Annotated in this window: 115 protein-coding genes (1 of these 115 running past the window's edge); 114 read left to right on the top strand and 1 reads right to left on the bottom strand. The window is 35.8% G+C overall.

Annotated features, from left to right (window positions below; all coding sequences use genetic code 11):
- From ACTJJ9_RS08690 to spoVM, 16 genes are all read left to right on the top strand, one after another.
- Window positions 1-277, top strand: the end of a protein-coding gene (locus ACTJJ9_RS08690; RefSeq protein ID WP_145580901.1) for a YicC/YloC family endoribonuclease. It extends 599 nt beyond the left edge of the window; the window shows 277 of its 876 coding nt (coding positions 600-876); the start codon falls outside the window, past its left edge; it ends in the stop codon at window positions 275-277.
- A gap of 72 nt (window positions 278-349) precedes the next feature.
- Window positions 350-613, top strand: coding sequence for an extracellular matrix/biofilm regulator RemA (remA, locus tag ACTJJ9_RS08685; RefSeq protein ID WP_026559405.1), 264 nt, complete (start codon window positions 350-352; stop codon window positions 611-613).
- Between the two features lie 13 nt (window positions 614-626).
- The gene (gmk, locus tag ACTJJ9_RS08680; protein ID WP_095298778.1) at window positions 627-1,241 is read left to right on the top strand and encodes a guanylate kinase; all 615 of its coding nucleotides are present in this window, start codon (window positions 627-629) and stop codon (window positions 1,239-1,241) included.
- Entirely contained in the window at window positions 1,242-1,442 is a 201-nt protein-coding gene (gene rpoZ, locus ACTJJ9_RS08675; RefSeq protein WP_145580902.1) for a DNA-directed RNA polymerase subunit omega, read from the top strand.
- Window positions 1,443-1,792: 350 nt separating this feature from the next.
- On the top strand, window positions 1,793-3,004 hold the full coding sequence (gene coaBC / locus ACTJJ9_RS08670) for a bifunctional phosphopantothenoylcysteine decarboxylase/phosphopantothenate--cysteine ligase CoaBC (protein WP_145580903.1): 1,212 nt from the start codon (window positions 1,793-1,795) through the stop codon (window positions 3,002-3,004).
- 2 nt (window positions 3,005-3,006) lie between these two features.
- Window positions 3,007-5,421, top strand: coding sequence for a primosomal protein N' (gene priA / locus ACTJJ9_RS08665; protein WP_145580904.1), 2,415 nt, complete (start codon window positions 3,007-3,009; stop codon window positions 5,419-5,421).
- 31 nt (window positions 5,422-5,452) lie between these two features.
- On the top strand, window positions 5,453-5,935 hold the full coding sequence (gene def, locus ACTJJ9_RS08660; RefSeq protein ID WP_095298770.1) for a peptide deformylase: 483 nt from the start codon (window positions 5,453-5,455) through the stop codon (window positions 5,933-5,935).
- Between the two features lie 5 nt (window positions 5,936-5,940).
- The gene (gene fmt / locus ACTJJ9_RS08655; protein ID WP_440768588.1) at window positions 5,941-6,894 is read left to right on the top strand and encodes a methionyl-tRNA formyltransferase; all 954 of its coding nucleotides are present in this window, start codon (window positions 5,941-5,943) and stop codon (window positions 6,892-6,894) included.
- Window positions 6,869-8,224: a 16S rRNA (cytosine(967)-C(5))-methyltransferase RsmB gene (rsmB, locus tag ACTJJ9_RS08650; RefSeq protein ID WP_412963163.1), complete on the top strand. Its 1,356-nt coding sequence runs from the start codon at window positions 6,869-6,871 to the stop codon at window positions 8,222-8,224. The genes fmt and rsmB overlap by 26 nt, the downstream gene beginning before the upstream one ends.
- A 2-nt stretch (window positions 8,225-8,226) precedes the next feature.
- Complete coding sequence (gene rlmN, locus ACTJJ9_RS08645) at window positions 8,227-9,318, top strand: 23S rRNA (adenine(2503)-C(2))-methyltransferase RlmN (protein WP_095298766.1); 1,092 nt, start codon at window positions 8,227-8,229, stop codon at window positions 9,316-9,318.
- Window positions 9,319-9,323: 5 nt separating this feature from the next.
- Window positions 9,324-10,082: a Stp1/IreP family PP2C-type Ser/Thr phosphatase gene (locus tag ACTJJ9_RS08640; protein WP_095298788.1), complete on the top strand. Its 759-nt coding sequence runs from the start codon at window positions 9,324-9,326 to the stop codon at window positions 10,080-10,082.
- Complete coding sequence (gene pknB / locus ACTJJ9_RS08635) at window positions 10,076-12,070, top strand: Stk1 family PASTA domain-containing Ser/Thr kinase (RefSeq protein ID WP_440768587.1); 1,995 nt, start codon at window positions 10,076-10,078, stop codon at window positions 12,068-12,070. The genes ACTJJ9_RS08640 and pknB overlap by 7 nt, the downstream gene beginning before the upstream one ends.
- 62 nt (window positions 12,071-12,132) lie before the next feature.
- Entirely contained in the window at window positions 12,133-13,017 is an 885-nt protein-coding gene (gene rsgA, locus ACTJJ9_RS08630; RefSeq protein WP_440768586.1) for a ribosome small subunit-dependent GTPase A, read from the top strand.
- 2 nt (window positions 13,018-13,019) lie between these two features.
- Window positions 13,020-13,676, top strand: coding sequence for a ribulose-phosphate 3-epimerase (gene rpe / locus ACTJJ9_RS08625; protein WP_095298756.1), 657 nt, complete (start codon window positions 13,020-13,022; stop codon window positions 13,674-13,676).
- 112 nt (window positions 13,677-13,788) lie between these two features.
- Window positions 13,789-14,433, top strand: coding sequence for a thiamine diphosphokinase (locus ACTJJ9_RS08620; protein ID WP_412963165.1), 645 nt, complete (start codon window positions 13,789-13,791; stop codon window positions 14,431-14,433).
- 227 nt (window positions 14,434-14,660) lie between these two features.
- Window positions 14,661-14,741, top strand: a complete 81-nt coding sequence (gene spoVM / locus ACTJJ9_RS08615; RefSeq protein ID WP_003328987.1) for a stage V sporulation protein SpoVM — start codon at window positions 14,661-14,663, stop codon at window positions 14,739-14,741.
- Window positions 14,742-14,829: 88 nt separating this feature from the next.
- On the opposite strand, the gene rpmB is transcribed toward spoVM, so the two are convergent.
- On the bottom strand, window positions 14,830-15,018 hold the full coding sequence (gene rpmB, locus ACTJJ9_RS08610; protein WP_095298752.1) for a 50S ribosomal protein L28: 189 nt from the start codon (window positions 15,016-15,018) through the stop codon (window positions 14,830-14,832).
- A gap of 428 nt (window positions 15,019-15,446) precedes the next feature.
- Here rpmB and ACTJJ9_RS08605 point away from each other — a divergent pair, with 428 nt between their 5' ends.
- The 98 genes from ACTJJ9_RS08605 to ACTJJ9_RS08120 all read left to right on the top strand — a co-directional run bounded on the left by ACTJJ9_RS08605 (window position 15,447) and on the right by ACTJJ9_RS08120 (window position 115,169).
- On the top strand, window positions 15,447-15,809 hold the full coding sequence (locus ACTJJ9_RS08605; protein WP_145580911.1) for an Asp23/Gls24 family envelope stress response protein: 363 nt from the start codon (window positions 15,447-15,449) through the stop codon (window positions 15,807-15,809).
- Between the two features lie 17 nt (window positions 15,810-15,826).
- On the top strand, window positions 15,827-17,491 hold the full coding sequence (locus ACTJJ9_RS08600) for a DAK2 domain-containing protein (RefSeq protein WP_145580912.1): 1,665 nt from the start codon (window positions 15,827-15,829) through the stop codon (window positions 17,489-17,491).
- 372 nt (window positions 17,492-17,863) lie between these two features.
- A complete protein-coding gene (recG, locus tag ACTJJ9_RS08595) occupies window positions 17,864-19,909 on the top strand; it encodes an ATP-dependent DNA helicase RecG (RefSeq protein ID WP_145580913.1) in 2,046 nt (681 codons plus the stop codon).
- A 362-nt stretch (window positions 19,910-20,271) separates the two neighbouring features.
- On the top strand, window positions 20,272-20,853 hold the full coding sequence (fapR, locus tag ACTJJ9_RS08590) for a transcription factor FapR (RefSeq protein ID WP_095298746.1): 582 nt from the start codon (window positions 20,272-20,274) through the stop codon (window positions 20,851-20,853).
- Entirely contained in the window at window positions 20,853-21,839 is a 987-nt protein-coding gene (gene plsX / locus ACTJJ9_RS08585) for a phosphate acyltransferase PlsX (protein ID WP_145580914.1), read from the top strand. Before fapR ends, plsX begins: the two co-directional genes overlap by 1 nt.
- 34 nt (window positions 21,840-21,873) lie before the next feature.
- Window positions 21,874-22,818: an ACP S-malonyltransferase gene (fabD, locus tag ACTJJ9_RS08580; protein ID WP_145580915.1), complete on the top strand. Its 945-nt coding sequence runs from the start codon at window positions 21,874-21,876 to the stop codon at window positions 22,816-22,818.
- On the top strand, window positions 22,818-23,558 hold the full coding sequence (fabG, locus tag ACTJJ9_RS08575) for a 3-oxoacyl-[acyl-carrier-protein] reductase (protein ID WP_095298740.1): 741 nt from the start codon (window positions 22,818-22,820) through the stop codon (window positions 23,556-23,558). The genes fabD and fabG overlap by 1 nt, the downstream gene beginning before the upstream one ends.
- A 132-nt stretch (window positions 23,559-23,690) precedes the next feature.
- Window positions 23,691-23,924: an acyl carrier protein gene (gene acpP, locus ACTJJ9_RS08570; RefSeq protein ID WP_095298738.1), complete on the top strand. Its 234-nt coding sequence runs from the start codon at window positions 23,691-23,693 to the stop codon at window positions 23,922-23,924.
- A gap of 321 nt (window positions 23,925-24,245) precedes the next feature.
- Window positions 24,246-24,989: a ribonuclease III gene (rnc, locus tag ACTJJ9_RS08565; RefSeq protein WP_145580916.1), complete on the top strand. Its 744-nt coding sequence runs from the start codon at window positions 24,246-24,248 to the stop codon at window positions 24,987-24,989.
- A gap of 243 nt (window positions 24,990-25,232) precedes the next feature.
- Window positions 25,233-28,799 carry a chromosome segregation protein SMC gene (smc, locus tag ACTJJ9_RS08560; RefSeq protein ID WP_145580917.1) on the top strand — a complete coding sequence of 1,189 codons (3,567 nt, stop codon included), beginning with the start codon at window positions 25,233-25,235 and terminating at the stop codon, window positions 28,797-28,799.
- A 14-nt stretch (window positions 28,800-28,813) separates the two neighbouring features.
- Window positions 28,814-29,806, top strand: a complete 993-nt coding sequence (gene ftsY, locus ACTJJ9_RS08555) for a signal recognition particle-docking protein FtsY (RefSeq protein WP_145580918.1) — start codon at window positions 28,814-28,816, stop codon at window positions 29,804-29,806.
- Between the two features lie 255 nt (window positions 29,807-30,061).
- Window positions 30,062-31,105, top strand: a complete 1,044-nt coding sequence (locus ACTJJ9_RS08550; RefSeq protein ID WP_255451805.1) for a DnaD domain protein — start codon at window positions 30,062-30,064, stop codon at window positions 31,103-31,105.
- 275 nt (window positions 31,106-31,380) lie between these two features.
- A complete protein-coding gene (locus ACTJJ9_RS08545) occupies window positions 31,381-31,713 on the top strand; it encodes a putative DNA-binding protein (protein ID WP_095298279.1) in 333 nt (110 codons plus the stop codon).
- An 11-nt stretch (window positions 31,714-31,724) separates the two neighbouring features.
- Window positions 31,725-33,065, top strand: coding sequence for a signal recognition particle protein (ffh, locus tag ACTJJ9_RS08540; protein WP_145580919.1), 1,341 nt, complete (start codon window positions 31,725-31,727; stop codon window positions 33,063-33,065).
- A 149-nt stretch (window positions 33,066-33,214) separates the two neighbouring features.
- Window positions 33,215-33,487, top strand: a complete 273-nt coding sequence (gene rpsP, locus ACTJJ9_RS08535; RefSeq protein ID WP_095298275.1) for a 30S ribosomal protein S16 — start codon at window positions 33,215-33,217, stop codon at window positions 33,485-33,487.
- A 14-nt stretch (window positions 33,488-33,501) separates the two neighbouring features.
- A complete protein-coding gene (locus tag ACTJJ9_RS08530) occupies window positions 33,502-33,741 on the top strand; it encodes a KH domain-containing protein (RefSeq protein WP_095298306.1) in 240 nt (79 codons plus the stop codon).
- Between the two features lie 196 nt (window positions 33,742-33,937).
- Complete coding sequence (locus tag ACTJJ9_RS08525; RefSeq protein ID WP_145580920.1) at window positions 33,938-34,318, top strand: YlqD family protein; 381 nt, start codon at window positions 33,938-33,940, stop codon at window positions 34,316-34,318.
- 7 nt (window positions 34,319-34,325) lie between these two features.
- Complete coding sequence (rimM, locus tag ACTJJ9_RS08520; RefSeq protein WP_145580921.1) at window positions 34,326-34,847, top strand: ribosome maturation factor RimM; 522 nt, start codon at window positions 34,326-34,328, stop codon at window positions 34,845-34,847.
- A complete protein-coding gene (gene trmD / locus ACTJJ9_RS08515) occupies window positions 34,847-35,581 on the top strand; it encodes a tRNA (guanosine(37)-N1)-methyltransferase TrmD (RefSeq protein WP_095298270.1) in 735 nt (244 codons plus the stop codon). The genes rimM and trmD overlap by 1 nt, the downstream gene beginning before the upstream one ends.
- A 138-nt stretch (window positions 35,582-35,719) precedes the next feature.
- Window positions 35,720-36,064 carry a 50S ribosomal protein L19 gene (rplS, locus tag ACTJJ9_RS08510; RefSeq protein ID WP_095298269.1) on the top strand — a complete coding sequence of 115 codons (345 nt, stop codon included), beginning with the start codon at window positions 35,720-35,722 and terminating at the stop codon, window positions 36,062-36,064.
- A 237-nt stretch (window positions 36,065-36,301) separates the two neighbouring features.
- A complete protein-coding gene (lepB, locus tag ACTJJ9_RS08505) occupies window positions 36,302-36,850 on the top strand; it encodes a signal peptidase I (protein ID WP_095298267.1) in 549 nt (182 codons plus the stop codon).
- 19 nt (window positions 36,851-36,869) lie between these two features.
- Window positions 36,870-37,730, top strand: coding sequence for a ribosome biogenesis GTPase YlqF (ylqF, locus tag ACTJJ9_RS08500; RefSeq protein WP_095298265.1), 861 nt, complete (start codon window positions 36,870-36,872; stop codon window positions 37,728-37,730).
- A gap of 312 nt (window positions 37,731-38,042) precedes the next feature.
- Entirely contained in the window at window positions 38,043-38,822 is a 780-nt protein-coding gene (locus tag ACTJJ9_RS08495; protein WP_145580922.1) for a ribonuclease HII, read from the top strand.
- 22 nt (window positions 38,823-38,844) lie between these two features.
- Window positions 38,845-40,566: a hypothetical protein gene (locus tag ACTJJ9_RS08490; protein WP_145580923.1), complete on the top strand. Its 1,722-nt coding sequence runs from the start codon at window positions 38,845-38,847 to the stop codon at window positions 40,564-40,566.
- Window positions 40,563-40,838 (top strand): EscU/YscU/HrcU family type III secretion system export apparatus switch protein, encoded by a 276-nt coding sequence (locus tag ACTJJ9_RS08485; protein ID WP_440768585.1) that lies wholly within the window; start codon window positions 40,563-40,565, stop codon window positions 40,836-40,838. The genes ACTJJ9_RS08490 and ACTJJ9_RS08485 overlap by 4 nt, the downstream gene beginning before the upstream one ends.
- 220 nt (window positions 40,839-41,058) lie before the next feature.
- Window positions 41,059-42,219 (top strand): ADP-forming succinate--CoA ligase subunit beta, encoded by a 1,161-nt coding sequence (gene sucC, locus ACTJJ9_RS08480; RefSeq protein WP_095298259.1) that lies wholly within the window; start codon window positions 41,059-41,061, stop codon window positions 42,217-42,219.
- An 18-nt stretch (window positions 42,220-42,237) separates the two neighbouring features.
- Window positions 42,238-43,140 carry a succinate--CoA ligase subunit alpha gene (gene sucD, locus ACTJJ9_RS08475; RefSeq protein ID WP_095298257.1) on the top strand — a complete coding sequence of 301 codons (903 nt, stop codon included), beginning with the start codon at window positions 42,238-42,240 and terminating at the stop codon, window positions 43,138-43,140.
- Window positions 43,141-43,321: 181 nt separating this feature from the next.
- Window positions 43,322-44,200, top strand: coding sequence for a DNA-processing protein DprA (gene dprA, locus ACTJJ9_RS08470; protein WP_145580924.1), 879 nt, complete (start codon window positions 43,322-43,324; stop codon window positions 44,198-44,200).
- A 522-nt stretch (window positions 44,201-44,722) separates the two neighbouring features.
- Window positions 44,723-46,798, top strand: coding sequence for a type I DNA topoisomerase (gene topA, locus ACTJJ9_RS08465; RefSeq protein WP_145580925.1), 2,076 nt, complete (start codon window positions 44,723-44,725; stop codon window positions 46,796-46,798).
- Between the two features lie 104 nt (window positions 46,799-46,902).
- The gene (trmFO, locus tag ACTJJ9_RS08460) at window positions 46,903-48,210 is read left to right on the top strand and encodes an FADH(2)-oxidizing methylenetetrahydrofolate--tRNA-(uracil(54)-C(5))-methyltransferase TrmFO (RefSeq protein ID WP_095298251.1); all 1,308 of its coding nucleotides are present in this window, start codon (window positions 46,903-46,905) and stop codon (window positions 48,208-48,210) included.
- A 62-nt stretch (window positions 48,211-48,272) separates the two neighbouring features.
- Window positions 48,273-49,181 carry a tyrosine recombinase XerC gene (gene xerC / locus ACTJJ9_RS08455; protein ID WP_095298248.1) on the top strand — a complete coding sequence of 303 codons (909 nt, stop codon included), beginning with the start codon at window positions 48,273-48,275 and terminating at the stop codon, window positions 49,179-49,181.
- 24 nt (window positions 49,182-49,205) lie between these two features.
- Entirely contained in the window at window positions 49,206-49,748 is a 543-nt protein-coding gene (hslV, locus tag ACTJJ9_RS08450) for an ATP-dependent protease subunit HslV (RefSeq protein WP_095298245.1), read from the top strand.
- Between the two features lie 18 nt (window positions 49,749-49,766).
- A complete protein-coding gene (hslU, locus tag ACTJJ9_RS08445; RefSeq protein ID WP_095298242.1) occupies window positions 49,767-51,167 on the top strand; it encodes an HslU--HslV peptidase ATPase subunit in 1,401 nt (466 codons plus the stop codon).
- A 24-nt stretch (window positions 51,168-51,191) separates the two neighbouring features.
- Window positions 51,192-51,971, top strand: coding sequence for a GTP-sensing pleiotropic transcriptional regulator CodY (codY, locus tag ACTJJ9_RS08440; RefSeq protein WP_095298241.1), 780 nt, complete (start codon window positions 51,192-51,194; stop codon window positions 51,969-51,971).
- Window positions 51,972-52,638: 667 nt separating this feature from the next.
- Window positions 52,639-53,031 (top strand): flagellar basal body rod protein FlgB, encoded by a 393-nt coding sequence (gene flgB / locus ACTJJ9_RS08435; RefSeq protein WP_095298239.1) that lies wholly within the window; start codon window positions 52,639-52,641, stop codon window positions 53,029-53,031.
- 2 nt (window positions 53,032-53,033) lie between these two features.
- Window positions 53,034-53,483 (top strand): flagellar basal body rod protein FlgC, encoded by a 450-nt coding sequence (gene flgC, locus ACTJJ9_RS08430; RefSeq protein ID WP_095298237.1) that lies wholly within the window; start codon window positions 53,034-53,036, stop codon window positions 53,481-53,483.
- A 9-nt stretch (window positions 53,484-53,492) separates the two neighbouring features.
- Window positions 53,493-53,804: a flagellar hook-basal body complex protein FliE gene (gene fliE / locus ACTJJ9_RS08425; RefSeq protein ID WP_095298235.1), complete on the top strand. Its 312-nt coding sequence runs from the start codon at window positions 53,493-53,495 to the stop codon at window positions 53,802-53,804.
- Between the two features lie 78 nt (window positions 53,805-53,882).
- A complete protein-coding gene (gene fliF / locus ACTJJ9_RS08420) occupies window positions 53,883-55,487 on the top strand; it encodes a flagellar basal-body MS-ring/collar protein FliF (protein WP_145580926.1) in 1,605 nt (534 codons plus the stop codon).
- A 14-nt stretch (window positions 55,488-55,501) separates the two neighbouring features.
- A complete protein-coding gene (gene fliG, locus ACTJJ9_RS08415; protein WP_095298230.1) occupies window positions 55,502-56,518 on the top strand; it encodes a flagellar motor switch protein FliG in 1,017 nt (338 codons plus the stop codon).
- Window positions 56,511-57,287: a flagellar assembly protein FliH gene (fliH, locus tag ACTJJ9_RS08410; protein WP_174880358.1), complete on the top strand. Its 777-nt coding sequence runs from the start codon at window positions 56,511-56,513 to the stop codon at window positions 57,285-57,287. Before fliG ends, fliH begins: the two co-directional genes overlap by 8 nt.
- A gap of 8 nt (window positions 57,288-57,295) precedes the next feature.
- The gene (fliI, locus tag ACTJJ9_RS08405) at window positions 57,296-58,618 is read left to right on the top strand and encodes a flagellar protein export ATPase FliI (protein WP_145580959.1); all 1,323 of its coding nucleotides are present in this window, start codon (window positions 57,296-57,298) and stop codon (window positions 58,616-58,618) included.
- On the top strand, window positions 58,615-59,058 hold the full coding sequence (fliJ, locus tag ACTJJ9_RS08400) for a flagellar export protein FliJ (protein WP_095298226.1): 444 nt from the start codon (window positions 58,615-58,617) through the stop codon (window positions 59,056-59,058). The genes fliI and fliJ overlap by 4 nt, the downstream gene beginning before the upstream one ends.
- A 10-nt stretch (window positions 59,059-59,068) precedes the next feature.
- Complete coding sequence (locus ACTJJ9_RS08395) at window positions 59,069-59,671, top strand: MotE family protein (RefSeq protein ID WP_095298224.1); 603 nt, start codon at window positions 59,069-59,071, stop codon at window positions 59,669-59,671.
- Between the two features lie 15 nt (window positions 59,672-59,686).
- Window positions 59,687-61,093 carry a flagellar hook-length control protein FliK gene (locus ACTJJ9_RS08390; RefSeq protein ID WP_145580928.1) on the top strand — a complete coding sequence of 469 codons (1,407 nt, stop codon included), beginning with the start codon at window positions 59,687-59,689 and terminating at the stop codon, window positions 61,091-61,093.
- Between the two features lie 12 nt (window positions 61,094-61,105).
- A complete protein-coding gene (flgD, locus tag ACTJJ9_RS08385) occupies window positions 61,106-61,537 on the top strand; it encodes a flagellar hook assembly protein FlgD (RefSeq protein ID WP_095298221.1) in 432 nt (143 codons plus the stop codon).
- Window positions 61,538-61,554: 17 nt separating this feature from the next.
- Complete coding sequence (locus ACTJJ9_RS08380) at window positions 61,555-61,926, top strand: TIGR02530 family flagellar biosynthesis protein (RefSeq protein WP_145580929.1); 372 nt, start codon at window positions 61,555-61,557, stop codon at window positions 61,924-61,926.
- Window positions 61,927-62,006: 80 nt separating this feature from the next.
- Window positions 62,007-62,936 carry a flagellar basal body rod protein FlgG gene (gene flgG / locus ACTJJ9_RS08375; protein WP_145580930.1) on the top strand — a complete coding sequence of 310 codons (930 nt, stop codon included), beginning with the start codon at window positions 62,007-62,009 and terminating at the stop codon, window positions 62,934-62,936.
- A 54-nt stretch (window positions 62,937-62,990) separates the two neighbouring features.
- The gene (locus ACTJJ9_RS08370) at window positions 62,991-63,212 is read left to right on the top strand and encodes a flagellar FlbD family protein (RefSeq protein ID WP_095298302.1); all 222 of its coding nucleotides are present in this window, start codon (window positions 62,991-62,993) and stop codon (window positions 63,210-63,212) included.
- A complete protein-coding gene (gene fliL, locus ACTJJ9_RS08365) occupies window positions 63,205-63,636 on the top strand; it encodes a flagellar basal body-associated protein FliL (RefSeq protein WP_095298216.1) in 432 nt (143 codons plus the stop codon). Before ACTJJ9_RS08370 ends, fliL begins: the two co-directional genes overlap by 8 nt.
- A 31-nt stretch (window positions 63,637-63,667) precedes the next feature.
- The gene (fliM, locus tag ACTJJ9_RS08360; protein WP_095298214.1) at window positions 63,668-64,666 is read left to right on the top strand and encodes a flagellar motor switch protein FliM; all 999 of its coding nucleotides are present in this window, start codon (window positions 63,668-63,670) and stop codon (window positions 64,664-64,666) included.
- Window positions 64,656-65,885 carry a flagellar motor switch phosphatase FliY gene (gene fliY / locus ACTJJ9_RS08355; RefSeq protein WP_145580931.1) on the top strand — a complete coding sequence of 410 codons (1,230 nt, stop codon included), beginning with the start codon at window positions 64,656-64,658 and terminating at the stop codon, window positions 65,883-65,885. Before fliM ends, fliY begins: the two co-directional genes overlap by 11 nt.
- A 24-nt stretch (window positions 65,886-65,909) precedes the next feature.
- The gene (locus ACTJJ9_RS08350; RefSeq protein ID WP_095298211.1) at window positions 65,910-66,272 is read left to right on the top strand and encodes a response regulator; all 363 of its coding nucleotides are present in this window, start codon (window positions 65,910-65,912) and stop codon (window positions 66,270-66,272) included.
- A 107-nt stretch (window positions 66,273-66,379) separates the two neighbouring features.
- The gene (gene fliO / locus ACTJJ9_RS08345) at window positions 66,380-66,994 is read left to right on the top strand and encodes a flagellar biosynthetic protein FliO (RefSeq protein WP_186324127.1); all 615 of its coding nucleotides are present in this window, start codon (window positions 66,380-66,382) and stop codon (window positions 66,992-66,994) included.
- Complete coding sequence (gene fliP, locus ACTJJ9_RS08340; protein ID WP_145580933.1) at window positions 66,987-67,652, top strand: flagellar type III secretion system pore protein FliP; 666 nt, start codon at window positions 66,987-66,989, stop codon at window positions 67,650-67,652. The genes fliO and fliP overlap by 8 nt, the downstream gene beginning before the upstream one ends.
- Window positions 67,653-67,667: 15 nt before the next feature.
- A complete protein-coding gene (fliQ, locus tag ACTJJ9_RS08335; RefSeq protein ID WP_145580934.1) occupies window positions 67,668-67,937 on the top strand; it encodes a flagellar biosynthesis protein FliQ in 270 nt (89 codons plus the stop codon).
- A 2-nt stretch (window positions 67,938-67,939) separates the two neighbouring features.
- Window positions 67,940-68,731, top strand: a complete 792-nt coding sequence (gene fliR / locus ACTJJ9_RS08330; protein WP_145580935.1) for a flagellar biosynthetic protein FliR — start codon at window positions 67,940-67,942, stop codon at window positions 68,729-68,731.
- A complete protein-coding gene (gene flhB, locus ACTJJ9_RS08325; RefSeq protein WP_145580936.1) occupies window positions 68,718-69,800 on the top strand; it encodes a flagellar biosynthesis protein FlhB in 1,083 nt (360 codons plus the stop codon). The genes fliR and flhB overlap by 14 nt, the downstream gene beginning before the upstream one ends.
- A gap of 117 nt (window positions 69,801-69,917) precedes the next feature.
- Entirely contained in the window at window positions 69,918-71,954 is a 2,037-nt protein-coding gene (gene flhA / locus ACTJJ9_RS08320; protein ID WP_095298199.1) for a flagellar biosynthesis protein FlhA, read from the top strand.
- Entirely contained in the window at window positions 71,951-73,078 is a 1,128-nt protein-coding gene (flhF, locus tag ACTJJ9_RS08315; RefSeq protein WP_145580937.1) for a flagellar biosynthesis protein FlhF, read from the top strand. Before flhA ends, flhF begins: the two co-directional genes overlap by 4 nt.
- 4 nt (window positions 73,079-73,082) lie before the next feature.
- Window positions 73,083-73,952, top strand: coding sequence for a MinD/ParA family protein (locus ACTJJ9_RS08310; RefSeq protein ID WP_255451809.1), 870 nt, complete (start codon window positions 73,083-73,085; stop codon window positions 73,950-73,952).
- Window positions 73,953-73,956: 4 nt separating this feature from the next.
- Window positions 73,957-75,054, top strand: coding sequence for a protein-glutamate methylesterase/protein-glutamine glutaminase (locus ACTJJ9_RS08305; RefSeq protein ID WP_095298298.1), 1,098 nt, complete (start codon window positions 73,957-73,959; stop codon window positions 75,052-75,054).
- Between the two features lie 12 nt (window positions 75,055-75,066).
- Window positions 75,067-77,100, top strand: a complete 2,034-nt coding sequence (locus tag ACTJJ9_RS08300) for a chemotaxis protein CheA (protein ID WP_145580939.1) — start codon at window positions 75,067-75,069, stop codon at window positions 77,098-77,100.
- A gap of 72 nt (window positions 77,101-77,172) precedes the next feature.
- Window positions 77,173-77,637 carry a chemotaxis protein CheW gene (locus ACTJJ9_RS08295; RefSeq protein ID WP_095298194.1) on the top strand — a complete coding sequence of 155 codons (465 nt, stop codon included), beginning with the start codon at window positions 77,173-77,175 and terminating at the stop codon, window positions 77,635-77,637.
- 11 nt (window positions 77,638-77,648) lie between these two features.
- Window positions 77,649-78,290: a chemotaxis protein CheC gene (locus ACTJJ9_RS08290; RefSeq protein ID WP_095298192.1), complete on the top strand. Its 642-nt coding sequence runs from the start codon at window positions 77,649-77,651 to the stop codon at window positions 78,288-78,290.
- Window positions 78,283-78,780: a chemotaxis protein CheD gene (locus tag ACTJJ9_RS08285; RefSeq protein ID WP_145580940.1), complete on the top strand. Its 498-nt coding sequence runs from the start codon at window positions 78,283-78,285 to the stop codon at window positions 78,778-78,780. Before ACTJJ9_RS08290 ends, ACTJJ9_RS08285 begins: the two co-directional genes overlap by 8 nt.
- Before the next feature lie 85 nt (window positions 78,781-78,865).
- Complete coding sequence (locus tag ACTJJ9_RS08280; protein WP_095298188.1) at window positions 78,866-79,630, top strand: FliA/WhiG family RNA polymerase sigma factor; 765 nt, start codon at window positions 78,866-78,868, stop codon at window positions 79,628-79,630.
- Window positions 79,631-79,938: 308 nt separating this feature from the next.
- The gene (locus ACTJJ9_RS08275) at window positions 79,939-80,244 is read left to right on the top strand and encodes a hypothetical protein (protein WP_145580941.1); all 306 of its coding nucleotides are present in this window, start codon (window positions 79,939-79,941) and stop codon (window positions 80,242-80,244) included.
- 12 nt (window positions 80,245-80,256) lie between these two features.
- Complete coding sequence (locus tag ACTJJ9_RS08270; RefSeq protein WP_145580942.1) at window positions 80,257-80,781, top strand: hypothetical protein; 525 nt, start codon at window positions 80,257-80,259, stop codon at window positions 80,779-80,781.
- A gap of 223 nt (window positions 80,782-81,004) precedes the next feature.
- Complete coding sequence (gene rpsB, locus ACTJJ9_RS08265) at window positions 81,005-81,706, top strand: 30S ribosomal protein S2 (RefSeq protein WP_095298182.1); 702 nt, start codon at window positions 81,005-81,007, stop codon at window positions 81,704-81,706.
- Between the two features lie 238 nt (window positions 81,707-81,944).
- Window positions 81,945-82,826: a translation elongation factor Ts gene (tsf, locus tag ACTJJ9_RS08260; RefSeq protein WP_145580943.1), complete on the top strand. Its 882-nt coding sequence runs from the start codon at window positions 81,945-81,947 to the stop codon at window positions 82,824-82,826.
- A 235-nt stretch (window positions 82,827-83,061) separates the two neighbouring features.
- On the top strand, window positions 83,062-83,784 hold the full coding sequence (gene pyrH, locus ACTJJ9_RS08255; protein WP_095298178.1) for a UMP kinase: 723 nt from the start codon (window positions 83,062-83,064) through the stop codon (window positions 83,782-83,784).
- Between the two features lie 2 nt (window positions 83,785-83,786).
- Window positions 83,787-84,344: a ribosome recycling factor gene (gene frr, locus ACTJJ9_RS08250; protein ID WP_095298177.1), complete on the top strand. Its 558-nt coding sequence runs from the start codon at window positions 83,787-83,789 to the stop codon at window positions 84,342-84,344.
- Window positions 84,345-84,516: 172 nt separating this feature from the next.
- Window positions 84,517-85,296, top strand: a complete 780-nt coding sequence (locus ACTJJ9_RS08245) for an isoprenyl transferase (RefSeq protein ID WP_095298176.1) — start codon at window positions 84,517-84,519, stop codon at window positions 85,294-85,296.
- 19 nt (window positions 85,297-85,315) lie between these two features.
- Window positions 85,316-86,107 carry a phosphatidate cytidylyltransferase gene (locus ACTJJ9_RS08240; RefSeq protein ID WP_095298174.1) on the top strand — a complete coding sequence of 264 codons (792 nt, stop codon included), beginning with the start codon at window positions 85,316-85,318 and terminating at the stop codon, window positions 86,105-86,107.
- A gap of 151 nt (window positions 86,108-86,258) precedes the next feature.
- The gene (gene dxr, locus ACTJJ9_RS08235) at window positions 86,259-87,410 is read left to right on the top strand and encodes a 1-deoxy-D-xylulose-5-phosphate reductoisomerase (protein WP_145580944.1); all 1,152 of its coding nucleotides are present in this window, start codon (window positions 86,259-86,261) and stop codon (window positions 87,408-87,410) included.
- Window positions 87,411-87,425: 15 nt separating this feature from the next.
- Window positions 87,426-88,685, top strand: coding sequence for an RIP metalloprotease RseP (gene rseP / locus ACTJJ9_RS08230; RefSeq protein ID WP_145580945.1), 1,260 nt, complete (start codon window positions 87,426-87,428; stop codon window positions 88,683-88,685).
- A gap of 143 nt (window positions 88,686-88,828) precedes the next feature.
- The gene (locus ACTJJ9_RS08225; protein ID WP_145580946.1) at window positions 88,829-90,532 is read left to right on the top strand and encodes a proline--tRNA ligase; all 1,704 of its coding nucleotides are present in this window, start codon (window positions 88,829-88,831) and stop codon (window positions 90,530-90,532) included.
- A gap of 174 nt (window positions 90,533-90,706) precedes the next feature.
- Window positions 90,707-95,020 (top strand): PolC-type DNA polymerase III, encoded by a 4,314-nt coding sequence (locus ACTJJ9_RS08220; protein ID WP_440768590.1) that lies wholly within the window; start codon window positions 90,707-90,709, stop codon window positions 95,018-95,020.
- Window positions 95,021-95,375: 355 nt separating this feature from the next.
- The gene (rimP, locus tag ACTJJ9_RS08215; protein ID WP_095298165.1) at window positions 95,376-95,849 is read left to right on the top strand and encodes a ribosome maturation factor RimP; all 474 of its coding nucleotides are present in this window, start codon (window positions 95,376-95,378) and stop codon (window positions 95,847-95,849) included.
- Window positions 95,850-96,104: 255 nt separating this feature from the next.
- On the top strand, window positions 96,105-97,235 hold the full coding sequence (nusA, locus tag ACTJJ9_RS08210) for a transcription termination factor NusA (RefSeq protein WP_095298163.1): 1,131 nt from the start codon (window positions 96,105-96,107) through the stop codon (window positions 97,233-97,235).
- 12 nt (window positions 97,236-97,247) lie between these two features.
- Window positions 97,248-97,520: an RNase P modulator RnpM gene (gene rnpM, locus ACTJJ9_RS08205; RefSeq protein ID WP_095298161.1), complete on the top strand. Its 273-nt coding sequence runs from the start codon at window positions 97,248-97,250 to the stop codon at window positions 97,518-97,520.
- A gap of 4 nt (window positions 97,521-97,524) precedes the next feature.
- Window positions 97,525-97,830: a YlxQ family RNA-binding protein gene (locus tag ACTJJ9_RS08200; RefSeq protein WP_095298159.1), complete on the top strand. Its 306-nt coding sequence runs from the start codon at window positions 97,525-97,527 to the stop codon at window positions 97,828-97,830.
- Window positions 97,831-97,849: 19 nt separating this feature from the next.
- A complete protein-coding gene (gene infB, locus ACTJJ9_RS08195) occupies window positions 97,850-100,027 on the top strand; it encodes a translation initiation factor IF-2 (RefSeq protein ID WP_145580948.1) in 2,178 nt (725 codons plus the stop codon).
- Window positions 100,024-100,302 (top strand): DUF503 domain-containing protein, encoded by a 279-nt coding sequence (locus tag ACTJJ9_RS08190; RefSeq protein ID WP_095298155.1) that lies wholly within the window; start codon window positions 100,024-100,026, stop codon window positions 100,300-100,302. Before infB ends, ACTJJ9_RS08190 begins: the two co-directional genes overlap by 4 nt.
- 17 nt (window positions 100,303-100,319) lie before the next feature.
- Window positions 100,320-100,676, top strand: a complete 357-nt coding sequence (rbfA, locus tag ACTJJ9_RS08185) for a 30S ribosome-binding factor RbfA (RefSeq protein ID WP_095298153.1) — start codon at window positions 100,320-100,322, stop codon at window positions 100,674-100,676.
- 141 nt (window positions 100,677-100,817) lie between these two features.
- On the top strand, window positions 100,818-101,738 hold the full coding sequence (gene truB, locus ACTJJ9_RS08180; protein WP_145580949.1) for a tRNA pseudouridine(55) synthase TruB: 921 nt from the start codon (window positions 100,818-100,820) through the stop codon (window positions 101,736-101,738).
- Window positions 101,739-101,769: 31 nt separating this feature from the next.
- Window positions 101,770-102,717, top strand: a complete 948-nt coding sequence (gene ribF, locus ACTJJ9_RS08175; RefSeq protein ID WP_145580950.1) for a bifunctional riboflavin kinase/FAD synthetase — start codon at window positions 101,770-101,772, stop codon at window positions 102,715-102,717.
- Between the two features lie 124 nt (window positions 102,718-102,841).
- Window positions 102,842-103,111, top strand: coding sequence for a 30S ribosomal protein S15 (gene rpsO, locus ACTJJ9_RS08170; RefSeq protein WP_095298147.1), 270 nt, complete (start codon window positions 102,842-102,844; stop codon window positions 103,109-103,111).
- 238 nt (window positions 103,112-103,349) lie between these two features.
- Window positions 103,350-105,467, top strand: coding sequence for a polyribonucleotide nucleotidyltransferase (gene pnp, locus ACTJJ9_RS08165; protein ID WP_145580951.1), 2,118 nt, complete (start codon window positions 103,350-103,352; stop codon window positions 105,465-105,467).
- 160 nt (window positions 105,468-105,627) lie between these two features.
- Window positions 105,628-106,623 (top strand): polysaccharide deacetylase family protein, encoded by a 996-nt coding sequence (locus ACTJJ9_RS08160; RefSeq protein ID WP_095298142.1) that lies wholly within the window; start codon window positions 105,628-105,630, stop codon window positions 106,621-106,623.
- A gap of 15 nt (window positions 106,624-106,638) precedes the next feature.
- Window positions 106,639-107,877 carry a M16 family metallopeptidase gene (locus ACTJJ9_RS08155; RefSeq protein WP_095298140.1) on the top strand — a complete coding sequence of 413 codons (1,239 nt, stop codon included), beginning with the start codon at window positions 106,639-106,641 and terminating at the stop codon, window positions 107,875-107,877.
- A 94-nt stretch (window positions 107,878-107,971) separates the two neighbouring features.
- On the top strand, window positions 107,972-108,226 hold the full coding sequence (locus ACTJJ9_RS08150; RefSeq protein ID WP_095298138.1) for a YlmC/YmxH family sporulation protein: 255 nt from the start codon (window positions 107,972-107,974) through the stop codon (window positions 108,224-108,226).
- A 185-nt stretch (window positions 108,227-108,411) separates the two neighbouring features.
- A complete protein-coding gene (gene dpaA / locus ACTJJ9_RS08145; RefSeq protein ID WP_095298137.1) occupies window positions 108,412-109,314 on the top strand; it encodes a dipicolinic acid synthetase subunit A in 903 nt (300 codons plus the stop codon).
- The gene (locus ACTJJ9_RS08140) at window positions 109,311-109,913 is read left to right on the top strand and encodes a dipicolinate synthase subunit B (RefSeq protein WP_145580952.1); all 603 of its coding nucleotides are present in this window, start codon (window positions 109,311-109,313) and stop codon (window positions 109,911-109,913) included. The genes dpaA and ACTJJ9_RS08140 overlap by 4 nt, the downstream gene beginning before the upstream one ends.
- A 122-nt stretch (window positions 109,914-110,035) precedes the next feature.
- A complete protein-coding gene (gene asd / locus ACTJJ9_RS08135) occupies window positions 110,036-111,079 on the top strand; it encodes an aspartate-semialdehyde dehydrogenase (protein ID WP_095297704.1) in 1,044 nt (347 codons plus the stop codon).
- A 69-nt stretch (window positions 111,080-111,148) separates the two neighbouring features.
- Entirely contained in the window at window positions 111,149-112,375 is a 1,227-nt protein-coding gene (gene dapG / locus ACTJJ9_RS08130) for an aspartate kinase (protein ID WP_095297702.1), read from the top strand.
- A gap of 46 nt (window positions 112,376-112,421) precedes the next feature.
- A complete protein-coding gene (gene dapA, locus ACTJJ9_RS08125; RefSeq protein WP_095297700.1) occupies window positions 112,422-113,297 on the top strand; it encodes a 4-hydroxy-tetrahydrodipicolinate synthase in 876 nt (291 codons plus the stop codon).
- Window positions 113,298-113,507: 210 nt separating this feature from the next.
- Window positions 113,508-115,169: a ribonuclease J gene (locus ACTJJ9_RS08120; protein ID WP_095297698.1), complete on the top strand. Its 1,662-nt coding sequence runs from the start codon at window positions 113,508-113,510 to the stop codon at window positions 115,167-115,169.
- Window positions 115,170-115,343 lie beyond the last annotated feature (174 nt).

Genomic DNA, 115,343 nt, shown 5'->3' with positions numbered 1-115,343 from the left:
TGATGAACAGCGTATTTTAACCGAAGTAGCAATATTTGCTGAAAAAGCAGATATTAGTGAAGAAATAACAAGAATACATAGCCACATCCAACAATTTGCTGATACAATTCAAATAGATGAACCGATTGGGAGAAAGCTTGATTTTCTAGTACAAGAGCTAAACCGAGAAGTTAATACGATAGGATCTAAAGCAAATGATCAGTTGATAGCAAAAAATGTTGTCGAATTAAAAAGTATCATTGAAAAAGTAAAGGAACAAGTCCAAAATATTGAGTAAGCCTGAAAATTTGATTACAAACTGGCTTATCGGGCAAAAATAGTTTTGTCCTTCATTAGGGGGAGCATACATATGAGCATAAAATTAATTAATATCGGTTTTGGCAATATTGTTTCAGCCAACCGAATTATTTCAATTGTTAGCCCTGAATCAGCTCCAATAAAGAGAATTATTCAGGATGCAAGAGATAGAGGGATGTTAATTGATGCAACGTATGGCAGAAGAACGAGAGCAGTTGTTATAATGGATAGTGATCATATTATCCTTTCAGCTGTACAACCTGAAACAGTTGCACAAAGACTTTCAAATAAAGATGAGCTTTCAGATGAAGGGTAGGGTTTAAGCATTGATGAAAGAAAGAGGTTTACTTATCGTCTTATCAGGACCTTCAGGAGTTGGAAAAGGTACGGTAAGAAAGGAATTGTTCTCCCAAGAAGATACAAAATTTGAATATTCGATTTCCATGACTACGAGAAAACCTCGTGAAGGGGAAGTTGATGGTGTCGATTATTTCTTTAAAACAAGGGAAGAATTCGAAAAATTAATATCAGAAAACAAGCTCCTTGAATGGGCTGAATATGTTGGGAATTACTATGGAACACCAGTAGATTATGTTGAGAAAACACTAAGTGAAGGTAAAGATGTATTTCTTGAAATTGAAGTACAAGGTGCATTACAAGTTCGAAATGCCTTTCCGGAGGGGCTGTTTATTTTCTTAAGTCCTCCAAGCTTAAATGAGCTGAAAAATCGCATCGTAACAAGAGGAACTGAGTCCGAAGAGCTGATTAATAATCGCATGAAAGTGGCGAAGGAAGAAATTGTTATGATGGATGCATATGATTATGTTGTTGAAAATGATGATGTTTTGTTAGCATGTGAAAGAATAAAGGCCATTGTTACGGCAGAGCATTGTCGACGTGAGCGCGTCGCACCACGCTATAAAAAAATTTTGGAGGTTGAATAAATGTTATACCCATCAATTGATGTTTTAATGAATAAATTGGATTCAAAATATACACTTGTAACTGTTGCTGCAAAGCGTGCACGAGAAATGCAGGAGTTAAGTGACCAACAAATTGCTAAGCCAGTATCTCATAAATATGTTGGGAAAGCTTTAGAGGAAATTAACGCAGGCCTGTTAAATTACCAAAGAAATGAAAAATAATATGCGGTGAAGGCTGTCTTTTAAAGGGGCTAACTCTTTTAGAGGCAGCCCCTTTTTTTCTTTGGCTGTTTTCGGAAATTTGTTGCTTTTTAATTTCCTTGTAGAGTGCTCACTATCATAGGGAGATGGTGAGAAAACAGATCCTCTGTATCCAATAGGAGTTTCATCTACACTACAGGCAACTTTAGAACATGGTACTTTCTTTTTACTATTTCTTGGTCAATCCTTAAGCAAAATAGACAATATAGGAATGGGAAGAATGATATACTAATCAATATTAAAATGTACACGATAGGAGTTTTATGAAACCATTAATGGGATAAATAACAACGATAAATGGGGGGAATTGAATGGTTACAGGAAAAAAAATCTTATTATGTGTTAGCGGAGGAATAGCGGTCTATAAAGCTGTAGCCTTAACGAGTAAATTAGTACAAGCTGGTGCTGAGGTAAGGGTAATCATGACCAAATCTGCTATGGAATTTGTCACACCATTAACCTTTCAAACTCTTTCTAGAAATGAGGTTTATTTTGATACCTTTGATGAAAAAAATCCTCAAGTAATCGCTCATATTGATTTAGCTGATTGGGCAGATTTAGTTCTTGTTGCTCCTGCTACTGCTAATACGATCGGAAAATTGGCTAATGGGATTGCTGATAATATGCTGACAACTACACTAATGGCAACAAAGGCAACAGTTTGGATTGCCCCTGCCATGAATGTACATATGTATGAGCATCCAGCAGTACAAGAGAATATTCAAACGCTATATCAATTTGGCTATCGGTTTATTGAACCGAGCGAAGGCTTTCTTGCATGTGGTTATGTTGGCAAAGGAAGACTTGAGGAGCCGGAGAAAATCGTTGAATTACTTGTGAACCATTTCGAAAAAATCGAATCTGGAAGTCCTTTTCACAATGTGAAAATGATTGTAACTGCAGGACCAACGAGAGAAAAAATTGACCCGGTTCGATTCTTTTCAAATCATTCAACAGGGAAAATGGGGTATGCCATTGCAGAAGAAGCAGCGAAATTAGGGGCAAATGTCACGTTGATCACAGGACCTACTGCGATAGCACCTCCAGAAACCGTTACAACTGTTCGCATTGAAACTGCTCAGGAAATGTATGATGAAGTACTGAAAAGGTATAATGACGCGGATGTCGTGATAAAATCAGCAGCTGTTGCTGATTACAGACCTGCAAAGGAATATTCGCAAAAAATGAAAAAACAGTCTACTAAGTTAGTCATCGAAATGGAACGCACAAATGATATTTTAAAAGAATTAGGCAGACAAAAAACTCATCAATTACTAGTTGGCTTTGCAGCTGAAACGAATAATCTTGAAGAATATGCAAAGAAAAAAATTGAAACGAAAAACTTAGATTTAATCGTAGCAAACAATATCCTATCAAAAGGAGCCGGTTTTGGAACTGATACAAACATTGTGACAATGATTGATCGGGAATTAAATAAAACAGAGCTGCCTTTAATGTCGAAAACACAGGTTGCAAAAAAATTGTTAGATAAAGTGCATTTGCTTTTAAGGGAGCGCGGATAAAAATGAAATATGCGAGTGTTATCGTAGATGTCCCTGCTATGCAAACTGATCGTGCGTTTGATTATAAAGTTCCTGAAGAATGGCAGAAGCTTGTCAAGCCTGGTATGAGAGTCATCGTGCCATTTGGGCCGCGAAAGGTTCAAGGGTTTATTATTCAATTGAAGGATCATTCAGATTATAAGAGGTTAAAATCGATCACAGAATTGGTCGATTTAACACCTTGTTTAACAAATGAACTTTTACAACTAGGACAATGGTTAACCGAAACGACACTCTGCTTTAAGATTTCTGCTTTTCAAGCAATGTTACCTGCAGCAATGAAGGCGAAATATGAAAAAGTACTAGGATTATTGACAAATGATGTTGGAGTCCTCCCTGAATCGATTAGACCCTTTTTTGAGAAGAGGCATCACGTTGATTTAAAAGAAATACAAGATGTTGTGCCTCTAAGTGAAATTCAAAAGGAAATGAATAAAGGCCATTTGGAAATGATTTATCAAGTCAAACAGAAAACAAATAGGAAAACGATAAAAGTTATTAAATGTGGTGAATCCTTTTCTAAATTGACTAAAATGTTAGCTGAAATTCCTGCAAATGCAAAAAAGCAAATTGAAATTGTTGAATATTTTATTAAAAATAAGATAAGCGAAATTCCTTTACATGTCTTATTATCGGAAACAGGTACATCTGATGCTTCTGTTAAATCACTCATCACAAAAGGTTTTCTTTTTGAAGAAATGAAAGAGGTTTATCGTGATCCTTATGAGGATCGACATTTTGAAAAAACATTGCCATTAGCTTTGAACAAGGAACAGAAGGATGCGATTGATCCGATTATTCATTCAATAAAAGAAAATCATCATGATGTTTTTCTTATGTATGGAGTGACAGGAAGTGGGAAAACAGAAGTATATCTTCAGTCAATTGAAGAAGTATTAAAGGTGGGAAAGGAAGCCATTGTCCTCGTCCCGGAAATTTCACTTACCCCGCAAATGGTCCATCGTTTTAAAGGTCGCTTTGGTTCAAAAGTGGCTGTCCTCCATAGTGGATTATCTACAGGTGAAAAATATGATGAATGGCGAAAAATTCAGCGGAAAGAAGTTCAACTCGTTGTTGGTGCACGATCGGCAATCTTTGCACCATTTGAAAACTTAGGTATGGTTATTATTGACGAAGAGCATGAATCAAGCTATAAGCAGGAGGAAAACCCTAGGTATCATGCAAGAGATGTCGCAATTTACCGTGCAAAATTGCATAATTGTCCTGTTGTTTTAGGCAGTGCTACACCTACATTGGAATCATTTGCCCGATCCAAGAAAGGTGTCTATAAGCTTCTTACATTGAAAGAGCGAGTAAATAAAAGAGAAATGCCAAAAGTTGAAATTATTGATATGAGAGAGGAATTAAGAAGCGGAAACCGTTCGATGTTTTCTCGGTCATTACTGGAAAAATTAACAGACAGATTGCAAAAAGGTGAGCAATCCGTTTTGCTTTTAAATAAAAGAGGGTATTCATCGTTTGTCATGTGTCGTGATTGTGGCTATGTTAATGGCTGTCCGCATTGTGATATCTCCTTAACCTATCACCGCCGTGGTCAACAATTAAAGTGTCATTATTGTGGCTATGAAGAAGTGATGCCTAGTAGATGTCCTGAATGTAATAGTGAGCATATTCGATTTTTCGGAACCGGGACTCAGAAGGTTGAAGAAGAGCTTGTTAAAGTATTACCCGAAGCAAGAGTGATTAGAATGGATGTGGATACGACCGGTAAAAAGGGTGCGCATGAAAAATTATTAACTAAATTCGGGCAAAAACAAGCAGATATTTTGTTAGGAACGCAAATGATTGCTAAGGGATTAGATTTTCCAGATGTCACATTAGTTGGTGTACTTACGGCAGATACAATGCTTAATTTACCGGATTTCCGGGCATCAGAGAAAACGTTTCAGCTTCTTACTCAAGTAAGCGGTAGAGCTGGTAGACATGAGCTCCCAGGTGAAGTAGTCATTCAAACATACACACCAGAGCATTATAGTATTGAGCTAGCGAGTCAATATGACTATGATGCGTTTTATTTACAAGAGATGCACTTGAGGAAAAGTCATGATTATCCACCCTATTTTTATATCGTGCTTCTTACAATCTCGCATCCTGATATCACAAAGGTTGTTTCAGTTACAGAAGAAATCGCCATTTTTTTACGAAGAAATTTAGGGAATGAAACGAGAATCCTTGGTCCTGTCGCTTCGCCGATCCCGCGTATCAAAGATAGATATCGATACCAATGCATGGTAAAATACAAACGAGAAAAAAACCTGCATGAAACACTTCAAAAAATATTAGAGCATTATCAACAAGAAATGAGTTCAAATGATTTAATGATTTCAATAGATTTAAGTCCTAATACATTAATGTAAATGTGAAAAATGATAGTTTGGAGGAATACGTTTGACTGTTAAACCAATTGTAATGTATCCAGCAGAAGTATTAGAACAGCCATGTGAAAAGGTGACAGTCTTTGATCGGAAATTAGCAAAGCTGCTAGGTGATATGTACGATACGATGATTGAGTATGATGGTGTTGGACTAGCTGCACCACAAATAGGGATATCAAAGCAAATTGCTATTGTAGATATAGATGATCACCATGGAACGATTGAATTAATCAATCCGACAATCATCGATTCAAGAGGGAAACAAACTGACCCTGAAGGATGCTTAAGTTTTCCAGGAATTTTTGGTGAAGTGACTAGAGCGAACTATGTAAAGGTTCGGACGTTCAATCGTAAAGGAAAAGTGAAATTTATCGAAGCAGAAGGCTTTCTTGCAAGAGCAATTCAACATGAAATCGACCATTTAAATGGAGTATTATTTACCTCTAAAGTAGAGAAATACATCGAGGAAGATGAGTTAGAACAATCGGAAGGATGAATGTAATGACAAAAATCGTGTTTATGGGAACTCCGGATTTTTCCGTACCTATTTTAAAAAATCTTGTCGCTGAAGGCTATAATATAGTAGGGGTTGTAACCCAACCAGATCGCCCTAAAGGTCGAAAAAAAACGTTAACACCACCACCTGTAAAAGTCGAGGCAGAAAAGCATGGTCTAAAAGTGCTGCAGCCTGAGAAAATCCGCAATGAAGTAGAAGAAGTTCTAGCATTAAATCCGGATCTTATCGTAACAGCTGCTTTTGGACAAATTTTACCAAAAGAATTGTTAGAAGCTCCGAAATATGGCTGTATAAATGTCCATGCATCCCTTTTACCTGAATTAAGAGGAGGAGCACCAATTCATTATTCTATCCTCCAAGGGAAAGATAAAACAGGTATTACGATCATGTATATGGCAGAAAAGCTAGATGCAGGTGATATTCTTACCCAAGTGGAGGTTGAGATTACAGAAAGAGATACAGTTGGTAGTCTCCATGATAAATTAAGTGTTGCAGGAGTTAAGCTTCTTTCAGAGACTTTGCCAATGCTTTTAGAAGGAAAAATAACTCCGCAAAAGCAGGATGAAAGCAAAGCAACCTTTGCATCAAATATTAAGAGAGAGCAAGAAAAAGTAGATTGGTCAAAAACTGGTGAGGAAATTTACAATCAAATTAGAGGGCTTAATCCGTGGCCAGGAGCTTTCACTAATTTAAACAACTCACTATTGAAATTGTGGTGGGGAGAGAAAGTACAAGTAAATCATCAGGAAGTCCCTGGTACAGTCATAAATGTTGAAGAGGATGGTTTCGTTGTCGCAACAGGAAACAATGTTGCAATCAAAATAATCGAGCTTCAGCCTTCTGGGAAAAAGAAAATGAATGGAGAAGATTTCTTAAGAGGGACAACTATATCCGTAGGAGATATTTTAGGCGATGAAACAGAAAAACCAACTAAATAGTGTAAGAGATGTAGCAGTTGAAATATTACTTCAAATAGAAAAGAATCAAGCGTATAGTAATTTGTTATTAAACACGATGATTAAAAAGCATAAAGTAAATGAAAAAGATATCGGGCTTCTTACTGAAATCGTTTATGGTACGATACAACGACGAGATACTCTTGATTATTTTTTAGCTAACTATATAAAAAAAGCAAAAAAGCTTGAACTTTGGGTGAAAATTCTCCTTAGAGTTTCACTTTATCAAATGGTCTACCTTGACAGAGTACCTGATCGTGCAGTACTTTACGAGGCAGTTGAAATCGCTAAAAAACGAGGGCATAAAGGGATCGCCTCTTTAGTTAATGGGGTTTTACGTTCAATTCAACGAGAAGGCTTACCGGATCTGAATGAAATTTCTAATGAAAATGAACGATTGGCGATAAGAACAAGCCATCCTTTATGGTTAGTAGATAAATGGGTGAAGCAATTTGGTTTTTCCGAGACGGAAAAGATGTGTGAAGCGAATTTAATTCCTCCATCACAAACGGCACGGGTAAATCAAATGAAGGTAGGAGTCAATGATTTAATTGAACAATTAAACGCAAACGATATTCCTGTAGAACGTGGTGACTTATCTGAAGATGCTATTAAAGGCTTAAAAGGAAATCTTGCGTTAACTGAAGCCTTTACAGAAGGAAACTTGACAATCCAGGATGAAAGCTCGATGCTTGTTGCAAGAGCGTTAAATCCTCAACCTGGTGAATTGATTTTAGATGCTTGTGCAGCACCAGGAGGAAAATCAACCCATATTGCTGAAAGAATGCAAGGAAGTGGAATCGTCCACTCATTGGATTTACATGAGCATAAGGTTAAGCTTATTAAACAACAAGCTGATCGACTTGGCCTTAACAATATTCAAGCTGAAGCGTTAGATAGTAGGAAAGCTAGGGAAAGATTTCAGCCTGAAAGCATTGATCGGATATTAGTTGATGCACCATGTTCTGGTTTCGGTGTACTTCGGAGAAAGCCTGATATTAAATATACGAAAACTAGAGAGGATATCGAAAGGCTTGCTAAATTGCAGTTGGAAATTTTACAAGAAGTTGCCCCTTTATTAAAAAAGGGTGGTGTGTTAGTTTATAGTACATGTACGATAGATAAGGAAGAAAATTCAGATGTTGTTGAAGCATTTTTAGCAAATCATCAAGAATTTAGTCGTGTTGAATCTGTTAATGCGTATTTACCTGAAAAAATTCGTCCATATATAAATAAGGGTGAGGTTCAAATCCTTCCACATTATTTTGGCACCGATGGGTTTTATATCGCAAGTTTACGAAAGAAGGGTTAATAATGGAACAAATGAAAAAAGCAAGGGCGAAAAAGGCAGAAATAAATAGTAAACCATCCATATATTCATTGGAGCTGCATGAATTAGAGGCGTGGTTGACAGAAAATGGTGAAAAATCATTTAGAGCTAATCAAATTTTTGATTGGCTTTACACAAAACGTGTTTCAAGCTTTGACGATATGTCAAATTTATCGAAAAATTTAAGAGAGCTATTAAATGAAAAATTCACTTTAACAACGTTGAATACGTTAATTCAACAAACATCTAAAGATGGAACAATTAAATTTTTATTTGAGCTTCATGATGGATATTCAATTGAAACGGTTTTAATGAGACACGATTATGGTAATTCTGTATGTGTAACGACTCAAGTAGGTTGTCGAATTGGTTGTACATTTTGTGCATCTACTTTAGGAGGATTAAAACGTAATTTAGAAGCAGGAGAAATCGTTGCTCAGGTCGTAAAAGTACAACAGGCACTTGATGAATTAGGAGAACGAGTTAGTCATATCGTCATCATGGGGATCGGTGAACCATTTGATAATTATGATGAAATGATGTCATTTCTAAAGATTGTCAACCATGATAAAGGTCTAAACATCGGTGCTCGCCATATTACTGTTTCAACTAGTGGTATTATTCCAAAGATTTATAAATTTGCGGATGAACAATTACAAATTAACTTTGCGATTTCGTTACATGCACCAAATACTGAATTACGTTCAAAACTAATGCCGATAAATAGAGCGTATAAGTTGCCTGATCTAATGGAAGCTGTCAAATATTATGTAAATAAAACAGGTCGACGTATAAGCTTTGAATATGGACTATTTGGTGGCGAAAATGATCAGGTTGAGCATGCTGAGGAATTAGCTAAATTGGTAAAAGGGATCAAATGTCATATTAATTTAATTCCGGTTAACTATGTTCCTGAAAGAAATTATGTACGGACTCCAAAAGAACAAATTAAGTTATTTGAAGATACGTTAAAAAAACATGGTGTTAATGTTACAACTAGAAGAGAGCAAGGCCATGATATTGATGCAGCATGTGGACAACTTCGAGCTAAGGAGCGCAAAGAGGAGACGAGGTGACCAAGGTGGAAACTTTTTATTTGTCAGATAGGGGAAAAGTAAGACAACATAATGAAGATGCTGTTGGTGTTTTTAAGAGTGATGCAGGTATTTTAGCCATTGTCGCAGATGGTATGGGAGGGCATTTGGCTGGTGATATCGCTAGTCAAATGACCATTTCTACATTTAAAGGCTTATGGGAGCAAGTTGAACGTATTGAAAGCCCAAATGCTGCGGAAGAGTGGCTTACAAAATCTGTAGATGAAGTGAATAAAGCGGTGTATGAACATTCATTAACTAATCCAGATTGTCAAGGAATGGGAACAACGATAGTTGGAGCCATTGTGACTAACGATTTTGTTACAATTGGACATATCGGTGATAGTCGTTGTTATCTATTAAACAAGACTGGATTTAAACAAATTACACAAGATCACTCATTAGTTAATGAATTAGTAAAGTCGGGACAAATAACGAGAGAGGATGCAGAACATCATCCCCGTAAAAATGTCTTACTCCGTGCGTTAGGTACCGAACAATCAGTTGAATTAGACCTTTCAACAATTGATTTTGAACAAGATGATATCCTTCTTATTTGCTCTGATGGTTTATCTAATAAAGTAACTGATCAAGAATTACAATCTGAACTTTCAAACGCTCTTACCCTTCCTGAAATTGGGAATAACCTTGTGAACATGGCTAATGAAAATGGTGGGGAAGATAATATTTCATTAGTGCTAGTGAAAATGACGGCAAATCATGAATTAGGTGAAGAGCCTTGTTAATTGGTAAACGTATTAGTGGTCGTTATAAAATTCTAGAAGTAATAGGCGGGGGGGGAATGGCAAATGTCTATCTAGCCCGTGATATGATTCTAGAAAGAGAAGTTGCGATGAAAGTTCTTCGTTTTGATTTTTCCAATGATGATGAATTTATTAAAAGATTTAGACGAGAAGCCCAATCAACAACAAGCTTAGCACATCCTAATATTGTAAGCATTTATGATGTGGGTGAGGAAGATGGAATCTATTATATCGTCATGGAATATGTTGAGGGGCAAACCTTAAAGCAATACATACAACAATTTTCACCGGTTAATCCAAGAAGAGCTGTTCATATCATGACGCAAATTGTTTCGGCAATTCAACACGCACATGATAATCATATTATTCATCGTGATATTAAGCCACACAATATTCTTATCGATCACGAGGGAAATGTAAAAGTTACAGATTTCGGAATTGCAACAGCGCTTAGCTCTACTACGATTACACAAACAAACTCTGTTTTAGGCTCTGTCCACTATTTGTCACCAGAACAGGCAAGAGGTGGGCTGGCAAATAAAAAATCAGACATTTATTCAATAGGTATCGTTCTCTTTGAACTATTAACAGGACGTTTGCCATTTGATGGTGAATCGGCCATTTCGATCGCATTGAAACATTTACAGTCTGCTACTCCTTCTGCTAGACGCTGGAATCCAAATGTTCCACAAAGCTTAGAAAATGTCATTTTGAAGGCAACTGCTAAGGATCCTTTCCATCGTTACCATTCAGCAGAGGAAATGGAAAAAGATTTAGAGACTGTCTTTGATGTTAATAGGTTGTCCGAAGAAAGATTTACTATACCTGATGATGACGAAGCGACAAAAGCAATACCAATTATTACGAAAGAAAATCTTCATGAGCATAAAATTGACGATACAATCATCCATTCACCTGTAGGTAACCAAGAGGATGAACAAAATCAAGAAAAAATAAATTCTAAAAAGAAAAAAGCCAAAAAAGATAAACCAAAAAAGAAAAAGAGTAAGCTAGCAATTTTTATCATTACAACTTTTCTAGTATTGATAGCTGCAGGTGTTGCAGCATTGACGATTGTTCCTTCACTGCTGTTACCAAAAGATATTGAAGTTCCAGATGTTTCAGGGAAAACATATGAAGAAGCAGTTGAAATTTTAACTGAGAAAAAATTTGAAATCGGTGATCCTGTGCTAATGACTGATGAAGAAATCGAAGAGGGGGATGTTATTAAAACAGACCCAGCAGCATCAGTCGTAACAAAAGAAGGAGCAACGATTATCATTTATAAAAGTACTGGAAAGGAAAAAATCGTACTTGATGATTATGTAGGAAGAAATATCGACAGAGTGAAATCAATTTTAGAGCTAAAGGGATTAAAAATTGATGTGAAAGAAGAGTCGAGTGAAACCGAATCAGCAGGGACGATCCTAACGCAGTCTCCTGAGGTTGGAGATGAAATTATCCCTTCAGAAGATACGCTGTACTTAACAGTTAGCTCTGGGCCAAAGTTAGTAAAAATAGAAGAATTAGCAGGGAAAAGTAAGGAAGAAGTAGCAGAATATGCTGGAACACATGGTTTTCAACTAAGTGAGTCTGAGGAATATTCAGAAGACGTTGAAAAAGGTCACGTTATTTCACAGCTACCTAAAGCCGGGAGTGAGGTAATACCTAAAGAAACGACGTTACAACTGGTTTATTCACTTGGACCAGAAGAAAAGCCTGCAAAAAAAGTTACAAAAACGGTTGATATTCCATATAATCCTCAAGAAGAAGGACAGGAGCTAGAGGTTATCATTAATATAGATGATGCTGAACATACATTCACTGAAGCATATGATACCTTTAAAATAACTGGTCCAGAGGTACGGAATTTAGAGTTTACAATTGAGCCTGGAGAAGAAGCCTATTATCAGATTATTATTGATAATAAGGTAGTCAAATCAGAAGGTGTCAAATATCCAGAGGATTAACAATGCTTAAGCTAGGACAAAAGGTAACGATATGAGATGAAAAAGCTGGAAGGAGGTTATTCATGCCACAAGGGAAAATTGTAAAGGCTCTTAGTGGTTTTTACTACGTGCAAGATGGGGAGAGAGTCATCCAATGCAGAGGCAGAGGAGTTTTTCGGAAAAATAAAATTACCCCACTAGTTGGTGATGAAGTAGAGTATCAAGCGGAAAACGATAAGGAAGGATATATTTTAGATGTATATAACCGGAAAAATGAGCTAGTTAGACCGCCTATAAGTAATGTCGATCAAGCAATCCTTGTTTTTTCAGCGGTGGAGCCTGATTTTAGTTCAGTTCTTCTTGATCGGTTTCTCGTATTAATTGAAGCGAACGATATTGAGCCGATTATCGTCATTAGTAAAACCGATTTAATCGCTTCAGATGAGGTTCAGAAACTCGTTGAGGCTTATGCAAAGGATTATCAAAATATTGGGTATCAAGTATTGTTAACATCGACAATTGAGGGCGATTCTTTAGAAGCTCTACATCCTTTACTAGATGAAAAAATATCCGTTTTCGCTGGGCAATCTGGTGTTGGGAAGTCATCATTATTAAATGTTTTGCGCCCAGATTTAGGCTTGAAAACAAATGATATATCTACTCATCTTGGCCGTGGAAAACATACAACAAGACATGTGGAATTAATTTCAATAGGCACAGGCTATGTTGCAGATACACCAGGGTTTAGCTCATTAGATTTCACGGGAATTGAAGTTGAGGACTTAACATATTGCTTTCCAGAAATGAAAGAAAGAAGCAATAGCTGTAAGTTCCGTGGTTGTACTCATGTCAAGGAACCGAAATGTGCCATAAAAGCTGCCGTTGAAAGTGGAGAAATACCGAAATACCGCTATGATCATTACTTAACTTTTGTAGAGGAAATAAAAGATAGAAAGCCGAGGTACTAATTATGATTAAAATTGCACCATCTATTTTATCTGCAGACTTCTCAAAGCTAGGAGAGGAGATCAAGGATGTAGAAAAGGGCGGAGCTGATTATATCCATATCGATGTAATGGATGGTCACTTTGTACCTAACATTACAATTGGTCCGCTCATTGTCGATGCCATTCGTCCAATTACAAGCTTACCATTGGATGTTCATTTAATGATTGAACAGCCTGATCAATTTATTGAAGAGTTTGTTCGCGCTGGAGCAGATATTATTACCGTCCATGTTGAAGCGTGTAAACATCTTCATCGGACAATCCAATTAATTAAATCGAAAGGAATAAAGGCAGGGGTTGTTTTAAATCCCCATACACCAATTGAGTCAATTATCCACATCCTTGAAGATGTTGATATGGTTTTACTAATGACAGTAAATCCAGGCTTTGGTGGTCAAGCATTTATCCCACAAGTATTACCAAAAATTCGTCAATTATCAAAGATTATTAAAGAAAAGCAATTATCAATTGAAATAGAAGTAGACGGCGGGGTTAACGAAGAAACCGCAAAACAATGTGTTGATGCAGGTGCAACAGTTTTAGTGGCAGGATCTGCTATATACAACAAATCTGATCGACATCAGGCTATTCAACATTTAAAGCAAGCTGTTCTTTCATAAGCATAATAAGTTCTGACATAATTTTATGTCAGACTTTTTGCTATTCATACATAATTCAATTGTAAATAATCACTATTAAGATAATAAGATAAATAAAAATTTGGAGAGTACTATGAAGACAATAGCCTTAGTTTCTGGGGGACCAAAAGAAAATCTTCCATATTTAAATAATTTCAATCATCAAGATGTGACTTGGGTTGGGATCGATAAAGGAACCATTTACGTGAAAGAATGTGGCTTACCACTAGCCTATGCTTTTGGTGATTTTGACTCCATTTCTGAGAATGAAAAATTCAGTTTAACAGAAGAACAACAAAATATATCCATTTATCCTCCTGAAAAAGATAAAACAGATACTGAGCTTGCATTGGAATGGGCATTAACTCAAAAACCGAAATTGATTCAATTATTCGGTGCAACAGGCGGAAGACTAGATCATCTACTTGCTAATATTCATCTATTATTAATGGGATTGTCTACTGACACGAAAATTGAATTAATAGATTGCCAAAATCAAATCACCCTCTATAGACCTGGTACATATACAATAATGAAGCACAAGGATTGGAAATATATTTCCTTTATCCCCGTAAGTCAGGAAGTAAAAGGAATCACATTAATAGGCTTTAAATATCCGTTAAATAATTGTCATATCACGATGGGTTCTACATTATGTATAAGTAACGAACTCATTTGTGAACAAGGTACTTTTTCTTTTCTAGAAGGCATATTATTAATGGTAAGAAGTCGAGATTAATCCTTGTGGATCCAAAGGAATAGGTTCAAACGTCATTTTTCTTTTATATGATGAATATAATGCTATAGAACTGATAACATTTATTGTCTAAAAAATGATGATTTAGCTATTCACATTTTATTCGATTGTCATATTGTAATTACGTAATGTAAATAAGAAATTGGCGTCTTAAGAACCTTTGAACAAGCTAAAAAGCATGTTTAATGATTTGGTTGAGGAGGGAAACAATGAAATTTTATACGATTAAGCTACCGAAGTTTTTAGGGGGAATTGTTCGAGCTATGCTCGGTTCGTTTAAAAAGGATTAAGAAAAAAAGCACCGTAGCTTCGGTGCTTTTTTTCTTAGCTAATTCTCATATGAAAAATTAGCTAGGATGTAAAAAAGTGAGCGTATAATTAAACTCTCTCAACTTTACCTGATCTTAATGCTCGAGCAGATACATATACTTTTTTAGGTTTACCGTTTACTAAGATGCGAACTTTTTGAAGGTTTGCGCCCCAAGTACGTTTATTAGCGTTCATTGCGTGTGAACGAGCATTACCTGAGCGAGTTTTTCTACCAGTAATAACGCATTTACGTGCCATGTTATTCCCTCCTTACTACAAAAAAACCTATTCATTATACAATTATCATGTATATATCAAAGAGATACTTTAATAATTTATCATAAGTGACCTTATAATGCAATACTCACAATTCATGCATTCAAGAATTTTTCCTTGACATGATATAATTGTTTATGTTGTATAATATAAAGAAGTAAGAAATGACGTTCATTTCTTAGCAAAAAGGTTAATTAATTCCCTTTTTATGGATACGCATTCAAACTAGTAAGCAAATATTCATCATGAAATGATTTATTGCAATTATGAATGGTTCTTTCTTTTTTTTTTGAACATACTTGTAGTAGATAGTATACTGAGCACTTGTAGGAATGATTACCTTTTAAAATGAACCTGCTTATAGTAAAATAACAATAGCCAGAACGAACGATTCCTAAGGGGGAAAGATTATGTCCATTGAATTAAAAACGAAGTACGGGCAAATTGATATTTCAAACGAAGTCATTGCAACTGTTGCAGGTGGTGCTGCTATTGACTGCTATGGTATTGTTGGAATGGCGTCAAAGAATCAAATTAAAGACGGTCTAACTGAAATACTTGGAAGAGAAAACTTTAGCAGAGGCGTAATTGTTCGTCAGGAAGACGAATCTATTTTTATTGATATGTATATTATCGTCAGCTATGGTACAAAAATTTCTGAGGTCGCACATAACGTACAAACGAAAGTGAAATATACGTTAGATCAAACGGTCGGACTTGCAGTTGATTCCGTAAATATTTTTGTACAAGGTGTTCGAGTAGCGAACCCGTAGTAAGGAGGAAAAAACCTGTGTCTATTACAACATTAGATGGTACTCGTTTTGCAGAAATGATTTTGCAGGGTGCAAACCACCTCTCTAAAAATGCAAAATATGTTGATGCATTAAACGTTTTTCCAGTTCCAGATGGTGATACTGGAACGAATATGAATTTATCGATGACATCAGGAGCAAAAGAGGTAAGAAGCAATCCTTCAGCACATATTGGGAAGGTTGGTGTCGCTCTTTCCAAAGGTTTGCTGATGGGAGCGCGTGGAAATTCCGGTGTTATTTTGTCGCAATTATTTAGAGGCTTCTCGAAAGCAATTGAAACAAAATCTACAATTACTAGTGTAGAATTTGCTGCAGCACTTCAAGCAGGTGTTGATACTGCATATAAAGCAGTAATGAAACCTGTTGAAGGAACAATTCTTACTGTTGCAAAGGATGCTGCTAAAGCTGCTGTACTTGCTGCTGAAAACGAGCCATCGATTGATAAGCTTATGGAGATTACGTTAAAAGAAGCAGAAAAATCATTAAAAAGAACACCTGAACTTCTGCCTGTTTTAAAGGAAGTAGGAGTTGTTGATAGTGGTGGTCAAGGATTAGTATTTGTCTATGCAGGATTTTTAGCGGTCCTAAAAGGTGAGCAAGTTTCTAATGCAGTTGAATTGCCTTCAATGGATGAATTAGTGAATGCTGAACATCACAAAGGTGTGCAAGGCCATATTAATACAGAAGATATTGAATTTGGCTATTGTACAGAATTTATGGTTCGTTTTGAAGAGGGGAAAACTCCTTTTAATGAAGAAACGTTTAGAAATGATTTGAGTCAGTTCGGTGATTCATTACTTGTTATTGCTGATGATGAATTAGCTAAAGTACATATTCATGCAGAGTATCCTGGTGAAGTTTTATCATATGGACAAAAATATGGAAACCTCATAAATATGAAAATTGAAAATATGCGAAAACAACATACGGATATCGTTGGGGAAAAACAACAAACACTACCTAAAGAGCAGGAAACATCTGAAAAAAGCAAATATGGCATCGTGACGGTTACAATGGGTAAAGGAATTGCTGAATTATTTAAAAGCATCGGAGCAAATGTCGTCATTGAAGGTGGCCAGACGATGAATCCAAGTACAGAGGACATCGTTCAGGCAATACATGATGCAAATGCTGAGAATGTTATCATTCTCCCTAATAATTCAAACATTGTAATGGCTGCTAGACAGGCTGCATCCGTCGTGGAGGATGTTCACGTTATCGTTATTCCTTCAAAAACTGTCCCTCAAGGAATGGCATCCTTGCTTGCCTTTAATCCTACAGCAGAACCAGAAAACGTTGAGCATACTCTTAACGAAGCGCTTAAAAGCGTTAAGAGCGGGCAAATTACGTATGCTGTAAGGGATACAAATATTGATGGATTAGATATTTCAAAAGGTGATTTTATGGGGATTTTAGATGGTAAAATCATCATTACAGATCGAAATCAATTAGATGCATCAAAAAAATTGTTAACTGAAATGATTAAAGATGAAGAAATTTTAACGATTATTCAAGGTCAAGATGCTAGTGATGAAGAAGTAAATCAGCTAATTGCATTTGTTGAAGAACAGTTTGAGGATATTGAAGTAGAAGTTCATAAAGGGGAACAGCCTTTATATTCCTATATTTTTTCTGTTGAATAAGTTTACTAGAGACTCGGCTACTTGCCGAGTTTTTTTCTATAGGCGATGTAAAAGATGATTGTTGGTCTTTAAGCACTTTGTTGATTGGACGAACGGAAGCCGTCTGCATAGAATATCGTGTCCATAGGTGATCACATAGACTCGCAAAGACGGGAACGCTCCCAGAACCGCACGTGGAAAGCGAATCTCTGCAGAGGATTGCATCAACAAAATGGAAAAGCCTTAAGGAAAAACGAAGCGTAAAATTTGTACAGAAATCGATAAAATCTGATAGACTAATATTAAGGAAATTAAATTACATTGAACGAAATGGTGGTAAGGGGGGAAGTTGTATCTACACAATCATCGTTTGTGTGATGCAACATAGTCGTAATGAACACACTTAGTCAACCAATTTCAAGTCTAAAAGGTGTTGGTGACGAGACAGAACAGCTTTTAAACGAAATCGGTATTTATACAATAGAAGATTTACTGGAATATTTCCCATATCGCTATGAGGATAACAATTTAAAAGATTTAGCGGATGTAAATCATGAGGAACGGGTAACAGTTGAAGGGAAGGTTCATAGTGAACCATTGCTCACTTTTTTCGGTAAGAAAAAATCGCGATTAACGTTTCGCTTGTTGGTAGGAAGATATTTGGTAACAGTTACTTGTTTCAATCGTCCATATTTTAAAAAGAAGCTGGCGATAAACGGAATTGTAACTGTTTCAGGTAAATGGGACAAGCATCGTCAAACAATTACAGCTCAGGAGCTTACATTTGGTCCTAAAAAAAGCGAGAATGGTATTGAACCTGTTTATTCTGTTAAAGGCAAATTAACTGTAAAAGGTATGAGGAAATTCGTCTCGATTGCTTTAAACAGTTATTTAAACGATGTGAAGGAGCTATTGCCTCAAGAGTTATTGCAAAAATATAAATTATTACCGAGAAAAGAAGCGATAAAAATCGTTCACCATCCTGAGGTACATGAACAGTTAAATCAAGCAAGAAGAAGATTTATTTATGAGGAATTTTTATTATTTCAATTAAAGATGCAAGCTTTAAGAAAAGTGCAGCGTGAAAATTCAAAAGGATTAAACCACATTTTTCCTCAAGAAAAATTAGATGTTTTTATCGAATCACTTCCGTTTTCCCTTACTCAAGCACAATTAAGGGTAATAAATGAGATTTTAGTTGATATGAAGTCATCCTATCGAATGAATCGATTACTTCAAGGAGATGTTGGATCAGGTAAAACAGTAATAGCTGCCATTGCCTTTTATGCAGCAATATTATCTGGATATCAAGGAGCACTAATGGTGCCAACGGAAATATTAGCTGAACAGCATGCGGAATCATTGGTGAAGCTATTTGAACGCTTTGAAGTAAATGTTGAACTTTTAACTAGTTCAGTAAAAGGAAAACGTCGACGTGAATTACTAGAAAAATTGAAGAATAATGAAATTCAATTACTAATAGGTACTCATGCTCTTATTCAAGATGAAATCGAGTTTCATAAATTAGGTTTAGTCATAACCGATGAACAGCATCGATTCGGAGTCGAACAGCGGAGAATGCTCCGTGAAAAAGGAGAGCATACTGATGTCTTGTTCATGACAGCTACGCCAATCCCGAGGACGCTAGCGATTACAGCATTTGGAGAAATGGATGTCTCAGTCATTGATGAGCTACCTGCAGGTCGAAAAACTATTGAAACCTATTGGGTAAAACCAACGATGCTTGAGCGGATTTTAACATTTATAGAAAAGGAAGTTGCGAAGGGGCGTCAAGCATATGTTATCTGTCCGTTAATTGAAGAGTCAGAAAAGCTTGATGTTCAAAATGCGATTGATGTTCATAGCATGCTGACACATTTTTATAAAGGTCGCTATCAAGTTGGTCTTATGCATGGTCGATTATCCTCTGAGGAAAAAGATGAGGTGATGCGAAGCTTTAGTCAAAATAAAGTAAACATCTTAGTATCTACAACCGTAGTCGAAGTAGGTGTTAATGTTCCGAATGCAACAATCATGGTTATATATGACGCTGAGAGATTTGGTTTATCACAGCTTCATCAGCTTCGAGGACGAGTCGGACGTGGCAGTGAGCAATCTTATTGTATTTTATTATCTGATCCTAAATCAGAGGCAGGTAAAGAAAGAATGAAAATAATGACGGAAACAAATGATGGGTTTGTTTTATCGGAAAGAGATTTAGAATTAAGAGGTCCAGGAGACTTTTTTGGAAAAAAACAAAGTGGAATGCCAATTTTTAAAGTAGCAGACATGGTTCATGATTACCGTGCTTTGGAGGTTGCAAGACAAGATGCGGTTCATTTAATCCAATCAAAATCTTTTTGGAAAGATAGTAAGTATGAGGAATTAAGAAAATATTTAAGTCAAAGTGGAGTTTTGGATGGAGAAAAATTAGATTGATTTTACTCTAACGCTGTTTTCGAAATCGTTGTTTCTTTCCAACATCCATTCAGTTTTAAAAAAGGTTTTATTAAAAAGGATTAAAATAGGAACTCTCTAATTGCTAGAAGACTAGTTTTTAGACAGTTCCTATTTTTATGGTTGATAAATGAAATGATTAAGCACAAAGTGTTAAAAACCTATTAGAAAAGCGTTTAAATACGAATCTTTAAGCCTTAAGAATAACGCAAATGCTAAAGAAAAAAACAGACAAATAGATTAAACAAACATATTTTAAAATTGAAATATGTTGCATTCTAATTTTATTAACTATATACTACTATTAGTACCTAGTCTTAATAGTTCGGACGGTGTCATAAAAAATGAGAAAAAGTAAAAAAGAGAGACAAAATTTATTAAAAGAGACAATTTTAGAAACTCCTTTTATTACAGATGAAGAACTTGCTGAGAAATTTCAAGTAAGCATTCAAACAATTCGTTTAGATCGGTTAGAGCTATCTATTCCAGAACTAAGAGAACGAATTAAAAATGTAGCAGAAAAGAAACTAGATGATGAAGTGAAATCATTACATATAGAAGAGGTAATTGGAGAAATTATTGATCTTCAATTAGATGAATCAGCGATTTCTATTTTGGAAATCAAAAAAGAGCATGTCTTTAGCAGAAATCAAATAGCTCGTGGACACCATATTTTTGCTCAAGCAAACTCATTAGCAGTAGCAGTAATAGATGACGAATTAGCATTGACAGCTAAAGCAAATATTCGATTTACTCGGCAGGTTAAAGAAAATGAGCGGGTCGTTGCGAAAGCGAAGGTTCTGAAAAAAGAGGTTGAAAAAGGCCGTACATTAGTTGAAGTGAACAGTTTTGTTGGAAGTGAACTAGTTTTTTCAGGTGAGTTTGATATGTATCGCTCAAATTTAATACAAGGTAGGGATTCTTAATGAAGTTAGCGATCGATGCTATGGGTGGAGATAATGCTCCTAATGCGATTGTCGAAGGTGTAATGAAAGCAGTTGGAGCATTTTCGGATTTAGAAGTTACATTAGTTGGAAATGAAGAGAAAATTAAGCCACTTCTAACCGATAGTACAAGAATATCGATTCTCCATACAGAAGAGGTAATCGAAGGTACAGATGAGCCCGTGAGAGCAGTTAGAAGAAAAAAGAATGCTTCGATGGTATTAATGGCAAACGAGGTAAAAGAAGGTCGCGCTGACGGCTGTATTTCTGCTGGTAATACTGGCGCTCTTATGACCGCTGGATTATTGATTGTGGGCCGTATTGAAGGAATAGAACGCCCTGCTTTATCTCCTACATTACCAACTTTAGATGGGAAGGGATTTTTATTTTTGGATGTTGGAGCAAATGTTGATGCAAAACCTGAACATCTTCTTCAATATGCAATAATGGGATCTGTTTATGCAGAAAGAGTTCGAGGGATCGCAAACCCACGTATTGGTTTATTAAATGTTGGTACAGAGGATAAAAAAGGAAATGACTTAACAAAGCAAACATTCCAGCTATTAAAAGAAACTCAGTCATTAAACTTCATTGGAAATGTTGAATCAAGGGATTTAATGGAATCTGTCGCAGATGTAGTCGTGACTGATGGGTTTACGGGAAATATTGCGTTAAAAACGATTGAAGGTACAGCTTTATCAGTATTTACGATGTTAAAAACGGCGTTAACAAGCAATTTGAAATCAAAAATCGCTGCAAGTATCCTAAAACCGCAATTAAAAATCATTAAACAGCAAATGGATTATTCTGAATATGGGGGAGCTGCATTATTTGGTTTAAAGGCTCCTGTCATAAAGGCACATGGTTCTTCTGATCCAAATGCCATTTACAATGCAATTAGACAAACAAGAGATATGATTTCCAATCAAGTAGCGGAAAAAATTTATGCATCTCTCGAACATAAATAATGTTTAGTAAATCTAGTAATAGGGGGATTTAATAATGACAAAAACTGCATTTGTATTTCCTGGACAAGGTTCACAAGTAGTTGGAATGGGAAAAGACCTGTATGACAATGTCCAAGAATCAAGAGAAATCTTTCATAAAGCAGATGAACAATTAAACGAAAAACTAACTGAATTAATATTTGAAGGTCCACAAGATACGTTAACATTAACATATAATGCCCAACCTGCACTATTAACAACTAGCATTGCAGTATTAGAGCATTTTTCCCGTGAAGGAATAAAGGCCGATTATGTTGCTGGTCATAGTCTTGGTGAATATACAGCATTAGTAGCCGCTGGTGTATTGTCATTTGAAGATGCTGTTTATGCTGTAAAGAAACGTGGACAATTTATGGATCAAGCTGTTCCGGCTGGTCAAGGTGCTATGGCAGCAATTTTAGGAATGCCTGCAGCAGACCTCGAAAAAATAACAGAAGAGGTTACAGAATCCGGATATTCCGTGCAGTTAGCAAATTTAAATTGCCCAGGTCAAATCGTTATTTCTGGTACGGCAATGGGTGTTGAGAAAGCTTCAGCTATCGCAAAGGAAAAGGGTGCAAAACGAGCGATACCACTTGAGGTGAGTGGTCCTTTCCATTCGGAGCTAATGAAGCCTGCAGCAAACCAATTACAGGACGTTTTATCTGAATTGAACTTTCATGATGCAAAAATCCCTGTTGTCGCAAATGTAACGGCAGAATCGGTTTATCGTCAGGATGAAATAAAAGAATTGCTTGTTAAACAGTTATACTCTCCTGTAAGATGGGAAGAATCTGTAAGAGCGATGATCGATAATGGTGTAACGACATTTATTGAAATAGGACCTGGAAAGGTTTTATCAGGGCTAGTAAAGAAAATAGACCGTTCTGTAAATGTACTAGCAATATCAGATAGAGAAACAATGAATGCAACGATAAGTAAGCTAAAGGGGGAATCCTAATGTTGGAGAACAAAGTAGCTCTAGTAACTGGTGCATCAAGAGGCATTGGTAAAGCAATTGCTATAGAACTTGCAAAAAATGGCGCAAGTGTTGCTGTGAATTATGCTGGTAATGAGGCAAAAGCAAACGAAGTTGTTGATGAGATTAAAGCAAATGGTGGAAATGCTTTTGCAATTCGTGCCGACGTTTCCAACGCTGATGACGTAACTGACATGATTAAGCAGGTAATTAGTCAATATGGACAGCTTGATATTCTTGTAAATAACGCAGGAATTACTAGAGATAATTTAATCATGCGAATGAAGGATTCTGAATGGGATGACGTAATAAATACGAATTTGAAGGGTGTCTTCCTCTGCACAAAAGGAGTAACTCGTCAAATGATGAAGCAACGCTCTGGTCGTATAATTAATATTACCTCTGTAGTAGGTGTGAGCGGTAACCCAGGTCAAGCAAACTATGTAGCAGCAAAAGCCGGAGTTATTGGATTAACGAAAACTTCTGCAAAAGAATTAGCATCTAGAAATATTACAGTTAACGCAGTTGCTCCAGGATTTATTACGACGGATATGACCGATGAACTAACGGATGATTTAAAAGCCGAAATGCTCAAGCAAATCCCATTGGCAAAATTAGGTGAACCTAGTGATATCGCGAATATCGTTACATTCATTGCTTCTGAAAAAAGCAAGTATATTACTGGTCAAACGTTCCATGTCAATGGCGGCATGATTATGTAACCATAGATCGTTGATATACTTAACGTTCAATGCATTTTTTCTAGATTTGCTTATAAAAATAAAAAATGCTAGGATGTTAACTAGTTTTTCTATGAAAGATCACTTATAATACTTGAGGGGAGGTGAAGGAAAATGGCAGATGTTTTAGAACGTGTAACAAAGATTATCGTTGACCGCTTAGGCGTTGATGAAGCAGAGGTAAAACTTGAGTCTTCATTCAAAGATGATCTTGGTGCAGATTCCCTAGATGTAGTTGAGCTTGTTATGGAACTTGAAGATGAGTTCGATATGGAGATTTCTGACGAAGATGCAGAAAAAATCGGTACAGTGGGTGACGCTGTTAACTACATAAATAGCAAACAATAAGAAAGTGTAAGAGACTGTTTAACCAAAGTCTATTCTTTAATGGCGACGAATTGCATGATTATGTAAATAGTTGAATGGATTCTTGCCTGAAAAGGAAGTTGACTTTATCGGTTGTATAACAGTCTCTTCCCCTTTTTTGACCTTAGATAATATGAGAATATTGCAATGGATATACTAATCCAGGATGATGATAAAAGTATTGTCATCAATACCGAAGTCTCTATAAGCCTCTCCATAATTAAAGGTATGAACCTTTTATTATGAAGTGACTTATCGCGATTAGGTCCTTATGTTCATGTTGCAAGAAAAATGGAGGTACCTATGCCAAAACATATTAATTATAAAGAGAGAAGGAACTTTGCAAAAAAGGCAGAGGAATTTAAAAAATTCCAAGAACGGATTGGTCATCACTTTCAAAATGAGAAGCTTTTGTATCAAGCCTTTACACATTCTTCATATGTAAATGAGCATCGGAAAAAACCTTATGAAGATAATGAAAGATTAGAGTTTTTGGGGGATGCAGTTTTAGAGCTGACAATTTCTCAATTTCTTTATAAAAAATACCCGATGATGAGTGAAGGGGAATTAACGAAACTACGTGCAGCAATCGTCTGCGAACCATCTTTAGTATCATTTGCAAATGCTCTTTCCTTTGGAACGCTTGTTTTATTAGGGAAAGGGGAGGAAATGACAGGCGGGCGGACACGTCCTGCTTTACTTGCAGATGTTTTTGAAGCGTTTATTGGTGCATTATTTTTAGACCAAGGCTTAGATGCAGTTATTCGCTTTTTAGACGATTTCGTTATTCCGAAAATTAATGAAGGTGCATTTTCACATGTTATGGACTTTAAAAGTCAGCTTCAAGAGCATGTACAACGAGATACAAAAGGTGTACTAGAATATAAAATTCTTCAAGAACGTGGGCCAGCACATAATCGTGAATTTATTTCAACTGTTTCATTAGATGGAGTTGTTTATGGTACAGGGAGTGGAAGATCAAAGAAGGAAGCAGAGCAACATGCCGCTCAAGAAGCTCTTTCAAAACTTCAACAAATGAATAAATAGTACCGAGGGCATACCAGTGTTCAGATCATATTATCCATACCTATCATTCGTTATTAGGTAAATATGACCCGTTCCTAAGGTTGCCCTTTTTTAATCAAAAATGACTGTTCGCTCTAAAATCATTCATGTCCTTAATATTTGTTAAAAAGAAGTCACCTTTAGTCGACATATTATGATAAAATATGAAAAGATTTGTCGTGTACGAGATTTAAGTACAGAAGAAAATATGTAAGGAGGATCACAATGTTCCTCAAACGATTGGATATTGTAGGATTCAAGTCCTTTGCTGAACGAGTAACCGTTGATTTTGTAAAAGGGGTTACAGCAGTAGTTGGACCAAATGGTAGTGGAAAAAGTAATATAACAGATGGAATTAGATGGGTACTAGGTGAGCAATCAGCAAAATCACTTCGTGGCTCTAAAATGGAAGATATCATTTTTGCTGGTAGTGATACGAGAAAAGGTCTAAATGTTGCCGAGGTTACCCTTACATTAGATAACGAGGATCATTTTCTCCCGATCGATTTTCAGGAAGTAAGTGTTACAAGAAGAGTATATCGTTCGGGAGAAAGTGAATTTTTTATTAATAAGCAAAGCTGTCGCTTAAAGGATATCGTCGATTTATTTATGGATTCAGGTTTAGGGAAAGAAGCTTTCTCGATTATAAGTCAAGGGAAGGTTGAGGAAATCCTTAGCAGTAAATCTGAAGAACGTCGAAGTATTTTTGAAGAAGCAGCTGGAGTATTGAAATATAAATCAAGAAAGAAAAAGGCTGAATATAAATTAGCTGAAACACAGGAAAATTTAAATAGAGTACAAGATATTTTACATGAATTGGAAAGCCAAGTTGAACCTTTGAAAATTCAGGCATCCATTGCAAAAGACTATCTTCAACAAAAAGAAGAGCTGGAAAAAATCGAGGTAGCACTTACTGTTTTTGAAATAGAAGAGCTCCATACGAAATATGAAGCACTAGCAAAATCCGTTGAAGAAGGAAAAGATCAAGAGTTAGAGCTTACATCAACGATCCAAAAAAGAGAAGCTGAAGTCGAAAAGATGCGTGACCATATTACAGCATTAGATGATTCGATTGATGAGTTGCAACAGGTTCTTTTGCTGGCTAGTGAAGAATTAGAAAAATTAGAAGGCCGAAAAGAAGTCTTAAAAGAAAGAAAGAAAAATGCGCATCAAAATAAAGAACAATTAACGAAAACAATTGAAGAACTAAAGGAACGAATTGAGCAATTAACAGCCGAAAAGGAAGAGCAGGAGTCACAATACACCACGTATAAGTCTGAGCTCCAACAAATCAAACACGACCTACAGGAAAAACAGAAGCTCATGACTTCCTTTAATCAAAATATTGAAGAGCTAATTGAAGATTTAAAAAGCGAATATTTTGAATTGCTAAATGAACAAGCAACAGCTCGAAATGAGCTGCAATATATCGATGACCAGTTAAGTCAGCAGGAAACAAAAAATGCTAGATTATTAGATTCAAATATGCGCTATGTTACGGAACGCCAAGAAATCATTGAAAAGCGCACAAAAATAGAAGCAAAATACGCACAAATTGAAGCGCAATTAGCAGAGCAAATTAAAGGCTTCCGTGATACACAAAATAAACTCGAAAACTTGAAAAACGCTTATCAAAAGAAAGAATCAACTTTATATCAAGCATATCAAATTCTTCAGCAAACTCGTTCAAGAAAAGAAGTTTTAGAATCGATGCAAGAAGACTATGCAGGATTCTTTCAAGGTGTTAAAGAAATATTAAAGGCGAAGGACAAGCTTGAAGGTATTCACGGTGCAGTTGCTGAATTAATTTCAACAGAAAAACAATATGAAGTAGCGATAGAAATTGCCTTGAGCAGTTCCCTTCAGCATGTTGTTGTAGAGGATGAATCATCAGCACGTAAAGCGATTCAATTTTTAAAGCAGCATTCATATGGACGTGCGACATTCTTACCGCTTTCAGTCATAAAGGAGCGTTCGATAAGTGCTCATGACTTAAAGGTAATTGAGACTCATCCAGCCTTTGTTGGGATTGCAACGAATCTTGTAACCTATCAACAACAGTTTAAATCAATCATCGGAAATTTATTAGGGACAGTCATTGTGACAGCAGATTTAAAAGGTGCGAATGAGATAGCAAAGCTTATGAACTACCGTTATCGACTTGTCACTCTACAAGGTGATGTCGTGAATCCAGGTGGTTCAATGACTGGTGGTGCTGTAAAGCAAAAAAATAATTCCCTTTTAAGCCGTGGTCGCGAATTGGAAGTAATTAATGAAAAGCTGACAGATATGGAAGAAAAAACGGCCAAGCTTGAGGAAGATGTAAAAGCGGCAAAAGCTACGATCCAAGAGTATGAAATAAATTTAGAAAATTTACGTACTGCCGGTGAACAATTGCGAATTGAAGAGCAAAAGGTTCGCAGTGAAATGCGAGAAATTGAGCTAAATGAAAAAAATATTAATGACCATCTTAAGCTTTATGATGCGGAAAGAGAAACCTTTGAATCTGAAAAGGAAAAGTTTTCTGCAAGGAAAGATGAATTAAATAAAAATCTCTTAGAAATTTCCGCAAAGCTTGAAAAGCTAGATAAAGAGATCGAAGAAATGTCTGCGAAAAAGGCAACAGAGTTAAGCTCAAAAGAGGAATTGCAAAATGAAGTAACTGAGTTAAAGGTGATTCTTGCGAGCAAGCAGCAGGTTTATGAAAACCAAAAGGAAAAGGTTGAACGGATAAATCAGGACCTTGAACAAACAAGACAAAAATTCAAGGAAGCTGAGGAAGATTTCTCATTATTATCATCAGAAATGAATTCAAGCTCTTCTGGGGAAGAAAAGCTTGAAGAAGCAGCAAAGAAAAAGCTGCAGGATAAAACAAAAACGCTCGAATTAATTTCCTCAAGACGTGAGGAAAGACTACAGCTTCAAGCTAAATTAGAGGATGAAGAGCGAGAATTAAAGGAATTAAAGCGACAAGAAAAGCAATTCCAAGAAACATTAAAGGATGAAGAGGTAAAATTAAACCGTCTCGATGTTGAATTAGATAATCGCCTCAATCACCTTCGCGAGGAGTACATGTTAACCTATGAAGGCGCGAAAGAACAGTATACATTAGAAATTGACCCTCAAGAGGCAAGAAAACGAGTGAAATTAATCAAACTTGCAATTGAAGAGCTAGGAACGGTAAACTTAGGGGCAATTGATGAATATGAACGCGTATCTGAACGGTATACGTTTTTAAATGAACAACGAGATGATTTAACAGAAGCGAAGGATACATTATATCAGGTTATTGATGAAATGGATGACGAAATGAAAAAGAGATTTGAACAAACCTTTAATGAAATTCGTTCCCATTTTGAACCTGTTTTCCAAGCGCTTTTTGGCGGTGGACGTGCTGAATTAAAATTAACAGACCCAAATGACTTGTTAAACACAGGTGTCGACATTGTTGCACAGCCACCTGGGAAAAAGCTCCAAAATCTTGGACTACTTTCTGGAGGAGAGCGCGCTTTAACTGCGATTGCGTTATTATTTGCCATCATTAAAGTTAGACCTGTTCCATTTTGTGTTCTTGATGAGGTAGAGGCTGCCCTTGATGAAGCAAATGTATTTCGCTTTGCACAATATTTGAAAAAATTTAGTCATGAAACTCAATTTATTGTGATTACACACCGAAAAGGTACGATGGAAGAGGCGGACGTCCTCTACGGTGTCACAATGCAGGAATCTGGTGTTTCGAAGCTAGTGTCTGTTAGATTAGAGGAAACAAATGAACTAATACAATCGAGCTGAAAGGACGAACATGTATGAGTTTTTTTAAAAAGCTTAAAGAAAAAATTACCCAACAAAAGGATAGTGTGACAGAAAAATTTAAAGAAGGTTTAACGAAAACAAGGGATTCATTTGCAGGAAAAATGAATGATCTTGTTGCGAAGTATCGTAAAGTCGATGAGGATTTCTTTGAAGAGCTTGAGGAGCTTTTGATCACTGCAGATGTTGGCGTATCAACAGTAATGGATTTAATTGATGAATTAAAAATGGAAGTGAAACGTCGTAATATTCAAGACACGAAAGAGGTCCAAGCCGTTATTTCTGAAAAGCTAGTTGAGATTTATCAAGGTGACCAAGAAGAAAAAAGCAATGAGCTAAATGTACAGGATGGACAGCTGAATGTTGTTCTATTTGTAGGTGTAAATGGTGTTGGAAAAACGACAACGATTGGTAAATTAGCACATAAGCTTAAAAGTGAAGGGAAGTCTGTTCTTTTAGCAGCTGGAGATACGTTTAGAGCAGGAGCAATCGAGCAATTAGAGGTGTGGGGCGAACGGGTAGGTGTTGATGTTATTAAACAATCTGAAGGCTCTGACCCTGCAGCAGTTATGTATGATGCCGTACAAGCAGCTAAAGCACGTAAAGTAGATGTCCTATTATGTGATACAGCTGGAAGACTACAAAATAAAGTCAATCTTATGAAAGAGCTTGAAAAGGTGAAGCGTGTCATCGAAAAGGAAATACCAGGTGCACCACATGAGGTATTGCTTGTTTTAGATGCAACAACAGGGCAAAATGCAATGACACAAGCGAAGCAATTTTCACAAGCAACAAATGTAACAGGAATTGTCTTGACAAAACTTGATGGAACCGCAAAAGGTGGTATCGTTTTAGCGATTAAAGGAGAGCTTGATATTCCTGTGAAATTAGTCGGTCTTGGAGAAAAAATGGACGACCTGCAAGAATTTAATACAGAACAGTATGTATATGGTCTTTTCTCTGGGATTATTGAAGAGGAAGAGGAATAACAGATACACATATGTGACGATTAAAAAGAGTTACCTACGATAGGTAGCTCTTTTTTTTGTCGGTGATGAAGTCAAAACTGCATGCAAAGAACGCGAATGTTGTAATAAAATCAAACAGAAGTATAGGATTACCGTTTTGAGGATTTTTTCAGTGGCTTTGAATCCTTATATATTAAATAGACGCTACTTTTTCTTTCATTTTCTATATATAACATATGAGAAAATATTTTTATGAAGAAAGGGAAGTGTTTAAAAATGGCAAAATATCGAATGATACGTACGAACCTTTGGAATAACCCGATTGTAGAGGAAGAAATGATGCCTGAGGAAAAATATTTTTACCTTTACCTTCTTACTAATCCACGTACAACACAAATTGGCATTTATCGTATAACGATCAAGCAAATTGCATTTTCATTAGGATTTCCGATTGATAGTGTCAAACTGTTAATGGACCGGTTCATTTATCATTATAAGCTAATCCGCTATAATCCGGAGACAAGGGAGCTCGCAATAAAAAATTGGGGGAAAGAGAATCAACTGAAGGGCGGGAAGCCTGTAATGGATTGTATAACGAAGGAATTAAAAGAAGTCAACGACATTTCGCTTATTCAATATGTTTCAGAATCGATCGATAGACAGGAAATTCGCAATCTCTATGAATCCTTTTGTAAATCTGGAAATTCCTTTAACAAGGAAGAGTGTGACGAAAATGAGGAGCATGCATGTCAAGGACCTGAATGTAATGAATCTAATGAAGCTTCATTGTACCTTTTTACGATACGTGGGGAAAAAGAAAAACAAAAAGAAAAAGAAAAACAAAAAGAAAATAAAAAAGAAAAACAACAACAAAAACAACAAGAGCTTTCCCCTAATTTAGAGAATGATCCGAATCGAGAGGAACAATCAAAAATAGAGAATCATGTAAAACTTCAAAAATCAAAACATGTGAAAGACATTGTTGAGTTTTGGGACAACAATGGATTCGGAGTTTCAAATATTCATGCAAAAGAGCAGTTGTTGTTGTGGTTAGATGAGCAAAGCTTTTCACAGCCTAAAGATGTGATTTTAAAAGCTTTAGAGATATCTTGTGCAAATAACAAGCGGAGGTTGAACTATGTCGTTGGAATTCTTAAAAATTGGAAAAATAGCTCATTACTAACTGTTGAAGCAATTGAAGCCGAAGAGCGAAACGAACGGCATGTACGATCTAAGCAATCAACCGAAGCAACTCCTGCTGGAAGAGCTATTCCAAGTGGCTTTACTCTTGATATTACAGCAGGTGAAGATGGGTACTGACAAAAGGTTATTATTTAAGCTTGATGAAGAGAATATTCCTGTATAAGGAACTAGGATTAGCCTTAATAGCTAGAAAGTAGCCAGCATAAGAAATCACGGACAATTTATGAATGTCTGATCAGAGTATTATCATGTCCAGTTCTTTCTGAATATAGAAATACCCAGCAAAAAACGTTTTCAAGTAAGTCTTACTTGTTTATACTTGACAACATAATATTCGGATTGTAGACTATAAAGATGTAAAGGTAATTCACTTAACAAAGGAGTGATACGGCATGATGCTTGAAAAAACGACTAGGCTTAATTACTTGTTTGATTTTTATCAATCACTATTAACGCCTAAGCAAAAAAGCTATATGTCGTTATATTACTTGGATGATTACTCCCTGGGTGAAATTGCGGAAGAATATAATGTGAGTAGACAAGCTGTTTACGATAACATTAAGCGAACTGAAGCAATGCTGGAGCAATATGAAGAAAAGCTATTATTATTTCAAAAATTTCTAAAGCGACAAGAGCTAATGAGTAAATTACGAGAGCATACTGCAGGTACCAAAAACAGTATGGAAGTTGATGCATTGCTTAGCGAACTTGAGAAATTAGATTAGGAGGCGGCATTATGGCATTTGAAGGATTAGCCGACCGACTGCAAAATACGATGGCGAAAATTCGCGGTAAAGGAAAAGTTTCCGAAGCGGATGTAAAAGAAATGATGAGAGAGGTTCGTCTTGCCCTGCTAGAGGCTGATGTTAACTTCAAAGTCGTAAAAGACTTCATTAAACGTGTAAGTGAACGCGCTGTTGGTCAAGAGGTTATGAAAAGCTTAACACCTGGTCAACAAGTCATTAAGGTTGTTAAAGAAGAACTTACCGAGTTAATGGGGGGAGAGCAAAGCAAAATTGCTGTGTCAACTCGTCCTCCTACAGTCATTATGATGGTTGGTTTACAAGGTGCTGGTAAAACAACTACCTCTGGAAAACTAGCTAACCTATTACGAAAAAAGTACAATCGTAAGCCGTTGTTAGTTGCTGCTGACATTTATCGTCCCGCTGCAATTAAACAGTTGCAAACGTTAGGCAAACAGTTAGATATGCCTGTTTTTTCGTTAGGTGATGAAGTTAGTCCAGTAGAAATAGCAACAAAGGCCCTTGAACACGCGAAGGAAGAGCACCTTGATTATGTCATTATTGATACTGCGGGTAGACTTCATATCGATGAAACATTAATGGAGGAACTTGAGCAGGTTAAAGCGATCGCAAAACCGGATGAAATATTCCTTGTCGTCGATGCTATGACTGGTCAAGATGCAGTAAACGTCGCAAAAAGCTTCAATGATCAACTAGGCTTAACAGGTGTTGTGTTAACAAAACTTGATGGTGATACTCGAGGTGGGGCAGCATTATCAATCCGCTCTGTCACAGAGACACCTATTAAATTTGTCGGTCTTGGAGAAAAGCTTGATGCCTTAGAAGCGTTTCATCCAGAACGGATGGCTTCGAGAATTCTCGGCATGGGCGATGTTCTTACGTTAATTGAAAAGGCCCAGTCAAATGTCGATGCTGAAAAAGCGAAAGAGCTTGAGCAAAAAATGCGAACAGCTTCTTTTACCTTTGACGATTTTCTTGAACAATTAGGCCAGGTTCGTAATATGGGGCCATTGGAAGACTTATTAGGCATGCTTCCCGGAGCGAACAAAATGAAAGGCCTTAAAAATGTTCAAGTCGATGAAAAGCAAATAAGTCATGTTGAGGCAATCATTCGCTCAATGACAAAGGCTGAAAAGCAAAATCCTGAAATCATGAATGCTTCAAGAAAAAAGAGAATTGCGAAAGGAAGCGGAACGTCTGTACAAGAAATCAACCGTCTCTTAAAGCAATTTGAAGATATGAAAAAAATGATGAAGCAAATGACGAACATGACAAAAGGAAAGAAAAAAGGCTTTAAATTTCCGTTTATGTAAAAAGAAAAACGGAAGCGATCTAGAAAAAAATAGTTGTAAAGCTATTATTTTAAAGGAATTTTCTTCTGACAAGAAAAAAACCTTTACATCTAATCATTTATTTGATAATATACTATCTTGTTGAAACATTTTCGGAGGTGCTTTATAAAATGGCAGTTAAAATTCGTTTAAAACGTATGGGAGCAAAAAAATCTCCTTTTTATCGTATTGTAGTAGCAGATTCTCGTTCACCACGTGATGGACGTTTTATCGAGGTTGTTGGAACATACAATCCTGTTGCACAACCAGCAGAAGTTAAAATCAATGAAGAATTAGCATTAAAATGGATGCAAAATGGTGCTAAACCTTCTGATACAGTTCGTAACTTGTTTTCAAAAGAAGGCATTATGGAGAAATTCCATAACGCAAAATTAAGCAAGTAATGACTGTTCAAGAGATGAAAGAGTTAATCGAAGCAATTGTTAAGCCACTTGTTGATTCACCTGATGAGATTGAAATAACTGAAATCGAATCAGATAATCAAATTACTTATCGCCTATCTATTGATAAGCAAGATATAGGCAAAGTAATTGGTAAACAAGGCCGTATAGCAAAAGCAATTCGAACTGTTGTTTATGCAGCAGGATCTAATTCATCTAAAAGAATTCAACTTGAAATCAATGACAAAAAAGGGTGAGGATGGTCCTCCCCCTTTTTTGTATTTATCCTGTACATTTAAACATGTAATCTAAAATTTTTATAATTCATCTGATAGAACTGATTAACGGTAGATACCTCTACTAAAAAGCTCTTAATTTTACGTGTATCATTATCTTTCATAATATATTAAAAAGTTCTTATAAGTATGAAGCTCTTATAGGGGAGGAACACTAATGAATATACTCCGCCAAGTCTATGTAAAACAGGTAATTACTGAGACAAGTAAGCAAACGTTAATCACACAATTCTCAAATAAAAAGGTCTTTTTAGAGCAAGAATGTGATCGATTATACTTTGAATATAAAAAGGTTGAAAAAACGAACAAACAGCTTGCTATACAATATTTAAAGGAAATTGAAAAAAGACGTGAGAAAATAAAGCTAGTAGAGTTTCAACTGCAGCAAGTACATACGTTACCACTTGGAAGTGAATTGAAGGAAAAGGAAGTAGAGGCAATCTTTGAGGTGAAGGTTGGGGATAATTGGGATGAATTAATGAAAGAAAAAACGATTGTTATAAAAGATGGCATAGTAGAACAAATACGTCTGAGGTGAAAAATAAATGAGCGAAAAATGGTTTAATGTCGGAAAAATCGTTAATACCCATGGGATTAGAGGGGAAGTTCGTGTTATTTCTAAGACAGATTTCGCGGATGAAAGATATCAACCTGGTAATACATTATATATTTTTAAAGAAGGCTCACAAGAACCAATAAAGGTCGTAGTTGAAAGTCACCGAGTTCATAAAAACTTTGACTTACTAACCTTTGAGGGAATGCACTCGATTCAAGATGTCGAACAATTTAAAGGCTCATTATTAAAGGTTGATGAAAATCAATTATCGGAATTAGATGAGGGAGAATATTATTTCCACGAAATCATTGGTTGTAATGTGTTTACTGACAATGGTGAAGAAATTGGAACTATTCGCGAGATCCTTGCTACTGGAGCGAATGACGTTTGGGTTGTAAAGAGAAAAGTGGGGAAGGATTTACTAATTCCTTATATTGATGAAATTGTCAAAGAGATTGATATAGATGAGAAAAAAATAATTATCACGCCAATGGAAGGGTTATTGGACTAATGAAAATAGACTTTTTAACACTTTTTCCAGAAATGTTTCATGGTGTATTAAATGAATCCATTTTAAAGAAGGCGCAAGAAAAGGAAGCTGTCTCTTTTCGAGTTATTAATTTTCGGGAGTATTCGGAGCATAAACACCATACAGTTGATGATTACCCATATGGTGGTGGGGCTGGAATGGTACTTAAACCTCAACCTATCTTTGATGCAGTTGAGGAAATTAAGAAGCAATCAGCATCTAACCCGAAAATCATTCTCGTTTGTCCTCAAGGTGAGAGATATACACAACGAAAAGCAGAGCAATTAGCGAAGGAAGATCATTTGCTTTTTATTTGTGGTCATTATGAAGGATATGATGAAAGAATTCGGGAGCATCTCGTAACGGATGAAATTTCTATCGGTGACTTTGTTTTAACAGGTGGAGAACTTGCTTCAATGGTCATTGCGGATAGTGTTGTTCGATTATTGCCTGGAGTTCTAGGGAATGTCGATTCTCCTGTTTTAGATTCTTATAGTTCTGGATTGCTAGAGCATCCCCATTATACAAGACCTGCTGATTTTCGTGGGATGAAGGTGCCGGAAGTGCTCTTATCAGGAAATCATAAGCGTATTGAGGAATGGAGAGAGCTTGAGTCGCTAAGGAGAACCTATACAAGAAGACCTGATTTATTAGAAACATATCCATTAACCGAAAGACAAAAGTCAATTATTAAACAGTGGAAAAATGAGAACTAGCTATTGTTTTCATTTTGCCTATATGGTATTATAAATCTTGTGACTTGCTAACATACCTTGTTTAGCAGTCTGTAAAACGATGTTCCGCTGCAATTAATAGATATTGGAATGAGCATCTGTTGGAAGGAGTTGAAAACGATGCAAAAACTAATTGAAGAAATCACAAAAGAACAATTAAAAACTGATTTACCTTCTTTCCGTCCTGGTGATACAGTACGTGTACACGTTAAAGTTGTTGAGGGTACTCGTGAGCGTATTCAGGTATTCGAAGGTGTTGTGATTAAGCGTCGTGGTGGTGGAATTAGCGAAACTTTCACAGTCCGTAAGATTTCTTATGGTGTTGGTGTTGAGCGTACTTTCCCTGTACACACACCAAAAATCGCGAAATTAGAAGTAATGCGTCGCGGTAAAGTTCGCCGTGCGAAACTTTATTACCTACGTAAATTACGTGGTAAAGCTGCACGTATTAAAGAAATTCGATAAGATTGCTTAGTGTATACTAAGTCTCATATATGGGTCAGTAGCAAGCTGCTGTCCGTATAATGAAAAGGAGCTTGTTTTCTAACAAGCTCCTTTTTCATCTCATAATCCTCGTCATTCAAATTTCAATAAAATATACGTATATAGACTAATGGTGTAATGAAGAAAAGGAAGATTGCAGCGTAAGGGAATAGTAAACGTAAATATGGTTGTATTTTCATGATTAGAGTGGGTGGTTAAATGACAAAAAAGAAAAATGAACTTCTTGAATGGCTAAAAGCATTACTTATTGCTATTGCTTTCGCTGCCGTCATAAGGTACTTCTTTTTTGCGCCGATTGTTGTAGATGGAATCTCTATGATGCCAACTTTACATACACAGGATAGAATGATCGTTAATAAATTTTCCTATAAGATTGGTGAACCGAAGCGGTTTGACATTGTTGTTTTTCATGCAACAGTTGATAAAGATTATATTAAAAGAGTCATTGGTTTGCCGGGAGATAAGGTTGAATACATAGATGATACGTTATATATCAATGGTGAAAAATATGAGGAGCCATATCTTGATAAGTACAAGGAGCAATTGATTGATGGTCCTTTAACAGAGCCGTTTGATTTAGAAAGCATCATCGGTCAATCAACGGTTCCAGAAGGCCACATTTTCGTCATGGGGGACAATCGTAGACAAAGTAAAGACAGCCGCCATATTGGTGTTGTTCCTATAAGTGAAGTTATGGGGAAAGCGAGTCTCGTTTACTGGCCGATTTCAAACTTCCGATTTGAATAAAAGAAAGAAGGTGTAAAGAATGACAATCCAATGGTTTCCCGGACATATGGCTAAGGCGAGAAGACAGGTTACCGAAAAAATAAAATTAATTGATATCGTTTTTGAACTTGTCGACGCAAGAATACCGATGTCATCAAGAAATCCAATGATTGATGAAATTATTTCATCAAAGCCACGGATCGTTTTATTGAATAAAGCAGATAAAGCAGATGCAGCCATTACAAAGCAATGGCTAGAGTACTTTAATGATAAGGATATTCCTGCGATTGCAATTGATGCACAAACAGGAACAGGACTAAAACAAATTACAACACTTTCGAAAGAACTGCTAAAAGCTAAATTCGATAAGATGGCTGAAAAAGGAATAAAGCCTCGTGCAATACGTGCCCTCATTATCGGTATTCCGAATGTTGGAAAATCCACATTAATAAATAGACTTGCTAAGAAAAATATAACGAAAACTGGAGACAGACCTGGAGTAACGACTGCCCAACAATGGGTCAAGGTCGGAAAAGAGCTTGAATTATTAGATACTCCTGGAATACTTTGGCCGAAATTTGAAGATCAACTCGTAGGTTTTAAACTTGCAACTACTGGGGCGATTAAGGATACAATTTTAAATCTTCAGGAAATAACGGTGTTTGCTCTAAACTTTTTGAAGGACCATTATCCAAACAGATTAAAGGAAAGGTATTCAATTGATGAGATACCGGACGATATTGTCGATCTGTTTGATGAAATAGGGAAAAAGCGTGGGTGTGTTATTTCAGGTGGTCAAATCGATTATGATAAAACATCTGAATTGGTTCTTAGAGAAATCCGAACTGATAAATTAGGAAGATTATCGTTTGAAATCCCGGAAAATTTCCAAGAAGAGTAGAAATTATGTAGGCTAAGGCTCGCGAGCGTAAATACTGGCGAGCCTTATTTATGTAAACTTTTTAGTAAAAGGCTATGTTAGAGGGCTAATGTTATCGTTTTATTCACTTTGTTCATTCGAGCGGATATATGAGACTTCTACATAAAGATGTGTGTTAATAGGTGAGCCCATAGTAGCTTAAGCTGTAGAGGCGCTACAAGCTACAGAAATCAACAGCCAGGTGTAAGAGAGCATAGTAAAAAGAAGAATTACCTTTATATATGGCAAAAGCTGCCGATAATACATATAGAGAGGGAAACATGAAGGTGTGAAATGATGCAATTAACGACAAAGGAAATCCAGAACAGGTTAGCAAACACAACAACTATTGACGATCCTTTTTTAGAGGAATGTAAGGCTGATTCCAGAAAAGGTGTCCAACAACTTGTCCAAAAATGGTTAAAAAACTATGAACAGGAAAAACGTTTACAGCAACAGTTTTATCAAATGCAAAAATATGAACGGATTGCTTGGGAAAAGGGCTATCATTTTATTGCAGGAATTGATGAGGTTGGGAGAGGACCGTTGGCAGGCCCAGTAGTTGCAGCAGCAGTCATTTTAAATAAGGAATGCTATTTACCAGGATTGACAGATTCCAAAAAGCTTACAAAGGCAGCAAGGGAAAAATACTTTGATTTAATCAAGGAAAATGCTGTAGCAATTGGGATCGGTATTGTTTCAGCGAAGATAATTGATGAAATAAATATATATGAAGCTACGAAACTAGCAATGAAACAAGCGATTGGAAATTTGGACATTGCCCCTGACTATTTATTAATAGATGCAATGAAACTAGATGTACCTATCGAGCAAGAATCAATTATAAAAGGGGACGCAGCAAGTATTTCAATTGCGGCTAGTTCGGTTATCGCGAAGGTAACTAGAGATAAAATGATGATGGAGCTAGCAGAGGAATATCATCAATATGGCTTTGACAAACATATGGGATATGGGACACAAACACATCTAGAAGCATTGAAACTCCACGGTGTAACAGATCATCATCGAAAAAGCTTTGCCCCAATAAAAGAGTTGGTCAAAGCAAACGTATAGTAAAATTGAGAGGGATAGGGACATGGAGCAAACAACTGGATTATCGAATCTAATAAGACAGACTTTTTCTAATTTAAAAAATTCCCAACCTCAACTGACATTAAAGGAAAATCAGGTGGTATTAGGTCAAGTGCAAAAGCTATTCCCTGAGCAAAAAGCACTTATACAAATCGGCCAAGCAACACTTGTTGCTCAACTAGAAACAGCGATCAAAGGTAATGAAAGCTATTGGTTTACTGTAAAAGGCACAGAACATACAGGGCTCAAGTTAAAGGTTATGAAACAGGTAGAAGGTTTACTTACTAATAAAATCGATACTGCGAAAGATTTACTGGAAGTATTTCAGTTGAAAAATACAAAGCAAAATCTAGCATTAACTAGGGAAATTTTAAAAGAAAATATCCCTATTACAAAGGAACAATTAGTAGCAGCAACAGATGTATTAAAAAATACGCCTAATACAATGTCATCCCAAGCGATTCATGCGATTGTTTTTGCCTTGAAGCAGAATTACCCAATATCAAATGAAATCATAAAATCATTAATGAGTATTCAAACTAGTACACCGCTAGTACAGCAAATTGATAAGGTGCTTCAATTAATACAAGCAGAAAATAATCAGTCTGGTGCAATAAAACAATTATATAATGTATTGTCAAATCTAACCGAAAATCAAACCGATCATTTTGACAAAAAGCTACTAGATTTAATGAAGAATCCCGAACAATTAAATGGTCACACACTTTCTAGCAAAGAGGTTCTGAATTTAAAAGAGCTGCACGTAAAATTAACGATGAGTAACGATGAGCAAATAAAAAGCATGCTCAAACAAGCGTTACAGCAAAATGAATATGGAATTGAAAAACCACAAATAGAGCAAGCTAGTTCATTACCTATTAAAGAGAATCAAAAATTAACGATGAGTAATCTCGAGCAAATAAAAACTTTACTCAATCAGTTAGTCCAACAAAACGAGCAGCCATTAAATAAAACGGGGTTAACCCAGCCTAGTAGTGCAATTCAGTTTAAGGAAAATCAACTGCTGTTAAGCCAGGATGAAATCATGCTTATTCGTAAATTAGCAGCTAATGTCCCCCTTTTGTCTGCGAAGGAAAATGTTTTGGATTTATTTAAAACATTAGATACCAAAATTGGATTACAAGATGAAGTGAAATTATGGGATCAGTTAATGAAAGGAAAAGAAGAGCTAGAAGGTTTATTATCACTGAAAAACAGTCTAATAGCTGCTAGGAATGAAATTGTTTCAACGTTAGCTCGGGAAGAGGTAGACCAATTGATTCATAGGTTTAATGGGCAAACGTTAATTCAGCAAGATAATGGTCCGACTCAACAGTTTATTAGCCAATACCCTCTTTTTTTACCTCACCATCAAACAGACCTGACAATTCAATGGGACGGAAAAAAACGAGAGGATGGTAGTATAGATCCTGCATTTTGCCGGATTATATTTTTCTTAAGTTTGCCAAGGTTAAAAGATGTCATGATTGATGTGCAAATACAAAATAGAGTGATGAATATCTCAATCCTCAATAATAATGCAGTATTGGCAGTACTAGTTGCTAGTAAAAGTGAAGAATTAAAACAAACGTTAGAAACGATGAATTACCGAATTTCATCAATTGCAGTTAAACCCTTTGAAAAAGAAAATAAGGTCAATATTGCTAACCAAGTACAAACAATAAAATCCTCACCATTCTATCAAGGAGTTGATTTGAAAATATGATGAGCAGAGAAGGGGGGAAGCCTAAAAAAGCGATCGCGTTAAAATATGAACCTACTAAAGAGGAAGCACCAAGAGTCATTGCAAAGGGGAAAGGGCATTTTGCAGAAGACATTCTTGAGGCAGCTAAAAAGAATAACGTTCATATACAAGAGGATCCGGCTCTTATAGAGCTTCTTTCAACGTTGGAAATTCATCAACAAATTCCTGAAGAATTATATGAAGCGGTAGCAGAAATATTTGCCTTCATTTATAAATTAGACAAAAGTCTGTAGGGGGAGTTTGCTTCCCCTAATATCTCCAAATGCTCGAAACTTCTCTTTTTAATCCTCAAAAGAATAACTCTTCAAAAATACCTTTTTTGAAAAAATAAAATTAATATTTAATAAAGGATTTTACTATTTTAAATTGAACGCTAGACAAGGCATAAAAGATTAATATAAAATGAAAGCGCAGTATATTTTTTATTCTTGCAAATTGTTAGGAGGATGGCAAATGAATATCCATGAGTACCAAGGGAAAGAACTCCTACGTAAATACGGAGTTTCTGTACCAAATGGACGAGTGGCTTTTTCTGTAGATGAAGCAGTTGAAGCTGCAAAAGAACTTGGAACAGAAGTAGTGGTAGTGAAGGCTCAAATCCATGCAGGTGGACGCGGAAAAGCTGGTGGGGTAAAAGTTGCTAAAAACCTTGATGAAGTTCGTACATATGCTGAAGAAATTCTCGGTAAAACGTTAGTGACACACCAAACAGGTCCTGAAGGGAAAGAAGTTAAACGCTTACTTATCGAAGAGGGCTGTGACATTAAAAAAGAATATTATGTTGGGCTTGTCTTAGACCGTGCTACATCACGTGTTGTTCTTATGGCTTCTGAAGAAGGCGGAACAGAAATTGAGGAAGTAGCCGAAAAGACACCAGAAAAAATCTTTAAAGAAGTTATTGATCCAGCTGTTGGTCTACAAGGCTATCAAGCTAGAAGAATTGCATTTAATATTAATATTCCGAAAGAATTAGTCGGAAAAGCAGCTAAGTTTATGATGGGCTTATACCAGGTTTTTGTAGAAAAGGATTGTTCAATCGCTGAAATCAATCCTTTAGTAGTTACTGGTGATGGCAATGTAATGGCACTTGATGCAAAATTAAATTTTGATTCAAATGCATTATATCGAAATAAAGATATTGTTGAATATCGTGATTTAGAAGAAGAGGATCCAAAGGAAATTGAAGCATCGAAATATGATTTAAGCTATATATCATTAGATGGCAATATCGGCTGTATGGTTAATGGAGCAGGTCTTGCGATGTCTACTATGGATATTATTAAGTACTATGGCGGCGAACCTGCAAACTTCCTTGATGTTGGGGGCGGTGCAACGGCAGAAAAGGTAACTGAAGCATTTAAAATTATCCTTTCTGACCAAAACGTAAAAGGGATTTTCGTCAACATCTTTGGTGGCATTATGAAATGTGATGTTATTGCAGAAGGTGTTGTTGAGGCAACAAAACAGGTTGGTCTGGAAATTCCGCTTGTTGTACGTCTTGAAGGAACAAATGTTGAATTAGGTAAGAAAATTTTAAATGAATCTGGTTTAAATATTACTTCTGCAGAGTCAATGGCTGACGGTGCACAAAAAATCGTTTCATTAGTAGGGTAAGAAAGGCAGGGGACAAACATGAGTGTATTTATTAATAAAGATACAAAAGTAATCGTACAAGGGATCACTGGTTCAACAGCACTTTTTCATACGAAACAAATGCTAGAATACGGTACGAAGATTGTCGGTGGTGTAACTCCTGGTAAAGGTGGAACAGAAGTAGAAGGTGTTCCAGTATTTAACACTGTTCAAGAAGCGGTTAAAGCTACAGGAGCTAATGCCTCTGTTATTTATGTACCTGCTCCTTTCGCTGCTGATGCGATTATGGAAGGTGTAGATGCAGAATTAGATTTAGTTATTTGTATTACTGAGCATATTCCTGTCATGGATATGGTAAAAGTGAAGCGTTATATGGAAGGGAAAAAGACTCGTCTAGTAGGACCAAACTGTCCAGGGGTTATTACACCTGAAGAATGTAAAATCGGCATTATGCCTGGATATATTCATAAAAAAGGACATGTTGGGGTTGTATCCCGTTCTGGAACACTTACTTATGAAGCTGTTCACCAATTATCACAAGCTGGCATCGGTCAATCGACTGCTGTAGGAATCGGTGGTGACCCTGTTAATGGCACGAACTTCATCGATGTATTAAAAGCGTTTAATGAAGATGATGATACATATGCTGTTATCATGATTGGTGAAATTGGAGGTACAGCGGAAGAAGAGGCTGCTGAATGGGTGAAAGCAAATATGACAAAGCCTGTTGTCGGCTTCATCGGCGGGCAAACAGCACCTCCAGGAAAACGTATGGGCCATGCAGGGGCCATTATTTCTGGTGGTAAAGGAACAGCTGAAGAGAAAATTAAAACAATGAATGCTTGTGGCATTAAAGTAGCGGAAACTCCATCAGTTATGGGAGAAACGTTGATTTCTGTTCTTGAAGAGCAAGGTTTATTGGAAAAATGTAAAACACATTAATTTCTACTATATAAAAGGACAGGTTGATAGCCTGTCTTTTTTTGAATGTTATTAAGCCATATTTGAAGTAGGAGTGAATAGGAAAACTCATTAAAGCTGTGACATAGAAAACGGTATATAATTGCCAATTCTTGACTCTAATAATGATAGTGAATGAAACCGAAATTAACGGAGGACAAGCATGGATGTAAAAACAAAAAGGTTATTTATATTATCGCATTGCAAAAGGATAAATAAACAATTACTTTCTCGTTTAAGCACCCAGGACTCAAGCTTCCATTCTTTTTTAATGCTTAACGAAGATGAATGGGAAATGAAGTTTCATATAAAAAAAGAGACGATTCGTTTAATAAAACAAGAATATCGTTCATATTCGTTTGAAGAGCTGTATACAACCTATCAAAAACAAAATATATCTTTTCTACCTATTTTTGATGAAAAATATCCTTCATTATTAAAAGAAATTCCAGACCCACCTCCATATTTATATTATAAAGGCGATATACGTCTATTGGACACACTTTATCTCCTTAGCGTTGTAGGAACAAGGCATCCAACTAATTACGGCCAGAAGGCGCTTGAAACCGTCTTAAAGCCACTTATAAATATGAACTGGGTAATCGTAAGTGGATTAGCGAAAGGAATTGATACGTTTGCTCACGAAGCAGCAATCGCTCATGGTGGTAGAACAGTTGCTGTGATTGCAGGAGGATTAAATCACCTTTATCCTCGGGAAAATAGGCCATTAGCAAACCAATTGATGGAACATCATCTTATCCTCTCTGAACATTCTCCTTCAACACCTCCACAGAAATGGCATTTTCCAAAGAGAAACCGTATTATTAGTGGATTATCGTTGGGAACGTTAATTGTACAAGCGAAGAAGCGGAGCGGCTCGTTAATTACTGCTTATCAAGCATTAGAACAAAATCGAGAAGTTTTTGCGATACCAGGCTCGATTTTTGACGATTTTAGTGCTGGGACAAATGAACTAATTCGCAATGGTGCAAAATTAGTCATGGATGCAAATGATATCTTAGAAGAATTCTATTTAAAATGATGGAAAGATGGAATAAAGCTCTGTATTTCGAAAAATAAACCCAATTGAACAAACAGTTAGTCTCCAACATTTAAAATAAGAAAGGAAAAAGTGGAGGGGAGAAACAGCATTGTGAAAAGAAATAAGCCAAATGCTGCGTTGATACCATTAAAATTTTTATTGACAAAGCGCAAAATGTGACTAAATGAAGAGAGCAATTCGAATAAATATTGTGAATATATATATTCATTCACTTTATTTTAGGATATGATTAATGTAATTTCTTTATTTTAAGTTTGACAAATCACCTGAGAATATTTAATAATAGTGGAGATTTAAATGTTCAGCAATAAGTATCATTAAAGTGGATAGATTAAAAGAAATTATATGCTGACCTTTTTAGAGGTCAATGGAAGACTTAAATGAAAAAATAGTTTTAATAAGAAGAAAAATAAGTAAAAATAAAATCACATTCATTTAATCTTTTAATAAATATAGATAAAGAAATAAAAGAGAGAATACCTCTTAAGGAGGACATTATGTATGGCGGATTATTTAGTCATTGTGGAGTCACCTGCAAAGGCGAAAACAATTGAACGGTATTTAGGAAAAAAATATAAAGTAAAGGCTTCGATGGGACATGTTCGGGATTTACCTAAAAGTCAGATAGGTGTAGATGTAGAACAAAACTTTGAACCGAAGTATATTACGATTAGAGGAAAAGGGTCTGTGCTGAAAGAACTGAAAACAGCCGCAAAGAAAGCGAAAAAAGTTTTTCTAGCAGCCGACCCCGACAGAGAAGGAGAAGCTATCGCTTGGCATTTAGCGCATAGTTTAGATTTAGACGTAAATTCTGATTGTCGAGTAGTTTTCAACGAAATTACAAAGGATGCAATTAAAGAATCATTTAAACATCCACGGTCTATTAATAAAGATCTCGTTGATGCACAGCAAGCGCGTAGAGTTCTTGACCGTTTAGTAGGGTATAAAATTAGTCCTATTTTATGGAAGAAAGTGAAAAAAGGATTAAGTGCTGGGCGTGTCCAATCTGTAGCTGTAAGACTTATTATTGATAGAGAAAAAGAGATAAAAGCATTTGTCCCTGAAGAGTATTGGTCAATCGATGGCCAGTTTTTAAAAGGGCAAAAGGAATTTGAGGCATCCTTTTATGGAGTAAAGGGTGAAAAGAGAGAATTAAGTTCTGAAGAAGAAGTAAATTCAATCTTAAAAGAAATTAGCGGAAATAAATTTACCGTTGAAAAGGTAACGAAAAAAGAACGAAAAAGAAATCCAGCTGTTCCTTTTACAACATCAACTCTCCAGCAAGAGGCAGCGAGAAAATTAAATTTTAGAGCAAAGAAAACTATGATGATTGCTCAACAGCTCTATGAAGGAATAGATTTAGGAAAAGATGGTACTGTTGGTTTAATTACTTATATGAGAACGGATTCTACGAGAATATCTGAAACTGCTCAAGCAGAGGCTTCTAGCTTTATTAATGAAAAGTTTGGTGAAGAATTTTTAGGCGCTAAAACAAAGACTGCAAAGAAAAATTCAAACGCACAGGATGCTCATGAGGCTATTCGCCCAACGTCAACATTACGAGAGCCAGCTGTAGTGAAAGAATTTCTAAGCAGAGATCAATTTCGTTTATACAAATTAATTTGGGAACGCTTTGTTGCTAGCCAAATGGCATCAGCAGTTTTGGATACGATGAGTGTTGACCTTACTAATAATGGTGTGTTGTTTAGAGCTACTGGTTCAAAAATTAAGTTTCCTGGCTTTATGAAGGTGTATGTAGAAGGAAACGATGACCAAGTTGAAGAAAAGGACAGATTGTTGCCAGATTTAAAGGAAGGCGATGAAGTTTTTTCAAAAGATATTGAACCTGCCCAACACTTTACCCAACCGCCACCACGTTATACAGAGGCAAGGCTAGTAAAGACACTTGAGGAATTAGGGATTGGGCGTCCATCAACATATGCACCAACATTAGATACGATTCAAAAAAGAGGCTATGTTGCCCTTGATAATAAACGGTTCGTTCCAACGGAGCTAGGAGAAATTGTTTCAGAGCTCATGATGGAGTTTTTTCCGGAAATTATTAATGTTGAATTCACTGCAAACATGGAGAGCAGTCTTGATGAAGTAGAGGAAGGCAACATTGAATGGATAAAAATAATCGATGATTTCTATAAGGATTTTTCTCCACGACTTGAAAAAGCAGAAAATGAAATGGAGAAAATTGAGATTAAAGATGAACCTGCTGGTGTAGATTGTGAAGAATGTGGCCATCCTATGGTGTTCAAAATGGGGAGATTTGGTAAGTTCATGGCGTGCTCTAATTTTCCCGATTGTCGCAATACGAAACCAATTGTAAAGGACATCGGTGTTCAATGTCCTAGTTGTAAAGAAGGCACAATTGTTGAACGAAAAACAAAAAAACGTAGAATTTTCTATGGATGTAGCAGGTATCCAGAATGTGAATTCCTTTCATGGGATAAACCAGTACCAAGAAGTTGTCCAAAATGTAATCATATGCTTGTCGAGAAAAAGCTGAAAAAAGGCGTACAAGTACAATGTGTAGAATGTGATTATAAGGAAGAACAACAAAAGTAGGTGAGCGGAATTTAGCTCACCTCTTTATCATTATAATAACGCGATGAATGCAAGAATTTTTAACAGAGTGATTTTTTGATTTTTAACATGGAGGGAAATGACAGATGAATAATCAAGCAGTAAATGTAATAGGGGCCGGATTAGCTGGAAGTGAAGCAGCATGGCAGTTAGCTAAACGAGGGATTCAAGTCAATTTGTTTGAAATGCGACCTGTTAAACAAACGCCTGCACACCATACAGATAAATTTGCAGAACTTGTATGCAGTAATTCATTAAGAGCAAATACGTTAACAAATGCTGTTGGTGTATTAAAAGAAGAAATGAGAATATTAGATTCAGTTATCATTAAGGCTGCTGATGAATGTGCAGTACCTGCTGGTGGTGCGTTAGCAGTTGATCGACATGAGTTTGCAGCTAAAGTAACAGAATTAGTGAAGGGTCACCCGAATGTTACAGTCATCAATGAGGAAGTTGGGGAAATCCCATCAGGGCCGACAATTATTGCAACAGGACCACTTACTTCAAAACGTTTGTCAGAGCAGCTACAAGCATTAACTGGAGAAGAATATCTTTACTTTTATGATGCAGCAGCACCAATTATTGAAAAAGACAGCATCGATATGGACAAGGTTTATTTAAAATCCCGCTATGATAAGGGAGAAGCAGCATATTTAAATTGTCCAATGACAGAGGAAGAATTTGATCGTTTTTATGAAGCGTTAATTTCTGCGGAAACTGTGCCGTTAAAGGAATTTGAGAAGGAAATTTTCTTCGAGGGCTGCATGCCGATTGAAGTGATGGCACAAAGAGGGAGAAAAACGATGCTTTTTGGCCCATTAAAGCCAGTTGGTTTAGAGGATCCAAAAACAGGGAAAAGACCATATGCAGTCGTTCAATTGCGCCAGGATGATGCTGCTGGTACTTTATATAATATAGTAGGATTTCAAACTCATTTAAAATGGGGACCACAAAAGGAAGTGCTTTCCCTTATTCCGGGGTTAGAAAATGCAGAAATCGTTCGCTATGGGGTTATGCATCGAAATACATTTATTAACTCACCAAGACTATTGAATCCGACATATCAATATAAAAATCGCGATGATTTATTTTTTGCAGGACAAATGACAGGTGTTGAAGGATATGTTGAATCAGCTGCTTCAGGTCTTGTTGCAGGCTTAAATGCTGCTCATCTTGTCCAAGGTAAAGAGCTAATTAAATTTTCAAATGAAACTGCAATCGGAAGTATGGCACACTATATTACGAATACAAATGCAGATAATTTTCAACCGATGAATGCGAACTTTGGTATTTTTGCAGATTTACCGGTAAGAATAAAAAGTAAAAAAGAACGAAATGAAATGCATGCGAATCGAGCGTTAGAAACAATTCGAAAAATTTCGAAAAATATATAGAAACCATTTGCAAGGGCTACTAAAGTTATGATAACATTTAGTAGCCCTTGTGAGGTGTTTATATGAAAAATGTTAACGTTTGTTTAAATTTCTTCATAGAATATTTACAAATTGAGAAAAATTACTCACAATATACAATTGTGAGTTATATTTCTGATATTGAGGATTTCTTTACCTTTATGAAGAAGGAAGTTATCCAACATCTAGAGGATATTACATATCATGATATACGACTTTATTTAACCACATTACATAAGAGGAATTACTCTAGAAAATCGATTTCAAGGAAAATCTCTTCATTAAGGAGCTTCTTTAAGTTTCTTGTACGGGAGGAAAAACTTAAGGATAATCCGTTTACATTGGTGTCACTTCCTAAGCGAGAACAAAAAATACCGAAGTTTTTATATGAAGAGGAAATTGAAAAGCTATTTGCCGTTTCTGACCTGCAAACACCTTTAGGGCAAAGAAATCAGGCGATTCTAGAAGTATTGTATGGAACAGGCATCCGTGTAAGTGAATGTTGTAACATTAAGATGTCGGATATTGACTTTGCAATTGGTACAGTTTTGGTAAATGGAAAAGGTGGGAAACAAAGGTACGTCCCTTTTGGTAGCTTTGCTCATGATGCAATTGAACAATATGTTCACGATGGTAGGAAACAATTAATCAGTAAACGAAAAGCATCTGAGGATCATTCTTATTTATTTGTAAATCATCGTGGCGATCCTATTACAGATCGTGGGATTCGTCATGCCTTAAATGAAATGATTAAAAAAGCATCATTAACACTTCATATCCATCCTCATATGTTTAGACATACATTTGCAACACATCTATTAAATGAAGGTGCAGATATGCGAAGTGTACAAGAATTATTAGGTCATGCACATTTATCTTCCACTCAAGTATATACACATGTTACGAAGGAGCATTTAAAGAAAATTTACATGTCACATCACCCTCGTGCATAACGAAAAGTCTAAGGAGGTAATAAAATGTCACAATTTCATGCTACAACAATTTTTGCTGTTCGTCATAATGGAAAAGCTGCAATGGCAGGCGATGGTCAAGTTACATTCGGTAATGCAGTAGTGATGAAGCATACAGCAAAAAAGGTTCGGAAAATATTTAATGGAAAAGTAATTGCTGGTTTTGCTGGCTCAGTTGCAGATGCTTTTACATTATTTGAGCTCTTTGAAAACAGACTTGAAGAATATAATGGAAATCTTCAACGTGCAGCTGTAGAACTTGCAAAGGAATGGCGTAGTGATAAGGTTTTGAGAAAACTTGAAGCGATGCTCATTGTGATGAATGAAAAAGACTTATTACTAGTATCTGGAACAGGTGAAGTAATTGAACCTGATGATGGTATCCTTGCGATTGGATCTGGTGGTAATTATGCGTTATCTGCAGGGAGAGCATTGAAGCGTTATGCCGGCGATAGTCTAACTGCAAAAGAAATTGCGAAAAACGCGTTAACAATTGCTGGGGAAATTTGTGTATATACAAATCAAAATATTATAGTCGAAGAGCTTTAATAAAGGAGGCTATTTACGTTGAGTAAAGAACTAACACCAAAACAAATTGTTGAACGGTTGGATCAATACATTGTAGGGCAAAAGGATGCGAAAAAAGCAGTAGCTGTTGCCTTACGAAATCGCTATAGAAGAAGCCTGCTAAGTGAAAAGCTAAGAGATGAAGTTGTACCGAAAAATATTCTGATGATAGGACCAACAGGTGTTGGGAAAACAGAAATTGCCAGAAGAATAGCAAAAATTGCAAGGGCACCATTTATTAAAGTTGAAGCAACAAAATTTACTGAGGTTGGATATGTCGGTAGAGATGTTGAATCAATGGTAAGAGATTTAGTTGAGACAGCTGTTCGCCTTGTCAAAGAGGAAAAAATGACAGATGTAAAAGGTGCTGCTGAAGAAAACGCCAATAAGCGGTTAGTTGAACTTTTAGTGCCTGGAAAGAAAAAGCAATCAACTGTAAAAAATCCATTGGAAATGTTATTTGGTGCTGCAAATCAGGCGCAAGAGGACAATGAGCCAGCAAATGATGAGGAAAGTCTGAAAGAAAAACGGAAAAGAATCGCTCATCAACTCGCATTAGGTGAATTAGAGGATCACTATGTTACAATAGAGGTGGAGGAACAACAACCATCTATGTTTGATATGCTCCAAGGATCCGGTATGGAACAAATGGGGATGAATATGCAGGACGCATTAGGAAGTCTAATGCCAAAAAGAAAGAAAAAGCGCAAACTTACAATAAGGGAAGCAAGAAAAGTATTAACAAATGAAGAGGCAAGTAAACTAATTGACATGGATGAAGTAACACAGGAAGCGGTTGTGCGCTCAGAGCAAACTGGCATCATTTTCATTGATGAAATTGATAAAATTGCAGGAAAATCTAAAGGTGGTTCAACTGCAGATGTATCTAGAGAAGGAGTGCAAAGAGATATTTTACCAATTGTTGAGGGGTCAACAGTTGTGACGAAATATGGAACTGTTAAAACAGACCATGTTCTCTTTATTGCTGCAGGGGCTTTTCACATTTCGAAGCCTTCTGATCTTATTCCTGAACTTCAAGGGAGATTCCCAATTCGTGTTGAATTAACAAAGCTAAGTGTTGATGATTTTGTGAAAATTCTCGTTGAACCAGACAATGCATTATTAAAACAATATACAGCTTTAATACAAACTGAAGGTATACAATTAGAATTTTCAGACGATGCTATACGTAAGATAGCTGAAGTTGCATTTGAAGTGAACCAAAACACAGATAACATTGGTGCTAGAAGATTACATACAATTCTTGAGCGGCTTTTAGAAGATTTATCCTTTGAAGCACCTGACATAAACCTTGAGAAAATCGTGATCACGCCTCAATATGTTGAAGATAAGCTAGGGGAAATATCAAAAAACAAAGATTTAAGTCAATTTATTTTATAACAATTAAATACAGGAGGAACCATTATGGCTCTATTACAAAAAACACGTACAATCAATGCTATGCTTCAAAAGGCTGCTGGGAAGCCAGTAAACTTTCGAGAAATGGCAGAAACATTAAGTGATGTGATTACTGCGAATATCTTCGTAGTAAGTCGCAGAGGGAAATTATTAGGTTTTGCTATTAACCAGCAAATTGAAAATGATCGTATGAAAAAAATGCTTGAAGAACGTCAATTTCCAGAGGATTATACGAACAGCCTTTTTAATATTACAGAAACATCTTCTAATATCGATATAAATAGCGATTACACAGCGTTTCCTGTTGAAAATCGTGACCTATTTAAAAATGGCCTTACAACAATTGTACCGATTAATGGTGGTGGAGAAAGACTAGGTACATTAATCCTTGCTAGAGTACAAGATGAATTTGCTGATGAGGATTTAATTCTGGCAGAATACGGTGCTACTGTTGTTGGCATGGAAATTCTTCGTGAAAAAGCGGAGGAAATTGAGGAAGAAGCTCGTAGCAAAGCTGTAGTACAAATGGCAATTAGCTCTCTTTCATATAGTGAGCTTGAAGCAATTGAGCATATTTTCGAGGAATTGAGCGGAAATGAAGGGTTATTAGTTGCTAGTAAAATTGCTGACAGAGTAGGAATTACTCGTTCAGTTATTGTCAATGCTCTACGTAAATTAGAGAGTGCTGGGGTTATTGAATCTCGTTCTCTAGGGATGAAAGGAACATATATTAAAGTACTAAATGATAAATTTTTAATTGAACTAGAGAAAATTAAAGCAAATTAAGGGAAAAGGCTGTCTGACAGGTGATATGTTAGACAGCCTTTTTATAATGGTCTTACATCGTTTGAAATGGAGATAAGACGTACATAGATAGCAATCAAGAGTATGGATAGTTCTTTGAACGTTTAAGGGATATTTTGAATCCTCTAAGTTAAGCGCATTATGATGTGATCTAGCTTTCCTTGGCATAATGTCAGGAGAGAATTTCATTAAGCCTATTTCTTGAGATGTGACTCGTTTTTGAAGATAGGAAATAATTCACCTTTTCTTTTTTTAATGAGAGTAATGCAACTCACTTCTTATAAATCGATTGTTTCTCTTTGCTTCTCTGAATGAAACCTCTGTACTATAAACACTAAATTTCAATTTACATCTAAAGTACTATGAAAATGAAAAAAAAATTTCGTCTATTTTTGTCGTAATATATGGTATTTTTGTATATAGTGTTTATTAGAACAATCCTCCCTAATTGGAACACACCTTGTTCCACATAATTAAGTTCCTAAAAATAGGACTTTTTTACTCATTTTGTCACTTTTGAGTAAATCCGACTTTTTTTTCAAAAGACTTCATAGACTTTAAGACTATAATTTCATACAATTAATGTTGCAAATAGCATATTTCGACATTATTCTAAAATCGTTATTTTTATCTTTTAAGAGGTGGATATATGAATTTATTTTCGAGTTCAATTAGTACTTTAGAACGTGCTATCGGACAAGCGACTACTAAGCAAAAAGTTATATCAAATAATATTGCAAATGTCGATACTCCTAATTATAAGGCGCAAGAGGTTCGGTTTGATTCTACATTAAATAATGAAATGCAAAAATTACAAGCGACTAAAACGAACAGCAAGCATATTGATTTTGGTGGTTCAACTACTTCCGATTATCGTATTGTTACGAATAATGATACGAGTTATCAGCAAAATGGAAATAATGTTGATATAGATAAAGAAATGACAGAAATGGCCAAAAATCAAATTCAATATAACGCGTTAATTGACCGTTTAAGCAGTAAATTTAATTCGTTAAAAACAGTTATAAAAGGTGGAAATTAATCATGTCGATCTTTCAATCTATTAATACATCTGCTTCAGCATTAACTGCTCAACGTGTTCGTATGGATGTTATTTCTTCAAATATGGCAAATATGGATACAACAAGAGGGGAGTTAGTTGATGGTGAATGGCAACCATATCGTAGGAAAATGGTTGTGACACAACCTCAAGGTAGTCAATTCTCATCTTTATTAAATAAGGCTATGGGCTCATCTGAAAATAGTAATGGTGTTAAAGTAACAGAAATTGTAGAAGATGAAACACCGTTTGAGCTAGTGTATGACCCTGAACACCCAGATGCCAATGACGAAGGGTATGTTGCTATGCCAAATGTAGACCCTTTAAAAGAAATGGTGGATTTAATAAGCAGTACAAGATCTTATGAGGCGAACGTAACGACAATGAATGCGACAAAAAGCATGCTGATGAAAGCACTAGAAATTGGAAAATAGGTGATAGATATGGTCAACGGTATAAATCCATTTCAGTTTAATACAAATGCAATTCAAACGAAAAGCAACAATAGCTTTGCAATTAATCAAACTGAAAATAAAGCTAGCTTTGCAGATTCACTAAAACAAGCGATTGAACAAGTAAATAAATCGCAAGTGGAATCAGACAAGATGACAGAGGCGCTTGCTACTGGTGCGAATGTCGAATTACACGATGTCATGATATCAGCTCAAAAGGCTAGCGTTACAATGACACTGGCAGTAGAAGTAAGGAATAAAGCGATTGAAGCTTATCAAGAAATGATGAGAATGCAAGTATAGTAATTGTTCTTATCTTAAGAACGGTTATAGGTAACTACGAAAATAGCAAATGTCATCATAACCGGGGGACTTTATGGAATGAATGAAAAATTTAAAAATACAAAAACGAAATTTTTAGAAATGTGGCAACGTAAATCAAAGATGCAAAAATCGTTAATTCTATCAGGTCTCCTATTCTTTTTCGTTTTCGCTGGAGTATTAACATATTTCCTGTCGAAACCAAACTTAGTTCCTTTATATTCGAACTTATCTCCAGCAGAAACCGGACAAATAAAGGAAACACTTGATAGTAAAGGAATACAGTCTGAGATAACGAATAATGGTTCGACGATACTTGTGCCAAAAGAGCAAGTTAATACTTTGATGGTCGAACTTGCAGCTGAAGGAGTTCCTGATTCGGGGACAATTGATTACTCATATTTTGGTAAAGATTCAGGCTTCGGAATGACTGATAAAGAATTCGATGTCATTAAGCTTAAAGCTACACAAACAGAATTGGCTAACTTAATGAAGGGGATTGAAGGAGTAAATGATGCTAAGGTTATGATAAACCTTCCTGCAGAATCCGTTTTTGTTGGAGAACAGGCGGAAGGCTCATCAGCATCGGTCGTACTCGATTTAAAACCAGGTGCACAGTTAGACCAGGATAAAGTCAATGCACTTTTTCATTTAGTTTCAAAGAGTGTACCGAATCTTACTACCGATAATATCGTTATCATGGACCAAAACTTTAATTACTACGATTTAAATAATGGCACAAATTCTACCCTTGGTGGGAGCTATGCATCACAACAAGAAATTAAATCACAAATTGAACAAGATATTCAACGTGATGTGCAAAAATTACTTGGAACAATGATTGGACAAGACAAAGTTGTTGTTTCGGTAACAACAGATATTGATTTCACACAAGAAAATCGAGAAGAAAATCTAGTTTCTCCAGTTGTTGAAGGCAGTGATGAAGGAATTGCTGTCAGTGTAGAAAGAATTACTGAAGCTTATACAGGGAATGGTGCTCAAGCTGCTGGTGGTGTTAATGGTACAGGTGAAGATGATGTCCCAGGCTACGAAGCAACAACCGAAGCAACTGGCGACGGTGATTACGAGAAAATTGAAGAACGAATCAATAATGAGGTTAATCGAATCAATAAGCAAATTGTCGAGAGCCCATATAAAATACGCGATATCGGTATTCAAGTTATGGTTGAGCCTCCAGAGCCTGATAACCCTGCATCATTTACGGCTGAAAGAGAGGCAGATATACAACAAATCCTTTCGACTGTTGTGCGGACTTCAATTAATAAAGATACAACTGAAGAACCATTAACAGATGAAGAAATAGCTGAAAAGGTTGTTGTATCTGTGCAACAATTTGATGGTAAACAAGAAATGACAGAAACGGAGTCAGCCCAAGTAATACCACTATGGGTTTACATTGTTGCGGGCGTTTTACTACTTGCCATCATCATTCTAGTCATCTTATTAGTAAGAAAAAGAAAACAAGATGATGAGGATTTCGAAGAGGACGAAGAAGATATTATCCAAGAACGAATACGTGTAAAAGATATTAATGATGAAGTAGAAACAGAGGGTACTGTTCGTAGAAAACAACTGGAAAAAATGGCTAAGGAAAAGCCAGAGGATTTTGCAAAGCTTTTACGTAGTTGGATTTCAGAGGATTAGGAGGTTAAGAACTTATGGCGAAAAAGGATAATCAAACATTAACAGGTAAGCAGAAAGCGGCCATTCTCTTAATCTCACTAGGACCAGAAGTTTCTGCATCGATTTATAAGCATCTTTCTGAAGAGGAAATCGAGAAGTTAACACTTGAAATTTCCGGAGTTAGAAAAGTAGAGGCACAGAAAAAGGAAGAAATTATTGAAGAGTTTCATGAAATAGCAATGGCTCAGGACTATATAAGTCAAGGTGGAATTGCCTATGCGAAACAAATACTTGAGAAGGCTTTAGGAGAGGATAAAGCTTCAAATATTATTCATCGCCTAACATCATCGCTACAAGTAAGACCATTTGATTTTGCTAGAAAGGCAGATCCAGCTCAAATATTAAATTTTATTCAAAATGAGCATCCACAAACAATTGCTTTAGTGCTGTCATATCTTGAGCCAGCACAATCAGGGCAAATATTATCTGAGCTGCCACAGGAATTGCAAGCAGATGTCGCAAGAAGAATCGCGATGATGGACCGAACATCACCCGAAATCATTAACGAAGTAGAGCAAATCTTAGAGCGTAAGCTTTCTTCAACGGTAACACAGGATTATACACAAACCGGTGGAATTGAAGCAGTTGTCGAGGTATTAAATGGTGTTGATCGCTCTACCGAGAGAACGATTTTAGATTCATTAGAAATACAAGATCCAGTTCTCGCAGAAGAAATTAAAAAGAGAATGTTCGTATTTGAGGATATTGTTACTCTTGATAATCGCGCAATTCAACGTGTGATCCGAGATGTCGAAAATGACGATTTAATGCTTTCTCTTAAAGTGGCTAGTGAGGAAGTTAGAGATGTTGTCTTCAAAAATATGTCAACTCGTATGGTTGATACATTTAAAGAAGAAATGGAATACATGGGACCTGTCCGTCTTCGTGACGTTGAGGAAGCACAATCTAGAATTGTAAGTGTAATTAGAAGACTTGAAGAAGCTGGTGAGATCGTCATTGCACGTGGTGGAGGAGATGATATTATTGTCTAGGCTTATAAAGTCACAATTCACCAATAAAGACGAGCAAAATAAACAGCCAATTTCGGTAGTTGGGATTAGAGAGCTGTTACAGGAAAAGTATAAAAACGAGGATTATCAAGACTCAGTAACTGCTGAGAAGTCCTCGTTTATCATTCAGTCTGCAAAAGAAGAAGCGGAACAAATGATCCATTCTGCTCGAATGCAGCAGGAGACTCTCTATAAACAAATTGAGGAAGAACGAAATTTATGGAATACAGAAAAAGCGCAATTGTTTGAGCAGACGAGACAAGAGGGTTATGCCGAAGGAATGGAGCTAGGGCGAAGAGAAGCATTGCACAAATACGAAAGCTTTATCCAGGAATCTCAGAAAATTATCGATCTGGCGAAAAAAGAATACGATGAAAAAATTCAATCTTCGGAAAATGTTATTTTAGAAATTGCGATCAAAGTAGCTGAGAAAATCATTTCCACAAAACTAAATGAATCAGCAGAAACTTTCCTTTCCTTAGTTAAACAAGGATTACATGAAGTGAAGGAATATGAAAATATTAAAATTCACATACATCCTTCAAACTATGATTATCTTTTGAGTCAAAAGGAAGAATTGAAGCAAATCGTAACAAATGAGACAGACCTTAATATGTATGCGAATGCTGAATTAAACGAAAACGATTGTTATATTGAATCATCCTTCGGGCGAATTGATATTAGTGTTGATACACAATTGGAACAATTAAAGCAGCAGTTAATACAATTGCTAGAAGGTAATGAGAGGTGAATCTCAAGTTGCGAGCTTATGACTTACTACACACAATTGACAGCTTAGATTCCTATAAACGCTACGGAAAAGTGAAAAAGGTAGTTGGCCTAATGATTGAATCAAGAGGTCCAGATAGCTCGATTGGTGATTTATGCTATATATACACTGGTGTGAATAAAACGACAAAAATTCCTGCAGAGGTTGTTGGGTTTAAAGATGAAAACGTATTGCTCATGCCATTTGAGCAAGTATCAGATATTTCACCAGGCAGTATTGTAGAAGCTACTAATAAGCCATTAATGGTCAAGGTTGGTTCTGGATTAATTGGAAAAGTAGTTGATGCATTTGGAAATCCTTTGGATGAAACAATGCTACCTAAGGGCTTATCAAATGTTCCAACAGATCAAATGCCACCAAATCCAATGAAGAGACCCCCTATAGACGAAAAGATAGAAGTTGGGGTACGTGTGATAGACAGTTTATTAACTGTTGGTAAAGGACAGCGTGTTGGTATTTTCGCAGGTAGCGGTGTTGGGAAAAGTACATTAATGGGTATGATCGCAAGAAATACAAATGCCGATATTAATATTATTGCACTTGTTGGAGAACGTGGTCGTGAGGTTAGGGAATTTATTGATAGAGATTTAGGTCCAGAAGGTCTGAAAAGATCAATTGTTATTGTTGCAACCTCTGACCAACCGGCATTGATGAGATTGAAGGCTTCCTATACCGCAACGGCAATTGCAGAATATTTTCGAGATAAGGGTCTTAGCGTTATGTTTATGATGGACTCAGTTACTCGTGTAGCAATGGCGCAGCGTGAAATAGGACTTGCTGTTGGTGAACCACCAACGACAAAAGGCTATACACCTTCAGTATTTGCAATATTGCCAAAACTGCTCGAAAGAACTGGTACAAATGAACACGGATCAATTACAGCCTTTTACACTGTCTTGGTAGATGGTGATGATATGAATGAACCAATAGCAGATACGGTGCGTGGAATATTAGATGGACACATCGTTTTGGACAGGGATTTAGCAAACAAAGGGCAATTTCCTGCAATCAATGTGTTAAAAAGTATAAGTCGGGTCATGAACAATATCGTCGAGCCCGAACATCGTCAATCGTCAACTAGATTACGGGATCTCTTATCCACCTATTTAAATTCTGAAGACTTAATTAATATTGGGGCATATAAGAGAGGCTCCTCTCGAGAAATTGATGAGGCGATTAAATTTTATCCGAAAATTGTTTCTTTTCTTAAGCAAAATGTAGAAGATAAAGTGACAATCGAGCAAAGTATCCAAACACTTATCAAGCTAGTAGAAACAGGTGAAATGTCATGACGTATCAATTTCGTTTTCAAAAAATATTGGATATTAAAGAAAATGAAAAAGAGAAATCTTTAGCTGAATACAATCAATCGGTTGCAGATTTTGAAAATGTTGCGAATAAACTCTATGACTCTATGAAGCAAAAGGAAGTTTTAGAGGAAAACACGATTTCTAAGCTAAATCAAGGAATGTCCGTTCAAGAAATCAGACATTACCAACAGTTTGTAACGAATTTAGAAAAGACAATTTCCCATTATCAAAAGCTTGTTCAATTATCTCGTAAGCGGATGACAGAAAAACAAATGAAACTTATGCAGCACAATATAGAAGTGAAAAAATATGAAAAATTAAAAGAAAAACAGAAAATGAGCTACACCGCTTCAATGAATCAACTAGAGAATAAACATATGGATGACCTCTCGATTCAGTCGTATATGTATCATGGAAATTAGGTGAAAGTAGATGGAAAACGAGAAACATGAGTATGGGAAATTTCAATGGTTTATCTTTGTCATATTAATTCCAGTTCTATTCACAATCACTCTCGTCGTCGTTATTCTTTCCGTTGCAGGGGTTGATATTTTAGGTAAAACGAAAGCTGTCTTAGCGGAAGTTCCAATAGTAGAAAAGCTTTTTGACGATGAAAAAGAGAAGCAAGATAAAGGTGAAACTGTTCAATCAGACAAGGTATCTGTGGCGAATGAAGAAAATAAGAAACTGGAAAAAACGATTGAAGAGCAAACCTCAATGATTAGTGCACTTGAACAAGACGTTACGAATAAGGAAACGGAAATTCAAAAATTACAGCAAGAAATCAAGTCGCTAGAAGAGCAATTAGAAACAATTAATCAGTCTGATTCACAGGATAAAGCAAAAGATATATCAAAGTTATATGACAATATGTCCAGTAAAAAGGCCGCGGAAATCATCCCGAAGCTGAATCAAGATGATGCATTAACTATTTTAACCTCTCTAGACGATAAGCAGGTTGCTGATATTTTAGCAAAAATGACAGTCGATGATGCAGTGAAGTTTACGAGTTTATTAGCTTCACCATCTGAATAGAAGGGAGGTGAATAAATGAATGTAGCTATGATTATCCAATCCGTCAATCAAAGTGCTAACAGTATGAAAGACAGCTCAAAAACAGCGAAAAGTGATTCGAAGTTCACTGATTATCTATCAGCTGTTACTTCCGTTCCGCAATCAGGAGTACCGAACGCGGAAGTTACAGACGGGGAAAATGTTGATTTTAACATTAACAAAACTTTAGAAGAAATGAAAAAGCTACTTAGTACTTATACCCTAGATGAATCAAGTCTAAACGTAGATTCATTGAAAAATTCGCTATATTCTGGAGATAATTCTGAAATTTCTCAAATGCTAATGAGTGAAGTGAGCGAATTTTTAAACAGCATACATTCTCTTGAGGACTTGTTAAAAAAAATTGAAGAATCTCCGTCAGTAATCGGGATATTATCATTAGCACAAGTAATACAAAATCTTGACATAGACATTTCGAAAAAGCAGCTACTGTCCGATTTGAATGCTATGTTAAAAAAGGAATTTCCGAGCTATCAAAGTAACGAGCCATTAGCATTTGAACAAATGGTCGATGCACTTGGGGAAATGGATTCAAGCGATAAGACACTTTTAGAAGGTAAATTACTATTCAATAAATGGTTTTCACAAACTGATGAGTTACGGATTGAAAAGGTAGATAGCTTATTAAAAATAACAAGTCTACTCCAAGAGGTTAATCCAAAATTCATCCAAGAACCTAAATTGAAGGAAACCATAACAAACCTATTATTAGAATCATCTAATGGTGAGCTTAATGAACAATTGCAAAAGGTAATTAAAAAGCTAGATATTACAACTATAAAGGATCTTTTTAAAGGCTTAAGTGACAGCATATTTGATGAATCTGTAGGAAGTACTAGACTTTTATCTTCTGAAGTTCCTAATAGTGTAAATAGTAAATCTGACCAAATGATTACGATTCAGATAAATCCATTATCTTTAACACAAACTGATAGCTTAAGTAAAAAGGCGATTCCATCACAAGCGCGCCAGGAATTTACAAACCAACTAATCAGTGCGTTTAAAAATAGTCATTTTGCTCAATCACCTAATGGTGCAAGCCGATTAGTAATTAAACTGAATCCAGAATATCTTGGTTCATTAACCGTTAGGCTTGTACAAAAAGATGGCGAAATGGTAGCGAAAATCATGACTTCAACAAACTCTGCAAAAGAGTTGCTGGAGCATAGCCTTCAGCAGTTGAGACAAGCACTTCCTTCTGTGCAAATTGAAATAGAACGGTTCGATGTGACTGGTGATGAATCACAAAGACTTCATAGAGAACAATCAGAACAAAAGGAAAAAAATCAACAAGAAACAAATGATTCTCAGGCTGAAGACGATAGCGAAAATGAGAAAAGCTTTCTTGACGAATTAAAACAGCTCTTGAACTCTACAGGGTAAGGAGGATGAAGGATGACAACGATTGATCCGACTTTGCTTTTATCGAATAAGCAAACAACGAAGAGTACAGGTAACTCAAGTCTAGGTAAAGATGAGTTTTTAAAAATTTTAATGACTCAGCTTCAAAACCAGGACCCACTGAATCCGATGGAGGATAAAGAATTTATCGCGCAAATGGCACAGTTTTCCTCTCTTGAACAAATGACGAATATGGCTACTATGTTAGAGAAATATCTTTATTTTCAACTTCAAACTGGTGGAGATAATCTTTTACAGTATTCAGAAATGATCGGTAAACATATTGAGTGGAAAAAGTCTGACGACGAAGTAGGCGAAGGTATCGTAAAGTCAATTAAGCGAAATGACACTGGCATTATTTTAGAGCTTGATAATGGGGATGAAATTTCAAGTAGTTATGTGACTAAAGTTAGCGAATCTGATTAAAAGGTTTATAGGTTACTATGAAGATAAATTTTAATCATGTAAACAAATACACAGCAAATCTACCTAATATCAATGTAAAAGAACAAAATAATATTTCCTTTAAAGAATTATTAGCCAATCAATTAATTGATTCTCATTTAAAAATAAGCAAGCATGCCGAAGAGCGTTTAAATCAGAGAAACATCGCTCTATCTAATGAAGATTGGTCGTTAATTGAGACTAAAGTAAATGAAGCCAGACAAAAAGGTGTTAATGATTCGCTCGTTCTAATAAAAGATGCAGCTCTCATCATCAATGCGAAAAATAAAACAGTTATTACAGCGATGGGAAGAGAAGAAGTGAAATCACAAATTATTACAAACATCAATGGTGCAATCATTATTAATTAAGGCCGGACCGCATTGCGGAAGCCAATAGTTGTGGAATGAAGGAAGCAGCTATTTAAATTTATTAAAAGGGAGAGACATATATGTTACGTTCATTATACTCAGGAATAAGTGGAATGAAAAACTTTCAAACGAAATTAGACGTTATTGGAAACAATATTGCCAACGTTAATACTTACGGTTTTAAAAAGTCTCGAACAACTTTCTCAGACCTTTTTAGTCAACAAGTTTCAGGTGCTGCTGGTGCTACAGCCAATTCTGCTGGGACAAATGCGAAAGAGGTAGGACTAGGTTCAAAGTTGAGCTCGATTGATACGATTCATACAACAGGTTCCACACAAATGACGAATCGAAATTTAGACCTTGCATTACAAGGTGATGGAATGTTTGTTGTTGGGACAATCAATAATCCAGGTGCAGTGAATATGGCAACAAACACAATTACAGAGCCAATTGATAATGCGATGAGTTTGAACTTTACAAGAGCAGGAAATTTCTATTTAGATGATCAAGGTTATCTTGTAACTGCTGAAGGGCTGTATGTAATTGGTGAAGCAGGTAACAAAACTGCTGATGGATTTAATGATGAACTAAGTGGCAATGCAGGCCTAATTCAAATCCCATTAGATGCACAAAGCTTCAGTATCGGACCTGATGGTACTGTAGAATTTATTAATGGTAACGGTCAGCGTAATGTAGCAGGACAAATTCGTGTCGTAAACTTTGCAAATGAAGGTGGATTAGAGAAGGTTGGTGGTAACCTTTATCAAGAATCTGCGAACTCTGGTTCGGTTGACACTGATGGAGTTGCTGGTGTTCAACTTGCGGATCTAGCAATTGCAGGTGAAGACGGAACTGGTAAGATTGCGCAAGGTGCTTTAGAAATGTCAAACGTTGATTTATCTGAAGAATTCACAGAGATGATCGTTGCTCAACGTGGGTTCCAATCAAATACAAAAATTATCACTACATCAGATGAAATACTGCAGGAACTAATGGGATTAAAACGTTAATAAGGGGGAATGAGGCTGACTGAAATGATTTCAATTAGTCAGCCTCTAAAAGGTATGATTCAGCTAACAAAATTAAATGGGAAATCATTTACGCTTAATGCTTTGTATATTGAAGTCATTGAATCATTTCCAGATACAACAATTACTTTAACGAATGGACATAAATATGTTGTGAAAGAGCCAGAGCTTGAGGTTTATAAAAAAATTACTTCCTTTTATAAAAATATCAATGTCCTGTCAGTAAGAAAAGGCTCGGAGGTCTTGGACGATGAATAAAAAGCTGCTAAGTATTATGCTTGTCATTATTGTTTCGATTACATTAATAGGTGTAACTGCACTTGTAGTCGTAATGAAGTTCACGGGAGGAGAAGAAGAAAAGCATAAAGAGCCTTCCGCAAAAGAAGTAGTTGAAGCATCTGTAGATATTCCTGAGATAACGACAAATATATCCAGTGGCAATATCGTACGTGTTTCATTTAAAATTGAAACAGACTCTAAGAAAGCAAAAGAAGAGCTTGAGCAACGAGTGTTTCAAGTTAATGATTTAATTATTTCAGAATTATCGACTATGTCGGCAGAACAACTTGATGGTAATGAAGGTATGAACGAACTAAAAGAAAAAATTAAGGAAAAAACGAATAAGCTAATGCAAGAAGGCAAGGTCAATAAGGTTTATACCACTTCCTATATCCTTCAATAATAAAGAATACAATAATTAGGAGGTGAAAACTTTGGCAGGTGATATCCTATCACAAAATGAAATTGATGCCTTACTCTCTGCCATTTCAACTGGTGAAATGGATGCTGATGAGCTAAAAAAGGAAGAGTCAAGCAAAAAAGTAAAAGTCTATGACTTTAAAAGAGCATTGCGCTTTTCCAAGGATCAGATCCGAAGTTTAACAAGAATTCATGATAACTTTGCCCGATTGCTAACAACATATTTTTCCGCACAGCTACGGACTTATATTCAAATTACAGTCGGTTCAGTAGACCAGCTACCATATGAGGAATTTATCCGATCTATCCCTAAAATGACTGTATTAAATGTATTTGAAATGCAACCATTAGAAGGACGAGTATTAATGGAGGTTAACCCTAATATAGCATACGCTATGATGGATCGAATTATGGGGGGCCTTGGCTCAAATGTTAATAAAATTGATAATTTAACTGAAATTGAAACAAAAATCATTTCGAATATCTTTGAAAAATCATTAGATAATTATCAGGAAGCATGGGAATCGATTGTTGAGATTGAACCCGTTATGGAAGAATTCGAAGTAAATCCACAGTTTTTACAAATGGTATCACCGAATGAAACAGTTGTGGTCATATCTTTAAACATTCAGGTTGGAGAAACAAGTGGAATGATAAATTTGTGTATTCCACATGTCGTTCTTGAACCGATTATTCCGAGACTATCTGTACATTATTGGATGCAATCGGATAGGAAAGAACCAAAGCCTAATGAAATTGAAGCATTGAAAAAGCATATTCAATTAGCTGACATCACAATTTCTGCAGAGCTTGGGTCATCTGAATTAGCCATCCAGGATTTTCTGCAGCTACAAATTGGGGACGTCATACAATTAGAACGCTCCATCACTCAGCCATTAGTGGTTAAAATAGGTGATAAACCAAAGTTTACTGGACAGCCTGGAAAATTAAACAAAAAATTAGCGGTTCAAATTATTGACCACTTATCAAGAGGTGACGAAGATGGTGAGTAATGATATGTTATCTCAGGATGAAATCGATGCTCTACTAAAAGGAGCAGGAAGTGATGATGGTGAAACTCCTGAGGAATCAAATGAAGAAAATACGTTGAAAAATGAGGATTATTTTAATGCAATGGAAGAGGATGCAATCGGAGAAATTGGAAATATTTCTTTCGGAAGCTCTGCAACTGCACTCTCCACCTTATTGCAGCAAAAGGTAGAAATAACAACACCAACTGTTTCTGTCGTACAAAAAAGCAAATTAGGTGAGCAATTCCAACATCCATATGTTGCGATTGAAGTTAACTATACGGAAGGTTTTTCTGGAAGTAATTTACTAGTTATTAAACAAAGCGATGCAGCAATCATTGCAGATTTAATGATTGGTGGCGATGGAACAAATCCTAGTGAAATGTTAGGGGAAATCCAAGTTAGTGCCGTTCAGGAAGCAATGAACCAAATGATGGGATCTGCTGCCACATCAATGTCAACTATCTTTAATAAAAAGGTAGATATTTCACCACCAAGTGTTGAACTACTTGATGCAAATGAAACAGATGAAGCTAAAACAATTCCTGATGAGGATTTACTTGTTCAAGTTTCATTTCGATTAAAAATTGGTACATTAATTGATTCAAGTATTATGCAATTATTACCATTATATTTTGCTAAGAGTTTAATAGAAGAACTAATTAATCCTAAGGAAGAGGTGGCTGCAACAGCTGAAGCAGTAAGGGAAGTTCAGCCTGAACCAGTTGTTCACCATGAGCAAAATTATTCTGGACAAGCTCAGTTGAATTATCAAGCACAGCAACCAATCTCTCATTCACAGCAAGCAATGGGGCAAACAAATCAACAAGCTTATGCTACACAGCCACAATATAATCAAGGAAGAGCAACACAACCTACAGTAAATGTAAAACCAGCGGAATTTACTTCCTTTGAACCGATGCAATATCAACAGCAAGATATTCAAAATCTTGATATGCTACTTGATATTCCTTTACAAGTTACAGTTGAGCTAGGAAGAACAAAACGGTCTGTAAAGGAAATATTGGAATTATCTTCAGGTTCAATTATTGAATTAGATAAACTTGCTGGTGAGCCAGTAGATATTCTAGTAAATAGTAAAATTGTTGCAAAAGGTGAAGTAGTTGTTATTGATGAAAACTTTGGTGTCCGTGTAACGGATATTATAAGTCAAACTGAACGATTAAATAAACTTAAATAATATATGTTTTAGGAGTGGGGAACTATGGCACACAAAATTATGATTGTTGACGATGCAGCATTTATGAGAATGATGATTAAAGATATTTTAACGAAAAATGGCTATGAGGTTGTTGCAGAGGCAGCTGACGGTGCTCAAGCTGTAGAAAAATATAAAGAGCATCAACCTGATTTAGTAACAATGGATATTACGATGCCAGAAATGGATGGAATTGCAGCATTAAAAGCGATTAAAGAAATTAATCCTAATGCGAAAATTATTATGTGCTCAGCAATGGGACAGCAGGCAATGGTTATTGATGCGATTCAAGCAGGAGCAAAAGATTTTATTGTAAAACCTTTCCAAGCAGACCGTGTGTTAGAGGCTATTGGTAAAACATTAAGCTAAAAGGTGGAGTGAAATTGCTTCATAGAAGATATTACTTCATATTGATTATTATGACACTTATTCTTTTTTCTCCGCAGGCATCATTAAGGGTTCTTGCGGAGGACTCAATGAATGATAGTGTATGGCAAAATTTAAATAAAGAAGAGCAAACGAAAGATAATAGTGAAAATGCTGAAAATCTAGAAACAGAGGAAAATCAGCAACCGAATACGGAGCAAACTGAAAACAATGATGCGCTTAGTGTAACAGCCTTTGATTTTATCAAAATGTTTATTGCCTTAGCATTTGTACTCTTTTTAATCTATTTTTTATTGAAATTTGTCACGAAACGAAATAGATTCGCTCAACAAGGGCAATCAATGATTAACCTTGGAGGAACAAGCTTAGGTCAAAATAAATCGATACAAATGGTTAAGGTTGGAGAGCGAGTGTTGGTAGTAGGTGTAGGGGATTCGATTTCTCTATTAAAAGAAATAGAAGATGAGAATGAGAGAAAAGAATTGATAGAAGCTTTTGAACAAAAGCAAGAGCAAATTGTTGCCCCGAAAGATATAGTACAAAAACTTTCAACTTATCTAACTCAAAATAAGCAAAAGCAATCTGCTAATGAGAACGCTACTTCATTTTCAAAAGCCTTTAAGGAACAATTAGATAATTTAAAAAAAGAACGTACGAAACAGTTAGAAGAAGTGAAAAGAAAGGGATTAAACAAGAATGAATGAATTTATGGAGTTTTTTAATAATAGTGATCCAGAAAATGTTAGCACCTCTGTGAAATTACTATTATTGCTAACGGTTCTGTCTATAGCCCCGAGTATTTTAATCTTAATGACCTGTTTCACAAGAATTATCATTGTTCTATCTTTTGTTCGTACTTCTCTTGCTACTCAATCAATGCCACCGAATCAAGTATTGTTAGGCATAGCATTGTTTTTGACATTTTTTATTATGGCACCTACTTTTTCTGAAGTAAATGAACAGGCACTAACGCCATTATTTAATGAAGAAATTGATTTAGAAGAGGCATACGAACGTGCTGCGTTGCCGTTTAAGGAATTTATGAGTAAGCATACGAGGCATAAAGATTTGGCGCTCTTTCTTAATTATGCAGGAATTGAAAATCCATCTTCTATAGAAGACATTCCTTTAACCGCATTAGTACCAGCATTTGCGATAAGTGAAATAAAAACGGCCTTTCAAATTGGGTTTATGATTTTTATTCCATTTTTAGTTATTGATATGGTAGTTGCGAGTGTTCTAATGTCGATGGGGATGATGATGTTACCGCCTGTTATGATTTCACTACCATTTAAAATATTGCTATTCGTTTTAGTAGATGGTTGGTATTTAATAATAAAATCGTTGCTACAAAGCTTCTAGAATGGGTGAGGACATATGAGTTCAGAGTTTGTCATTTCTTTAGCAGAAAAAGCTGTATATACAACATTAATTATATGTGGTCCATTACTTCTAATTGCATTGGTGATTGGATTAGTTGTTAGTATTTTTCAGGCTACAACGCAAATTCAAGAACAGACCCTTGCATTTATTCCGAAAATTGTTGCGGTATTATTCGGCTTAATTTTCTTCGGACCATGGATGCTTACAACAATTGTATCCTATGCAAAAGATATATTTGGTAACTTAAATAGGTTTGTGGGATAAACATGACAACAATTATTGAAAATTTTCCTGGATTTTTATTAGTGTTTATTAGAATTACAGCATTTTTTGTAACACTGCCATTTTTTTCGTATCGAAATATCCCAAATATCCACAAAATTGGGTTTTCCTTTTTTCTAGCTTGGATTATGTTTTTTACTTTGGATTTACCTACTATCGAAATTGATGGACATTTTTTCATGCTTATCTTAAAAGAGGCACTATTTGGATTACTCATTGGTTTTTCTGCTTATTTTATTATTGCAGCAGTTCAAATTGCAGGAAGCTTCATTGATTTTCAAATGGGTTTTGCGATCGCAAATGTGATAGACCCGCAAACAGGGGTACAAAGTCCATTAATAGGTCAATTTTTATATACATTTGCACTTCTTTTAATGATTAGTATAAATGCACATCACCTTTTATTAGATGGTGTTTTTTATAGTTATCAATTTGTTCCAATCGATCAACTTTATTTACCATTAGGGAATGAAAATGTCGTTGAGTTTATTGTCCAATCTTTTAACTCAATGTTTATCATTGCCTTTCAAATGTCGATTCCTGTCGTTGGATCATTATTTTTGGTCGATATAGCGTTAGGTATTGTAGCGAGAACTGTTCCGCAGCTTAATATTTTTGTAGTTGGCTTGCCTTTAAAGGTCGGAGTTAGCTTTATTATGCTCATTTTAGTCATGGGTGCACTATTTGTCCTAATGCAGCATCTTTTTGAAACAATGACCTATACAATGCGTGGCCTTATGGAGTTGTTTGGAGGAATAGGTAATGGAACTAATTAAGTTAGATTTACAATTCTTTTCTGGAGAGAAGACAGAGAAGGCAACACCACGGAAAAAGGCAGATGCTAGAAAAAAGGGACAAGTAGCGAAAAGTGCTGATGTTAATACCGCATTATCATTGTTAACGATATTTCTATCATTCTTATTTATCGGTACGTTTATGAGAGACGGAATCATCAAAATGATGAGAGGGATTTTCCAAGATTACTTACTCATGGATATTACGAGTCAAAATATCCAAAATTTATTTTCAACAATTGTTTATCAAGCAGGAATCATTTTAGCTCCGATCATGCTCGTTGCAATAGTTGCTGGAGTTTTAGCGAATTATTTACAGGTTGGTTTTTTATTTTCAACAGAATCCATTCAAATGAAGTTAAATAAATTAGATCCAATTCAAGGCTTTAAACGAATCTATTCAATTCGTGCATTAGTAGAATTATTAAAATCATTATTAAAAATATCATTTGTAGGATTTGTAACGTTTATGGTGATTTGGTTAGAGATGGATAACGTATTACGTTTGTCGCAAATGACCGTTGAACAATCATTTGCATTTATCGCATCACTTACAGTAAAGATGGGTTTATATGCTTCAGGAGCATTGCTTTTACTTGCTCTATTAGACTATTTATACCAAAGATATGATTATGAAAAAAATCTGAGAATGTCTAAGCAAGATATTAAAGATGAATATAAAAAATCTGAAGGTGACCCACTGATAAAATCGAAAATTAAGCAAAGGCAAAGGGAGATGTCAATGAGGAGAATGATGCAGGAGATTCCAACTGCTGATGTTGTCATTACAAACCCTACTCATTATGCCATAGCTTTAAAATATGACGAATCAAAAATGGATGCACCATATGTTGTTGCAATGGGTGTGGACTTGGTTGCACAAAAAATAAAAGAAATCGCTAAAGCTAACGATGTCATGATGGTGGAAAATCGACCTCTAGCAAGGGCATTATACGCTCAAGTAGATATTGGACAAGCGGTTCCTGAAGAGTTTTTCCAAGCAGTGGCAGAGATTATCGCCTATGTATACCAATCTAAATCGATCATTTAATTGATTTATTATATAAAAGCTTGTCAGATAGTAAGAATGAAAGAATGTTGTTTTTAAATTTTAGCAATTGCAACCAATATAACACCATGTTTATTTGGTACTAAGGAGAGAAAAAACATGAAAGCAAGAGATTTATCAGTTTTATTAAGTGTTATTTTAATTGTTGCTATGCTTATCATACCTTTTCCGGGATGGTTATTAAGTTTTTTAATTATTATTAATATATCTCTTGCTTTGTTAGTCATCCTTACGTCAATGAATATGAAAGAACCATTGGAATTCTCAATCTTTCCCTCGTTAATCCTATTGTTAACGTTATTTCGTCTTGGATTAAACGTATCAACTACACGGGCAATTTTAGCGGAAGGTGATGCAGGGAAGGTTGTTGAAACATTTGGAACGTTTGTAACGGGCGGAAATGTACTTGTAGGAATGGTTGTATTCATCATTTTAATCGTTATTCAGTTTATTGTTATTACAAAAGGGTCTGAGCGTGTATCTGAAGTTGCAGCACGTTTTACACTCGATGCAATGCCTGGTAAGCAAATGAGTATTGACGCGGATTTAAATGCTGGGATGATTTCTGAGCAACAGGCAAGAGAACGACGTGAAAAAGTTGCAAATGAAGCAGATTTTTACGGGGCAATGGATGGTGCTAGTAAGTTTGTTAAGGGAGATGCGATTGCTGGTATCTTAATGGTATTAATTAATATGCTATTTGGTATCATAATTGGAATGATGCAAAACGGAATGTCGCTTCAAGAGTCAGCGTCTCATTATACAATGTTAACAGTCGGGGACGGAATCGTTAGCCAAATTCCCGCATTATTGATTTCGACAGCGACTGGTATTGTCGTAACAAGAGCGGCTTCAGATGGAAATCTTGGAGCTGACATTACAGCACAATTATTTGCCTATCCAAAAATGCTATATGTTGCTGCAGGAACAATATTTTTATTGGGCTTGTTTACTCCAATTGGAATCTTCCTAACATTACCAATTGCAGGCTTAATCGCTTTTGCCGGATATCGGATAGCAAAATCTAAAGAATTACCTGTTCAAGATGAAGACGAGGTTGAACAAGAGATTGAGATGGATGAAATGAAAAGTCCAGAAAGTGTTGTTAATCTTTTAAACATTGATCCGATTGAATTTGAATTTGGCTATGGGTTAATTCCATTAGCTGATACGAATCAGGGTGGTGATTTACTCGATCGTGTCGTCATGATCCGGAGACAATTAGCTATCGAATTTGGAATTGTCATACCAGTTGTTCGAATCCGGGATAATATTCAGTTGCAGCCAAATGAATATCGATTGAAAATTAAGGGGAATGAAGTTGCAAAAGGTGAGATTTTACTTGATCACTTTTTAGCAATGGCTCCTGGAATGGAAGAAGATTCAATAGAAGGAATAGATACTGTTGAACCATCATTTGGCTTACCAGCTAAATGGATTACTGAAGAGGTAAAAGACACTGCAGAAATGTATGGCTACACTGTTGTCGATCCACCTTCTGTCGTTTCAACACATATTACTGAAGTACTGAAGCAAAATGCACATGAATTACTTGGAAGACAAGAAACAAAACAATTAATCGATCATTTGAAGGAATCATATCCGATATTAGTAGAGGAAGTTACACCAACTCCACTAAGTATCGGGGATATCCAAAAGGTGTTAGCGAAGCTTTTACGAGAAAAAGTTTCGATTCGAAACTTACCAGTTATTTTCGAAACATTGGCTGACTTTGGTAAAATGACTTCTGATTCTGAGCTATTAGGTGAGTATGTAAGACAAGCACTTGCGAAACAAATAACGTCGCAATATGTTGACCAAGATCAACTTTTAAAAGTTGTGACATTATCAGGGAAAGTTGAAAAAATGGTTGCAGAAGGTGTACAGCAAACAGAACATGGAAATTACTTATCATTAAGCCCAGAAATTTCACAAGCAATCATTGAGGCAATAGCGAAGGAAGTTGAAATGCTTTCATTACAGCAGCAAACACCAATTATTTTATGTTCACCTGCTGTAAGAATGTATGTAAGGCAGCTTACGGATCGCTATTTCCCGCACGTTCCAATCTTATCCTATAATGAATTAGAAGCAAATGTTGAAGTACAAAGTGTTGGGGTGGTGAATGTAGATTGAAGGTAAAAAAATATATCGCACCATCAATGCAAGAGGCTATGAAGAAAATTCGTTCAGAGATGGGAAATGACGCGGTTATTTTAAATTCAAAGGAAGTTAATACAGGTGGTTTTTTTGGTCTTTTCACGAAAAAGAAAATTGAAGTGATTGCTGCGATGGATCCTGATGTTCCATCACAGCAGAAACCAAAAAAGAAGCCTGCACCATTTATAAATGAACAGCCAAAAATGATGGTTGAAAATCCTCAAGTAATTAAACAACCGAATGATGATTTGGTCATGGAGATAAAAGAACTAAAAAATATGCTCCAATCTATCCCAACTACAGAGCAAAGTAATATGTATCCAGAACCTTTAAAGGAAATTCTCGAACAAATGAAAAATCAAGAGGTTCATTCACGATTAAGAAACGAAATGATGGCCAAACTATTAGAATTTTGGTATGAGCAAAACGGTGCGGCTACTTTCCAACAGTTAAAAGAAAAACAATATGAATTTTTTGAAGCACAATTAAGTGATTTATCCTTTGGGGGAATCTCTTATCAAAAAAAATACATTAATGTAATAGGGCCAACAGGTGTCGGCAAAACTACTACGTTAGCTAAGCTTGCGGCCGAATGCGTCATTGAGAAAAGAAAAAAAGTTGCGTTTATTACAACAGACACTTTTAGAATTGCGGCAATTGACCAGTTAAAAACATATGCAAAAATCTTAAATGTTCCAATTGAGGTTTGCTACAATCTTGACGATTTCAAAAACGCGAAAGAAAAATTGGCTAACTATGATTACATCTTAATTGATACTGCAGGAAGAAATTTTCTAGAATCACAATATGTTGATGATTTGCAGAAAATTATCGATTTTAATGATGAGATGGAAACCTTTCTTGTATTAGCAGCAACTGCTAAGCCTTCCGATATGCTAGCAGTATATGAGCAATTTTCCGTTATTCCTATTAATAAGCTAATTTTTACAAAGCTTGATGAAACCTCAACGAGAGGTCCATTATTAGACGTGATGATTCGCACTAAAAAAGGTATAGCATATACAACACATGGTCAAAATGTCCCAGATGATATCGAAATGGCAACTAAAGAACGTATAGTCGAACAGATATTGAGGTAGTGATATGGTGAACGATCAAGCAGCGCGTTTAAGAGAACGGTTAATGGCATTAAAATCTCAAGCAAAATCTATCGCAGTTGTAAGTGGTAAAGGAGGAGTTGGCAAATCAAACTTTTCGTTAAACTTCTCACTATCCTTACAAGCGTTAGGGAAAAGAGTTTTGTTATTCGATTTGGATATTGGAATGGGTAATATCGATATTTTAGTAGGTGAGAGCTCTCCCTATTCAATTGTTGATTACTTTGAAAAGCAATTATCTCTCATTGATATTATAAAAAATGACCCATCTGGACTTGATTATATTTCAGGGGGAACTGGCTTGGGGACCATTTTCAAGCTCGATGACGGAAAATTTGAACGATTTACAAGTGAATTAGAGCTGTTATTTAAAGCATATGATTTTGTTATTTTTGATATGGGCGCCGGAATTTCTGAGGATAGCATACAATTTATTCTCGCTGTTGATGAAATTATTGTCATTACAACACCAGAACCAACAGCGATAACAGATGCGTATGCTGCAATGAAATATATTACTCTAAAGGATTCAACGATTCCATTTACACTTGTGATTAATCGAGTATTCAATCAAAAGGTTGGCGAAACAACCTTTAAGAGGTTAGCGAACGCGATGACTAGTTTCATGCAGAGAGAAATAACTTTACTTGGTATGATTCCGGATGATTCTACGATAATGAAAGCTGTTATTAATCAAAAACCATTTGTGCAGTTTCAACCAAATTGCCCTGCCAGTAAAGCGATTGCAACTCTTTCAAATGAATTTTTGATGAGAACGAGTTCCTTAGATTCAGCTGTTTATCAAAAAACACCTTTTATAGCGAAATTAAAAAATTTCTTCATGAAAGGTAGGTAAAATGATGAAAAAAATACGAGTGTTGATAGTAGATGATTCTGCTTTCATGAGGAAACTTATTACAGACTTTCTTCAAGAGGAAGAAAGTATTGAGGTTATCGGTACAGCAAGAAATGGGCAAGATGGATTAAAAAAAATTGAATTGCTAAACCCAGATGTTGTGACGATGGATGTCGAAATGCCTATTATGAATGGACTAGAGGCATTAAAGGAAATTATGCGAAAATATCCAAGGCCTGTCATTATGTTATCAAGCACAACGAAAGAAGGAACCGATAATACAATTAAATCGTTACAATATGGTGCATTTGATTTTATTGCAAAGCCTTCTGGTGCAATTTCTTTAGACTTATTTAAGATAAAGGAACAACTGAAAGAAAAAGTAAAGTTAGCAGTAACAGCTAACTTCAAAAATAAACAAATTCTAGTAAGAAATGAAAAAAATATCCCCCACCAAATTAAAGAGTATAGTAAAATAGACACATACAGTGAGAAAAGTACTACTTACTCTGAGGAAAAAAGACTAAAAGATAAAATTGTTTGTATCGGAACATCAACTGGAGGCCCTAGAGCCTTACAACATGTGTTACCGAAGTTACCTAAAGATATTGATGCACCTATTTTCATCGTACAGCATATGCCTCCAGGATTTACGAATTCCTTAGCAAATCGTTTAAATTCGATGTCTTTGATTACTGTTAAAGAAGCTGAAAATGGCGAAATTGTTAAAAAAGGAACAGCATATATTGCACCCGGTGGTTCTCATATGCACGTCATTCAAACAGGTACTTCACTAGTCATTAAAGTTGATAAATCGGAAATAAGAAATGGACATAGACCTTCAGTTGATGTGATGTTTGAATCAATTAGTCAGTTAAAGAATTACTATAAAGTTGCAGTAATTATGACAGGCATGGGATCTGATGGAACGGAAGGATTAAAACGGTTGAAAACGACTGGAATTGTTGATGCAATTTCGGAATCAGAACAAACTGCTGTTGTTTATGGTATGCCTAAATCAGCATATGCTACCCAACTTGTTGACAAAGTTGAACATGTAGAAGATATTGCAGCTTCAATCATGAATTTTATAAAAAAATAGGGGTGTCACCTTATGGAATTGAATCAATACTTAGAGGTTTTTATTGAAGAAAGCAAAGAGCATCTACAGGCTTGTAACGAAAAATTATTAGAACTAGAAAAAAATCCTAATGATTTATCGATTGTAAATGAAATTTTTCGTTCTGCCCATACATTAAAAGGTATGAGCGCAACGATGGGATATGAGGATTTGGCAAATTTAACACATCAAATGGAAAATGTGTTAGATGCTATTCGAAATGAAAAATTAACTGTTACTTCTGCAGTTTTTGATGCGGTTTTTGCTGCTGTTGATGATTTAGAGGAAATGGTCTTTTCAATTGCTGAGGGTGGAGATGGAAAGAAGGATGTTTCAGCAGTTTTAACGATGCTTAAAAATATTGAAAATGGTGGCAGTGATCTTGATGCTAGTAAACTAGCAGAAAATCAAGTTGCTGCAACACTAGAATCTCCTTCACAGGCAAAACAAGAATACGATGACTTTGAGTTTACTGTTATTCAACAGTCAAAGGAGCAGGGGTTTACTGCTTACGAGTTAACGATCAATTTGCGTGAAGATTGTTTATTAAAGGCTGCAAGGGTTTTTATGGTTTTTGAAATACTTGAGCAGCTTGGGGAAGTTATTAAATCAGTTCCATCTGTTGACATGCTGGAAGAAGAAAAGTTTGATTCACAATTTTCTGTCGCAATCGTATCAAAGGAGTCTGCTGAGGACATTAAATTAAAAGTGATGAAGGTTTCAGAAATTGACAATGTAAGTATAACGACCATTGAGCCTGAAACTATGATGAATCAAAACGTTAAGGATGAAGCTGCTACAGCTACACCTAAGAAAGAAGAAATTGCTAAAGAGGAAAAGGCAGAGAAGAAATCCGTATCAAAGCAAGTAACGACGACGAGTTCAAAAACAATACGTGTAAATATCGAACGTTTAGACATTTTAATGAATTTATTTGAAGAATTGGTTATTGATCGAGGTAGACTTGAGCAAATTTCAAAGGATTTAAATAATAGTGAATTAGATGAAACAGTTGAAAGAATGTCAAGGATATCAGGTGACTTGCAAAATATAATCTTGAATATGCGAATGGTCCCTGTTGAAACAGTGTTTAATCGTTTCCCAAGAATGATTCGTCAGCTTGCAAAAGATTTAAATAAACAAATTAATTTAGAAATAATTGGTGCTGAAACGGAATTAGATCGAACTGTAATTGATGAAATAGGTGATCCGTTAGTACATTTACTACGCAATGCAATTGATCACGGTATTGAAATGCCAGAGGAGCGTTTGAAAAAAGGAAAGCCTGAAGTTGGAAATGTTGTCTTAAGAGCTTACCATAGCGGAAATCACGTATTCATTGAAATTGAAGATGATGGTGCTGGAATTAACCGTGAGCGTGTTCTTGCAAAGGCGATTGATCGGGGAGTAGTGACAGAGCAAATTGCAGCAACATTAACAGATAATCAAGTGTATGAATTAATTTTCTCATCAGGTTTTTCTACTGCTGATAAAATTTCAGATATTTCTGGTCGCGGCGTAGGATTAGATGTTGTGAAAAGTACGATTGAATCACTTGGTGGTACTGTTTCAATTGATGCTGAAGAAGGGAAAGGCTCATTATTCTCAATACAGCTGCCACTTACACTTTCTATTATTTCTGTCATGCTTGTGGAATTACAAAATGAAAAATATGCCATTCCTTTATCATCGATTATTGAAACGGCTGTTATTAAAAAAGAGGAAATCCTTCAAGCGCATAATCAAAAGGTCATAGATTTTCGCGGAAAAATTGTTCCTTTAGTTTATTTAACTGAAATTTTTGAGGTTCCAGTTAAAAATAATAATGATGACTTTGTATCGATTATTATCGTTCGTAAAGGTGAAAAAATGGCTGCATTAGTGGTAGATTCATTTATTGGCCAACAAGAGATCGTACTTAAATCACTTGGGAATTACTTAGATTCTGTTTTTGCTATTTCAGGTGCAACGATTTTAGGTGATGGACAAGTAGCACTTATTGTTGACTGTAATTCTTTAATTAAATAATTCTAGTTAATTGAAATTGAAAGATATATGTTGCTATTTTTTGACGATTAATTTTAAGAAGGTGGTCTACAAATGAGTGAAATTTTATCAGGGGATCTTAAAGTCATTGTATTTCAACTACAAGAAGAGGAATACGGGATTCCTGTGCAACAAGTTCAATCAATTGAAAAAGTCGAACATATTACACGAGTACCGAGGACAGCTCCTTATATAAAAGGTGTAATTAACTTAAGAGGGGTTGTGACACCTGTCATTGATTTACGCAAACGTTTTGGGTTAGAGGAGATTGAAAATTCCGAAAGCTCAAGAATGATTATTGTATCAAAGGATGATATTGATGTCGGCTTTATCGTTGATGCAGCTAATGATGTTCTTGATATTCAGGAAGATATGATTGAACCTCCACCTGAAGTTGTTGGGGCAATTGAAATTGATTATATCAAAGGTGTAGCAAAACTTGATAAAAGATTAATAGTTATGCTTGATTTAGACGAAATATTAAATATGAATCAAAATCGTTCTTTACTCAATGTGTAGGTGAATGAGTAATGGACTATATAAGTAGTATATCGTCAAAGCAATTAGATGTTTTGAAAGAGGTAGGCAATATAGGTGCAGGCCATTCTGCGACTGCTCTCTCTAAATTATTAAATAAAAAGATTGATATGAATGTGCCTAATGTAAAAGTTGTATCGTTTAATGAATTAATGGAGTGGGTAGGAGGGCCAGAAGTAGTAATTGCAAGCGTGTTTCTGCGCATAGAAGGAGACATTCCTGGCTCATTGTTTTTTGTCTTAAGTATTGAACAAGCGGAACATTTTATTAAGCAATTAATTTCTGATGATGAATTTACCTTTCAGTCAAAGTATGATGAGCTTGGTTTATCTGCATTTCAAGAGCTTGGTAATATTTTAACAGGCTCCTATCTATCTGCTTTATCTGATTTAACAGAACTATCGATATTTCCTTCAGTACCTGCTCTTTCTATCGATATGTTTGGAGCAGTCATAAGCTATGGGTTAATTGAATTATCACGAGTAAGTGATTATGCAATTGTCATTGATACAATTATTAAAGAGCAAGATATTCATTCGGAAGCCGATATAGTAAAAGGTCATTTCTTCCTCCTTCCTGATCCTGATTCATTTAAAACGCTCTTTTCAGCTTTAGGTGTTCATGATGATGTGTGAATCTATCGAACTAGTTAAAGTAGGGATAGCGGATTTAAATATTGTAAAAGCACCTAATCTAATAAGAACTTCTGGTTTAGGATCGTGTGTAGGCTTAATATTATTTGATAAGTCAAATGAATTAGCAGGCTTGGCACATATAATGCTACCTGACTCAGTCTTAGCAAACAAAGCGAATGTCAACATTGCTAAATACGCGGATACTGCCATACCAGAGTTAATAAGCAGATTAATTAAAGCAGGAGCAAGAGAGAGGAATTTACAGGCAAAAATGGCTGGTGGGGCACAAATGTTTCAATTCCAAACATCCAGTGATTTGATGAGGATTGGTCCAAGAAATGTTGAGGCAATTAAACAACAATTAAGAAAATATAATATTAGACTTATAAGTGAAGATGTTGGCGGAAATAGTGGAAGAACGATTGAATTTAATCCGAAATCATGTGAATTAATGATAAGAACAGTTAATCAGGGTACGAAATTAATATAAACATTTAATAGTTTTATCATTCTTTTATTTTATAGAGGATTTAGTAGGAATACGTTCATAATTGTTAGTTAGGGGGATCATATCAGTGCAAGCTACAATGACTGAAGAACAAGTGATATGGCAAAAATGGATTAATTTACGTGATACACATGCAGGTAATGTTCTTATCAAAAAATACATGCCCCTTGTTTCTTATCATGTACAACGTATTTCTGTTGGTTTACCTAAAAGTGTAAGCAAAGATGATTTAATGAGTCTTGGCCTATTTGGTTTATATGATGCGTTGGAGAAGTTTGATCCAAATCGTGATTTAAAATTTGATACGTATGCATCATTCAGGGTGAGGGGGGCAATTATTGATGGACTTAGAAAAGAAGATTGGTTACCCCGAAGCTCAAGAGAAAAGGCGAAAAAAGTAGAAGCCACAATTGATAAATTAGAACAAAAGCATTTAAGAAATGTATCTTCAAAAGAAATTGCAAATGAATTAGGACTTACTGAAGGTGAAGTTGTAAGTGTGATGAATGAAGGTTTTTTTGCTAACGTCCTTTCAATCGATGAGCATTTGTTTGATCAAGAAGATGGAGATGGTGTTGGGTTTACGATAAAAGATGAGAATCAGCAAACACCAGAAGAAAAAATGATAAAAGAGGAGCTAATTGCTCAGTTATCTGAGGTCATTACGCAGTTAAGTGAAAAGGAGCAGCTAGTTATTAGCTTTTTTTATAAAGAGGAATTAACCTTGACTGAAATCGGACAAGTGATGAATTTATCAACCTCTAGAATATCGCAAATTCATTCAAAGGCATTATTTAAGTTAAGAAAAATTCTTGAAAATGTCATTCATTAAATAATTTAATAACCATCATCCTTTGCGCCTATCATATGGCGCTTAATTTTTTTATGATTAGTTGCTTGAGATTTTTATTTCTATTAATCTAAGTTTAGTTCCGTTGTTTTTTGAAGCTCTATCGACTAGTAGTGATTAAAAAAGTTTCTTCTTGATCTTTGGAGGGGATTGGCATATCAGCTCAGAATTTCCTTCTCGCTATATACAAATTCTATATAAAGAGCCTTTTTAAAAAAATTATGGTTTATACTAATAGATGGAAACATTTGTAGACGTTGCGGCGAAGCTTTCAAAAGGAGTGAACACTCTTGAGTTTGAAAAATATTGAAATGCAAATTGCTCTTCCACGTACACACGATGCTGGAAAAATTCAAGAACAGTTAAACCAAAGAAGTCAGCTTATTCATGATCAATTAGCACATACGATAAATAAAGAAACTGACATAAAAAGATCAAAGGTACCAGAAAATAGTAGTAGTGCTAAATTGAAATTAAAAAGAGATAATAAAAATCAACAAGAACACCAACAGCAGGAAAAGAAAGAAAAGAATGAAAAACAATCTGAAATTGAAAGCCATCCATATAAAGGGAAAACGATTGATTTCTTCGGGTAAGAGAGGTTGTCTATGAATACATTTCTACTATTAATTAGTCTACTATTACATATCGTTGCGTTTTATTTTATTGTTGTCCTATATACGAAATATGCAACGATAAAAAAACTTGCAGATTCACAGAGCTCATTATTGGAAGAAGCAGAAAACTCGATGACTAGCTTTTTAATTGAAATGAAAGATGAAAATGAACGACTAATCAACGAGTTGACGAAAGCTACTAGAGATAACGTACCTGATACTGAGAAAAATGACTCACAATTAGAAAATCACTTAAAGTTGGATAGTGGTTTAAAAATGCAATTAGAGAAGAATGATGGTGCTTCAAATGATGAGCTACCAGATTATATGAATGAAATTGATGAAATTGAGGATGTCATCGAAATCAATCATCCTAAGCAAAAAGAAGATCTACCATTTGAAGTAGAAGCGATAAATCTTTATAAAAATGGTTATACTGTCGAACAGATTGCAAAAAAATTAAACAAAGGGAAAACTGAAATCGAATTATTAGTGAAGTTTCGACAATCTCGGTAAGGGAAAAACATAGTAACTATATTATCTAGAGTTGAATTCTCAATTATTTAAAAGCAAATCGAAAGAAGTTTAACTTTAACCTTGATTGTCGTATTTTGATATGGTATATTATTTTTTGGTGTTAATACACACGTTTATAGATTTAATCATTGGTGCTGTTTTTACAGTTATGGTTAAAGATGATATAAGCGGAGGAGAATAAAACCATTAGGAGGAAATACACATGTCAGTTATTTCAATGAAGCAATTGCTTGAAGCAGGTGTTCACTTCGGTCATCAAACACGCCGTTGGAACCCAAAAATGAAACGTTACATCTTTACTGAGCGTAACGGAATTTATATTATCGACCTTCAAAAGACTGTAAAAAAGGTTGAAGAAGCATACAAGTTTGTTAAAGAACTTGGAGCTGAAGGTGGTACTATTCTTTTCGTTGGTACGAAAAAACAAGCGCAAGATTCAGTGAAGGAAGAAGCTGAACGTTCAGGAATGTACTACGTAAACCAACGTTGGTTAGGTGGTACATTAACTAACTTTGAAACAATCCAAAAGCGTATTAAACGTTTAAAAGATATTCAAAGAATGCAAGAAGATGGTACTTTTGAAGTTCTTCCTAAAAAAGAAGTTGTTCAACTTAAAAAAGAGCTTGAGCGTCTTGAAAAATTCCTAGGCGGAATTAAAGACATGAAGCAATTACCAGATGCATTATTTATTATCGATCCTCGTAAAGAGCGTATCGCTGTTGCAGAAGCACGTAAATTAAATATCCCAATCGTTGGTATCGTTGATACAAACTGTGATCCGGATGAAATTGATTACGTAATTCCTGCAAATGATGATGCTATTCGCGCTGTTAAGCTTCTAACTGCAAAAATTGCAGATGCAATTTTAGAATCTAAACAAGGTGAAGAAACAACACCTGCTTAATGTGCAAAAGGTGATAAGGGGAATTGGCCTTTTATCACCTTTTTTTAAGCATATTACATACAGAATAAAGGCAGCTATGTAAAATGGTTATTAAATTGCATAAGACAGTTAATAATAGAAGGGTTTTTCCTTAAATTATTAAGTATCTTATGAATGGACCATCAAGCTCCTTGATGAACACCGAACATTTTAGTAAAAACAATCATTATATTAATTGACCTTAAGGAGGAATACCGTTATGGCAGTAACTGCACAAATGGTAAAAGAACTACGTGAAAAAACTGGCGCTGGAATGATGGATTGTAAAAAAGCGTTAACTGAAACAAACGGAGATATGGACAAAGCGATTGATTACCTACGTGAAAAAGGTATTGCAAAGGCAGCGAAAAAGGCAGACCGTATTGCTGCTGAAGGTTCAACTTTAGTTAAAGTTGAAGGAAATGAAGCTGTTATTTTAGAAGTTAACTCTGAAACTGACTTCGTTGCGAAAAACGAAGGATTCAAAGAATTAATCAATGGACTTGCAGATTTCCTACTTACTAAAAAGCCTGCTACTGTTGAAGCAGCTCTTGCTGAAACAATGGAAAATGGCTCAACTGTTGAAGACTATATTAATTCTGCAATCGCAAAAATCGGTGAGAAAATCACTCTTCGTCGTTTTACAGTTGTAACTAAATCTGATAATGATGCGTTCGGTGCTTATTTACATATGGGTGGACGAATCGGTGTTCTTACATTATTAGAAGGAACTACAGAAGAAGATGCTGCAAAAGATGTTGCAATGCATGTTGCTGCTGTAAATCCAAAGTATATTTCACGTGACCAAGTTTCTGCTGAAGAAGCTGAACATGAGCGTAAAATTTTAACAGAACAAGCATTAAACGAAGGTAAACCAGAAAATATTGTAGCGAAAATGGTTGAAGGACGTTTAGGCAAATATTTTGAGGATATTTGTTTATTGGATCAAAGCTTCGTTAAAAATCCAGACCAAAAAGTTAAGCAATTTGTTGAATCTAAAGGTGCAACTGTTAAAACATTTATCCGCTATGAAGTTGGAGAAGGTATTGAAAAGAAACAAGATAACTTTGCTGAAGAAGTTATGAGTCAAGTGAAAAAATAATTACTCCTATAAAAAATAGGAGTGGATTAAGGATCTGCTTCTATTATAATTGACTTAAAATGGAAAAGGGAACACTTGTTGTGTTCCCTTCTTTAAAAGGTAAGATATTTCAAGCATAGGTTCAAGAAACTGTTTAGCTACATTCTGTTTATAAACGAAGATGTAGACTTGTTCCTATTATGATTTTCACCATTTAATATGGGTGAATTGTATGGAAACTGAGTTGGAGGTAGTTATGAGTAATCCTAAATATCAACGTATTGTATTAAAACTAAGTGGAGAAGCACTTGCAGGTGATAATGGCTTCGGAATTAATCCAACGGTTATCCAATCAATTGCTAAACAAGTGAAGGAAATTGCTGAGCTTGGTGTTGAGGTAGCAGTTGTTGTTGGTGGAGGTAATATTTGGCGAGGGAAAATAGGTAGTGAAATGGGTATGGACCGTGCTACAGCTGACTATATGGGGATGCTAGCAACTGTAATGAATTCTCTTGCTTTACAGGATAGCTTAGAAACTCAAGGGATTCAAACACGTGTACAAACTTCGATTGAAATGAGACAGGTAGCTGAACCTTACATAAGAAGAAAAGCAATTCGTCATCTTGAGAAAAAACGTGTCGTCATTTTTGCTGCAGGTACTGGAAATCCTTACTTTTCAACTGATACAACTGCTGCATTACGAGCAGCAGAAATTGAAGCAGATGTTATTTTAATGGCTAAAAATAATGTTGATGGTGTTTATAGCGCTGACCCACGTATCGATAAGGATGCAGTTAAATATGAAACATTATCTTATTTAGATGTTCTTAAAGAAGGTTTAGCTGTTATGGATTCAACGGCTTCCTCTTTATGTATGGATAATGATATACCTTTAATTGTTTTCTCGATTATGGAAGAAGGTAACATTAAACGTGCTGTAACAGGCGAAAATATTGGAACAATCGTTAGGGGGAAATAACCTTGGCTAAACAAGTACTTAATCAAACAAAAGAAAAAATGGAAAAAGCGGTTTCTGCACTTAGTCGTGAATTAGCTTCAGTTCGTGCAGGGAGAGCTAGTGCAAATTTATTAGATAAAATTTCAGTTGATTATTATGGTGCACCTACACCGGTAAATCAATTGGCATCAATTAGCGTTCCTGAAGCAAGAATGCTTGTTATTCAACCTTATGATAAAACTGTTTTAGGTGAAATTGAGAAAGCTATTTTAAAATCAGATTTAGGCTTAACACCTGCAAATGATGGTTCTATTATTCGTTTATCGATTCCTGCACTTACAGAGGAACGCCGTAAAGATTTAGTTAAGCTCGTAAAAAAATATGCTGAGGAAGCAAAAGTAGCGATCCGAAATATTAGACGCGATGGAAACGATGAATTAAAGAAATTAGAAAAAAACGGCGAAATTACAGAAGATGAATTAAGAAGTAATACGGATAATGTTCAAAAGCTAACAGATGAGTTTATTGTAAAAATTGATAATGTTGCTAAAGATAAAGAAAAAGAGATCATGGAAGTTTAATCTTTAAAAAAGTGTACCTAAATATATCTTGGTGAGCTTTGCTAATTCGGTCTATAGGAAAAATATAGTTTCCTAATGATTAAAAAATAGGTACAATAGAATATGTGAAGACCCTCTAATGTTTACAGGGGGTTTTTTTGTTAATACTGTTAACGGGTGATGGAGGAGTCACATGATCAATTTATTTAAAAGGTGGAAAGATAATCCTCAAACCACAGATGAAGATAGAATTGAAAAAGAGGATGTTTTAAAAGGTGAAATACCTGAACATATCGCGATCATAATGGACGGTAATGGAAGATGGGCCAAGAAACGAGCTCTTCCAAGAATAGCGGGTCACCATGAAGGGATGAAGGTTGTTCGCAAAGTGACGAAACAAGCGAACGAATTAGGTGTTAAAGTACTTACCCTATATGCTTTCTCGACAGAAAATTGGAAAAGGCCAAAAACAGAGGTAGACTATATCATGAAACTACCCGAGGAATTTTTAAACACTTATTTGCCTGAACTTATTGAGGAAAATGTTCAAGTTCGAATTATCGGTGATAAACATAAATTACCACCTCATACTTTAAGAGCTGTAAATAAAGCAATAAAAGATACGGATAATAATACTGGTTTAATCTTAAACTTTGCTTTGAATTACGGGAGTCGAGCTGAAATCGTAACAGCTGTTCAACAAATCGTTCAAGATATAAAAGATGGATCGATTAACGAAAATGAGCTTGATGAATCTGTTTTTTCAAATTATTTAATGACTCAGTCATTGAAGGATCCTGACTTGTTAATCCGAACAAGTGGTGAAATTAGGCTAAGTAATTTTATGTTATGGCAGCTGGCATATTCTGAATTTTGGTTTACAGATATTTTATGGCCGGATTTTAATGAACAAAATTTACTACAAGCTATTCACACTTATCAACAAAGAGGGCGCAGATTTGGTGGCGTATAAAAGGTGATGAAATAAAGATATGAAACAACGTATACTTACTGCAGTAATAGCTGCAGCTATTTTTCTACCATTTGTTATATATGGGAGGCTACCCTTTACACTATTTGTTTATTTATTAGGGACAATTGCTTTATATGAATTATTAAAAATGAAAAAAATCTCATTAGCGAGCATTCCGGGTGTTGTCAGCTTAATTATCCTATGGGTGCTTTTACTCCCTTCAACATATTTAAAGGATTTCACATTTTCAAAAGCTGAATTTGCCTTGATTGCATTATTACTACTACTTACTTACACAGTAGTAACAAAAAACAAATTCACTTTTGATGATGTTGGCTTTCTTGCCATCGCTATTTTTTATTTAGGGATAGGCTTTTACTTTCTTATTGAAACGAGAAATTTATCTCCAGGTGGTCTAGAACTTGTTTTTTATGCATTAATATTGATATGGGTAACTGATTCTGGTGCTTATTTTGTTGGCCGTGCAATGGGGAAAAGAAAGCTATGGCCGGAAATCAGCCCTAATAAAACAGTTGAAGGTGCATTAGGCGGAGTTTTATTCGCGGTTATCTTTTCTTGGATCTATCACGCCTTCACAGGTGTTCTTGACAATTATGTAACGATTACGTTTATTACAATCTTTTTATCAATTTTTGGACAAATTGGTGATTTAGTTGAATCGGCATTGAAACGTCAATACCAAGTGAAAGACTCAGGGAAAATTCTTCCTGGACATGGTGGAATATTAGATAGATTTGACAGCTTATTATTTGTTTTACCAATTTTACATTTTCTAAGGATTCTTTTTTAATTATTGAGAATTTGAATATAAATTGCTTTTCTCGATGGTTAATCTTGCTAGTAGCATATAAAAAACAAACCTTTATTGAAGCAAAATGAAGAATCTCATCTCTAACCTTTAATTAGGTAGAAATGAGGATTGATTGGACGTGAGGAAATAATTGAAAAATATAAGTTTATTAGGTGCCACAGGTTCGATAGGCATACAAACGTTAGATGTTATTGCTTCCCATCCAAATGAATTTAAGCTCGTTTCTATGTCATTTGGTACGAACTATCAAAAAGGCATTGAGATCATTAACAAATTTCATCCTAAATTCGTTTCAGTAAAAGATAAAGCCACATATGACATATTGAAAGATACGTTTACTAAGGAAGAGATTTCATTTCATTATGGCGAAGAAGGGCTGATAGAGGCAGCGATTTATGATGGTGTTGATGTACTTGTTAATGCTGTTGTTGGAAGTGTTGGATTAATTCCGACATTAAGAGCAATTGAGAATAACATCACGATTGCACTTGCTAACAAGGAGACACTTGTAACTGCTGGTCATATTGTGACTGAGCTAGCAAAGAAACATAATGTTTCGATTTTGCCTGTAGATAGTGAGCACTCTGCAATTTTTCAATGTTTGCAAGGGGAGAACGAAAAGTCGATTGAAAGACTAATCGTTACAGCCTCAGGTGGCAGCTTTCGAGATAAAACGAGAGATGAATTAGAAGGTGTTACAGTCGAGCAAGCTTTAAATCATCCTAATTGGTCAATGGGAGCAAAAATCACAATAGATTCAGCGACAATGATGAATAAAGGACTAGAGGTAATAGAAGCTCACTGGCTTTTTAATATGCCATATGAAAAAATTGATGTACTTTTACATAAAGAAAGCATTATCCATTCTTTAGTTGAGTTCCAGGATCATAGCATCATTGCACAACTCGGAACACCTGATATGAGAGTTCCAATTCAATATGCGCTAACATATCCTAATCGATTACCATTAATGCACGGTAAACGACTTGATCTATCGGAAATCGGACAATTACATTTTGAAAAGGCAGATTTTAATAGGTTTCGTTGCTTACAATATGCATATGAATCAGGTAAAATAGGAGGTACAATGCCTACTGTATTAAACGCAGCAAATGAAGAAGCTGTTGCAGCGTTTTTAAAAGGTAAAATAAGCTTTCTGCATATTGAAAATTTGATTGAAACATCTCTTGAAAAGCATGAAAATATTGCTCTTCCTAGTTTAGAGCAAATTCAAGAAGTAGATAAGCTAACACGTAGATTTGTACAAACATTAATCTCATAAAGGTGGTCATACAAAATGAATACGGTGATAGCATTTATCCTGATCTTTGGAGCTCTAGTATTTTTCCATGAGTTAGGCCATTTAATATTTGCAAATCGAGCTGGTATTTTATGTAGAGAATTTGCAATTGGTTTTGGACCTAAAATTTTATCATTCAAGAAAAATGAAACAGTCTATACAATTCGTTTACTACCGATTGGTGGATTTGTAAGAATGGCTGGGGAAGATCCAGAAGTAATTGAGGTAAAACCAGGTCATAATGTCGGATTACTTTTTAATGATGAAAATAAGGTCGAAAAAATTATCTTAAATAATAAAGAAAAATATCCACAAGCACGGATTATTGAAGTTGAGAATGTAGATTTAGAACATAACATGTTTATTTCCGGGTATGAGCATGGTGAAGAGGACTTTCTTAAACGGTTTGATGTAAGTGAAACATCGTTCTTTATTGTTGATGGTCAAGAAGTTCAAATTGCCCCTTATAATCGCCAGTTTCAATCGAAAACTGTTGGTCAAAGAATTGCAGCTATTTTTGCAGGGCCGATGATGAACTTTATTTTAGCATTTGTCATTTTGTTTACATTAGGCTTAATTCAAGGTGCACCGGTTAATGACCCTCGATTAGGTCAGTTAACAGATGACGGTGCTGCTAAAGAAGCAGGATTACAGGAAGGAGATATTATCCACTCGATTGAAGGACAACCTACAGCAAAATGGGAAGAGGTTGTCTCAATCATTCGTGATAATCCAGAAAAAGAATTAACCTTTGAAGTTGAACGCGGAAAGGAAATTCTGTCTGTAGAGGTTGTTCCAGAGTCTGCTAAAGTAGGAGAAGAAACAATCGGGAGAATCGGTGCATATAACCCTGTTGACAAGTCATTTTTAAGTTCAATTAAGTATGGATTTGTTGAAACGTATACATGGACGAAAGAAATATTAGTCGGTTTTGGTAAGCTTATTACCGGACAATTCTCTATTGATATGTTATCAGGCCCTGTTGGTATTTATGATATGACAGACCAAGTAGCAGATTCCGGTACGATCAATTTACTTCGCTGGGCTGCATTGCTTAGTATTAACCTTGGAATCGTCAATTTATTGCCAATCCCAGCATTGGATGGCGGACGACTGTTATTCTTAATCATCGAAGGGTTAAGAGGAAAACCAATTGATCGGCAAAAAGAAGGAATTGTTCATTTTATTGGGTTTTCACTACTAATGTTGTTAATGCTTGTTGTAACATGGAATGATATTCAACGATTATTTCTATAATATCTGATTATCATTTTTAATCCCGTGGATCATCTATAATGAAAAATCCATATTATAATCAATCAGTGGAGGAACAGATATCCTCCACTGATTTAAGTCTAACAACTAAATGAAGAGTTTAAAATATAATAGAGGTGCTCGATATGAAACAAAGTATGACATTTATTCCAACTCTAAGGGAAGTTCCAGCTGATGCAGAGGTGAAAAGCCATCAGTTAATGCTGCGTGCAGGATATATAAGACAAAATACTAGTGGTGTCTACAGTTACTTGCCATTAGCGCAAAAGGTATTAAAGAAAATCGAACAAATTGTCCGTGAAGAAATGGAGAGAGCGGGAGCATCAGAGCTATTTATGCCTGCACTTCAACAATCAGAATTATGGCAAGAATCAGGTCGCTGGTATTCATATGGACCAGAACTAATGAGACTAAAGGATCGTCATGGTCGAGAATTTGCTCTAGGTGCAACTCATGAGGAAGTAATTACAAGCCTTGTTAGAGATGAAGTAAAATCATATAAGCGATTACCTCTAGCTCTTTATCAAATTCAAACAAAATTTAGAGATGAAAAACGCCCACGCTTCGGAGTTTTACGTGGCCGTGAATTTATTATGAAAGATGCTTATTCCTTTCACGATACGTTTGAAAGCTTAGATGAAGGCTATCAAAAAATGTTTGATGCATATCAAAATATTTTTTCAAGATGTGGTCTAGATTTCCGAGCGGTTATTGCGGATTCTGGTGCAATGGGCGGTAAGGATACACATGAGTTTATGGTGCTTTCTGATATCGGTGAGGACACGATCGCATATTCTGATACGTCCCAATATGCTGCTAATATCGAGATGGCGCCAGTTGTTGAAACATACGAAAAAAGCGTGGAAGAGATTTCAGATTTAGAAAAAATAGCAACACCAAATCAAAAATCAATTGAAGAAATTTCAAGTTATTTAAACGTACCGAAAGAAAAATGCATAAAATCTATTTTATTCTCTGTTGATGATCGCTTTGTATTAGTATTAGTTCGCGGTGATCATGACGTAAATGACATTAAGGTAAAGAACTTATATGGTGCTTCTGTTGTTGAATTAGCAACTGCTGAAGAAACATTAGCTAATTTACATTGTGTACATGGTTTTATTGGCCCAATTAATGTCCCTGAGAATATTGAGGTTATAGCTGATCATGCAGTTGCAGCTATTGTTAACGGCATTTGTGGAGCAAATGAGGAAGGGTATCATTATAAAGGTGTGAATGTTGAGAGAGATGCAAATATAACTCAGTTTGCTGATTTGCGTTTCATTCAAGAAGGGGACAAATCACCTGATGGAGAAGGAAGAATCAAATTTGCAAAAGGGATCGAGGTTGGTCATGTATTTAAGCTTGGTACGAGATACAGTGAGGCGATGAACGCAACCTTCCTTGATGAAAATGGGCGCACACAGCCAATGATTATGGGCTGCTATGGAATTGGTGTTTCTAGAACATTAGCAGCAATAATTGAACAAAATCATGATGAAAATGGAATCGTTTGGCCATTAACGGTTGCTCCATTCCAATTACATGTGATTCCTGTAAATGTGAAGGATGATACGCAAAAGGATTTAGCCGAAAAACTTTATAAGCAATTTTTTGACCAAGGCTATGAAGTTCTTATCGATGATCGAAAAGAGCGTGCAGGTGTTAAATTTGCCGATTCAGATTTAATTGGTATACCAATTCGTGTAACAGTTGGCAAAAAGGCTGCAGAAGGTATTGTTGAGGTAAAGGTACGTAAAACTGGTGAAGCTTTTGATGTTCCAGTAGATGAATTATCAGAAAAGATTAAGAAAATACTTGGAAACTAAAAAAGGTTACAGTAACAGACAAACCATGTTAAAATAATTTTAGAATAAACGAGAGAGGCTGACTCGAAGAAAATGGACAAACCTTTTTAGGTTTTGTTTATCAAAATGAGGCAGCCTTTTCTCTTTGTAAACTCTATTCCATTGGGGAAAAGAAAGTGGAGAGAGGGGAATATGATGGAAGTAGAAATAAATCAAAAAGAGAGAATGCAGCTACTCCTTCAGCAAATTAATCTAACAGAGGATGCTGTTGTCGTTCACTTTAAAAATGGTTTAATTGCAAAATTAACTGTTCATAAACAAAGTAAAAAGTGGCATTTCCATTTTCAATTTGAAAGAATTTTACCCTTTGACGTATTTCAATTATTTCAGACAAGACTAATAAAAGCATTTTCTCATATTGCAGAAGTGACCTTTTCAATCGAAGCGAAGGAAGCAATATTTGATGAAAAGCTTGTCAGAGATTATTGGTCAATTTGTATTAGCCAGTTGGATGGGATTTCACCACCAATGCTATCGCTATTAAATGAGCAAGTTCCAACGGTACAAGGTGTTAAAGTCATTGTTAAAACGAAAAATGATACAGAAGCAATGACAATTAAGAGAAAATATGCTTCATTAATCCAAGAGAGCTTTCAGCAATTTGGCTTTCCAGTTTTCCAATTAGACACAACTGTTGCTGTATCAGAGGAAGAAATTAAAAAGTTCCAGGAATTAAAACGACAAGAAGATAAAGAAAAGGGACTTAAAGCATTAGAAGATATGGTGAAGGCGGAGAAGGAAGATCAATCTCAACCAGAGCTCTCTGGTCCATTGACGATAGGTTATACAATTAAAAATGATGAAGAAATACGCACGCTCGCTTCTATTGAGGATGAGGAACGAAGAACAACGATTCAAGGGTATGTATTTGACGCAGAAACGAAGGAATTAAGAAGCGGTAGAACGTTACTTACCTTCAAAATTACTGACTATACAAGTTCGATTTTAGTGAAAATGTTTGCTAGAGATAAAGAAGATGCAGTGCTCGTACAAGCAGTTAAAAAAGGTATGTGGTTAAAAGTACGAGGAAGTATTCAAAACGATACCTTTGTTCGAGATTTAGTCATGATCGCGAATGATATTAATGAAATTGCTCCTAATGAACGGGTCGATCGTTCAAAAGAAGGGGAAAAACGCGTTGAATTACATCTTCATTCTCCGATGAGCCAAATGGATGCAGTAACATCAGTTAGTAAATATGTTGAGCAAGCGAAAAAATGGGGGCATAAGGCGATTGCCTTAACAGATCATGCTGTCGCACAATCATTCCCTGAAGCATACTCTGCAGGGAAGAAGCATGGTGTGAAAATTCTCTATGGCGCTGAAATTAATTTAGTTGATGATGGTGTACCTATTGCATACAATGATGCAAACCGTTTGTTAGCAGATGAAACCTATGTCGTGTTTGACGTGGAAACAACTGGTTTATCAGCAGTATATGACACAATTATAGAATTAGCTGCCGTAAAGGTTCGTGGCGGCGAAATTATCGATCGATTTGAATCCTTTGCAAATCCACATCAATCATTATCAGCGACAATCATTGATTTAACAGGTATTACAGATGATATGCTTACAGATGCACCAAACGTTGATGAGGTGTTAGCGAAATTTAAAGAGTGGATCGGTGATGACATATTAGTTGCACATAATGCAAGTTTTGATATGGGCTTCTTAAATGTAGGTTTTAAAAAGCATTTAGGTGAAGAAAAAGCAAAAAATCCGGTAATTGATACGCTGGAACTAGGACGCTTTTTATATCCTGAGTTAAAAAACCACCGGTTAAATACTCTATGTAAAAAGTTCGATATTGATTTGACACAGCATCACCGTGCAATCTATGACTGTGAAGCAACAGGATTTTTACTGATTAAAATGTTGAAGGATGCCGAAGAAAAAGGCATTGAATACCATAATCAATTTAATGACAATATGGGAAAAGGCAATGCGTATCAACGGTCTCGTCCATACCATGCAACAGTCTTAGCAAAAAATGATATCGGCTTGAAAAATTTATTTAAGCTAGTCTCAATTTCGCATCTCAATTACTTTTATCGAGTCCCGCGAATTCCTCGGTCACAGTTAAATAAATATCGAGAAGGCTTAATCATTGGTTCTGCCTGTGATAAAGGGGAAGTTTTTGAAGGGATGATGCAAAAATCTCCTGAAGAGGTTGAGGAAATTGCGCAATATTATGATTATTTAGAAGTCCATCCTTTAGAAGTTTACAATCATTTAATTGATTTGGAATATATTAAGGATGAAAATGCTTTAAAAGAGATTGTAACTAATATTGTAAAATTAGGTGAAAAGCTCAATAAGCCTGTTGTTGCAACAGGTAATGTCCACTATTTAAATCCGGTTGATAAAATATACCGAAAAATATTAATTAGCTCTCAAGGTGGGGCAAATCCGCTAAATCGCCATGAATTACCTAATGTACATTTCCGTACAACTGATGAGATGTTAAATTGTTTTGCATTTTTAGGTTCTGAAAAAGCAAAAGAAATTGTCATTGAAAATACGAATAAAATCGCGGACTTGATTGACGAAATAAAACCGATTAAGGATGACTTGTATACACCGAAAATTGAAGGTGCAGATGAGGAAATTCGGGCAATGAGTTATTCGCGAGCAAGAAGCATTTATGGTGAAAACCTTCCGGAGCTTGTTGAAGCAAGACTTGAAAAAGAGCTTAAAAGTATTATTGGCCATGGTTTCGCTGTTATCTATTTAATTTCTCACAAGCTAGTAAAAAAATCATTGGATGATGGATACCTAGTAGGTTCTCGTGGTTCGGTCGGCTCCTCATTTGTTGCAACGATGACGGAAATTACCGAGGTAAACCCATTGCCACCTCATTATGTTTGTCCTGAATGTCAACACTCTGAATTTTTTAATGATGGTTCTGTTGGCTCTGGCTTTGACTTACCTAATAAGGAATGTCCAAACTGTGGAGCGCAATATCAGAAGGACGGACACGATATTCCGTTCGAAACATTCCTTGGGTTTAAAGGGGACAAGGTACCTGATATCGATTTAAACTTCTCTGGGGAATACCAACCTACTGCACATAACTATACGAAAGTATTGTTCGGAGAAGACAATGTGTATCGTGCAGGTACGATCGGTACTGTTGCAGAGAAAACTGCTTATGGATATGTAAAAGGATATGCAAATGACCATAATTTAATCTATCGTGGTGCAGAAGTAGATCGGTTAGTTCAAGGCTGTACTGGTGTTAAACGGACAACAGGACAGCATCCAGGCGGAATTATCGTTGTTCCTGATTATATGGATATTTATGATTTTTCACCTATTCAGTATCCAGCAGATGCAACTGGTTCAGAATGGCGGACAACTCATTTTGATTTCCATTCTATCCATGATAATCTATTAAAATTAGATATTCTAGGACACGACGATCCGACAGTTATCCGCATGCTTCAAGATTTAAGCGGTATTGATCCTAAGACCATTCCTACCGATGATCCTGAAGTAATGAAAATTTTCAGTGGGACTGAGTCATTGGGCGTCACAGAAGAGCAGATAATGTGTAAAACGGGAACACTTGGTATACCTGAATTTGGTACACGATTTGTGCGGCAAATGCTTGAAGACACAAAACCAACTACGTTTTCTGAACTTGTTCAAATATCAGGACTATCTCATGGTACAGATGTTTGGTTAGGAAATGCACAAGAATTAATTCACAATAATATTTGTACATTAAGCGAAGTAATAGGTTGTCGTGACGACATTATGGTTTACTTAATTTATCAAGGATTGGAACCTTCCTTTGCATTTAAAATTATGGAATCTGTTCGTAAAGGTAAAGGGTTAACAGATGAAATGGAAGAAGAAATGAAAAAACAGAATGTTCCAGATTGGTATATTGATTCATGTCTTAAAATTAAGTATATGTTCCCTAAGGCACATGCTGCAGCATATGTTTTAATGGCAGTGAGAATTGCATGGTTTAAAGTACATCATCCACTTCTTTATTATGCGGCATATTTCACTGTCCGTGCAGATGATTTTGATATTGAAACAATGGCCAAAGGTTCTACACCTATTCGAGCAAAAATTGAAGAAATAAATGCAAAAGGATTAGATGCATCACCAAAAGAGAAAAACCTTTTAACTGTATTAGAATTAGCTTTAGAAATGTGTGAAAGAGGCTATTCCTTCCAAAAGGTTAATCTCTATCGATCTAGTGCAGATGAATTTATTATTGATGGGAATTCATTAATTCCACCATTTAATTCGATACCAGGTTTAGGAACGAACGCGGCAATTAACATTGTCAAAGCAAGAGAAGAAGGAGAATTTCTATCAAAAGAAGATCTTCAACGCCGTGGAAAGGTATCGAAAACAATCATTGAGTATCTTAATGCACAAGGTTGTTTGGATGAATTACCTGATCAAAATCAATTATCACTGTTTTAATCTTTTAAATGAACAGTCTAAACCTACCCGTATATTTGCAATAAATTTATGGTTATGTTATGCTTTAAATGGAAATGCTAACGATAAGCAGAGAAAAAGGAGAGTGGGGAAACCCACTCTTTCGTATTGTAATCACTCTTGTCACTCGGATAGTATAGTACATATTATTCCCTGCTCAAAAGGCAGGGTTTTTCAGCAACATACGATATAAGGCTAGCAAAGATTTAATCAAAAGTATAAACCGATTTTACTTATTCATATATTATTAAATGCTAAATTAGCGCTGATTATTTCTTGATGATTTCGACTAGTCTTAAAAAACATTCGCTACGGTTTCTTAGCAAGGAGGAAGAGAATGAGCAAGAAGGTAACAGATATCGTAGAACAATTAGTTACACCAATCGTGAATGATATGAATTTAGAGTTAGTGGATATTGAATATGTAAAAGAAGGGTCAAATTGGTTTCTTCGAGTTTTTATTGATTCCGAAAAAGGCGTTGACATTGAAGAATGTGGAATTGTAAGTGAACGCTTAAGTGAACAGCTAGATGAAACTGACCCAATTCAGCATAACTATTTTTTAGAGGTATCTTCACCTGGTGCTGAGAGACCATTAAAAAAAGAAGCTGACTTTGAAAAGTCTATTGGTAAGCAAGTTCATATCAAAACGTATGAGCCTATCGATGGTGAAAAAGTGTTTGAAGGTGTCCTGACAGCATTTGATGGTCAAACGATCACTGTAACTGTTACGATAAAAACTAGAAAGAAGAAAATTGAAATCCCTTATGCTAAAGTTGCAAAAGCAAGATTAGCTGTAACCTTTAATTAAATGAGAAAATCATCTCATTTGAAAAAGAAATAAAAATAAGAGATTTTTTTCCTCGCTCTCCTTTTTTTATAAGGCTTTTTACGTAAACATTGCTGACTTTTACTTAGTAGTATTGTGTGGGAAGATAGTAAACCACTTATTGGATACCTGTCTCTCTCTCTTAGCAATTCTACTTGGGCTTTTATGAAAAAGGATGAAGATGGACATGCAAACAAATTTGTATTTAGTTTATTTTTTAAGGGGGAAACCGTTAAAATGAGTAGTGAATTATTAGATGCTTTAACAATATTAGAAAAGGAAAAAGGCATCAGCAAAGATATCATTATTGAAGCAATTGAAGCTGCTTTAATTTCTGCTTATAAAAGAAATTTTAATCAAGCGCAGAACGTAAGAGTTGATTTAAATCGGGAAACTGGAACGATGAAGGTTTTTGCGAGAAAAGACGTAGTTGATGAAGTGTATGATCCACGTCTGGAAATTTCTTTAAGTGAAGCACAAAGTATTAATCCAAATTATATGTTAAATGATGTAATTGAAATGGAAGTTACACCTAAAGACTTTGGAAGAATTGCAGCGCAAACTGCTAAACAAGTCGTGACACAACGTGTTCGTGAAGCAGAGCGTGGAGTTATTTACAGTGAATTTATTGATCGTGAAGAAGATATCATGACAGGTATTGTTCAGCGGATTGACTCAAAATTTATTTATGTTAGCCTAGGCAAGATTGAGGCTCTTTTACCAGTTAGTGAGCAAATGCCAAATGAAACATATAAACCACACGATCGAATCAAAGTGTTTATTACGAAAGTTGAAAAAACAACAAAAGGGCCGCAAATTTTTGTTTCTAGAACTCACCCTGGCTTATTAAAAAGATTGTTTGAAATTGAAGTTCCAGAAATTTATGATGGGACAGTTGAAATTAAATCTGTATCACGTGAAGCGGGAGACAGATCAAAAATTTCTGTCCACTCTGACAATCCTGAGGTTGATCCAGTAGGTTCATGTGTTGGGCCTAAAGGTCAGCGAGTACAAGCAATTGTTAATGAGCTAAAAGGTGAAAAAATTGATATTGTAAGATGGTCTGAGGATCCAATTGAATTTGTTGCAAATGCGTTAAGTCCTTCAAAGGTTGTCGAAGTTCTTGTTAATGAAGAAGAGAAAGCGACAACAGTTATTGTTCCTGATTATCAGCTTTCATTGGCCATTGGAAAAAGAGGGCAAAATGCTCGTTTAGCAGCAAAACTTACAGGCTGGAAAATCGATATTAAAAGTGAATCTGATGCTGAAAAGGCTGGTATTTATCCACTAAACTCAGCAGATAAAGATGAAAATTTTGACGATGAACCACTTTTAACAAGTATACATGAACCAGAGGTTAGTGAATAAGAGGTGAATCATATGAGCAATCGCAAAATTCCTTTACGTAAATGTGTTGCAACAGGGGAAATGAGAGCAAAGAAAGAACTTGTTCGTGTTGTCCGTTCAAAGGAAGGCGATGTATCAGTCGACTTAACAGGTAAAAAAAATGGGCGAGGAGCTTATATCACACTTGATAAAGAGTGCATTCTCCTAGCAAAGAAGAAAAATATCCTTGCCAATCATTTAAAAACATCGATTGATGATACTTTATATGATGAACTCTTACAGTTGGCTGAGAAGGAGAAAAAATAAATAAATGAACGATCAGCAACAATGGATGTCCTTATTGGGCTTAGCAAATCGAGCACGAAAAGTTATTTCAGGAGAGGAACTTGTTGTAAAAGAGGTGAGACAAAAGCGAGCTAAGCTTGTTTTACTCTCACAAGATGCATCAAATAATACAATGAAAAAGGTAACAGATAAATGTAAATTTTATCAGGTACCTATTATTACTGTAAATAATCGTTACCAACTTGGGCAAGCAATTGGCAAGGAAGCTAGAGTAGTTGTAGCGATTAATGATGCGGGCTTTGCTACAAAGTTAAAAACCTTGCTCGATTAATATTCTTGGGGGTGAACGTATGACAAAAATGCGAGTATATGAATATGCAAAACAAATAAATGTATCAAGTAAAGATATTATTACTACGTTACAAGAGATGAATGTCGAAGTAAATAATCACATGTCAACGATCGAGAATGATGTGATTGTAAAACTAGACCAAAAATTCAAATCAAATAATGAATCAAATAAGAAACCGGGGAAACAAGTGACTAATACAAATCAAACGACAAATAAACAAGATAATAATAAAACAAACATTGAAAATAAACCTGCAAATAATAAATCACAAAAGCCTTTTAATAATTCAAACCGTGATAACAAAAAACCGAACCAATCTAATCACAAATCCAACCAAAATAAAGGGAAGAAAAATAATCATAACAAGAAAAACAAAGGTACTCATCAGCAACAACCTATCCAAGCGAAGCCGAAAAAGGAACTGCCTAGCAAAATTACCTTTACAGGCAGCCTCACTGTTGGGGAACTTGCTGCTAAGTTAGGGAAAGAGCCATCAGAAATTATTAAAAAGCTTCTTCTTCTAGGAACTATGGCAACAATTAATCAGGAATTAGATAAAGATTCGATTGAACTAATTGCTGGAGAATATGGTGTTGAAGTTGAAGAAGAAATCGTATTTGAAAAAACAGAATTTGAAAAGTACGAAGAAGAGGACCGTGAAGAAGATTTACAAATCCGTCCAGCTGTTGTAACGATTATGGGACATGTTGACCATGGTAAAACAACACTTCTAGATTCAATCCGGAATACGAAGGTGACTGAAGGGGAAGCTGGCGGTATTACACAACATATCGGTGCATACCAAATTGTTGCAAATGATCAAAAGATAACCTTCTTAGATACTCCAGGTCACGCAGCATTTACAACAATGCGTGCTCGTGGTGCGCAAATTACTGATATTACAATTCTCGTTGTTGCTGCTGACGATGGTGTTATGCCACAAACAATTGAAGCGATCAACCATGCAAAAGCTGCCGAGGTGCCTATCATTGTTGCTGTTAACAAAATTGATAAACCGACTGCAAATCCTGATCGTGTCATGCAGGAATTGACAGAACATGGTTTAGTACCTGAAGCATGGGGTGGAGATACTATTTTTGTACCTGTATCAGCATTAACAGGTCAAGGTCTTGATGAGTTACTAGAGATGATTTTATTAGTAACTGAGGTTGAGGAGTTAAAAGCAAATCCTAATCGTAGAGCTACTGGAACTGTTATTGAAGCACAATTGGATAAGGGAAGAGGCTCAGTTGCTACACTTCTTGTTCAAAATGGAACATTACGTGTCGGAGATCCAATCGTAGTTGGAAATACATTCGGCCGTGTTCGTGCAATGGTAAATGATCTAGGTCGACGTGTGAAAGAAGCAGAACCTTCCACTCCTGTTGAAATTACAGGCTTAAATGATGTCCCACAAGCAGGGGATCAATTTATGGTATTTGAGGACGAGAAGCAAGCTCGTCAGGTTGGTGAAGCTAGAGCGCAGAAGCAGCTTGATGAGCAGCGTAGTGAAGGCTCTAAGCTAAGCTTAGATGATTTATTTGAACAAATAAAACAAGGTGATATTAAAGACATTAATTTAATCGTAAAGGCAGATGTTCAAGGTTCTGTTGAAGCATTGGCTGCTGCTTTACAAAAAATCGATGTTGAAGGTGTGAGAGTAAAAATTATTCACACTGGTGTTGGAGCGATCACTGAATCAGATATTATTCTTGCAGCTGCTTCAAACGCTATCGTTATTGGCTTTAATGTTCGCCCTGATAGTGGTGCAAAGAAAACGGCAGATGTTGAAAATGTAGATATCCGCCTGCATCGAATTATTTATAAAGTAATCGAAGAAATTGAATCAGCGATGAAAGGTATGCTTGATCCAGAATTTGAAGAAAAGGTAATTGGTCAAGTTGAAGTTCGTCAAACATTTAAAGTATCAAAAATCGGAACGATCGCTGGTTGTTATGTGACAGAAGGAAAAATTACCCGTGATAGTGGGGTTCGCTTAATTAGAGATGGAATTGTTATTTTTGAAGGTGAAATTGATACATTAAAACGTTTCAAAGATGACGTTAAAGAGGTTGCTCGTAACTATGAATGTGGTATCACAATTAAGAATTACAATGATGTGAAAGAAGGAGACATCATTGAGGCTTATGTGATGGAGGAAATTGAGCGGAAATGATAGGATTTATTGATTGTGAATGCATAATATATGACACACAATCACTAAAAGAAAAAAGAGCAGTTTTACAACGAATTCTTACAAGAATCAAGCAAAAGTACAATGTTTCAATTTCTGAAATAGATTTTCAAGACACTTGGCAACGAACGAAATTCGGTATTGTTGCGATCAGTTCATCTAAAGTTCAGACTGAGCGAGAGCTGCAAAATGTTTTAGGATTTATAGATTCTTTTCCTGAAATTGAGCGAACTGTTACTATGTTTGAATGGTTGTAAATGAAGAGGTGAATGGCATGAGCTTAAGGGCAAACCGTGTCGCTGAACAAATGAAAAAGGAATTAGGCGATATAATTGGACGGAAAATTAAAGACCCACGTATTGGTTTTGTTACAGTTACAGATGTAAGTGTATCTGGAGACTTACAAATTGCAAAGGTATATATATCTGTCCTTGGTGATGAGGAACAAAGAGAAAACACATTAAAAGGATTAGCTAAGGCTAAAGGCTTTATCCGTTCAGAAATTGGGCAAAGAATTCGTCTAAGAAAAACGCCTGAAATTCAATTTGAATTTGATGAATCAATTGACTACGGTAATAGAATTGAAACACTAATTCATGAGTTAAACTCCCAACATAATCAGGGCGAATAACTCCTTTCTACAAAGGGATAGACAATGGCGTCTATCCCTTTGTTAATGGATAAGTACGTTAAATGGCTGAACAATTATGTTGCATGATGATAAAAATACCTATGCATGTTTGTTTGGTATGAATAAAGGAGGTAATCATATTTGGAAGGTGTTTTATTATTAAATAAACCAGTTGGTATGACATCTCATGATTGTGTCGCAAAAATGAGAAAACTTGCTAAGACGAAGAAAGTAGGTCATACTGGGACACTCGATCCGGATGTTACGGGAGTTTTACCAATATGTCTTGGACGGGCAACAAAAATTGTGGAATATTTAACCGCTTCTTCTAAAACGTATGAGGCTGAAGTAACAATTGGCATTTCAACGACAACAGAGGACGCTTCTGGTGAGATCGTTGAACAAAGAAATGTTACATCTCCATTATTAAAATTACAAGTTGAACAGGTTCTCAATTCTATGCTTGGACAAATTGAACAAGTGCCTCCGATGTACTCCGCCGTAAAGGTGAAGGGGAGAAAACTTTATGAGTATGCTAGAGCAGGGATTGAGGTAGAGCGTCCGGTTCGTCAAATTACAATAACCGATATATGCTTGTTAGGCGATGTTACGAACACTGACTCCCTGTCGAAGTTCAAATTTCGTGTCACTTGTTCAAAGGGAACATATGTTAGAACATTAGCAGTTATGATTGGAGAACGTCTTGGTTATCCCGCACATATGTCAAAGCTAGTGCGAACAAAATCAGGACAATTTGATCTAGCTGATTGTTTATCTTTTGAAGAAATTGAGACGAAAGTTGAAAATGGTACTCTTCAAGAGTCATTATTATCAATCGGAGAAGCGTTAAAAGATTTGCCGAAATTTATTATCCATGATACGCTATCAAAGAAAGTGAAGAATGGTGCCGTGCTTGAGCTTCCATCACAATTTCATAACTTTGAGTCAGGTGCTCCGATCGTTTTGTATGATGATGAAGATAGATGCCTCGCAATTTATGCAAAGCATCCGACGAAGCATCATCTTATGAAGCCAATAAAGATATTAATGATTGAAAATTAAGCTGTTTTAAGTAGAAAAGGTGAAGTTGACTGTGAAAATAATAAAATTGTCTCATCCACATCATAAAGTCAATCAAGATTTTGATGAAATGACCTTGGCTTTAGGTTATTTTGATGGGGTACATAAAGGACATCAAAAGGTCATCATAAAGGCAAAAGAAATAGCTGAGGAAACTGGAATGAAGAGTGCAGTTATGACATTTCATCCACATCCACTTGTCGTACTGCGTAAACAAAAGGAAATCGATTATCTTACACCTCTTGAGGAAAAAATCAAATTAATCGAGCAGTTAGATGTCGATCTCTTATTTATAGTTGAATTTACAGAGGAATTCGCTGCATTATCTCCGCAGCAATTTGTTGACGAGTATATTATCAATTTCCATGTAAAGCATGTAGTTGCTGGGTTTGATTTTACATATGGACATTTAGGTAAAGGAACGATGAACACCTTGCCTGAACATTCTAGGGAGCAATTTTCTTGTACGACTGTTGAAAAGCAAACTGATCATGATCGAAAAATTAGCTCATCATTAATCCGTGAAGCGATTAAAAATGGTGACATTATTTATGCGAATAAATTACTAGGAAGACCACATTCCGTTTCAGGAACGGTTGTGCATGGTGATAAACGAGGTAGAACGATTGGTTTTCCGACCGCGAATGTTGATGTTCCAGATATGTATTTGATACCTCCTACAGGTGTCTATGCGGTATCCCTCACAGTGAAGGGAAAAGAATACAAAGGTGTTTGTAATATTGGATTTAAACCAACTTTTAATAAAGAGAAGGAACTTAAACCAAGCATTGAGGTTCATATTTTTGACTTTAATCAAGATATATATGGAGAAAAGGTTTCTGTTTCGTGGTACAAACGTATAAGAAGTGAACAAAAGTTCCATAATGTAGATGAACTTGTTGCTCAAATTTCTAAAGATAAAAACGATGCATTACAATTCTTTGCAGAAAAAATGTATTAGTTCTTGCAAAATGAATAAAAAAATAGTATTCTAATTGATGTAACTTAAAACCATTGCTTGGCAAATCGATTCACCACCGATTGCTCGGTAATTGGGGTTTTTGAAAATTAAGGAGGTGAAAAGGATGGCTATCACACAAGAACGTAAAAACGAACTTATCGCAACTTACAAAACACATGAATCTGATACTGGTTCACCAGAGGTTCAAATTGCTATCCTTACTGAGGACATCAATAACTTAAACGAACACTTACGCGTTCACAAAAAAGACCACCACTCACGTCGCGGTCTATTAAAAATGGTAGGTAAGCGTCGTAACTTACTAACTTACTTACGTAATAAAGATGTAACTCGTTATCGTGAATTAATCAACAAGCTTGGTTTACGTCGATAATACCTTAAAAAGCGGGATTTTTCCCGCTTTTTTAGTGTATATAAATATGACTGAAAAGGTAAGTCTGATATAATACACACCATAACAACTAATATCATCATCCAATTTTAAATAAACTACCTTTAAGTAATTAAAGTAGGTATGCATGCGATTATGCTAAAACAATCGTGATACGATGAAATTATTTTGTTTATACTAATACATATACGCCTGAATATAAGAGAGGAGTTTTACATAAATGGGACAAGATAAGCAAACCTTTTCCATAGAGTGGGCTGGTAGAAACCTAACGGTAGAAATTGGCCAATTAGCTAAACAAGCAAATGGTGCTGTTCTCGTACGATATGGTGATACAGCGGTATTAAGTACAGCGACAGCGTCAAAGGATCCTAAGCCACTTGACTTTTTCCCTTTAACTGTTAATTATGAGGAACGTTTATATGCTGTTGGGAAAATTCCTGGTGGATTTATTAAAAGAGAAGGTCGACCTAGTGAAAAAGCAATTTTGGCAAGTCGCTTAATAGATAGACCAATAAGACCATTATTTGCAGATGGTTTTCGAAATGAAGTACAAGTCATAAGCATTGTAATGAGTGTCGATCAAGACTGTTCATCTGAAATGGCTGCAATGTTTGGTTCATCATTAGCATTATGTGTATCTGACATTCCATTCGAAGGTCCAATTGCAGGTGTTACGGTTGGACGGATTAATAATGAATTCATCATTAATCCAACTGTAGAACAAACTGAGAAAAGTGATATTCATTTAGTTGTTGCAGGTACTAAGGATGCTATTAACATGGTTGAGGCTGGTGCAAATGAAGTACCAGAAGAAATTATGCTTGAAGCAATCATGTTCGGTCATGAAGAAATTAAACGACTAATTGCATTCCAAGAAGAGGTTACTGCAGCTGTTGGAAAAGAGAAAATAGAGGTTGAACTGTTCCAACTAGATGCTGACCTAGAAAAGGAAATCCGTGAACGAGCTGAAAAAGACTTATTAAAGGCTATTCAAGTTCAAGAGAAACATGCAAGAGAAGAAGCGATTACTGAAGTAAAAAATGCGGTATTAGCTCATTATGAAGAAATAGAAGCTGACGATGAAACATTGAAGCAAGTAAATCAAATCTTAAGCAAAATCGTTAAGGCTGAAGTTCGTCGCTTAATTACGGAAGAAAAGATTCGACCAGACGGCCGAAAAGTGGATGAAATCAGACCGCTATCGTCTGAGGTTAATCTATTATCTAGAACACATGGTTCAGGATTATTTACAAGAGGACAAACCCAAGCACTTAGTATTTGTACACTCGGAGCACTTGGCGATGTTCAAATCCTTGACGGACTTGGTATAGAAGAATCAAAACGGTTTATGCACCACTATAATTTCCCACAATTTAGTGTTGGGGAAACAGGGCCAATGAGAGGTCCAGGACGTCGTGAAATTGGTCATGGTGCCTTAGGTGAAAGAGCATTAGAGCCTGTTATTCCTTCAGAAAAGGATTTCCCATATACAATCCGTTTAGTGTCTGAAGTATTAGAATCAAATGGTTCAACTTCACAAGCAAGTATTTGTGCAAGCACATTGGCGATGATGGATGCAGGTGTACCTATTAAAGCACCTGTTGCTGGGATTGCAATGGGACTTGTAAAGTCTGGCGAGAATTACACAGTTTTAACAGACATACAAGGAATGGAAGACCATCTTGGTGATATGGACTTCAAAGTAGCGGGAACAGAAAATGGTGTAACTGCATTGCAAATGGACATTAAGATTGCTGGATTATCTCGTGAAATCCTAGAAGAAGCCTTACAGCAAGCGAAAAAGGGAAGAATGGAAATATTAAAAACAATGCTTGATACAATTTCCGCCCCTAAGCAACAGCTTTCTCGATATGCTCCAAAGATTTTAACAATGACAATCAACCCTGACAAAATCAGAGATGTTATTGGACCAAGTGGAAAGCAAATCAATAAAATTATTGAAGAAACTGGCGTAAAAATTGATATTGAGCAAGATGGTACTGTATTTATTTCATCTGTAAATGAAGAAATGAACCAAAAGGCGAAGAAAATTATTGAGGATATTGTCCGTGAAGTCGTTGTTGGACAAATGTATCTTGGTAAGGTAAAACGAATTGAAAAGTTCGGTGCTTTTGTTGAGATATTTAATGGGAAAGATGGCTTAGTCCATATTTCAGAGCTAGCAGAGGAACGTGTTGGAAAAGTTGAAGATGTCGTTTCCATTGGTGATGAAATTCTCGTTAAAGTAACAGAAATCGATAAGCAAGGAAGAGTAAACCTTTCTAGAAAAGCTGTATTAAAAGAGCAAAAAGAAAAGGAAAAGCAAGAAGGGTAATATGGAGGCCGGGGAAACCGGGCTTCTTTTCCATTTTATCTTATTTTCCAGTTAGGAAAGTGAGATGGAATGTTCTTTACATATCATGAGGAAGGCAATTGTTTTCTAGTTCTACCTTGTCCCCTTTTTACATATTTTTAAATGAAAAGGGGGATACATAATGCAAAGGAAACTATTACAAATCGTTGGATTTATTGCCATCTTAACGGTTAGCTTAGGGTTTATCGGAAACCCCTATCTACCTGCTTTAAATATTGATATTCAACATATTAGTCAAACTGTTTCAAAGCAGCAGGACAGCTTGTATCAAGAAATTGTTGAAAAATCAGATGAATATAAGATACCTGCACAAGATGCGGAAATACATAAAGTTTGGAAAGCGACTCCAGGCTATAATGGGATCGAAATTGATATCGAGGAATCATATGAGCGGATGAAAAAGAAAGGTGTTTTTGATGAAAAACTTCTTATTTACCGTCAAGTGAAACCAAAAAAACATCTTGAAGATTTGCCTGCAGAGCCTATATATCGAGGACATCCCGATAAACCAATGGTTTCCTTTTTAATAAATGTTGCATGGGGGAATGAATATATTCCAGAAATGCTTGATACATTAAATAAATATCATGTTAAAGCAACATTTTTCTTAGAAGGTCGCTGGGTGAAAGAAAATCCAGAAATAGCAAAAATGATCGTTGATGCTGGTCATGAAATTGGTAATCATTCTTATACTCATCCTGATATGAGCAAGTTGTCTGCGGGGAAAATCAGAGAGCAAATACAAAAAACAAATGAAGTCATTAAATCAATTACTGATGTAAGTCCAACATGGTTTGCACCACCAAGTGGCAGTTTTCGTGATGAAGTCGTAAAAATAGCTGCTGAATATCATATGAAAACGGTTATGTGGAGTGTTGATACGATCGATTGGCAAAAGCCTGCACCACATGTATTAGTCCAACGGGTAATGGATAAAGTTCATAATGGTGCGATAATCTTAATGCATCCAACTTCACCAACAGCACAAAGCCTTGAAACGTTAATTTTATCAATTAAGAAAAAAGGGTATTCCTTTGGATCGATAAGTATGCTAATGGATGAGGAAAGACTCTTCGATGGACAGATGATGAAAACAAAAAAAGATTCTGGCAACTAAGAAGGAGGAACACGCTTGATCAAAAAGTATACGTGTCAAAATGGAGTAAGAATTGTATTAGAAAACATCCCTACTGTTCGTTCCGTAGCTATTGGTGTATGGATTGGAACAGGTTCGAGAAATGAAAATAAACAGAATAATGGTGTGTCACATTTTTTAGAGCATATGTTTTTTAAAGGAACAAAAACAAGATCGGCAAGAGAAATCGCAGAATCGTTTGATAGCATTGGTGGGCAGGTGAATGCTTTTACTTCAAAGGAGTACACTTGTTATTATGCAAAAGTATTAGATGATCATGCAGGATTTGCCTTAGACGTACTTGCAGATATGTTTTTCAATTCGACCTTTGATGAGGAAGAATTAAAGAAGGAAAAAAATGTTGTATATGAAGAAATCAAAATGTATGAGGACACACCTGATGATATAGTCCATGATTTGTTAAGTCGTGCAACATATGGAGATCATCCATTAGGCTACCCAATTCTTGGAACAGAGGAAACACTTGCAACATTTAATGGCGATACGTTAAGGGAGTATATGAATAATTATTATACTCCTGATAATGTCGTAATTTCGATCGCAGGTAATGTTTCAGAAGAATTTATTAAACAAGTAGAAAAACACTTCGGTTCTTATGAAACTGGAGCAAAGAAACGAGAATTTGAAAAGCCAAGCTTTATGGTTGAAAAAATTGCTCGGAAAAAAGAAACTGAACAAGCGCATCTCTGTATTGGATTTAACGGTTTAGAAGCTGGGCATGATGACATCTATAGCTTAATTGTCCTTAATAATATTTTAGGTGGAAGTATGAGCTCTCGCTTGTTTCAGGATGTAAGGGAACAAAAAGGACTAGCCTATTCAGTATTTTCCTATCATTCATCTTATCAAGATAATGGCATTTTAACGATTTATGGCGGTACAGGCAAAAAACAATTAAATTTGTTATTTGAAACGATTCAGGAAACACTATCCACATTAAAAAATGACGGAATAACTGCCAAGGAATTAGCCAATAGTAAGGAACAGATGAAAGGCAGTTTAATGCTTAGTCTTGAAAGCACGAATAGTAGAATGAGCAGAAATGGTAAAAATGAATTGATGCTAGGTCGCCACCGCTCACTAGATTCCATTATTGAATTGGTGAACGAGGTGACAGAGGATAGTGTAAATTCACTTGCAAATCAAGTGTTTACAGATCAATATGCTGTATCATTAATAAGCCCTGATGGAGTTTTACCAGATAAGCTTAGCTGAAAAAACATAAGGCTTTAGAAAAATGTCTACAATAAAAATTTGTAGGCATTTTTTTTTATCATCAAACGATACAATATACTAAGGGGGAATGGACATGAGATTAAGTGAACTAAGTGGCAAAGAAATCGTCGATGTAAAAAGAGCCGAAAGACTTGGTGTATTAGGCCAAACAGATTTAGAAATAAACGAACAAGGGCAGATTACTTCATTAATTATTCCATCTTTGAAATGGTTTGGCCTTAGGAAACAAGGTCAAGAAATTAGAGTCCCTTGGCAGCATATAAAAAAAATTGGCACGGATATGATCATTTTAGAGATTCCTGATGAAACGATGGAAAAAATAGAATGATATATGATTTTAGCGGCTGGCACTATGCCAGCTTTTTTATTTTGCCAACCTTTATTTCTTCGTTCATTTTTCCTCTAATTAATCACCCAAATCTTATTTTCTACATAGTATGTTGAAGTAAGTTATCCAACAAAACGTTGAAATGAAAACAGATAACATGCGAAAAAAGAAGGTGAACGTTCAACATGTTAACAGGTTTAAACGTAGCTGTTTTCGGAGGAGATGCAAGACAGCTTGAAGTTATCCGTAAATTAACTGAACTTGATGCAAAACTTTACCTTATTGGGTTTGATCAACTAGACCATGGCTTTACAGGAGCAAATAAAGTAAAGATAGATGAAGTTCAATTCCAAGAATTAGATGCGATTATTTTACCTATCCCTGGTACTGACCTTAATGGGATGATTTATACAGTTTTTTCAAATGAAGAGATTAAATTAACCGAAGACTTACTAAAAAATACACCTTCACATTGTGTCGTGTATTCTGGAATTTCAAATTCTTATTTAGATAATATGGTTCAATCATCAAACCGTAAATTAGTTCAGCTTTTTGAAAGAGATGACGTAGCCATTTATAATTCGATCCCTACAGTTGAGGGTACGATTATGATGGTCATCCAACATACTGATATAACGATTCATGGTTCAACAATTGCCGTTTTAGGTTTAGGTAGAGTTGGAATGAGTGTTGCAAGAGCGTTATCCGCTTTAGGTGCAAAGGTAAAAGTAGGTGCTAGAGATTTGGCACATTTAGCAAGGATTACTGAGATGGGGTTAACTCCATTTTCATTAGAAAATATTCAAGATGAAGTAAAGGATATCGATGTTTGCATCAATACTATTCCCCACATGATCATTACTGAAAAGGTTCTATCAAATATGCCTGCACATACGTTAATCGTTGATTTAGCTTCAAAACCAGGGGGAACGGATTTTCGATTTGCTGAAAAGCGAGGAATAAAAGCGTTGCTTGCACCAAGTCTACCAGGAATTGTTGCGCCTAAAACGGCTGGGCAAATCATTGCTAATGTTCTTACTCAGCTTTTAAGTGAATTATTAATAGAAGGAAAGGGGTCTTCTTCATGAAATTAGCTGGTAAAAGAATTGGCTTTGGGATTACTGGCTCACATTGTACTTACGAGGAGATTTATCCGCAAATTAAGGTGTTATTAGATGAGGGAGCAGATGTTATACCTGTTGTCACATTTACTGTAAAGAATACGAGTACTCGTTTTGGTACAGCAGGGGAATGGGTAGAAAAAATAGAGAAGCTCACTGGTAATCAAGTAATTGATTCTATCGTTGCTGCAGAACCACTTGGACCTAAGCTTCCATTAGATTGTATGGTCATTGCTCCGCTAACTGGAAATTCAATGAGTAAATTAGCAAATGCATTAACTGACTCTCCGGTACTTATGGCTGCTAAAGCAACGTTAAGAACTCATCGTCCAGTTGTCGTAGCTATTTCTACTAATGATGCTTTAGGTTTAAATGGAGTCAATCTTATGCGTTTAATGGCTACTAAAGATATTTACTTTATTCCATTTGGTCAGGATGCACCAGATAAAAAGCCAAATTCAATGGTTGCGAGAATGGAATCATTATTAGATACTGTTCTTGCTGCCCTAGAAGGAAGACAATTTCAACCTGTAGTAGTAGAAAAGTTCCGTGATCTCGAAAAATAATTTAAAAATTCAATAAAATAATAATAAATTTATAGGATCTTTCGACAATTAATGTGATAAAATAGTACGTAAAAGATTTAGCGCTATTTTTTATTAGAAATAGCTGGAAGGGGCTAGTATTAATGAAAGCAAAAGGTTATCATGTAGCAGTAGTTGGAGCAACAGGAGCAGTAGGTCAACAAATGCTTCTTACATTAGAAAGACGTAATTTTCCTATATCAAAACTAACTTTGCTTTCTTCTGAACGTTCCGCAGGTACTAAAATTACGTTCAGAAACGAAGAATATATAGTTGAGGCAGCAACGCCTGAAAGTTTTGAAGGTGTTCAAATAGCATTATTTAGTGCCGGTGGTAATGTTTCAAAGCAGTTCGCTCCAGAGGCTGTAAAACGTGGAGCAATTGTTATTGACAATACAAGCGCATATCGCATGGATGAAAATGTACCTTTAGTTGTACCAGAAGTAAATGAGGAAGCATTAAAAACACATAATGGGATTATTGCTAACCCAAATTGCTCGACAATTCAAATGGTCGTTGCACTTGAACCGCTAAGACAACAGTTTGGATTAAATAAAGTCATCGTTTCGACATACCAAGCTGTTTCTGGTGCAGGAGCAGCAGCTATTAATGAATTAAGAGAACAATCACAGGCTATTTTAAACGGTGAAGAATTTACACCAGAAATCCTTCCTGTCAAAGGTGACGAAAAACATTATCAAATTGCGTTTAACGCTATTCCTCAAATAGATAAATTCCAAGATAACGGATTTACGTTTGAAGAAATGAAAATGATTAATGAAACGAAGAAAATAATGAGTATGCCAGAGTTACAGGTAGCAGCTACATGTGTTCGTTTGCCTGTTGAAACTGGTCATTCCGAATCAGTTTATGTAGAAATAGAAAAAGAAGACGTAACAGCTGACCAAATCAAGGAGCTGCTTAAGAATTCTGATGGTATTACGTTACAAGACGATCCGGCAAATCAACTATATCCAATGCCTGCTTTAAGTGTTGGAAAGAATGATGTATTTGTTGGAAGAATTCGTAAAGATTTAGATTGCAACACTGGCTTCCATATGTGGATAGTTTCTGATAACCTATTAAAGGGTGCCGCTTGGAACTCAGTACAAATTGCGGAAAGTCTTGTAAAACTACAATTAGTTTAATCTTAATTAAGAAGAGAGCAGGCATTTTCCGAGCTCTCTTCTCTCACGTCTATAGTTTGAGGTGCTACAATGAGGATTTTAGTTCAAAAATTTGGTGGAACATCTGTTAAAGATGATAATGGAAGAAAACTTGCTCTAAATCATGTGAAAGATGCGATAGAACAAGGCTATAAAGTGGTTGTTGTCGTTTCTGCAATGGGCCGAAAGGGGGCTCCATATGCTACAGATACATTGCTAGATTTAGTATATGGTGGAACGGAAATGATTTCGAACAGAGAACAGGATATGTTACTCTCCTGTGGAGAAGTGATTTCTTCAATCGTTTTCTCAAGCATGTTAAATGAGGCAGGAATCAATGCAACTGCATTTAATGGAGCACAAGCTGGATTTATTACAAATGATGATCATACGAATGCAAAAATTCTTGAAATGAAATGCGACAGATTATTGGAAACATTAAAAACACATGATGTAGTTGTTGTTGCTGGCTTCCAAGGTGCGTCAAAAACAAATGGGGACATTACAACAATCGGTAGAGGTGGAAGCGATACGTCAGCCGCAGCATTAGGTGCAGCACTTGAGGCTGAATATGTAGATATTTTTACTGATGTTGAAGGAGTCATGACAGCTGATCCAAATATCGTGGAAACGGCTCGCCCTCTTTCAAATGTGACGTACACTGAAATCGTAAATCTTGCATATCAAGGTGCAAAGGTCATTCATCCAAGAGCAGTTGAGATTGCAATGCAATCTGAAGTGCCAATTCGAGTGCGATCAACATACTCACAATCATCAGGTACATTAGTTCAGGCAAAACATACTTCTAAAAGAGGTAGTGATGTGCATGAACGATTAATTACAGGAATTGCTCATGTTTCAAATGTGACACAAATCAAGGTCACGGCAAAAGAAGGTCAATATGATGTCCAATCAGAAGTTTTTAAAGCGATGGCCAACGATGGTATAAGTGTTGATTTTTTCAATATTACACCAATGGGCGTTGTGTATACAGTGACAGAGAATGTTACAGATCGGGCAATATCGATCTTAAATGATCTTGGGTATGAGCCTGTTGTTACGAGAAATTGTGCTAAAGTATCTACTGTTGGAGCAGGAATTATGGGTGTTCCAGGTGTTACGGCAAAAATTGTTACGGCATTATCTGAAAAGGGAATTCAAATTCTTCAGTCAGCAGATAGTCATACAACAATTTGGGTTTTAGTAAAAGAAGAAGATATGATTAAGTCGGTTAATGCACTACACGAAGCTTTTGGTTTATCCGAAATAAATCAATAAAGGATAGTAGTTATTGAAGTTGGCTGCAAAAGGAGTGAGAGTGGGAATGGGTCATTTTGGAAAACTTTTAACAGCAATGGTAACACCGTTTGATATAAACGGTAATATCGATTTTCAAAAAACCTCTACACTAATAGATTACTTAATCAATCATGGAACAGATGCTTTAGTTGTAGCAGGTACAACAGGAGAATCCCCAACACTAAGTTATGAGGAAAAAATCGCATTAATCAAACATACAGTGAAAGAAGTAGCAGGTAGAGTCCCTGTTATTGCAGGAACGGGCAGTAACAATACAGCTGCTTCGATAAAACTGACTAAGAAAGCAGAAGAGAGCGGCGCTGACGCCATAATGCTCGTCGTTCCTTATTATAATAAACCTAATCAAGAAGGTTTGTACCAACACTTTAAAGCGATTGCCGAGTCAACAAAGCTGCCTATTATGTTATATAACATACCGGGAAGAAGTGTTGTTAACTTAGAGGTTGATACGATTGTAAGACTTTCTGAGCTGCCTAATATTGTCGCGATAAAAGAAGCGAGCGGAAATTTAGATGCAATGGCAGAAATTATTTCAAAAACAAAAGATGAATTTGTCTTGTATTCAGGAGATGATGCCTTAACATTACCGATCTTATCAATTGGTGGTGTAGGGGTTGTTTCGGTCGCATCCCATATTATTGGGAAAGAAATGCAGGCAATGATTTCATCATTCGTTGAAGGGGATTATCTTTCTGCTGCAAAGCAACATCAAAAGCTACTCCCTGTCATAAAACAGCTTTTTACTGCACCGAATCCTGTTCCAGTAAAAACAGCATTGCAAATTAGAGGTTTAGACGTAGGTTCTGTCCGATTACCGCTAATACCGTTAACAAATGAGGAACGAAATCAATTAACGAAAATAATTGATAATCATTTGTAATGATGAAGGGCTTGATACGATTTCGTATCAAGCCTTTTTATTTAAGAAAGGAAATGAAATGATACCTTTCCACATTGTTTAAATACTATCCTCATGAATATATGCTTCTATGATGTAGCCAAAATTTCCTTGTATTCCATTTCTTTCATCAGTTATAATGTTTCTAAGTGACGTTGAACGGGTACTTCAGTGGGGAGGATAAATTAAATCATGGAAAAGACAGAAAATATAAAAATTATCGCCTTAGGTGGCGTTGGTGAAGTCGGAAAAAATATGTTTGTCATCGAAATTAATTCTAGTATTTTTGTTGTGGATGCCGGACTCATGTATCCAGAGGGAGAAATGTTAGGAATTGATATGGTGATACCCGATATTACTTATTTAAAAGAAAATAAGGAACGTATTAAAGGAATCTTTTTAACACATGGTCATGATGAGAGTATTGGAGCGATTTTTTATTTGCTCAATAATATTCAAGTGCCGATTTATGGGACAAAGCTTACGTTAGCATTAGTTGCGGAGAAGTTAAAGGAAAATCGTATGAAGCAATCAGTTTTAGTAAAAGAAATTGATGCACATTCTGTTTTAACCTTTGAAGATACCGTTATCACATTTTTTAGAACAAACCATAGTATCCCAGATACAATCGGTTTAAGCTTTGCAACGACTATGGGGGCAATTGTCCATACAGGTGATTTTAAATTTGACCAAACTCCAATTGGTTCAGATTATATGGATATTGCCAAAATTGCCAAAATTGGTGAAGAGGGAGTCCTCTGCTTACTATCAGATAGCATCAATGCTGAAAGACCGGGTTATTCAGGCTCTGAAGCGATTGTTGGCAATGAAATTCAAGATGTCATGTACAACGCTAAAAGCAGAATTATCGTTTCAGTTTTTGCGTTTAACCTTGTTCGTATCCAGCAAGTAATAAATGCGACTGCTAAAAGCAATCGAAAGCTGGCGATTGTTGGGAAAAATATGAGTAATAATCTCAACTTAGCGATTAACTTAGGATATATTGAAATCGATGATGAACTGATTATCCCCGTAAACGACATTGATAAATATCCAGCGAATGAAATTACAATCTTAACGACAAGCAATCAAGGCGATACATTATCTGTCTTATCAAGAATGGCAAAGCAATCACACAAACAAGTAAATGTTAAAGAAGGAGATACGGTTCTTATTGCATCTACTCCAATCCCTGGCCATGAGCTCGTTTTTTCAAAAACAATTGATTTACTCTACCGGGCAGGTGCGAATGTTATCTTTGGTGAAAAACAAATTCATGTTTCAGGACATGGCCATCAGGAAGAGCTAAAGATGATGCTAAATATAACGAAGCCTAACTATTTTATCCCGATTCATGGCGAATATAAAATGCAAAAAGCCCATGCAAAGCTTGCAATCGAGGTTGGGGTAAATGAAGAAAACATATTTATTGTTGAAAAAGGTGACGTTATAGAGTTTAAAGAAAATCAAGTGTCAACGAGTGGAAAGGTGCCATCTGGAAACATCTTAATTGATGGATTAGGGATTGGCGATGTTGGAAATATTGTTCTTCGCGACAGACGTTTATTATCACAAGATGGAATTTTAATTGTTGTCGTGACATTAGATAAACAGAAAAAACAAATCATTTCAGGCCCTGAAATCATTACAAGGGGATTTGTTTACGTTCGTGAATCAGAGGCATTAATCGGTAAAGCAACTGATATTGTTTCAGATATCGTAAAACGAAGCATGCAAGAATATTCAATCGAATGGTCAGCGTTAAAATTAAGTATACGTGAGTCGCTTAATCAATTTCTCTATGAAAAAACGAAGCGTAGGCCGATGATTCTTCCAATTATTATGGAAATTTAAATTATCGTAGGACGAGCTATTTTCAAAAGGCATTGAATTATCAATGCCTTTTTCTAAAGATAAGAAAGTATAAAAATTTGGGTCTACCACAGTCATTTAAGCTGTGGTATTTTCATTTTATGGAGACCAATATATTGAGAAGAATATTTTTTGATAAACACCAACATTGGGAAG

This window comes from Metabacillus sp. 22489 (genome assembly GCF_052044855.1).
Taxonomy (GTDB): domain Bacteria; phylum Bacillota; class Bacilli; order Bacillales; family Bacillaceae; genus Metabacillus; species Metabacillus niabensis.
The sequence above is the reverse complement of the archived record's forward strand: the minus strand, read 5'-3'. Positions and strand labels throughout refer to the sequence as shown.

Bases quoted from the DNA above. Each gene is read 5' to 3' on its own strand.
- remA (WP_026559405.1), top strand. From the start codon at position 350: ATGAGCATAAAATTAATTAATATCGGTTTTGGCAATATTGTTTCAGCC.
- gmk (WP_095298778.1), top strand. From the start codon at position 627: ATGAAAGAAAGAGGTTTACTTATCGTCTTATCAGGACCTTCAGGAGTT.
- rpoZ (WP_145580902.1), top strand. From the start codon at position 1,242: ATGTTATACCCATCAATTGATGTTTTAATGAATAAATTGGATTCAAAA.
- coaBC (WP_145580903.1), top strand. From the start codon at position 1,793: ATGGTTACAGGAAAAAAAATCTTATTATGTGTTAGCGGAGGAATAGCG.
- priA (WP_145580904.1), top strand. From the start codon at position 3,007: ATGAAATATGCGAGTGTTATCGTAGATGTCCCTGCTATGCAAACTGAT.
- fmt (WP_440768588.1), top strand. From the start codon at position 5,941: ATGACAAAAATCGTGTTTATGGGAACTCCGGATTTTTCCGTACCTATT.
- rsmB (WP_412963163.1), top strand. From the start codon at position 6,869: ATGAAACAGAAAAACCAACTAAATAGTGTAAGAGATGTAGCAGTTGAA.
- rlmN (WP_095298766.1), top strand. From the start codon at position 8,227: ATGGAACAAATGAAAAAAGCAAGGGCGAAAAAGGCAGAAATAAATAGT.
- rsgA (WP_440768586.1), top strand. From the start codon at position 12,133: ATGCCACAAGGGAAAATTGTAAAGGCTCTTAGTGGTTTTTACTACGTG.
- rpe (WP_095298756.1), top strand. From the start codon at position 13,020: ATGATTAAAATTGCACCATCTATTTTATCTGCAGACTTCTCAAAGCTA.
- ACTJJ9_RS08620 (WP_412963165.1), top strand. From the start codon at position 13,789: ATGAAGACAATAGCCTTAGTTTCTGGGGGACCAAAAGAAAATCTTCCA.
- spoVM (WP_003328987.1), top strand. From the start codon at position 14,661: ATGAAATTTTATACGATTAAGCTACCGAAGTTTTTAGGGGGAATTGTT.
- rpmB (WP_095298752.1), bottom strand. From the start codon at position 15,018: ATGGCACGTAAATGCGTTATTACTGGTAGAAAAACTCGCTCAGGTAAT.
- ACTJJ9_RS08605 (WP_145580911.1), top strand. From the start codon at position 15,447: ATGTCCATTGAATTAAAAACGAAGTACGGGCAAATTGATATTTCAAAC.
- recG (WP_145580913.1), top strand. From the start codon at position 17,864: ATGAACACACTTAGTCAACCAATTTCAAGTCTAAAAGGTGTTGGTGAC.
- fapR (WP_095298746.1), top strand. From the start codon at position 20,272: ATGAGAAAAAGTAAAAAAGAGAGACAAAATTTATTAAAAGAGACAATT.
- plsX (WP_145580914.1), top strand. From the start codon at position 20,853: ATGAAGTTAGCGATCGATGCTATGGGTGGAGATAATGCTCCTAATGCG.
- fabD (WP_145580915.1), top strand. From the start codon at position 21,874: ATGACAAAAACTGCATTTGTATTTCCTGGACAAGGTTCACAAGTAGTT.
- fabG (WP_095298740.1), top strand. From the start codon at position 22,818: ATGTTGGAGAACAAAGTAGCTCTAGTAACTGGTGCATCAAGAGGCATT.
- acpP (WP_095298738.1), top strand. From the start codon at position 23,691: ATGGCAGATGTTTTAGAACGTGTAACAAAGATTATCGTTGACCGCTTA.
- rnc (WP_145580916.1), top strand. From the start codon at position 24,246: ATGCCAAAACATATTAATTATAAAGAGAGAAGGAACTTTGCAAAAAAG.
- smc (WP_145580917.1), top strand. From the start codon at position 25,233: ATGTTCCTCAAACGATTGGATATTGTAGGATTCAAGTCCTTTGCTGAA.
- ftsY (WP_145580918.1), top strand. From the start codon at position 28,814: ATGAGTTTTTTTAAAAAGCTTAAAGAAAAAATTACCCAACAAAAGGAT.
- ACTJJ9_RS08550 (WP_255451805.1), top strand. From the start codon at position 30,062: ATGGCAAAATATCGAATGATACGTACGAACCTTTGGAATAACCCGATT.
- ACTJJ9_RS08545 (WP_095298279.1), top strand. From the start codon at position 31,381: ATGATGCTTGAAAAAACGACTAGGCTTAATTACTTGTTTGATTTTTAT.
- ffh (WP_145580919.1), top strand. From the start codon at position 31,725: ATGGCATTTGAAGGATTAGCCGACCGACTGCAAAATACGATGGCGAAA.
- rpsP (WP_095298275.1), top strand. From the start codon at position 33,215: ATGGCAGTTAAAATTCGTTTAAAACGTATGGGAGCAAAAAAATCTCCT.
- ACTJJ9_RS08530 (WP_095298306.1), top strand. From the start codon at position 33,502: ATGAAAGAGTTAATCGAAGCAATTGTTAAGCCACTTGTTGATTCACCT.
- ACTJJ9_RS08525 (WP_145580920.1), top strand. From the start codon at position 33,938: ATGAATATACTCCGCCAAGTCTATGTAAAACAGGTAATTACTGAGACA.
- rimM (WP_145580921.1), top strand. From the start codon at position 34,326: ATGAGCGAAAAATGGTTTAATGTCGGAAAAATCGTTAATACCCATGGG.
- trmD (WP_095298270.1), top strand. From the start codon at position 34,847: ATGAAAATAGACTTTTTAACACTTTTTCCAGAAATGTTTCATGGTGTA.
- rplS (WP_095298269.1), top strand. From the start codon at position 35,720: ATGCAAAAACTAATTGAAGAAATCACAAAAGAACAATTAAAAACTGAT.
- lepB (WP_095298267.1), top strand. From the start codon at position 36,302: ATGACAAAAAAGAAAAATGAACTTCTTGAATGGCTAAAAGCATTACTT.
- ylqF (WP_095298265.1), top strand. From the start codon at position 36,870: ATGACAATCCAATGGTTTCCCGGACATATGGCTAAGGCGAGAAGACAG.
- ACTJJ9_RS08495 (WP_145580922.1), top strand. From the start codon at position 38,043: ATGATGCAATTAACGACAAAGGAAATCCAGAACAGGTTAGCAAACACA.
- ACTJJ9_RS08490 (WP_145580923.1), top strand. From the start codon at position 38,845: ATGGAGCAAACAACTGGATTATCGAATCTAATAAGACAGACTTTTTCT.
- ACTJJ9_RS08485 (WP_440768585.1), top strand. From the start codon at position 40,563: ATGATGAGCAGAGAAGGGGGGAAGCCTAAAAAAGCGATCGCGTTAAAA.
- sucC (WP_095298259.1), top strand. From the start codon at position 41,059: ATGAATATCCATGAGTACCAAGGGAAAGAACTCCTACGTAAATACGGA.
- sucD (WP_095298257.1), top strand. From the start codon at position 42,238: ATGAGTGTATTTATTAATAAAGATACAAAAGTAATCGTACAAGGGATC.
- dprA (WP_145580924.1), top strand. From the start codon at position 43,322: ATGGATGTAAAAACAAAAAGGTTATTTATATTATCGCATTGCAAAAGG.
- topA (WP_145580925.1), top strand. From the start codon at position 44,723: ATGGCGGATTATTTAGTCATTGTGGAGTCACCTGCAAAGGCGAAAACA.
- trmFO (WP_095298251.1), top strand. From the start codon at position 46,903: ATGAATAATCAAGCAGTAAATGTAATAGGGGCCGGATTAGCTGGAAGT.
- xerC (WP_095298248.1), top strand. From the start codon at position 48,273: ATGAAAAATGTTAACGTTTGTTTAAATTTCTTCATAGAATATTTACAA.
- hslV (WP_095298245.1), top strand. From the start codon at position 49,206: ATGTCACAATTTCATGCTACAACAATTTTTGCTGTTCGTCATAATGGA.
- codY (WP_095298241.1), top strand. From the start codon at position 51,192: ATGGCTCTATTACAAAAAACACGTACAATCAATGCTATGCTTCAAAAG.
- flgB (WP_095298239.1), top strand. From the start codon at position 52,639: ATGAATTTATTTTCGAGTTCAATTAGTACTTTAGAACGTGCTATCGGA.
- flgC (WP_095298237.1), top strand. From the start codon at position 53,034: ATGTCGATCTTTCAATCTATTAATACATCTGCTTCAGCATTAACTGCT.
- fliE (WP_095298235.1), top strand. From the start codon at position 53,493: ATGGTCAACGGTATAAATCCATTTCAGTTTAATACAAATGCAATTCAA.
- fliF (WP_145580926.1), top strand. From the start codon at position 53,883: ATGAATGAAAAATTTAAAAATACAAAAACGAAATTTTTAGAAATGTGG.
- fliG (WP_095298230.1), top strand. From the start codon at position 55,502: ATGGCGAAAAAGGATAATCAAACATTAACAGGTAAGCAGAAAGCGGCC.
- fliJ (WP_095298226.1), top strand. From the start codon at position 58,615: ATGACGTATCAATTTCGTTTTCAAAAAATATTGGATATTAAAGAAAAT.
- ACTJJ9_RS08395 (WP_095298224.1), top strand. From the start codon at position 59,069: ATGGAAAACGAGAAACATGAGTATGGGAAATTTCAATGGTTTATCTTT.
- ACTJJ9_RS08390 (WP_145580928.1), top strand. From the start codon at position 59,687: ATGAATGTAGCTATGATTATCCAATCCGTCAATCAAAGTGCTAACAGT.
- flgD (WP_095298221.1), top strand. From the start codon at position 61,106: ATGACAACGATTGATCCGACTTTGCTTTTATCGAATAAGCAAACAACG.
- ACTJJ9_RS08380 (WP_145580929.1), top strand. From the start codon at position 61,555: ATGAAGATAAATTTTAATCATGTAAACAAATACACAGCAAATCTACCT.
- flgG (WP_145580930.1), top strand. From the start codon at position 62,007: ATGTTACGTTCATTATACTCAGGAATAAGTGGAATGAAAAACTTTCAA.
- ACTJJ9_RS08370 (WP_095298302.1), top strand. From the start codon at position 62,991: ATGATTCAGCTAACAAAATTAAATGGGAAATCATTTACGCTTAATGCT.
- fliL (WP_095298216.1), top strand. From the start codon at position 63,205: ATGAATAAAAAGCTGCTAAGTATTATGCTTGTCATTATTGTTTCGATT.
- fliY (WP_145580931.1), top strand. From the start codon at position 64,656: ATGGTGAGTAATGATATGTTATCTCAGGATGAAATCGATGCTCTACTA.
- ACTJJ9_RS08350 (WP_095298211.1), top strand. From the start codon at position 65,910: ATGGCACACAAAATTATGATTGTTGACGATGCAGCATTTATGAGAATG.
- fliO (WP_186324127.1), top strand. From the start codon at position 66,380: ATGAATGATAGTGTATGGCAAAATTTAAATAAAGAAGAGCAAACGAAA.
- fliP (WP_145580933.1), top strand. From the start codon at position 66,987: ATGAATGAATTTATGGAGTTTTTTAATAATAGTGATCCAGAAAATGTT.
- fliQ (WP_145580934.1), top strand. From the start codon at position 67,668: ATGAGTTCAGAGTTTGTCATTTCTTTAGCAGAAAAAGCTGTATATACA.
- fliR (WP_145580935.1), top strand. From the start codon at position 67,940: ATGACAACAATTATTGAAAATTTTCCTGGATTTTTATTAGTGTTTATT.
- flhB (WP_145580936.1), top strand. From the start codon at position 68,718: ATGGAACTAATTAAGTTAGATTTACAATTCTTTTCTGGAGAGAAGACA.
- flhA (WP_095298199.1), top strand. From the start codon at position 69,918: ATGAAAGCAAGAGATTTATCAGTTTTATTAAGTGTTATTTTAATTGTT.
- ACTJJ9_RS08310 (WP_255451809.1), top strand. From the start codon at position 73,083: ATGGTGAACGATCAAGCAGCGCGTTTAAGAGAACGGTTAATGGCATTA.
- ACTJJ9_RS08305 (WP_095298298.1), top strand. From the start codon at position 73,957: ATGAAAAAAATACGAGTGTTGATAGTAGATGATTCTGCTTTCATGAGG.
- ACTJJ9_RS08300 (WP_145580939.1), top strand. From the start codon at position 75,067: ATGGAATTGAATCAATACTTAGAGGTTTTTATTGAAGAAAGCAAAGAG.
- ACTJJ9_RS08295 (WP_095298194.1), top strand. From the start codon at position 77,173: ATGAGTGAAATTTTATCAGGGGATCTTAAAGTCATTGTATTTCAACTA.
- ACTJJ9_RS08290 (WP_095298192.1), top strand. From the start codon at position 77,649: ATGGACTATATAAGTAGTATATCGTCAAAGCAATTAGATGTTTTGAAA.
- ACTJJ9_RS08285 (WP_145580940.1), top strand. From the start codon at position 78,283: ATGTGTGAATCTATCGAACTAGTTAAAGTAGGGATAGCGGATTTAAAT.
- ACTJJ9_RS08270 (WP_145580942.1), top strand. From the start codon at position 80,257: ATGAATACATTTCTACTATTAATTAGTCTACTATTACATATCGTTGCG.
- rpsB (WP_095298182.1), top strand. From the start codon at position 81,005: ATGTCAGTTATTTCAATGAAGCAATTGCTTGAAGCAGGTGTTCACTTC.
- tsf (WP_145580943.1), top strand. From the start codon at position 81,945: ATGGCAGTAACTGCACAAATGGTAAAAGAACTACGTGAAAAAACTGGC.
- pyrH (WP_095298178.1), top strand. From the start codon at position 83,062: ATGAGTAATCCTAAATATCAACGTATTGTATTAAAACTAAGTGGAGAA.
- ACTJJ9_RS08245 (WP_095298176.1), top strand. From the start codon at position 84,517: ATGATCAATTTATTTAAAAGGTGGAAAGATAATCCTCAAACCACAGAT.
- ACTJJ9_RS08240 (WP_095298174.1), top strand. From the start codon at position 85,316: ATGAAACAACGTATACTTACTGCAGTAATAGCTGCAGCTATTTTTCTA.
- rseP (WP_145580945.1), top strand. From the start codon at position 87,426: ATGAATACGGTGATAGCATTTATCCTGATCTTTGGAGCTCTAGTATTT.
- ACTJJ9_RS08225 (WP_145580946.1), top strand. From the start codon at position 88,829: ATGAAACAAAGTATGACATTTATTCCAACTCTAAGGGAAGTTCCAGCT.
- ACTJJ9_RS08220 (WP_440768590.1), top strand. From the start codon at position 90,707: ATGGAAGTAGAAATAAATCAAAAAGAGAGAATGCAGCTACTCCTTCAG.
- rimP (WP_095298165.1), top strand. From the start codon at position 95,376: ATGAGCAAGAAGGTAACAGATATCGTAGAACAATTAGTTACACCAATC.
- nusA (WP_095298163.1), top strand. From the start codon at position 96,105: ATGAGTAGTGAATTATTAGATGCTTTAACAATATTAGAAAAGGAAAAA.
- rnpM (WP_095298161.1), top strand. From the start codon at position 97,248: ATGAGCAATCGCAAAATTCCTTTACGTAAATGTGTTGCAACAGGGGAA.
- ACTJJ9_RS08200 (WP_095298159.1), top strand. From the start codon at position 97,525: ATGAACGATCAGCAACAATGGATGTCCTTATTGGGCTTAGCAAATCGA.
- infB (WP_145580948.1), top strand. From the start codon at position 97,850: ATGACAAAAATGCGAGTATATGAATATGCAAAACAAATAAATGTATCA.
- ACTJJ9_RS08190 (WP_095298155.1), top strand. From the start codon at position 100,024: ATGATAGGATTTATTGATTGTGAATGCATAATATATGACACACAATCA.
- rbfA (WP_095298153.1), top strand. From the start codon at position 100,320: ATGAGCTTAAGGGCAAACCGTGTCGCTGAACAAATGAAAAAGGAATTA.
- rpsO (WP_095298147.1), top strand. From the start codon at position 102,842: ATGGCTATCACACAAGAACGTAAAAACGAACTTATCGCAACTTACAAA.
- pnp (WP_145580951.1), top strand. From the start codon at position 103,350: ATGGGACAAGATAAGCAAACCTTTTCCATAGAGTGGGCTGGTAGAAAC.
- ACTJJ9_RS08160 (WP_095298142.1), top strand. From the start codon at position 105,628: ATGCAAAGGAAACTATTACAAATCGTTGGATTTATTGCCATCTTAACG.
- ACTJJ9_RS08150 (WP_095298138.1), top strand. From the start codon at position 107,972: ATGAGATTAAGTGAACTAAGTGGCAAAGAAATCGTCGATGTAAAAAGA.
- dpaA (WP_095298137.1), top strand. From the start codon at position 108,412: ATGTTAACAGGTTTAAACGTAGCTGTTTTCGGAGGAGATGCAAGACAG.
- ACTJJ9_RS08140 (WP_145580952.1), top strand. From the start codon at position 109,311: ATGAAATTAGCTGGTAAAAGAATTGGCTTTGGGATTACTGGCTCACAT.
- asd (WP_095297704.1), top strand. From the start codon at position 110,036: ATGAAAGCAAAAGGTTATCATGTAGCAGTAGTTGGAGCAACAGGAGCA.
- dapG (WP_095297702.1), top strand. From the start codon at position 111,149: ATGAGGATTTTAGTTCAAAAATTTGGTGGAACATCTGTTAAAGATGAT.
- dapA (WP_095297700.1), top strand. From the start codon at position 112,422: ATGGGTCATTTTGGAAAACTTTTAACAGCAATGGTAACACCGTTTGAT.
- ACTJJ9_RS08120 (WP_095297698.1), top strand. From the start codon at position 113,508: ATGGAAAAGACAGAAAATATAAAAATTATCGCCTTAGGTGGCGTTGGT.